The following is a 115,343-nucleotide window of genomic DNA, read 5'->3' as shown; positions in this document are numbered from 1 at the left end:
ACTCCGCGAATTTGCCTGTACGATAATATACGTCACCGCCATTTTCATAGGCGAAGTCCTTTTCAACCAATTCACGGATAAAATCAATAATGAGCGGCATGTTTTCCGTCACTCTTGGATTACTGCTTGCCTTCGGAATACCCAGCCCTTCGAGATCCTCGTAGTAAGCTGCAATAAACTTTTCTGCGACATGAGGAACATCCGTACCAAGCTGCTCGGCCTTGCGAATGAGTTTGTCATCCACATCCGTGAAGTTCACGACATAGTTCACTTCATGACCTGTCTGTTCCAGGTATCCGCGAACCGTGTCGAAAAAGATAACTGGACGTGCATTCCCGATATGAATGTAATCATATACTGTCGGCCCGCACACATACATTTTCACTTTCCCCGGCTCTTGAGGAACAAAATTCTCTTTGGTACGACTCATCGTATTGTAAATTTGAAGCGTCATAGTCACTTTCCTTTCATCCGTTTCCATCATTATTCTATTGTACCACGGGAATACTCACTTTCACGTGTACTCTGCAGAGTACGCACTTCTTCACGCAATCGTTCGATTTCTTGCTGCATCGTGCGCAGGGAATCGATGACCGGATCGGGAAGCTGCTGATTCAGACGGTCCACCCGGCGGCCATCCTGCTTCACAATTCTGCCCGGTATGCCTACAACGGTGCTATTCGAAGGAACTTCCTTCAGTACAACAGAGTTCGCACCAATATTACATTGATCCCCCACGCTGAAGGAACCTAGCACCTTCGCCCCGGATGAGATAACCACATTATTGCCAATTGTCGGATGTCTCTTCCCTTTTTCTTTACCCGTTCCACCAAGTGTGACCCCCTGATAGATGACAACATCATCGCCAATTTCACATGTTTCCCCAATCACGACGCCCATGCCATGGTCAATAAACAACCGATTGCCAATTGTAGCGCCGGGATGGATTTCGATGCCTGTCATAAAACGGCTGACCTGTGAAATGAACCGGGCGAAAGAAAACCATTTCCGCTTGTATAAAAAGTGTGCCACACGGTGCGCCCATATCGCATGCAGCCCCGAGTAGGTAAATACAACTTCAAACCATCCCCGGGCCGCCGGATCGTTTTCAAACACCGCCTGGATATCTGATCTGATCTTCTTGAACATGCTCGTTCCCCTCTTGTTCAGGTCTTCGTCCTCCGGCTTACCGGACGGCGCGGCCCTCATGGTAGTGTACTTCCGACTCGACCTAAATAGAAAACGCCCCTGCAGCTATTAAGCTGCAGAGGCGTTTATCGCGGTCCCACTCTGCTCGGTTCATGCCTTAACATACAAGAACTGGGAAGTTTGTTATAGCCTCCTCATATCCTTGCACAAGAATGAACCCTCAACAGTTCCGTAACGGGAACCAACCGTCACAACCTATCCTGACGTTTTCCTCTCTCCTACATAACGAGAGGCGGGGCCGGATTCGGCTATGCAGCTCACGGGTGCATTTCGACTGACGGACAGCGGATGGCTCACAGCCACCGCAGCAAAGAATCCTGTTCTTTACTGCGGGGCCATCCTCTCTGAATCTGTCCGGTTCAGCCTACTTCTCCCGGTCTTTGCTGTTTTTATGATGAATGATAAAATCATACCATTTAACCTTTGTGTTGCTATTATAGCGAAAAGGTTATGGACTGACAACAATCTTCCTTCATATCGGTATAAACGAAGTTCTATCCATAAGTCCAAAGTAGACTCTAAAAGGGGCGTTTCTTATGCACCTTTTACCTGAGCATGCAATCGATCAATCACCGTATCACGACCAAGCAGTACAATCGTTTGGTTCAGATCACGGCCATGAGTCTGTCCTGTCAGAGCTACACGAATCGGCATAAACAACTGTTTACCCTTAAATCCGGTCTCTTTCTGAACTTCTTTGATCAGCGCAGCCATTTTGCTTGGTGTAAATTCGTCGCTAGCCTGTACTTTATCAGCAAATGCCTTCAGAACGGTTGGTACCTGCTCCTCAGCCAGTACAGCAGCTCCTTCACTTTCCAGCTCCAGGTGGGAACGGAAGAACACTTCCGACAATTCCACGATATCGGAGGCAGAATTCATTTGCTCCTGGTAGAGATGAACAAGCGTATATGCCCATTCTTTCTGTTCAGGTGAGAGCTCAGCAGCAATGCGTCCCGCCTTTTGCAGATGTGGAATTGCCATTTCGGCAATGCGATCCGGGTCCGCATTTTTGATGTAATGGTTGTTCAAGTGAGCCAGCTTGTGGGTATCAAATACCGCCGGACTCTTGGACAGACGCTTCGTATCAAAAATGGAGATTAACTGCTCCTGCGAGAAGATCTCTTCTTCGCCTTCAGGGGACCAGCCAAGCAGGGAGATGAAGTTAAACATCGCTTCAGGCAGATAGCCAAGCTGATCATATTGTTCAATAAACTGAATAACGGACTCGTCACGTTTGCTCAGCTTTTTGTGGTTTTCATTCACGATCAACGTCATATGACCGAATTGCGGCGGCTCCCAGCCAAGCGCTTCATAAATCATCAGTTGACGCGGTGTGTTAGAGATGTGATCTTCGCCACGCAGGACGTGAGAGATCTTCATCAGGTAATCATCCACAGCAACTGCATAGTTGTACGTGGGAATGCCGTCTTTTTTCACAATAACGAAGTCGCCGGATTCCTTGCTGTTGAATGAGATTGTTCCTTTGACCATGTCATCAAACGTATAGATGCGTTCTTCCGGTACACGGAAACGAATACTCGCCACACGACCTTCCGCTTCAAATGCGCTCTGTTGCTCCGGTGTCAGATCACGGTGTTTACCCGAATAACGCGGAGTTTCTCCACGTGCTGTCTGTTCCTCACGTTCCTGTTCCAGCTCTTCTTCCGTGCAGTAACAGCGGTAAGCCAGACCTTTATCCAACAGCTCCTGGGTATACTTACGATAGATATCCAAACGTTCCGTCTGACGGTATGGTCCGTACTCGCCGCCGACATCAATACTTTCGTCCCACTCGATTCCGAGCCATTTCAAGTATTTCAGCTGACTTTCCTCACCACCGGCAATGTTGCGTTTCACGTCCGTATCCTCAATACGAATAATGAATTTGCCGTTATTATGTTTGGCATACAAATAGTTAAACAGCGCCGTACGGGCGTTCCCGATATGCAGGTGTCCCGTTGGACTCGGCGCGTAGCGCACGCGAACTTCGGTGCTCATAATATCCCCTCCGTCTCTAATTGGTTGATGATATCACACGCGAACAAGGCAAACAACCGATTGGGCAGCTATTCCCTCTCCCCGTCCGGGGAATCCGAGTTGCTCTGTTGTTGTCGCTTTGACATTCACCTGAGTTACATCCGCTTCAAGTGCCTTGGCAATAACCTCGGCCATCTGCGGAACGTAAGGTGCCATCTTCGGTTTCTGTGCAATAATGGTTGAATCGATGTTCCCCAGACGGTATCCACGATCCTTCACCAACTGCCACACATGCTCCAGCAGTTTCAGGCTATCCGCATCCTTGAACTCCGGATCGGTATCCGGGAAGTGTTTGCCAATATCCCCAAGTGCAAGCGCACCAAGAATGGCATCACTGATGGCATGCAGCAGCACGTCTGCGTCCGAGTGACCCAGCAGTCCTTTTTCATAAGGGATCGTGACCCCGCCAATAATGCATGGGCGTCCCTCTACCAGTTGATGTACATCGAATCCCTGTCCTACACGTATCATCGCTTCTTCTCTCCCTTGAGCAAAAACGCGGCGTATTCCAAATCTTCCGGCGTCGTTAATTTGATATTCGTATAACTGCCTTCCACAACCTTGACCGACATTCCCTGGCGTTCAGCCAGCATTGCGTCATCCGTTCCTAGAAATCCGTCCTGGTCCGCCGATTCGTAAGCAAGTATCAGGGAAGAAAGACGAAAAGCCTGCGGGGTTTGAATGCTCCACAGACTGCTGCGGTCCGGCGTCGCCGTAACGATTCCATCCGCATTTACTTGTTTGATCGTATCCTTCACTGGAACGGCCAGTACAGCTGCTCCACCCGACATGGCGGCCTTCATACATCCCATAATCTGATCACGGTTTATAAAAGGACGTACCCCGTCGTGAACGAGGACCCAGTCTGTCCCTAGTGCCTTAAGGCCTTCGTGGACCGAATGCTGTCTCTCTTTCCCTCCGGGGATGACACGGACATGTGATTCCAGTCGGTATTCTTTTACCCATTCCTGGCAGCGTTCAACATCGGTAGCTCCCGTGACCAGCACCATTTCGCTGACCTCGTCCATAGCCGCAAACACTTCAAGCGTATGTATGAAAACGGGCTTGTCCTGCAGCAGCAGAAACTGCTTACTCTCGGTTGTTCCCATCCGGGTCCCCCGACCTGCCGCCACAATGACAACACCCCACCCTTTATCCATGCCGCAATCCCTGCCTTGTCTGTCAGTTTACCGTTCGGAGATATAATACAGTTATATTATAAACTCTAACGATACACTACCCATCATACCGCTTTATTGGGCTTTTTCCAACAGTTTCGGCTTGGCAAAAATCATTCGTCCTGCTGACGTCTGCAGCACACTGGTCACCAGCACTTCCATCATCATGCCGATATACTCGCGTCCGCCTTCCACAACAATCATCGTGCCATCATCCAGATAGGCTACACCTTGACCGTGTTCCTTACCATCTTTGATAATCTGCACCATAATCTCCTCACCTGGCAATACCACGGGCTTAACCGCATTGGCGAGATCATTGATATTTAGCACGGATACACCTTGCAATTCACAGACCTTGTTCAAGTTGAAGTCGTTGGTGACAACTTTGCCCTGAAGAACCTTGGCGAGCTTGACCAGCTTGCTGTCCACTTCGGAAATTTCCTCGAAATCACCTTCGTAAATAAGAACTTTGACGTCCAATTCCTTCTGAATTTTATTCAGGATATCAAGCCCTCTCCGTCCTCTGTTCCGCTTGAGCAAGTCCGATGAATCGGCAATGTGCTGCAATTCCTCCAGAACAAATTCCGGGATTACAATCGTGCCCTCGATAAATCCGGTTTTGCATATATCTGCGATGCGACCATCGATAATTACACTGGTATCCAAAATTTTGTGCTCTTCCAGTCGTCTGTCTTCATCCACCTCGGGATGCCCCCAACGTCCTGACATCCAGAAGGCCGCCAGATCGTCTTTCTTCGCCATGGCAAGCATATAGCCTGTATAGCTACTTACGACCGTCAGCGCCACCTGAAGCACCTCTCCGGCCGTCCCGAGCCATGCCACACAAGGATATAACAGCAAGGCCACCAACAGTCCTGCAACTGTACCCGCTGCACCTGCAGCCAATTCATTCATCGGTACTTTGGCCAAAGAATCAATACTATTATGCAGTCTGGTTGCCATTAATGTCCCACCGATGTTACACACGGACATAAACAATACAGCACCTAGTAGGGTTGATACCCCAGCCCCCAACAATCCTGCTGATTGAATCCATTCTGCCATCCAAGGGACGGATTTTCCTGCCAGATGATATGCCGTGTAGCCGAACCATGCACCGCACAATCCTGTAAAAGTTAAAATGCCTTTTTTCCACATAAGTCCCTGCACCTCCTTCAATATATCTTCATCTTTATATCCAGTATGATCCAATTCCCTGATTGCTAATCCCGCTTTTGAAGAACTTTTTGGAAATGTTGCAATCGTCAGTTGAAAGAAGGTAAATTATTGGCATATAATGAATTCAATTCATATCCCGAGGTGAGTAGCAAAATGAGTACGCTAAGTTTACAGGCTTTTCAGGATCAAGTTTCCGAGCTGTTGCTGCGTCATCGCAGCCTGATTGATGTACTGTCCAAAACAGGACAAGCCGGCGCCTCTGTCAACCGTGCCGTGTCAAAGGCCATTACTGAATGCGGCTGCATTGAGCTGCACGCCACCAAGCAGAAATATGCCCCAGAGAGCGATATTGCTCAATCAAAAGGCCTGCTGGAAACGCATGTGGAAGGTGAATTGTGCGAGAATTGCAAAGAGGTTATCAGCTCTGAACTGGGGCGGAACCTGTTTTATATGTCGGCTCTCTGCAATCTGCTGGACATCAACATGGAAGAGGTCGTAAATCACGAGTCACAGAAATGTTCGACGTTAGGGATGTTCAATTTGTCGTAAACAATACGTATTTCGTTGCAAATGGTTAAGTTACCTTATAGATTTGAAAAACAAAAATAAGCACGCATTCTCCTGTCAGGAGCGTACGTGCTTATTTTGTATTTTCCAAAATGATGGAATGCCTAGCGATCGGAAGGACGGGAAGACTTCTCTTCTTTACGCTTTTTGGCCCGGTTGCGTGAGGCTACTGTCCGCATATTATGCTTCATCCCATATAGAGCGTATAACACCAGTGGAATAAAGATCAATTTGGACAATTGTTCTGGAAACATGACCGCCACCACGATTGCGAAGACGATAACCCAAGGTGCAATCCAGATCGCTTTGCGCGGCAGACCAACCTTTTTGAAATTGGGGTATTTCAGCGAACTTACCATCAGATAAGATAACAGCAAAGTCGCAATCATCATACTCACAGGACCGATATCCTTATTAAACAGGGACAGTGTTGCCAGAACTCCTCCGGCCGCTGGAATCGGCAAACCTGTGAAGTACCCGGGGATGCCGGGGCGAACGTTAAACCGGGCAAGCCGGATAGCTCCACAAATGGGAAAGCTTGCGGTTGCGATCCAGGCGAAAACCGGAGTTGCGTCCTGGAACGAGACCATAAATATAATTAGGGCTGGAGCTGCACCAAATGAAACCATGTCAGACAAAGAATCCAGTTCTTTACCAAATTCACTCTGGGCATTAAGTGCACGTGCCACACGGCCATCCAGACCATCCAACAACATCGCAATAATGACCAAAATGGCAGCCAAACTATAATTTCCATCAATTGCAAGCAGGATTGCCATCATTCCAAGAAACAGATTACCTAAGGTAAAGAGATTCGGAATGAATCTGGTTAACATCGTTGTTTCACCTCATTATTTTCAAGCCGTTATAGGCAAACCCTTACATTTGTCTGTCAATAAACATTTGCTCCTGCAAACGCTTGAGACCTTCCTTAATGGTACGGGCGCGCACCTCTCCAATCCCGTCCACTTCGTCCAGCTCTTCAATTGTAGCCATAATGACATGAGGCAATTGTTCGAATTGATCGACCAGGTTATGGATGATGACATTCGGCAGGCGGGGTATCTTGTTTAATACCCGATATCCGCGAGGTGCAACCGAATCTTCGGACGTAGCAGCTGACGAAGGGTATCCCAGAAGACGTACAATATGATGTGCATCCAGCAATTCATCGTCCGACAATCTTTTCAGACCAACGATAATCTCACGGATTTTGTCATCACTGTCATCACGGGCATAGTCCTTATACAGTAGCCATGCTTCCTCTTCTGTTGTACCGACGAGTTCCTCCATCTGCATGGAGATGAGACGTCCCTCGTTGCCGAGTTCATGAATGTAACGCTTAATTTCCGTTTTGATACGCATAACCATTTCCGTACGCTGAATGACATTGACCACCTCAGGAATCGTCACCAGTTCCTCGAACTCGGAGGCGCTCAGATTCGTAAGCGACTGTGTCAAAACAGCTTTGTATTTCTCCAAGGTTTGAATCGCTTGATTCGCCTTGGTCAAAATAACCCCGATTTCCTTGAGGGAATACCGTAGTGTTCCTTGGTATAAGGTGATAATATTCCGGCGCTGTGATATAGATACAACTAATTTGCCTGTTTGTTTCGCGACTCGCTCAGCCGTCCGGTGACGGATCCCCGTCTCAGATGAAGAGATAGATGAGTCAGGAATGAGCTGAGTGTTGGCGTATAGGATACGCTTTAAATCCTCACTAAGGATAATGGCACCGTCCATCTTCGCGAGTTCATACAGATAGTTCGGGGAGAAATCACAGTTTATCGAAAATCCTCCATCCACTACTTCCATCACTTCAGGGCTGTATCCTACAACCAGCAGTGCACCCGTCTTGGCGCGCAGCACGTTCTCCAGACCTTCGCGGAAAGGTGTACCTGGTGCGATCAGCCTTAACAATTCGTTCATATTATCCAGTTGGCTCGAATCTTTCATCTTGTTATGCCCCCTAATCTAAAGCAACCGCTAGTGCATCTGCCACGGTATTCACACCGATCAGTTGTATCCCGCGAGGATGTTTCCAGCCCTTTAAGCTTTTTTCTGGTAAAATGACACGCTTGAAGCCCAATTTTTGAGCTTCTTTTACACGTTGTTCAGCCCGTGAAACGGCCCGAACTTCACCCGTCAAACCGATTTCCCCAAAGATGACGTCATCTGGCTTGGTCGGCACATCTCTCAAGCTGGATGCGATACTTACAGCAACCGCCAAATCCACTGCCGGCTCATCTAATCTCACGCCACCAGCTACGTTCAGATAAGCATCCTGTGTTTGTAGGAACATGCCCATCCGTTTCTCCAAGACCGCAATAATCAAATTTAATCGATGGAGATCTACCCCTGTCGCCATACGTCGAGGAGAAGGGAAATGTGTGGTTGAAATCAATGCCTGCAATTCCACAAGCAGAGGACGTGTGCCCTCCATGCTGGCAACTACGGTAGAACCAGCCACACCCAGTGGACGTTCTGACAAAAAGAGCTCAGAAGGGTTACCTACTTCACGAAGTCCATCTTCACCCATTTCAAAAATACCGATTTCATTGGTCGAACCAAAACGGTTCTTCACCGCACGTAAAAGGCGATACGTATGATGCCGCTCTCCTTCAAAATAAAGAACACAGTCCACCATATGCTCCAACATACGTGGACCGGCAATAGCACCTTCTTTCGTAACATGCCCCACAAGTACGGTTGCAATGCCTCGCCCTTTGGCGATCCGCATGAACCGTGATGTACATTCCCTTACCTGAGCTACACTGCCGGGAGCACTGGTGACTTCTGGCAGATATACGGTCTGAATGGAGTCGATGACTAGAAAATGCGGCTGGATCTGCTCCACCGCTTCCTCAACCCGCTCCATATTGGTCTCACATAGTACATATAACTCAGGAGACAGCGCACCTAGACGGTCAGCCCGCAATTTCGTTTGCTTAACTGATTCCTCGCCTGAGACATATAACACGCGCAAACCTGAATGAGTCAATGCATGAGATGTCTGCAACATCAACGTTGATTTTCCGATTCCGGGGTCTCCGCCCACCAGAACGAGAGATCCTGGAACAATTCCGCCGCCCAAAACCCGGTTCAGCTCTTCAATTCCAGTCTGTACACGCGGTTCCTGACCGCTATCTATATCTATGATGGGAAGTGGCTTATCTTTACTCTCAAAAAGAGGGGAATTTCTTCCTTGTGTTTTGACCACCGTTTCGGTTTCTTCCACCATTGAATTCCAAGACTGACAACCCGGACATTTGCCGTACCATTTGGGGGCTTCATAGCCGCATTCCGTACACTGAAACTTGGTTTTAACTTTGGCCACTTCAGCACTCCTAGGATTTATTTTATAACAGCATTTTGCATTTTTCGACGAATTTTGCCTAAACTCCCTGACGTGCAGGGTTAATAAAAGTTTACCATTGTTTGAGATTTTTCGTAAAGGATTATCGCAAACTTTACACATGTTCGTAGCCAGTTCAACGTTTGTTTTCTGATAAACAACAGCTTTGGGGCTCTGACTGGCACAAAAAAAAACAAAAATCCTTCCCGACTAAAGTCAGAAAGGATTTTTGTTTTATATATCAGACTCATTAGTTATGTCACTAGTTAAGTGTCACTTATTTCGTTTCAATTTCCTCAGTGGAAGGAACAACAACTTCTTTTTTCGTTACAGACAAGGCTCCGTTCTCTTCATCGATGAGCAACGAATCACCTTTGGTCACATTACCCGTGAGCAACTCTTCAGACAATTTGTCTTCGATATGCTTCTGGATCGCCCGACGAAGCGGACGAGCACCATAAGCTGGATCGAAGCCGGCTTTAGCAAGGAAATCCTTGGCATTGTCGGTGAGTTCGAAGTCAACCTCGTATTCACGTAGCCGTTTCCGAAGCTCCTCACTCATGAGGGTAACAATCTCTGCAATGTGTTTCTGTTCCAGAGAGTGGAACACGATAATTTCATCAATCCGGTTAAGGAACTCTGGACGGAAGCTTTTCTTCAGCTCATCCATGACTTTACCCTTCATGTTATCATAATCCGCCCCTGCATCCACAACTGCTGTGAAGCCGAGTGTAGAGTTACGTTTGATCGCTTCAGCACCCACGTTGGATGTCAGAATAATCAATGTATTTCGGAAGTCAACAACGCGACCTTTGGAATCCGTCAGACGACCATCCTCAAGCACTTGCAGCAAGATGTTAAATACTTCCGGATGTGCTTTCTCGATCTCATCGAGCAGGACGACGGAGTAAGGTTTACGACGAACTTTCTCTGTCAGTTGTCCACCTTCTTCATATCCCACATATCCCGGAGGCGCTCCGACGAGTCGGGAAGTGGAATGCTTCTCACCATACTCGGACATATCGATCCGGATCACTGCATTTTCATCGCCAAACATGGCTTCAGCAAGTGCACGAGCGAGCTCGGTTTTACCTACCCCGGTAGGACCTAGGAAGATAAATGAACCCATCGGACGTTTCGGATCTTTCAATCCGGCCCGAGCACGACGAACTGCACGACTGACAGACTTCACAGCCTCATCTTGGCCAATGACACGTTCATGAAGAATAGACTCCAGGTTCATCAAGCGTTGTGTTTCTTCTTCTTTCAGCTTGTTCACCGGAATTCCAGTCCAGTTGGCTACCACTTGCGCAATATCCTCAGGCGTTACTTCAGAATCCGTGCGACCTTGTTTTTCTTTCCATTGGTTCTTCGTTACATCCAGCTCTTCACGGATTTTTTGTTCCGTGTCACGCAGAGCTGCTGCTTTCTCGAATTCTTGGCTTTGAACCGCTGCGTCTTTTTCCTTACGGATATCTTCGAGACGGCTTTCCAATTGTTTGAGGTTTGGTGGGATCGTGTAAGAGTTCAATCTTACTTTGGAGCCCGCCTCATCAATCAGGTCGATCGCTTTATCCGGTAGGAAACGGTCTGTAATGTACCGATCAGACAGTTTAACCGCCTGCACAATCGCCTCATCCGTAATTTTCACCCGGTGATGCGCTTCGTAACGATCACGCAAGCCGTGTAAAATCTGAATTGCTTCTTCTGGAGAAGGCTGATCCACCGTGATCGGTTGGAAACGGCGCTCCAGGGCAGCATCTTTCTCGATATATTTGCGGTATTCATCCAGTGTTGTTGCACCGATGCACTGCAATTCTCCACGGGCCAAAGCTGGTTTCAAAATGTTCGAAGCATCAATTGCACCTTCCGCTCCGCCTGCACCAATCAGGGTATGCAATTCGTCGATGAACAGGACAATGTTACCCGCTTGACGAATTTCATCCATAATTTTTTTCAAACGATCTTCGAATTCACCACGATATTTTGTACCTGCAACAACCGAACCCATATCTAAGGTCATGACACGTTTGTCACGCAAAGTCTCCGGAATTGCGTTGGCGATAATTTTTTGTGCAAGTCCTTCAGCGATGGCTGTTTTACCTACACCTGGCTCACCAATCAGTACCGGGTTATTCTTGGTACGACGGCTCAGAACCTGAATAACACGTTCGATTTCTTTACTACGTCCAATCACTGGGTCCAGGTTGTTCTCTCTGGCATACGCCGTAAGGTCACGTGCCAGACTGTCCAGTGTTGGTGTGCTGACATTGGCAGGTGTACCGTTATGACTGGATACAGCTTCGCTGCTGCCAAGCAATTGCAGTACTTGTTGACGTGCCTTGTTCAAGCTAATACCCAGGTTGTTCAGCACACGTGCCGCAACCCCTTCGCCTTCACGGATCAATCCCAGCAGGATATGCTCTGTGCCTACATAGGTATGGCCCAATTTGCGAGCTTCATCCATAGACAGTTCAATTACTTTTTTCGCACGAGGCGTATATGCAATGTTCGTAGGTTGCTCTTGGCCACGGCCAATCAGCGTTTCTACTTCATCTTGAATTTTTTCCAATCCGAGTCCCAGGCCGATCAGCGCTTTGGCTGCGATGCCTTCGCCTTCACGAATGAGGCCGAGCAAAATGTGCTCTGTACCGATGTTATTATGACCAAGACGGACAGCTTCTTCCTGCGCCAATGCGAGCACCTTTTGGGCCCGTTCCGTAAATCTTCCAAACATCATATCTCCTGCACCTCCATGGTTTTGGATAAAACGGGGGCTGTTAAAAGGATCCCACCGTATTCTTCATATCATTTTTGTTTGCAGCCATGCTGCGAATAAAATCATTCAGCATTCATTTATAGAAATGCTCTATTATATAAAAGCCGCAGATGCGACGTGAAACCTTTATAAACAACTCTTGATCAACCTAAGATTGATTGGCTGCACTGATCGTATCACGGATCAACTGAGCCCGATATATGTCACGCTCATCTGTCCGCATGTCTTCCCCAAATGTTTTTTGCAAAAAGCCCGGCTGCGTCATCACATTCAACTCGTTCATCACGGTTATGGACAAGCCGTCCAACAAGCCGAGATCTACGCCAAGTCGAACATCAGACAGACGCTGTGCAGCTTCCTTCGAATCGACGATGGCTGCATGGGACAGAATGCCGTATGAACGCATAACCCTGTCGGTAATTCGCAGCCTAGAGTCGGTAATTAACCGTTCTCTAGCAGTACGCTCATGCCCAATCATCTGTAACACAACACTATGCAGGTTATCAATGACTTCTTGTTCCGTCTGCCCCAGTGTGATCTGGTTCGAGATCTGGAACAGGTTACCCATCGCCTCACTGCCTTCACCGTAAATTCCCCGTACAGTCAGTCCGACTTGGGAGACTGCCGTTAAAATGCGGCCAATCTGCTGTGTCATCACCAGAGCGGGCAAATGCATCATGACAGATGCTCTTACACCTGTACCTACATTCGTAGGACAGCTGGTTAAATATCCTCTGCGGTCATCAAAAGCATAATCCACATGCGCTTCAAAAGCATCATCTATGGCGGAAGCTTTCTCCCAGGCTTCTTTCACCTGGAACCCCGGATAGAGGCACTGGATACGAAGATGATCCTCTTCATTAATCATAATACTGACAGATTCATCCTCACTGAGAATAACCGCACCATTTCTGGATTCGTTGGCAAGACTAGGACTGATCAGATGTTTCTCTACCAGCACCCGTTTGTCAAGGTCATCGATATCAATCAGATCCAAGGTATGAAAATCTCCAAAGGCATGAACGTCATCGTATTGAAGTACTTCGCTCAGCTTATTCAGCACTTCTTCCGATTGCTCATTGGAAGCCAGCATCGGAAACGGATAATGCTGCAGGTTGCGTGCGATCCGGACCCGGCTGCTAATGACGATTTCGGAATCAGCCGCATCACTGCGCATCCAGTCGCTGAGCGCCTTCTCTGTAAAACGAAGATTAGGCATTACGCATCCCTCCTACTCATCACAAACTTTACTCCTGAGCTATTTCTTTTTCAAGTTCCCTGATCTGATCACGAATTTGAGCAGCTTCTTCAAACTCCTCTTGCGTTATGCTCTCCTGAAGATCCCGTTTCAGATCAGCAATCTGTCGTTTCACCTTGATGCGACCACCAGCTCGTGCAGGCACTTTACCCACGTGGGAAGTGCTACCATGAACCCGTTTGAATAGCGGATCCAAACGACTGTCAAAATATTTATAACATGAGCTACAGCCAAAGCGGCCAATTTTGCTAAACTGTGAATAGGTCATCCCGCATTCTTCACAACGAAGGGATTGCGCAGGTGTTGCTCCTGCACTGCCATTTTTGCCTGTAGGCTCAAAATCAAGCAACCCGGACAATAAGTTATGAATGGAAAATCCGTTGGATGTTCCCGGAATCATTTCCCCTTTTTCACGAGCGCATGACTCACAAATATGGAATTCCGTTTTCTCTCCGTTCACGATTTTCGTGAAATGGAGTGTTGCCGGACGTTTGTTGCATTCTTGGCACAGCACAATGATGTACCCCCTTGATCCCGATAGTTTTCATTTACCGAGCAAAGATATTAACATCGCCTTTAACATTCTGGCACGAATTTGATCCCGGTAAGGAAGTTTGACCAATATAATCTCTCTCGATACAGCTGCCCGCATCAACCCGGCTTCCCTTTTGCTTAAGAAACGTGCTTCTTCCAGTTGGTAGATCAGACCTTCGGCAGCTGTCTGCCCGATCTCATCTCCAATACTATGGTGCAAATGGTTATGCAGAGCCGAGTGAGCCGGCAATTCAATCCGCTGTATGCGAACATAACCGCCGCCGCCACGTTTACTCTCTACAAGGTAACCTTTTTCGAGTGTAAATCGGGTGCTGATGACATAATTGATCTGGGAAGGCACACATGAAAATTGGTCAGCCAGATCATTACGTTGAATTTCGACCATTCCTTCGGGACTTTCATGCAAAATACTCTTCAGATATTGTTCGATAATATCAGAGATATTACGCATCCACTCATCCTCCACTGTCTGAAACGTTAAGTCAATAAGGACCCACACGCCCCTACAGAGTACACCTTCTCAACCCATTTAACCAATCAAGGAAACAGCGAAACTGATCTTCAACGGTCTTTAACGGGAGAGCGAAGGACGCTCGAAGGTCCTTTAATATTGCTTTTATCCGCTGATGTGCACTACCTTTAAAATGGCTCCCACCACCGGATTGCAGAAAGAAAGCTACGTAAGTATTTAACCTTTAGTTGACTTTGACTTTCTTTGACTTTATATACATTATAGCATATTTTGTGGTTTTGCCAAGAGGGAGCACTATTCATTTTTTACGATTTTACACGAAATATTCGGCTGACACAAAAAAACCTCTCCAAAATAGCTGGAGAAGTCCATTTGTCTCACACTAGCAACGTAATGCTATACAAGTTAAATCTACAAAATTGATCCTAGAATATTCGTTACTCTATGAGGATCAGAAAAAATCAAGTAAATACGTTTCCCGTTTAGGAATCGCTTGTTCCAGAGCCTTAATCGCTCCATTTGGTCCTTCAATTCTACCTATTTGAGCCATCTCTGCGGGCCTGCGATACCCCATCAGTATTGCGGTAAGCGCCTGGATGTCTACTTTAACAGTTTGATCTTTAGCAGCCGGCTCAGATGTTTTCCAAATCGAAGCTGTACCGTTCATCGCCACATTCAACTGCCATACCCCTTCATTCCATGGTGCATGTGCATCCTCTACCTGGAGATTAATCTGTACTGGTGAGTCTGGGCTCGCAAAAGGATACTGTGAAATAAATTGTTCTACACTCACAATACGAGCCATGAAGAATGGTATAACTTCCTGCTGAATCCGCGGATTGTCTAATTGAAAAGCAAGCATATCACTGGCTGGTGCCTGTAAAGTTACTTCCTCAATCATGGAATCATGGTTCGCAATAAAGGTCCATAAACCTTGTCTTGCCTCTTCATTCAAGTAAATGATCTCTCTAATGGTAAACTTTCTTTCCTTAACCTCATATAAAACATAGCCTTGTGCTTTACCAGCTTCATCATAATATACAGCCTTCTGGCTGGCTCCATTAGTGAGAACTGAGTTCTCCCATCTCGCATCATCCCGGATCAAAGTTCCGTTATAGCGCTCAGCATACGCACTGTATACTTCCTTTAATATGCTGAGTCCCGGATCGCCACGTCGAATTGTTCCAGGGGTTGCCTTTTTCGCAGGTAGATGAGCTGTACACACTTTATATCGTTTAAACTCAACATACGTCTCCCATCCATATCTCCGATAAAACGCAAAAGAGAACGGATGCAAAAACGATATACTTTGTTTCTTACGGTTCATTTCCTCTAGCGCATGCTTCAACAGTCCAGCTACCCAGCCTTTACGTCTATATTCAGGCCATGTCGCTACTCCCGCAATACCGCCCATCTCGAACGATCTCCCATGAATATAGGTTTGAAAAGGAATAATGTGAAGTTTGGCACCCAATTGTCCTTCCTCAAATACACCCCATATATCCTGAGAATCAAATTGACTCCGTCGCTTCTCCGTTTGTTCTTCACTCATTACCACTTGAAAAGCATACTCGGAGAGTGCCATCGCTGGCTCAAAATCATCAACGGTTAATTTCTGAATTTCCATATCGTCCTGCACCCCGTTCTCTAAGTTATGATATCTTTCAAATCTTGGCCTGATACGTGATGTATGTATCCATTTATGAGTGTGTCAGAGGAACGGGACAAAGTCAAACAAGAGATGCGCTGGCATCTCTCGGGAATATTTTTTTCGTGTATTATAATTGTTCCACCTGTGATCTATAGTAAAAAACGCAAATAAAAACCACCACCGAATAACATCGGCAGTGGTTCTTCGCTTGGCGGCGTCCTACTCTCCCAGGACCCTGCGGTCCAAGTACCATCGGCGCTAGAGGGCTTAACGGTCGTGTTCGGGATGGGTACGTGTGGAACCCCTCCGCCATCGCCACCAAACGCGATTTGTCGAAGCATAGCTTCTTGAAATCATTGTAGAACTGAAAATCATACACACATTCCGTGATGTACCGATTTTCATTTCAGAGTTTATTCTCTGAAAACTAGATCCGAAACGAAATGTGCGATTTACAACTTGCATATTGGATAAGCCCTCGACCGATTAGTACTGGTCAGCTCCATGCATTACTGCACTTCCACCCCCAGCCTATCTACCTCGTCGTCTTCAAGGGGTCTTACATACTGGGAAATCTCATCTTGAGGGGGGCTTCACGCTTAGATGCTTTCAGCGCTTATCCCTTCCGTACATAGCTACCCAGCGGTGCTCCTGGCGGAACAACTGGTACACCAGCGGTACGTCCATCCCGGTCCTCTCGTACTAAGGACAGCTCCTCTCAAATTTCCTACGCCCACGACAGATAGGGACCGAACTGTCTCACGACGTTCTGAACCCAGCTCGCGTACCGCTTTAATGGGCGAACAGCCCAACCCTTGGGACCTACTTCAGCCCCAGGATGCGATGAGCCGACATCGAGGTGCCAAACCTCCCCGTCGATGTGGACTCTTGGGGGAGATAAGCCTGTTATCCCCAGGGTAGCTTTTATCCGTTGAGCGATGGCCCTTCCATGCGGTACCACCGGATCACTAAGCCCGACTTTCGTCCCTGCTCGACTTGTAGGTCTCGCAGTCAAGCTCCCTTATGCCTTTGCACTCTTCGAATGATTTCCAACCATTCTGAGGGAACCTTTGGGCGCCTCCGTTACTCTTTAGGAGGCGACCGCCCCAGTCAAACTGCCCACCTGACACTGTCCCCGCACCGGATTACGGTACCAGGTTAGAACCTAGATACGATCAGGGTGGTATCCCAACGGTGCCTCCACACAAGCTGGCGCTCATGCTTCAAAGGCTCCCACCTATCCTGTACAGATCGTACCCAAATTCAATATCAAGCTGCAGTAAAGCTCCATGGGGTCTTTCCGTCTTGTCGCGGGTAACCTGCATCTTCACAGGTATTAAAATTTCACCGGATCTCTCGTTGAGACAGCGCCCAAGTCGTTACGCCATTCGTGCGGGTCAGAATTTACCTGACAAGGAATTTCGCTACCTTAGGACCGTTATAGTTACGGCCGCCGTTTACTGGGGCTTCGGTTCACAGCTTCGGATTGCTCCTAACCGCTCCCCTTAACCTTCCAGCACCGGGCAGGCGTCAGCCCGTATACTTCGCCTTACGGCTTCGCACAGACCTGTGTTTTTGCTAAACAGTCGCTTGGGCCTTTTCACTGCGGCCCCCTCGTGCTATTCACACTACCGGGGCACCCCTTCTCCCGAAGTTACGGGGTCATTTTGCCGAGTTCCTTAACGAGAGTTCTTCCGCGCGCCTTAGAATTCTCTTCTCGCCTACCTGTGTCGGTTTGCGGTACGGGCACCATCACCTGGCTAGAGGCTTTTCTTGGCAGTGTGAGATCATGACCTTCGCTACTATAATTTTCGCTCCCCATCACAGCCCAGCCTTACGATGTGCGGATTTGCCTACACATCAGCCTCACTGCTTAGACGGACATCCATCAGTCCGCGTCACTACCCTGCTGCGTCCCCCCATTGCTCATAACGGCTTACGGTGGTACAGGAATTTCGACCTGTTGTCCTTCGACTACGCCTTTCGGCCTCGCCTTAGGTCCCGACTTACCCTGAGCGGACGAGCCTTCCTCAGGAACCCTTAGGCTTTCGGCGGATCAGATTCTCACTGATCTTTTCGTTACTCATACCGGCATTCTCACTTGTATAATGTCCAGCGCTCCTTACGGTACACCTTCAACCCTTATACAACGCTCCCCTACCCCTGATCATAAGATCAAGCCATAGCTTCGGTGGTGTGTTTAGCCCCGTTACATTTTCGGCGCAGAGTCACTCGACCAGTGAGCTATTACGCACTCTTTCAATGGTGGCTGCTTCTAAGCCAACATCCTGGTTGTCTGTGCAACTCCACATCCTTTCCCACTTAACACACACTTGGGGACCTTAGCTGATGGTCTGGGCTGTTTCCCTTTTGACAATGGATCTTAGCACTCACTGTCTGACTCCCGGAAGTAAGTCTATGGCATTCGGAGTTTGACTGAGCTTGGTAACCCTTGCGGGCCCCGCACCCAATCAGTGCTCTACCTCCACGACTCTGTTTTCCGAGGCTAGCCCTAAAGCTATTTCGGGGAGAACCAGCTATCTCCGAGTTCGATTGGAATTTCTCCGCTACCCCCACCTCATCCCCGCACTTTTCAACGTGCGTGGGTTCGGGCCTCCAGTGCGTGTTACCGCACCTTCACCCTGGACAGGGGTAGATCACCCGGTTTCGGGTCTACGTCCACGTACTATGTCGCCCTATTCAGACTCGCTTTCGCTGCGGCTCCGGCTCTTCACCTTAACCTTGCACGGGAACGTAACTCGCCGGTTCATTCTACAAAAGGCACGCCATCACCCCTAAAACGGGCTCTGACTTTTTGTAAGCACACGGTTTCAGGTTCTATTTCACTCCCCTTCCGGGGTGCTTTTCACCTTTCCCTCACGGTACTGCTTCACTATCGGTCGCTAGGAAGTATTTAGCCTTGGCAGATGGTCCTGCCGGATTCATACGGGGTTTCACGTGCCCCGCACTACTCGGGATACATCTCGGAGAGAACCAACTTTCAAGTACAGGGCTTTTACCTTCTTTGGCGGGCCTTTCCAGACCTCTTCGTTTAACCGGTTCCTTTGTAACTCCATGTGAGATGTCCCACAACCCCAAAGAGCAAGCTCTCTGGTTTGGGCTTCTCCGCGTTCGCTCGCCGCTACTGACGGAATCACTATTGTTTTCTCTTCCTCAAGGTACTTAGATGTTTCAGTTCCCCTGGTATGCCTCTACATAACCTATGTATTCAGTTATGAGTAACTGGAAATTACCCCAGCTGGGTTTCCCCATTCGGACACCCCCGGATCAAAGCTTGCTTACAGCTCCCCGAGGCAGTTTCGTTGTTCGCCACGTCCTTCATCGGCTCCTAGCGCCTAGGCATCCTCCGTGTGCTCTTAGTAGCTTAACCAATTGCTCCAAGGAGCAAATGCAATCTACCTTATAAACACTTCACTTGCTTACACAAGTTCAGCTAGAATGATTGTTGTTTCGGTTACTTGAACCGAACAAGCATTCATCCCTAAAAGGAATGTTCTAATTCGCAATTTTCGTTTCGATATCTAGTTTTCAAAGAACAAGCTAAATAGACGAAATTCTTTGGTGGAGCCAAGCGGGATCGAACCGCTGACCTCCTGCTTGCAAGGCAGGCGCTCTCCCAGCTGAGCTATGGCCCCTCAAATTCCATCAAAACTGAACAAATGGATATGTAACTGTGTTGCTGTTGCAGATCTAGTCTGCGATTTGAATGTTTCCGTTACAGGAAACGATTCTCCATAGAAAGGAGGTGATCCAGCCGCACCTTCCGATACGGCTACCTTGTTACGACTTCACCCCAATCATCTATCCCACCTTCGGCGGCTGGCTCCTTGCGGTTACCCCACCGACTTCGGGTGTTATAAACTCTCGTGGTGTGACGGGCGGTGTGTACAAGACCCGGGAACGTATTCACCGCGGCATGCTGATCCGCGATTACTAGCAATTCCGACTTCATGCAGGCGAGTTGCAGCCTGCAATCCGAACTGAGACCGGCTTTTTAGGATTCGTTCCACCTCGCGGCTTCACAGCCCGTTGTACCGGCCATTGTAGTACGTGTGTAGCCCAGGTCATAAGGGGCATGATGATTTGACGTCATCCCCACCTTCCTCCGGTTTGTCACCGGCAGTCACCTTAGAGTGCCCACCCGAAGTGCTGGCAACTAAGATCAAGGGTTGCGCTCGTTGCGGGACTTAACCCAACATCTCACGACACGAGCTGACGACAACCATGCACCACCTGTCTCCTCTGTCCCGAAGGAAAGGTACATCTCTGTACCGGTCAGAGGGATGTCAAGACCTGGTAAGGTTCTTCGCGTTGCTTCGAATTAAACCACATACTCCACTGCTTGTGCGGGTCCCCGTCAATTCCTTTGAGTTTCAGTCTTGCGACCGTACTCCCCAGGCGGAGTGCTTAATGTGTTAACTTCGGCACCAAGGGTATCGAAACCCCTAACACCTAGCACTCATCGTTTACGGCGTGGACTACCAGGGTATCTAATCCTGTTTGCTCCCCACGCTTTCGCGCCTCAGCGTCAGTTACAGCCCAGAGAGTCGCCTTCGCCACTGGTGTTCCTCCACATATCTACGCATTTCACCGCTACACGTGGAATTCCACTCTCCTCTTCTGCACTCAAGTCACCCAGTTTCCAGTGCGATCCGGGGTTGAGCCCCGGGATTAAACACCAGACTTAAATGACCGCCTGCGCGCGCTTTACGCCCAATAATTCCGGACAACGCTTGCCCCCTACGTATTACCGCGGCTGCTGGCACGTAGTTAGCCGGGGCTTTCTTCTCAGGTACCGTCACCTTGAGAGCAGTTACTCTCCCAAGCGTTCTTCCCTGGCAACAGAGCTTTACGATCCGAAAACCTTCATCACTCACGCGGCATTGCTCCGTCAGGCTTTCGCCCATTGCGGAAGATTCCCTACTGCTGCCTCCCGTAGGAGTCTGGGCCGTGTCTCAGTCCCAGTGTGGCCGATCACCCTCTCAGGTCGGCTACGCATCGTCGCCTTGGTGAGCCGTTACCCCACCAACTAGCTAATGCGCCGCAGGCCCATCCCCAAGTGACAGATTGCTCCATCTTTCCAGTTCTCTTCAGGAGAAGAAAACAACTATTCGGTATTAGCTACCGTTTCCGGTAGTTGTCCCAAACTTGAGGGCAGGTTGCCTACGTGTTACTCACCCGTCCGCCGCTAACCATCAGAGAAGCAAGCTTCTCATCAAGTCCGCTCGACTTGCATGTATTAGGCATGCCGCCAGCGTTCGTCCTGAGCCAGGATCAAACTCTCCAATAAAGTATTGAAAAGAGCGATAAGCTCATTTTGAAACTGACGATTCATTATGAATCAAAAGTTACTATCCATTTGTTCAGTTTTCAAGGAACTTGTTGTCCGTTTGTGTTATTGCTTGTCAACCGGACAGGAATTTCATCTTATCATGTTGACTAACTAACTGTCAACTCTTTTTTTCGTCAGCGTTCAAAGCGTTTCGACAATCATTCGCTTGAGGCGACAAGAAATAATATATCATGATCTAATTTATTTAGCAAGCACTTTTTAATAAGCTTTATATAAATACTTTATAATCCACAATCCCTCTAACTAAGGAGACTCTCAACTACATCAATCGACAGATTATATGAATGCAGCAGGATCACTCTATTTACATACAGATACTTCGGGTTACTGAATAAATGAATTCTATTTACTAAAACAGATGGGCGCATCTACTTTTGAACAAATAGTAATAGATAACCATTTAGAAGATACTTTTATATAAGAACTGTCATCCCCTACACTTTTGATGCAAGTGATCCAAACGCTCTATAATAAGGTATATATAATATAGAATAAGGAATGAATAGGATACTCCCGTACAAGGAGGCGCTGACACAATACTCAATAATACTAAATTCAGAACCCGCTCTCTAATCACAATCGGCTTCATTTATATCGAAGATGCTCTGATGAATAACCTATATGGGGTGAACGCATATGAAGCAATGGCTGAAGAACATTCGAAAGGGTTATGGTAAAAAGCTCGTTTCCATTCATGCCTGGAATGCCTGGATTGTTGTCATCCTCGCGGTATCAGGCCTTATGTTGGTCGGTGGTTTCTGGCGTGAGTTACTCGGGATCGGACGTGTATGGTTAAAGTGGCTACATATTGTCGTCGGGATAGCTATGCTGGCGCCTGTGGTATATTACTTACTTTTGGCCGGAAAGCACTGGAAACAAATTCGTAATCGGCCTTGGCAGAGAGCAAATACAATCGTTGTTCTTGCACTGCTGGTAGGGTGGCTGTTGTCAGGAGTTGTGTTATGGCAGTTCAAGCTCGCTGGGCCGAGATGGTCGAATGCCGCGCTTCTTGTACATGATTTGCTGACTTGGGTTGGCCTGCCTTATATTATCTACCACTCCATCACGCGAACGAGATGGTTAAAAGACCCCGCACGCCGTGCAGTAAAAGCAACGACAGTTGTAGCAGAGGGTAGAAGTATAGTGAATCCAACTGATGCTCCTAATGAAAATACGACGCCAGCAGCGGTCGTTTCTACCGAATCTATACGTACCATAAAGGAGAGTCCTCTCCATCAAACAGAGAAACCTCAACCCGTATATACACGGCGGGCATTTATTCGGTCTGCTGTAGGAGTGGGGCTAGCTGTGACTTTGGGGCCTACTTTTATATCATGGGTTGGACGAAACCTCAAACTAGACAACAGTATTGATAGCATGCTGGAGAACGATCCCAATCGCATGGTGCCCTTACCCCAAGCACTACCAGCTTCCTCCCCTCCCATCGGAGGCGGGGCCGAAGGTCATTTTCGCGTATACACAGTAACACCGATACCTTCCTTTTCCAATGCAAACTGGTCATTCCGGATTGATGGGCTTGTTGAACGCGCACAGGTATGGAACTGGGAGCAATTTGTGAAGCTTGCTCGTACCGTTCAGGTCAGTGACTTCCACTGCGTAACAGGCTGGTCTGTTTATAAGAACACCTGGGAAGGCATATCTCTTAAGCAACTATTGACCCAAGCCGGAGTAAAACCCGAAGCACACAGCGTCAAGTTCTACTCAGGAGACGGTGTATATACAGATGCGATAACGATCGATCAGGCACAGATGGAGGATATAATGGTAGCTGTCATGCATGATGGGAAACCGATTCCAGCAGATCTGGGCGGTCCGGTACGATTGGTCATTCCCCAGATGTATGCCTATAAGTCCGTCAAGTGGCTGAATCGTATTGAACTGATCGACAGCGAACATATCGGCTACTGGGAGGAACGAGGATACGACAAGGATGCATGGCTTACTGGTGCTTCTCAGGCGCGTTCCTGATTGGAGTTACTGCCGATATAGTTGAGTTTAAATAAATGTGCAAACCAAAGACCCCCGTTCCACTTATGCGTGGTACAGGGGTCTTTAAGTTATCTATTACTTATTCGAGATACGCTGCGATTTAATCAAAGCCTACTCACATTCAGAATCTATCCCTCTTGATTCAATAGACGTACAAGTTCATCCTCATCCTCAATAGTAGGAATGCCGAGATCATGAGCTTTGGTCAGTTTAGAACCTGCCTTCTCTCCGGCAATAACGAGGTCTGTCTTTTTGGAGACACTGCCCGTTACCTTCGCTCCAAGTGCTTCGAGTCGTTGCGTTGCCTCTTCCCGCGTAAGTTGATGCAGCGTTCCGGTCAGCACGACCGTTTTGCCACTGAAGAAGGAATCTTCCACAATCGCTGCTGGTGCCTCAGGCGCCTGAGCTTTCACGCCTAAATTCAGCATCTTCTCGATAGCTGCCTTTGTAAACGGGTCTGCAAAGAAAGTCACAATGCTCTCAGCTACAATACCACCTACATCAGGTAGTTCAACGAGTTCCTCTGCCGTTGCATTCATAATGGCATGCAGGTCGCGGTAATGATCAGCCAGCATACGTGTAGTCGATTTACCTGTATTCGGAATACCCAGTGAATATAGGAACGAAGCGAGGTCACGATCCTTGCTCTGCTCCAGTGCAGCAATAAGGTTGTTCGCTTTCTTTTCACCAAACCGCTCCAGCTTCACCAAATCATCGAATTGCAATGTATACAGGTCAGCAGGCTCACGCACGTTCAATTCATCGTACAGCTGAATCGCCGTTTTCTCGCTGAATGTCTCAATGTCCATAGCATCACGGGAAGCAAAATGAGAAATCCGGGCCACCGTCTGCGGTTTGCACGCCAGCTTGTTGTTACAGAATAAATGCGCTCCACGCTGTTCCAGCGGGAATCCACATGCCGGACATTGCTCAGGGAACACGATTTCCTCGCCGTCACTCTCTTCAGTCACTTTACCCAGTATCTCAGGAATAACATCATTGGAACGACGGATAAAGACACGTGTACCCAAGGCAAACTTCAGATTTTTCCGCTCAATGTCACCTACGTTATTCAACGTGCAGTTCTGTACCGTTACCCCAGCTAGCTCAACCGGTTCAACTCGAGCAAGTGGAGTTACTTTGCCGGTACGACCCACATTCCAGACTACAGAGTTCAGAACGGTTGTGGTCTCTTCCGCCTCGAATTTGTACGCTACCGCCCAACGAGGGAATTTATCCGTATAACCCAATGCCTCACGGGTGCGCATGTCTGTGATTTTAATAACAGCTCCATCGATCAGGTAGTCCAGTTGACCACGACTTTCTTGTATCGCAGCCAATTGCTCCATCACATCATCAAACTCATGGAAATATGTAATGGATGGATTGACTTTGAATCGATTCTCACGGAGAAAATCCATCATCTCCTGATGGTTGGCAAACTGAATATCATCCGAATAACCTACATTATAGAAATACGCGTTCAACCGCCGCTCTGCGGTAGTCTTCGGGTTCAGGTTGCGCAGTGCTCCTGCTGCGGCATTCCGGGCATTTTTGAGCGGCTCTGCTGCTGTTTCATTATAACGATTCAATACAGACAGGTTCATGATGCCTTCACCCTGGACTTCAATGGTGCCGCCTGTATAAGGGATTTTGAGGGGAACCGACTTAATCGTTCTAACCTGAGCCAAAATGCCCTCGCCTACGGTCCCGTTTCCACGCGTAGAGGCTTGAACCAACTCACCGTTTGTGTACGTTAGATTCAGGGTCAAACCGTCAAACTTCAGTTCAATCACATAGCCAGGTTCGGGCAACGGATTGTCTGGATTTTTGGTGTTGAAGTCATTGACCAGCTTGAGCACACGAGTATTCCAGTTTCGCAGCTGCTCTATATTCTGGGCTTTGTCCAAGCTCCACAATGAGGATAAATGGCGATGAGGTGTAAACCCTTTGAGCAGTTCACCACCCACACGCTGTGTCGGAGAATCAGGCAAAACCATGCCACTCTCCTGTTCCAGCGTAACCAGTTCATCGTACAGAAGATCATACTCCTTATCACTGATCTGCGGCTGATCCATCGTGTAGTACTGATAATTATGCTGGTTCAGCTCGGTAACGAGTTGCTCCATCCGGTGCATCGGGTCCATACAGGGCCATCCCTCCGTTATTATAATTTGGATCTATGTAGAACGAACGTTAGAGCAAGCTCTACGTTCGTTCATGAACATCTATTCTACTTTGGTGATCGGGGCAAAGCCTGCAAGCAGACGTTTTAGGCCAACCGGGGCCGGGAATGCGATCTGAAGCTCTGTGTCATTACCTGTGCCTTTCACCCCAACAATGGTACCTGTTCCCCATTTGCCGTGTTGTACTTTATCTCCGGCTTTGAAACCATCAGATCCAGCTCCGGCAGCGACCGGTTTAGATGCTGACGACGGGGCAGGCGTGCTGGATGTGCTGGACGACGTACTCATGGTAACCCGTGAGGACGTAACTGACGAAGCGGAAGAACCGCTTTGGCTCTGACGATCAAACAACTTGCTTGCTCCACCAAAGTTACTCCCTCCACTGGCACCAAGTCCACGGCCACCGTATGATCCACCTGCGCTGCTACCACGACGGTAGCGGTCACGAGCGATGGAGGTATCTTCTTTTAGCTCATCCGGAATTTCATCCAGGAAGCGTGATGGCGGGTTCGCCGTTGTGCGTCCGAACAAGGTCCGCATTTGCGCGCAAGACAGGAAGAGTTGTTCTTCCGCACGCGTAATGCCCACATAAGCCAGTCTGCGTTCTTCCTCCAGCTCCTCGTTATCCATAAAGGCCCGGCTGTGCGGGAAAACTCCTTCCTCCATACCAACGATAAAGACGACAGGGAATTCTAGACCTTTGGCACTGTGCATCGTCATCAGGGTAACTGCGTCACTCTGATCCTCTTCATCATCGTTCATGCTGTCGATATCCGCAATCAGTGCGAGATCGGTGAGGAACGAAACGAGTGTTTTATCTTCATTATTTTTCTCAAATTCCATGGTAACGGACAGGAACTCATCAATGTTCTCGAGCCGTGCACGAGATTCGAGTGTGTTTTCATTTTGCATCTCAAGCCGGTACTGGCTCATTTCGAGAATCTTCTCGGTCAATTCGGTCACAGACAGATACTCTACCATCTGATGCAGCGCGGCGATCATGTCATAAAACTCCACCAGCGCATTCCGCGTTCGACCGGCAAAACCAAGATCATCCACGACCTGAAGCACACGGTATATTGAAATCCCCCGTTCTCCTGCCGCAGCTGCCAGCTTCGCGACCGTTGTATCACCAATGCTGCGTTTCGGTACATTAATAATCCGGGTAAGGCTGATGTCATCATCAGGGTTGGAAAGCAGGCGCAGATACGCCAGAATGTCCTTAATCTCTTTACGATCATAGAACTTGATGCCGCCAACGATCTGATATGGAATATCAGACTTGATCAAAATTTCCTCTATAACCCGGGACTGGGCATTGGTACGGTACAAAATAGCATGGTTTTGATAGGATTTGCCATTCTTCACATTTTTACTAATCTCGGAAGTTACAAAATACCCCTCATCATGTTCGGAATCCGCACGGTACACCTTGATCTTTGAGCCACCCTCTTTGTCCGTCCACAGTTTCTTCGGTTTGCGCCCAGTGTTCAGGCCGATTACCTCATTCGCTGCATTCAGGATATTCGAAGTGGAACGATAGTTCTGCTCGAGCAAAATCGTATTGGCTTCAGGGTAGTCTTTCTCAAAATTCAGGATGTTGCTAATATCCGCTCCACGCCAGCGATAGATTGATTGGTCACTATCCCCTACGACGCAAATGCGGTGATGACTATCAGCGAGCATACGGCACAGCATATACTGCGCACGGTTGGTATCCTGGTACTCATCCACGTGAATGTACTGGAATTTCTTTTGGTAAAAGTCGAGAACTTCCGGTACCTCTTTGAAAAGTTGAATGGTCGCCATGATGAGATCGTCAAAATCGAGCGAGTTGTTTGCACGGAGCCGTTTCTGGTACATCTTATATACCTTCGCCACAATGCCTTCAAAATAGTCAGCAGCCTGCTTTTCATATTGCTCCGGACTGATCAATTCATTCTTCGCGGTGCTCATCATCGATTGAACGGCTTTTGGTTCAAATTTCTTTGTGTCGATGTTCTGGTCTTTCATACAACTACGAATGACAGATAATTGGTCAGATGAATCCAAAATGCTGAAATTGGAGGTGAAGCCGATGCGTTCAATGTCACGGCGCAGAATACGTACGCACATGGAGTGGAACGTTGATACCCAGATGTCACGACCCTGAGAGCCACCAACCAGTTGGGAGACCCGGTCTTGCATCTCGCGTGCTGCTTTGTTCGTAAACGTAATAGCCAAAATGCCCCACGGGGGTGCTTTCCGTGTTGCAATAAGATAAGCAATCCGGTGGGTGAGCACCCGGGTCTTACCACTGCCCGCTCCGGCCATTATCAGTAGCGGTCCATCCGTCGCCTCGACGGCTTGCCGTTGGGGGGTGTTAAGCCGTGCAACGGCATCATGTATATTTACAGGTTGCATGCATGCATGCTCCTTTCATTGGTTGAAATATAAAGTCTAATTCAGAGGTTACACTAGGACTCCGATTGCAGAACCGTCCTTCGATCGCTGTTATCCCCAGATTTTTTTGATTCCCTTCTCCAAAGGGAAAATCCGGTGATAAAGGCGAACACTTCGTTTCTCCAGATCGATTCCGCCTTCTCCGTTTTAGTATAAAAGATAATTAATCCTTATAAAAACTGTTCTATAATAGCAAAGCCAAAGTTCTATTTTAACAGATCAAGAGGGGAAATTGGGGGAATGGTAAACTAAACCGATTAAACGGATTGTTTCACAGCTTGGACCGTCTCCAACGCCTTGTTCAAATCACTGTAAACAATGTTGCCAACCACTACGGTATCTGCAACCTGTGCAGCTTGTCCAGCTTTCTCCGGACTATCAATCCCGCCGCCGTAGATAAGATGCGCCTTGGTGAGTTGTCTGTGTGTCTCTCCAACCAGCTCCATATCTCCAAACGTTCCGCTGTACTCCATATATACGATAGGCAGGTTTAGCAGACGTTCCGCAGCCTGGGCGTAAGCAACCGCAGCATCCGTCGTTAATTCCGTATCCGCTCCCGTCATTCGGGCAACAGTGGAGTCGGCATTGAGGACAATATAACCTTCTGCAATAAGCAGATCCCATGGGATCAAGTAACCGTAACGCTCGATGGCTTGCTGGTGCTGTCCGATCATCCATTTGCTATCCGTTGCATTCAGCACCATCGGAATCAGATATCCGTCAAAACCGGGCACAACTGCCTCCAGCTCGGATACTTCAAGTACACAGGGCAGCTCGTAGCGACGTACCCTCGACATCAGGTCCACCGTGTTGTCATAGGTAATTCCCGATGACCCACCAACAATAATGGCATCGGTTCCCGACATGCAGATCAGATCGAGTGCTTCATCCGATATTTCCCGGTCCGGGTCTAGCTTAAATACATGTCTCCACTGCTTAATCATGTCTATCAACGAACATTCCTCCAGAGGTTCTTCTGCATCCTAAAAAGCTTGTAAACTAAGTCTAAGTCAGCAGGGAGTGAGTGTCAATGTTCGTATAAAAAGGGGAACAAAAAATCACAGACTTTTCCCTGGAATTGCAGGAGAAGCCTGTAATTTTAGATGGTAGGGATGTGATGCTACAGAATTTAAGCCAGCGCCTGGCGCCAGTTCGAACATCAATATCTTGAGTAGGGTTGGATCTAAAGTCTAAAGTAGGACACTGCATCCTTTGAATCAACATTTAATACTCAAGGCTTCCAGGCAAAACGTGTGTTCATCTCATCCAGTTCCTGCTCGGTCAATACATCCGAATACACGCCGTACACGCCCCATTTCTCATAGTTCGCTACCTGGTCAGTGTCATTAATGGTATGCACGTAGGTGACGGCTCCAGCCTGCTTCAGCTTGGCAACGAAATTCTGGTTTACTTTATATTCCGGCATGGTTACGGCATCGATGTCATTCTTTTGTACAAAATCAACCACCTGCGCTTCAGTATCCTGCGTAGCGTAAAGTGTATAGATAATAGAAGGAAACGCGTAGATTTCTTTCACGGTTTCGAGCATCGGCTCGTTATAGATCTGTACTACAACCCGATTAAGAATTGAAGGGTCATGTTTCTTGGCTGCATCCACGAGTGATTTTAGCACCTGCTGAATATCCTCGTTCTTCTGTTCTTTGGTATCGGTCACGATATACATATCCGGGTACTTGGCCAATACATCCATAATGCCGTCGGCATCCATCGGTTGGTACATGCCCAGAATGGGCGTATTCATAAATTCATCATGTGTCAATGCCCCAGCCTGTTTGTCTTCGGGTAACTCCTCGTCCTGTCCCAGCATTTTGCTCATGTTGGCGGTCCATTCATGTCTGGCTACTGCTTTACGGTCCGAGGTCAGCATAAAGTCAATCTCAAACACACGTGTGCCCTTCTCATAATTGGCAATCATCGCCTCATAGGCGTTCGTGTAGGGCTGCTCACGGATACTGCCCATGGCATGAGCAATCAGTCGATAGGCCGTAAACCCATCGTGCTGCTCCTCGCTCTGACTGTCATAGGCAAAAAAGAGTGTGCCCACGGTTACGATGAGTAGTGTAATGACGGCGGCAATTCGTTTCATATGGCGTTCACATCCTTATCAGGGTGGTAGGGAAGAAAAAGAGTATGATTATCATGATATGACGAAGCATGTGCGGTTTTTCCTTTTTGATAGCTAACTACCCTGATTGGAGAGGTGTAAAACAAAAAGCCGCCCGAAGGCGGCTGTTAAAATGGTGGATCATTGGAATTGAGCGAAGATTAATAAGCATTCTTGAGACCATTCCGAATGGTCTCCCATATGATTTTGATATCAAATAATAAGGACCAGTTTTCAATATAAAAGATATCCTGCTCAATCCGATCCTCGATCGACGTATCTCCTCTTAATCCTTTACTCTGCGCCAATCCCGTAATTCCCGGGCGAACATGATGTTTAATCATGTACTTCGGAATTTCATCCCGGAATTGATTCACGTAGTACGGGCGTTCTGGCCTTGGGCCAACTACGCTCATGTGACCCAGTAGCACATTGAAGAATTGAGGCAATTCATCCAGGCTAGTGCGTCTTATAAATGTACCGAAGGCCGTACGGCGCGGATCATTCTTCGTTGACCAACCTGTATCTATTGTGCCTTCTGGAATGACTTTCATGGAGCGGAATTTATACATCATGAAGTTACGACGATTGAGCCCAACTCGCTCCTGTTTGAAAATGACCGGTCCAGGCGACGTCAATCGTACACCTAGTGCCACGATAGCCATCACCGGGGAAGTCAGAATAATGGCGACGAGAGAAAACAGAATATCGAATGAACGCTTCATCAGTCGGTTTATTGCCATATCCAGCGGGATATCACGCACGTTGATCATTGGCATGCCAGCGAAGTTATCAAAATGCGGACGGGCCGGAAGATAATCGAAGAAGTCTGGAATAATCAGTGTCCGTACGCCAGCCCTTTCACAAACCTCAATGATGTGTGGATACTTGTCGTGGGCATCCAATGGAAGAGCAAGAATAACTTCGTCGATCATATGAATAAATAGGATTTCCTCCAACTGATTAATGTGCCCCATAATAGGCTTGTAGCGCTGCTGCTCCTCATGATCCCAATGACGATGATCGTCAAGGAAACCGTATACCTCGTACCCGAGGTCAGGATAACTTCGGAGGTTATTATAGAACCGTTTGCCAAGAGAACCTGCTCCCAGAATTAATACGAATTGACGATTAAATCCCTTTTTGCGGAGTCTTCTGAGTTGAAGCTTGACGAAATACCGGTAAATCAAGGTGAAGGCAACGTTACCAACCATGTACATGGCTAGATATGCACGAGAGATGTCAACTTCCTTGAAGAAGAACATCAAACTCATCAACATAAAGAAAGCAATCCCATGGATCTGAATCAGTTTCATGAATTCATCTACAAAACGTTTTTTTCGTTTGGGTACGTACAAGGAAACCATCATACCTACTAAGAGGGCAAGCCCCCCGTATACTAAGCTCCACGCAAAGTACTTCTCGATTGGCAATGAACCATGGTTGATAAGCAGGTCACTTTCAAACTTAATCCACCAAGCCATTAAGAAGGAAAACTGTATCACCAAGAAATCTGCCGCAATGTACAGTTGAGTCAGAAATTGCTGATTACGACGAATCATGCTTTCACCTCGGACGATGTCTCACGAACTTCCGCACCACCAGATGACAATTCTTTCTGCGAAGAAGGTCTAATGATCTTATTGCAGATCAGAGACAATGAGAATTTTAATGAGATACCTAGCCATACGGCTGTGTTGATCAAAATGCCGTAGCGCTTGGCATAATGTTTACGGTGGAATACCCACATTGCCCTATGAAACTCATAAATAATTTTCATAGGTTTACGCCGGGCACTTGCACCCTTGTAGTGCACAATATATGTACGCGGGTAATAATAAATGCCCCAGCCCGCTTCTTTGATGCGATAACACCAGTCGATATCTTCACCATACATGAAGAAAGTTTCATCCAAGCCGCCCACTTGGTCGATGGTTTCACGCCGCACGAGCATGAATGCACCGACAAGACAGTCTACAGGATACTCATCATCCGAGCTGAGATGTCCGAGTTGGTACTGATTAAACTTCGGACGATCAGGAAACATCCGTGAGATACCGAATGCATAATAAAACGATGCCGATGGTGTAGGAAATCCTCTCTTGCACGCTTTATCCAGGGAACCATCAGGGAGAATCACCTTACAACCGGATGCCCCCATCTCTGGGTGATTGTCCATGTATCCGATCATGATTTCCAAAGTATCCTTCTGTACAACCGTGTCCGAATTGAGCAGTAGAATATACCGTCCTTTGGCGATTTCCATGGCCTGGTTATTAGCAACGGCAAAACCCGTATTGTCCCGATTTGCAATTAACCGTACACCTGGGTACTCGTCACGGATTGCTTCCACTGATCCATCATGCGATGCATTGTCGACGACAATGCATTCATATTGAAAGGAAGTAGTCGATTCATATACTGATGCCAGACAGTCCAGTGTCAGTTGGCGTGTATTGTAGTTTACGATGATGATGCTGGCGTCAATCAATTGAGATGATTCTATTGATTGTAAACCGGCCCTCTGGGTGGTTTCTAGTACTTGGGTCATTTGTAAACTCCTGACTTGTTAATGCTGTATAGGATAAACCTTCTATCGTGAGTATAGCATATTCTGTCTGGATGAGTGGGACGTGTAAGAAAGAATGGGGATAAAAAATTATTCGTGAAAATTACTCTTCTGACGAATCATATTCCTTTTATGTCGAAGTTCTCGTCTTTCGCTCCACAACGTCTTCCATGCTCCTAATACCCTTGGCTCTCTCAGTAGAAAGTATGCATGACTTGCAATTTCATAGGGAATCATCTTTAAAAAGTTTTTACAGATTCCTTGAATAGAATCATTTTTAAAGATCATTTTGTATCTGTTAATGTACGAAGCCCTCCGAATAAACAATGGCTGTTGACTCCTTCCTCCTTTTTTCCAGCCACGTTCATGATATGCTATGGCTTCAGAATCATAGTAAGCTTTCCAACCCAACAACTGCCCCCTCCAAGCCACATCCACATCTTCTTTATAGGCAAAAAAACTGCTATCAAAAAACTCTCCATCGATACTGATATGGTTAATGAATTCACGAGAATATAAGGCGGCGGCACCCGAAACACCAAATACCTCACCTGATTTGCCCCATAAATCAGCGGGCTCTCCAGTTCCACGGTCGAATGCTCTTCTGGCTCTATTCATGATCAATCCTGTACTGTCACAGGTTTTGGGATCAGATTTTAACAGCAACTTCCCAGCAACACTCCCGAAAACCACATTAGATTCCATGGTGTGTATAATCTGAGTGATGTAATTGGGGTCTAACGTCACATCTGGATTTAATATTAGTGCATAATTGCTCGTCGTAAGTTGGATAGCAAGATTATGTGCTGGTGCGAATCCTAAGTTTTTTTCTTGAGTCATCAAATTAATTGAGATAGGATATGTTTCCATAATAATCCTAATCTTGTCCAAAGTCCCATCGACAGATGCATTATCAATAATGACCACGGTTTCTATAGGATAGGTCTGCATTTGAACGGCTCTCAGGCATTCTTCGATGTCCGTACTGCTGTTATATGTAACAATATGTACGCTAACGGTTGGTTCATTCATAATTAATAAACTCCTTAATCAGCTCAAATCAAATTACAGTTTTCATGTCATTGGGTTGAGCACCAATATTACTGCTTAATAGACTAACTTTGTTAATTATACTAAAAAACCTCCATCCTGGGTTCAGGATTAGAGGGTTAGAATAGAGTATTACTAGATAAGGCAGTTTTATTTAGTGTTGTTCCGCATGAACTGCATGATAAATTCACGCAGACCCTCCCGCCAAGGCCTAAGATCATTTAAACCATTGGTACGGATCGATGAGCGATCCATGACGGAATTCCTTGGCCGCGGGGCAGGACGGGAAAACTGATCTGTAGTACAAGGATTAACTTTAGCTTGAATATGGAAACCGGGGAATAACTGAGCCTCTTCAAAGATCGCTTGAGTGAATTCATACCATGTACATGCCCCACTGTTGGAAGCGTGATAGACACCGTATTTTTCAGTACTCATTAATTCCAGTAAAAAATGGGCCAAATCAACCGTATACGTAGGTGATCCCTTCTGGTCGTGTACCACTTGGAGCTTGGGCTTCTCCTGACCAAGTTTCAACATGGTCTTGACAAAATTATTTCCGTGAATACCATACACCCACGAAGTGCGGACAATAAACCATCGTGAAGATAACGATTGTACCAGCACCTCTCCGGCACGCTTGGACTTGCCATAGATACTCTGTGGACTGGTGTTATCATATTCATGATAAGGTTCATCAGAGGTACCGTCAAACACATAATCTGTACTGATATAAATCAGTTTGGCCCCGATCTGCTCAGCAGCTACAGCGATATTACGGGTCCCTATGGCATTGACTTGATATGCTCCGTCTACATCCGTCTCGGCGGCATCGACCGCGGTATAAGCCGCACAATGGATAATCACTTCTGGATGATATGTGGATAAAACATTGCTGCATTCAAGCTGATCCGTAATATCCAATTGCTCGCGAGTACAAGCGAGAACGGAATGTCCTTCTTTCTCCAGAAGGATTACCACATCACGCCCCAGCTGCCCGTTGGCTCCAGTCACAAATATCTTCATGCCTTGGCGTCTCCCAAACGAGAACCGTATTGCTTTTCATAGTATTCCTGATAGGCCCCCGATTGGATACGCGTCCACCATTTTTTATTATCGAGATACCATTGAATGGTTTCTTTGATTCCCGTTTCAAAGTTATGTTTGGGCTTCCAGCCGAGTTCGTTCATCGTTTTGGTTGGGTCGATACCATATCTGCGATCATGTCCGGGGCGATCTTGTACATACTTAATCAAAGAATCCGGCTTGGCGAGTTGCTCTAGAATGGTTTTCACTATGTGCACGTTAGTTCGCTCGTTGTTGCCACCAATGTTGTATACCTCGCCATTACGTCCTTGATGAATAACAAGATCGATCGCACTGCAGTGATCCTCAACGTACAGCCAGTCTCGAATGTTCAGCCCGTCTCCGTAAACAGGTAGTGCTTCATCATTCAATGCACGCGAGATCATGAGTGGAATAAGTTTCTCCGGGAACTGGAACGGTCCGTAATTGTTCGAGCAACGCGTTATATTTACAGGAAGACCAAAGGTCTCATGATAGGCACGGACCAATAGATCTCCTCCTGCCTTAGAGGCAGAATATGGGCTATTGGGTTGAAGCGGAGTCTCTTCCGTAAATAATCCTGTAGGTCCGAGAGAACCGTACACCTCATCAGTTGAAACTTGGACGAACTTAGTAATATTGTGTTTTTTGGCGACATCCAATAACACCTGAGTACCATTGACGTTCGTCTTCACAAACACATCCGGTTCCAAGATACTCCGATCCACGTGAGATTCGGCAGCAAAATTAACTACCACATCCACGCCCTTACCAATCAGGCGGTCCATCTCCTTGGCATCAGTGATATCTTCTTTGACAAAGGTATGCCGCTTGTTGCCTTCAAGTGATTTCAAATTCTCCAAATTGCCAGCATATGTGAGCGCATCTACGTTGATGATTTCATAGCCTGGGTACTGCTCAAGCATATAAATGACAAAGTTACTTCCAATAAATCCGGCACCGCCGGTAACGAGTAAAATCATAGGGGCCTCCTCTAGAGATAGACAAATCAAATGTACCTCTTAGTAAAAGTTGATCACCCTATTAATTATTCAATCTTACTTCAATTGGTGCTAATTTTTGATGAGAATTTAAGTATATATGTCCTTTTAATTATAATCTGAACATAACATCTAAATATGGATAGGTCATGCTTATTAACTCGAATTAGTTTGGCCTAATTGCTATTAGCTGATCTTTCTTTTACATTCTTGTTCGTATGATTATGTAACTATTAATCACAGCATATAAATAATAGAAAAGCACCCTCTAGGAGAATCAAAGAAGGTGCTAAAAATTTAAATTCAGTTTTATTAATCAATTCATCTTTCAATAGCACATATAACCTTGATATCAATCAAAGTAAAAAGATTCAAAAGAAACAAAACCGGATTTTTTAGTTAATTAGATTTGCTTGATTAATTAACACTAGATCAAGTAAGTTCTATGTGAAGCAATTTTGCCTCCGTGCATTTCAAATTTGAGTGTTATTTTTGCTGATAGGTTCCATCAAAAATGTTATTCCACCAAATTGGGTTTTCTTGATACCATTTGACTGTTTCCTTAATTCCAGTTTCAAACTTGTGCTTAGGTTTCCAGCCTAATTCAGTTTCAATTTTAGTTGGATCAATAGCGTAACGTCTGTCATGTCCAAGCCGATCTTCCACGTAGTTAATTAGAGAGTCAGGCTTGTCCAACAATTTCAAAATATATTTAACAATATCGATATTCGTATACTCATTATGTCCACCAATATTATACACTTCACCGGCAACTCCACTATGAACTACGAGATCAATGGCACTACAGTGATCTTCGACATAGAGCCAGTCCCTTACATTAAGACCATCACCATAAACTGAAAGATATTGATTGTTCATACCACGAATGATCATTAATGGTATAAGTTTCTCTGGAAATTGGTAGGGACCATAGTTATTTGAGCATCTAGTAATGTTCACTGGTAAACCGTAAGTTTCATAATATGCCCTTACAAGCAGATCAGCACCTGCTTTACTAGAAGAGTAAGGACTATTAGGAGCAAGGGGAGTTGTTTCACTGAATAAACCTGTTTCCCCCAAAGAACCGTAAACCTCGTCAGTGGAGACCTGGACGTATTTTGAAACACTGTATTTTTTAGATAGTTCTAGCAATGTCTGAGTACCAACTACATTTGTCATCACAAAGACATTCGGCTCCACTATACTTCGATCAACATGCGACTCGGCTGCAAAATTAACCACCACATCTATTCCAGTTTTAAATAAGGATTCTATTTTGTCTTCATTGAGAATACTAGTATGATAAAATTTGTAGTTTGGATACTCTATAGCTTTGGTCAAGTTTTCTGGGTTTCCTGCATAGGTTAAAGAATCAACATTTATAATAGTATATTCGGGATACTTCAAAAGCATGTAGTTAATAAAATTACTACCTATGAATCCAGCCCCACCAGTAACTAAAAGTCTCATGTCAGCACCTACTTTTCATTAATATTTTCTATCATGTTCATTTAATTCATACTACCAATATTATAAAAAGCTTCTTTGTTTTTAAACTTACAAATTGCGTGAACTTGCTGCATATTACCATCTAGTTTAAGGAAACCAACCCATCCATCAAAATCAGCATTTTCTTTCCCAATTTCTTTTGATAATCCTGGTCTCTCTATTCCAATTAGTCCAGCTCCAAGAACCTTATTCTCATTATCAATAAATAAAATGAAATCCACTTGATCTTCACCCGAAAAAAACCATCCGGAAGCGGCACCTATATTATTAGAAATTTCAGTCATTCCATCAAAATTGCCTAATAGATTATCTATAGATTTTATTTGAGATTTATCAATACGTTGACCCACTTTAAAAAAATCCTTAAGGGAGCTCTTATCAAATAACTCAGGAGAATCGTTTTTCAATAACTGCAAAACATTTGGAGCGCCCTCTTTTTGATTCGCTGGTTCACGCACGGGTTCAGTAGTATGCCTAAACCCATCTTCAACTAAAATTATTAGTAGAATTAAAAGCAATAAATTAAATAGAATTAGCAGTATTTTTTTCATTTTTTCCTCTTTAGAGATATCTCAGAATAATTTTCCGGCAAAGGAGTCAGCGCTGGATGGCGCTAGCTGCTATTTTTAGAGTTTTGGCCAGCCAGATGTTTTATAGACCCTCGAGAGTATACCTAAGTAGTAACTCCCTTCATCTTTAATAATCAGAAAATGTGTGCTCTTTTTAGGTAGTGGTTACGTATGCAGCTAAGCTCTTCTTAGATAATATCATAAGCCTGCGGTTATTAATCTCTAATAATCTGACAATACTATAGTTATCACGAACGCGAAATCTGAGCAGCACCTCACCATTAATTTCTCTTTCCAATACCCAAACATGCATACCTTCATATGTGACAGAAAAACTCGTTTGCTGTATTATATTCCCATCCTGGACAAGTTCCAAAAATAAGTTAGCCCCAAGATTTGAAAACAGAAAATAATTAATCTTACAGCCAACTCCTGATAAAGAATACTCGATGTATTCACTGTAAGGAATTGTATTTGATAATGTTAAAATTGAGTTTTTCTTAAAACATTTAGTTTGAAGTGTAATGCCATCTATAAATCTAAGATGGTTATTAACTAGAGCATTATATACATTATGCTCTTTTCTAAATAGTTCCTTACTACCAAATTTAAAGGTAACAGATTCTTTAGCCTTCATTAATTCAAGGATGGATGAAGCTAAACTATTATTCTTCAATGATGTTTTATGGAGCAAAATTGCAGTTTCCTTGTTCATTTCTTTGATATTAACAATTTCCTCAAATTGAGATCTTTCGATTTGATTAACCTTTTTTTCGAACCAGTCTAATCGTCCTTCCAATTTAACAATTTTATCTAATTGTTGCCTTTCTATTTCATTTACCTTTTTTTTCAAAAAATGAAATTGGTCTTCTGATTCAACTAACAAGTTTTTAGCATCTTTAATACCGCTATCTATTTTTTTCTCAAGGTTATTATTCCATTTCTTTATATCCGATAGAATCGAAGTACCCATGTCTTGATTTATTTCTCTTTTACGTACTTGATGAATAATATCAGGCTCATTTTCGTTTGCATTTTTTTTTAATTCAGCAGTTTCATCCGAAGTGAAAGGAGCACCAGATTTATTTACTGCTAATATATAGTATATTTGATCACATACATTTTGCAGAGACCTACGTGCATTCCGCTTTTCCTCCTCGGAAAAATCAATATAATCAGGGAAATAAAAAAATTCCATGCTAACGGTGTGTATATTTATACTTAATTGGCTATTATCGCTTAGACCTAGACCCCAATTAAAAGCATGTGGATTGTAATAATCCCTTTTATCTACAGAAGAAGCTGAATCAGATGTAAAAAAGCGAAAAGTAGACTCATTAAATACCTGCTTATGATAAAAATTAGCGAGATTTACGGTTTCCATATAGTAGGGAGCCAAAACATAAATTAGAGACTGATGCTTACAAACACGATATATTTCCTCCATAATGAGGTAGATATTATCGAAGTGCTCTAAAGAATGTGAACATAACATAATATCAACTGAGTTATCTTCAAGAGGAATTCCTTTATTCAAGTCAGCTACGATGTCAACTCCAGGAAAATGATAGCGATCTATTCCAAGGTATCCCTCAGCTTTTGTATGTCCACATCCCAAGTCTATTCTGACTAAATTTTCCATCCCTTTACCTCCACCATGTAGCTATGTCATTCTTTTAAGTCAATATAAAGCAAATCAACAATCGGTAGGTGAATATCTAGTCGGTTTAATAATTTGTATAAATAACTCCTTCTATTTTTATTTTCGAATGTTCCAATAGCTTTGAAGGCACTTTGGAAAGATAACTGAATCGTAAACTGCTTTTCTGAACAATTTAATAGAGGCTCAAACTTGAAATAAGTCCAGTCATTAAAACTTATGTTACTAATCTCTATTATTGAATCTCTTAATTTCCTTCCGTTCGAAAATAAAGCCATGTGGATTGTTCCATTATCAACTTTTCCATTTAAAGTACCGAAGATTATGCCTATTTCACTTAATTGATTTACATTACAAATAAATTTATACTTCTTCGATGTAGAAATAGGTCTTGAAAAGCTAATGGAATCAGCATCTATGACTCTTGTAGCGATTGGATTAAACCCATGACTTATAGAGAAGTTATGGCTTTTATATTTCGGTGTACTGGTTTTTAACATTAGATGTTCTAGTAATTTACTCCTTACTAATTCTATGCTGTATTCTTTATTTATCAAATCTTTTATATTATTGGAAACCCCCTTCCAGTTTTCTTTGTTATCTATAGCTCTCTTCAGTGTTTGGGATATACTTATAGTTGTAAAATCTTCCGATAAATAACCTGTTACCTCATCAACAATCAATTCTGGGATTCCACCACAGGGGCAGGCGACTGGAATCAATCCACCCGCTGCGCAAATTAACAAGGTTTGTGGGATACTCTCATCAACTGAAGTTGATAATATAATATCATTGTTGGAGATTAACTCCTCCATTGGTGCAAGCCCATGCAATCTAATTTTGTCTTTCAATTCATTTTTTTCAATATAAGTTTGTATTTCTTCAACATACGACGACAGCATTTGAAGTTTGTATCCGTAGATGTTGAGCTCTATATTATATCCATGTTGAATGAGTAAATGACATGCTTTAACCGCTTCTAACTGACGCTTCCTTTTTTGTAATGTGCCACCTATTGCTATCGAGATCGTTTGCCCGTCGTAATTTTTTTTATTAAATTTATGATTAAAGACTATCGAGGGAATTTTCACTGTTGCTAAATCAAATGCTTGATTGTAAAGTTTAGCAGCCCAATCTGAATCGGAAATCGTACCACTTGCTGCAAGTTTCAATTCCAACATTTTTTCGTAAGAATATCCAGTAGGTTGAAATAAAGCAAATACAGAATGAATATCTAACATAGAAGCAGCCGAGACGATGTCCTGAATGTAGCTGCTGCATATTATTAAGCCAATATCTTGAGTAGATATCCAATCAAGTAAGAATTCTATATAATTTCCATCTCTGTTGCTTGAATTATACGGAGCAGTCATTATAGGTTTTAAACCTAAATCCTGAATATATTTGTTTATGTTATCATCGTTTTCATCATCCCCATAGTTTTTTTCATCCGGAACACAGACCTGAACATCAATACCGGCACTATGCAACATTTTACCGATTTGCACCCCATAAATTTCCGAACCAGAAATCATAGAAGAATTCAGAAATATCAAGCACTTATTATGATTAATGTTTGTTAGTAATTGGCCAGTATATATAATGTAATTACTAAAATCATCTTCCTCTAACGGTATTTTTCTGGTGTTTATTTTTATAAAAGCATCATCACTATTAGTGAGATTAATTACAAGACTTGATAAGTCCATCAATTGTGTAGCAGCTTGAAGCTGTTCGTCTTTCCATGGAAGTCCTTTTTTAGGGAAGTATAAATCCATTTTAAAGACATCTTGAACACATTCAAGTTGATTATAATCAACTACATCCGTCAAGTGATTTTTCTGGAGTCCATACGAGATCAAGTATAAAATAGGTATATTTAGTTCTTTATATTGGCGGACGTAGTCCGTTATAAAAAGACCTGTGCAATCAACCAAAAAGAGAAAATCAATGTCTGATGGTGAATATGATGATAGTTGCCATTCTCCACAAGTTATTATGATAGAATCCGAATGCTGCTGTTGTAAAAGTTCTTTATACTTAGAAATCTTATCATTATAGACATTACAAACTAAAAGAATCCGAAGTTTACGGTTTAGGCTAAATTCGGATTTAAACGGAGAAAGTTGATTATTATTAATACCAAACAATCGGTTATTAAAAGAATTTTCATTGTTATAATAGGTATGCCTTTCAAAAAAAGGTTTATATACGATGTTCTCTACATTCAGATACTCATCATAATTTTTTATATATGGTAATAATGCGTTGAAATTAAATACATCAAAGTGGTCAATCGTATCAGGCAGTAGTTTTTTAGTTCTTTCAGCGATTAACTTTTCATCAGTCATATATGCATAAGTTAACTTGTAATCCATTTTAACCGAAAGCCCAAGTGAAACTGGAGAGGAAGGGCCTAGTTCAGTACTAAGTATCTTGTTAACATAATTAAAGGTAGCTCCTAATGATTTAGCCCTGAACCATAGATCCCAATCACATAGACGTCGCATTCCAATATGAGAATCATATAGTCCATATTTTTCAAAGAAGGATCTTTTGCATAGAACTGAGCCATTTGGAATGGTATTTAAATGATATAAAATCTCAAATGTTAAAGGCCATTCCCCTAGGAAAAAATGTTGATCGTCGTTAATTTTCATATTTGTGATAGAATATTGAACATCAGCAGGTTTTGAAATCATCTCAGCTAATAAAATTTCCAAAAAAAGAGGGTCCCATATATTATCATCAAAAATAAACGCAACATAATCGCCCCTAGCTTTCAATATGCCTTCATTTGTTCTAACAGCTGGTAAACCGCAATTAATATCATGACGTATATAAACTATTCTATTATCATTTAAAGCATATTGAACTATAAGCTCTTGGGAGCCATCACTTGAACCATCATCAATAATGATAAATTCAAAATTTATATACGTTTGACTTAACACTGACTCTATACACCGTTTTAGAAAGCCTTCCGCCATTCTACAGTAAGTTGGCATAACAATACTAACTAAGGGGCTATTATTCTCGTAACCGTTATCGAGGATATATTGATCGTTAGTAAATTCTTGAAATTTCATTATTATTTTCCTTTTTTCTTTTAATAGTTTTTTTAATTCCTTCTTCAAGGTTATATTTAGGAAACCATTTACAATCTTCTTTAATCTTTGATATGTCTAGAACGTTTCTACTAACCCCACTATAGTTATTGTTACGAACGATTATCGCTTCTCTTTTCAATATACTCTCAATTATTTGTATGATATCCATTAACTTACTACCTTCACCAGTCCCAATATTGTAAATTCCATGTATTTTTCGATTTAGCAATGTAATTAATGCATCACAAAAGTCATCAATAAAGATATAGTCCCTTATAGAATTTTCTGCACCACTCCATATGGAAATAGGTTTATCATTTAGGATGTTTTGTATAAATATATCTACAGCTCCTTGTTCTACTCTTCTATAGAAGTGACAACCATAAATGTTTGAAATCCGAAGAATGAGATGTTCGACATTATGAACTCGATTATAAAATTTTATAATCTCCTCACTTAATAATTTTCCTTGCCCATAAGAAGAAAGAGGATTCGGTTCGATCGACTCAGTTACATTTTGGTCTTTAACATTTCCATATATAGTTCCACCCGATGAAGGAAACACTATTTTCTTAACATTTAAATTCACCATTGTATCAAGAACACTATCTAATGCTGTAAGTGAATTCTGTAGTTCATAGTTTAAATTATCGCGATTTGAACTAGGTAGCGAATGTGAAATAAAATAAAATACCACATCCACATCTTTAAGTGCGAATTTGAGTGTATCTTTATCAAATACATTTCCAACCATGGTTTCTATGTTTACTTCATTAAATTTATCAGTGATGTTTCGATCTAACACCCTTACATTCCAACCGTTATTATATAATGTCATAGCTACACTAAAACCTATAAAACCTTGTCCACCAATCACCAGAGCATTATTTTCCACTTTTTACCTACCTCTGTTTTTTTTATTTTTCCATCAACCTAATAAGACATTTCTCTGAACAAGGGAATGTTTATTTCCGTTATTAAACATGCCGATGCGTTGATTCCTCGTGTGACGACGCTTTTGTGAACCATCTGTCCAACAAGATATCACAAGCGGTCTTCATGGCCGCTACAACACGAACAAGTATGAACACTATTATCTGCCGAGTAGACCGGAGCGCTTCTTAGTAGGGCTTGTAACTGACTTAGGTTTGTGCAAGAGGGCCATTTGATCCTAAGTTCAGCAAGTACAAGAACAAGCAGATTTTCGCTCCGTGGAAGTTGAGTAACAAACATAACCTCTGTTCGATCTGATCTCCTTCTGGTGTGGAAGCCTTGGGATATCACTTTTTTCGCAAATTGGGTTATTTTCCAACAGCATTTCTCGTCAAAAACATTTCACTTTTTGATAATCATCCATGTACTCAAAAAAACTGCTTCTATCACAGTTTATTTTCTCCCTCACCTATCAAGCCAGTTGTATAATTTATATATGCTTTAGTTACTTCCTCGGGAGTCCCTAACATTTTAACTTCCCCGTATTCCAGCCATATACACTTATTACAGAACTCTAATGCAGAGGACATACTATGTGTGACATAAACAAGAATTTTGACACGATCTACAAGTTCATTTAATCTAGCTTGCGCCTTTTTCAAGAATTTAGCATCACCTGCAGCAATAACTTCATCCAGGAGCAAAATATCTGGTTCAATTGACGTTGAAACTGAAAAAGCCAATCGAATGAACATACCAGAAGAATAGTATTTGACCGGTAAATTCAAGTGTTCACCTAACTCGCTAAAATCAGCAATTTCTTGCATCTTATTCGAAAGCTCTTTTGGGGATTGGCCAAGCATTAATCCTCTAAGTTTAATATTCTCCCATCCAGTTGCTTCCATCTCGAATCCAGTGGACAATTCAAACAAACTAGCAATTTTCCCTTCAATTCTCATTTCACCACTCTTTGGAGGGAATATGCCAGCTATAACCTTTAAGAACGAACTTTTACCGGCACCATTATGACCAATTATTGCCAATCGATCGCCGTCCGCCAAGGATAAATTTATGTTTTTCAAAGCATGTATGGTCTTTTTTTTCTCTATTAATTGATTTTTATATTTTTTTGGAGTTAATATATCTTTCAAGCTGTTTTCCTTCATGATTTGGTATTGCAAATTCACGTTTTTCATTTCAACTGAACTCATATAAGATTCACCTTTCACAATCTAAAAGTGATTTTTCTGCCTATTTTATTAATAAGCACTATCGATATTTGGATGAGAATTAAAGTGATTATTATGCAAATTACCCAAGTTCTCCAATTAGGAATTTCTTTTCCTAGTAATGGTCCTCTTATAATTTCCAAAAAATAATAGAACGGATTTAACAGATATATCCACTGAAAATTCTTCGAATCCATCATTTCAGGTTTATAGATAATTGGGCTTAAATAAAAGAATCCTTGGATAACCAATGATTGTAGCGGCTGAAAATCTCTTAGATACAGGTTCACTATTGCTGAGATCGTAGCCCAAGCTGAGCAAAAAAACAACCAAATTATTAAGGCTGGAACAATAAACAACATATTGAATCCAAAACTTCCGGGATCTATAAAAATATATAATAAAAAAAATGCTCCCAATGAAATTAATAAATTCACAAAGTTAACTATACTAGCTCTTAAGGGGAAAATCTCTATAGGAACTTGAGTTTGTTTAATATAACCCTGGGAGCTTAAAAAAGAGATGGCCCCCCCTTCAGCACTACTTGTAAAGAAAATCCATGGCAACAAGCCGGAAAACAAATAGGGAATCAACTCTTTAATAGGCGTATTAAAAACCACTGAATAAACCAACCCAATAATAACAACGATACCAAGAGGAGAGAGGAAATTCCATGCTACTCCGAGTACCGAATTTCTATATCTGTTCTTAAGATCCTGTCGAGTCAAACTAATTAATATATAACGGGCCTCATATAAATTTTTGAAATATTTCACCCTATCTCTAACCTCACAGACCTTATAGATATTTATTTTTTTGAAATTTTCTTTATGATTTTTTTTACCAGGTATCCAGGAGCCCTGTACCCCATTGATTTAAAAATATTGATAACTTTGCTCGCCAGGAGTTCCTTTGAGCCAAGATTAAGATTAAATTGATTAGGTCTGCATTGCTGAGCCCGAAAAGTAACCAATTCATTTAACTCAGTAATACAGTCATTAGCAATCTTAGAGACAGTAAACTCTTTTTCAAGATGTGTCCTTGAATTATTTGCAATAGCTTTTCTTAAAACAGTATCATCAATAAGACAAGATAATCCATGAAACCATCCATCTGACGTATTTTCTACAAGTAAACCATTAATTTTACTTTTCACAATAAAACGATATGGTTCAACATTAGAATATACCCCAGCTGCTCCAATTGCTCCATATTCTAAATATTTATTAAAATATTTAGATGCATGAAAATCACTAGCTGGGAGTACCGCGATCCCAATATCCCAGTGCAGTTCCCTCATCTCTTTCAAATATTCTTCATAGTTTGTTTTATAAGGAATAAATCTATAGTCTACTCCGTCTAATTCAGGTTCAGCCCCCATAAATTCAAAAGCAATACTATCTTGATATTTATGTTTTAATTTAGTAAGCGGTTTTTTTAGAAATCTCTCGATATTGTTCTTATGATCAATGCCGCCACTAAATCCTATTTTCACTGTTTCGTTATCATTCTCCGAATGCTCATTCAATGTTACTTCGTTAATTAAAAGAGCTGGAGCATTTATGATAACGGCTCTATTTATAACAAATGGTTCATATTTTTCTTTAATATGAATATTATTTGTCAATAAGTAATCAGAGTGATTGATTATTGAAATTATGTTTTTTCTAATCATTTCAGTATTAAAATAGTCTGTACTAGCGGCATAAAGAGGAATGTTCAACAAGTCATCATCCATATAATAAATTGTCATTTTCCCCAATTTCTTGCATTCTTTAATAATGTTGAGTTCATAGGAATCTGCTGATCGAACGCTAATAATGATATCGGCCTCGGACAATATTTCTTTTGTAAGATGAGCAGTTAAATAAAAATGGAAGTCGATAAGTCCTTCCTTTTGTAATTGCTTCATAACTTCCACTATTCCAACTCTTGCAGACGGAATATCACCTAGACAGAATGCGACCACGTTTGTTAAACGCATTAAAAATTCTCCTTATATAAGGACATTTTAATTATCACTTTATCGTTAATTGAGTATCGTTCAGTTTCTAAGAAACCAGCCTTTGCATAAACTTTACAAGCAGAAGTATTATTGGCAATAACCTCTAAATATATTTCGTTGAGTTCTAAAAGTTCAAAGCCGAATTCACACAAGCTAATGGTAATAGCTAATCCTAATCCCTTTCCCCGAGTGGAGGATTCACCTATTAGCAATCTGCCGAACTCTGCTCTCTTTTTATAATTATCAATATTATACAAGCCAAGCATTCCAACACTTTTACCTGAATCTTCGAGATCATTAACTATAAACATGATATCATCTGTTTTTTGCAAGTATTTCTCATACCATCTTTTTTGTTGATCTATCTCTATATAAGTGTTTGTAAGAAAACTAGACTGGTTCAGAGGGGAATTTCTCCAACCCCTCATCAATTCAATATCAGCTTCTGTTACTGGTGTTAAAGTAAACTTATCATTTTTAATTATAAAATCGTGATTCAATTGTCGGGCCTCCATCACATACTTGTAAATTTCAGTACATGTTCCACCACTTTGTCTACATCACTCTTTTGCATTCTAAGATGCATCGGTAAAGACAAAATCCGCTCACTGATGTGGTGAGAGTTTGGACAAGTTCCCTTAGCATAAGAATACATTCTATATTCTGTATTGTCTCGGTAATGTACGCCAGGATAAATTTCAGACTCATTTAAAGCAAGGAGTAATTCGTCCCTTTTATCAACTTCAATTACGTAAAGATGTCGGGAAGAGTCGCATCCAGGAGCTACTTTAATTGATTTAATATTCGTATGTCCATGGAAACCTTCATCATACCACCGAGCCAGCTGTTTACGGTAGGCATTATCTTGATCCAGATATTTAAGCTGTACAAGACCAATTCCAGCCATAATGGAATTTCCGTGATATTTGTATCCAACATGCTCCACGTCATACTTCCATTTATAAGCTCCCTTGTCATTAGATCTAGCATAAGTATCCTTGTTAATACCCAACCAGGTCAGTTTGCGGCATAATTCATCGTTGTCCTTCTCCTTGAAGCAAATCATACCAGAGTCTGCAGTTGGAAGGTTCTTAACGGCCTGAAAAGAATACACCACTACGTCTGCTTCCCCACCAGGAATCTTCCCATTTAGTCTGGTACCTGCCATGTGTGCTGCGTCTAGAATAAGTGCCAAATCATACTTCTTGCATAGCTCGACGATTTCAAGGTATCTTCCGGTATTTCCACCAATACCTACAAATAAAATGGCCTTAGTCTTGCTCGTGATTTTAGCTTCAACATCCTTAGGATCAAGACACATGAATTCATCTATATCAGCAAAAACTGGTTTTAATTCCTCATAAAGGATGGCATGATTAGTGGATACAAAGGTCAAAGGTGTTGTGATGACTTCAGCATCATTTCCCCACTCTCTCTGCATCTTTAAAATCTTAAACGCCAAACTGAGTCCTACAGTTGCAGAATTCAAAAAATGGGCATTCTCTAACCCTGTATACTCTTTCCATTTCTCTTCAAGTTGTACGGTTTTAAAACCAAGGCCAGTCCACCCTTTCTCCAAACATTCACGGATTTCCTCTAGGCATTCTTCGACCCTAAACGTAGGCATAAATAATTGAATAGACATAACAGATATTCTCTCCCTTTTTATGTTATAAAAAAACTATGCAGCGCTTCACTATAATGTCTTAACGGACGTTTATTGAGAAGCCAGTTTGAATTATCCAATACAGAATATCGTGGGCGCCTAGCCCTTGTTGGGTATTCACCCGATGAAACTGAACATATTCTTCTATGTCCGTTCTGTTTAACTTCAGCTATTAACTTTGCAAATTCATACCATGAGGTAATTCCTGTATTAGTAATATGATAGGTACCAAATGGACATCCAATAAGCTCAAGTAATGATTCTGATAAGTCTACTGTATAGGTTGGGGTTCCCCATTGATCATTAACTACGTTCAGAACTCTGGCATCGTCGAAAAGAACCCGTACAATTGTATCAGGAAAACATTTACCGCCCTTTCCGAATAACCAAGAAGTCCTTACAATATAATATTTTTCATAGTTTGACTTGAGAATATCCTCAGCAAGCATTTTAGATTTACCATATACGTTAATCGGTTTGCGATCATCCGCTTCTTTATATGGGGTGTTACCATACCCATCGAAAACATAATCTGTACTAATAAATATAATGATAGGTTTTGATTCTGCTACACTTTCCAAGAGATTATACATACTTAGACTATTCACAGTGTAGGCTTCCAAAGGGTCATCTTCAACTTTGTCAACATTAGTAATCCCAGCTGAATGGATAATTACCTCAGGTCTGTGTTTTTCTATAGCCAACTTAAGGGAACTGAGATTGTTTATATCACATTCGTGTCTTGAAGTTCTCACTACCTGGTGTCCATCTTCCTTAAATTGACGGTAAACCTCCTGCCCAAGCAATCCGAATCCACCTAGTATTAACACTCTCAAGATTCCACTTCCTTTCAAAGACTTCTCTGACTTAGAGGTTTCCAGTTCTGATCTTTGTTGGAAAGAGAAGGTTGGGACAGCCCTTCCAAAGGCCATCTAATACCAATTTCTGGATCGTTCCAGAGTAACCCAGACTCGTGCCCAGGATCATAAAAGTCGGTACATTTATATGAAAATACAGCCACATCAGAAAGTACAAGAAAACCGTGAGCAAACCCTTCCGGAATATAAAACTGTTTTCGGTTGGCGGCAGAAAGATGAATCCCATTCCATTTCAAAAACGTCGGAGAGTCCTTTCTAAGATCAACTGCTACGTCAAAAACCTCCCCTTCAAGAACTCGAACAAGTTTCCCTTGTGGATTTCTGGTTTGGTAATGCATTCCCCGCAAGACTCCTTTCTTCGACATAGATTGGTTATCTTGGACAAAAGATACATTAATACCATTTTTCTTGAAATCCTCTAGATGATATGTCTCCATAAAATAACCTCTATCATCCCCGAATAGCTTAGGCTCAACTATAATTAAGCCCTCAATATCTGTTTGGATAAAATTAAAGTTCCCCATTGCCTGCCCCCTAATTAACTATGGTTGTATATATCCATTAAATATTGACCGTACTGGGTCTTTAACAAAGGCTTGGCGAGGTGGACGAGATCATCCTTCGAGATATAGCCCATTCTAAAAGCAATTTCCTCAATGCATGAAATGTAGAGACCTTGCCTTTTTTGGATCGCCTCCACAAAGTTGCTTGCTTCAAGTAATGATTCGTGTGTCCCGGTATCAAGCCAAGCCATTCCCCTGCCCATTACCTCAACTTTAAGCTGTTCCCTGTATTTATATTCTTCAATAACGGAAGTTATTTCTAATTCCCCTCTTGCTGAAGGAGTTACCCTGGAGGCTATCTCAGCTACATCTCCATCAAAGAAATACAAACCAGGCACTGCATAATTTGATTTTGGAACCATTGGCTTCTCTTCTATAGAGAGCACATTATTGTTCTCATCAAACTCTACAACTCCATATGCTGTCGGGTCTTTTACATTACAGCCAAAAATCAGTGCCCCCTCTTCTAATTCAGCAGCTTTATGTAAAGTTTGACTAAATCTTTGACCATAAAAAATGTTATCACCTAAAACCATCGCTACGGGTTCACCATCAATGAAATCCTCACCAATAATAAAAGCTTCAGCTAAGCCCTTAGGTTCATATTGAATTCGATATTCAAACTTCATCCCAAGTTGCCCACCATCCCCAAGCAATTGAGTAAAGAATGGGAGATCTCTAGGTGTTGAGATAATCAGAACTTCTCTTATTCCCGCCAACATTAGAACTGATAATGGATAATAAATCATCGGTTTATCATAAATAGGAAGCATCTGTTTTGAAACAGCTCTAGTCAGAGGATAAAGTCTAGTACCAGAACCACCAGCCAAAATAATACCTTTCATTTTTTGCACACCCTTTAAAACTAAATTAGTTTTCCCACTTTTTATGTTGAGAAGATTATCCCATATAGCTCTTGTCAGTAGACTTATGCTAAAATATTGTCGTATCTACAAAAAAAGGAGACTCATTACCTTGTCGAATCCAGTATACGGGAAACAAAAGAAGACGTCGAGCAAAGCTCATTCAAGTTCGACTTCACCGCTTCTATGGACTCTCACCATAGGACTCATCTTATTTTTACTCTGGTCCTCGTTCCAAGTTGCGCTATTTAACGGACAGTTGCTTCAATTCGAAGGTCCCATTTACTGGGCACTTGTAATTACAACGCTCCTGTTCATCGTCTGGGCTGTAGTCTACTACAACAATATCTCACTAGACTCCCAACGAGATTGGCTATATTTAGCCGTTCTCCTGCTGCCACTTACCTACATCCTATCACTGATCAGTGCAGTATCGCATTACTTGGCTGTCAATATTATTCTGATTCAATGCATCTATGCCATGCTGTTCGTCATGACGATGTACTTACTCCAGAACAAACAAATCAATCATATCATACAATCTTCCTTAATAGGACTTGCATATGTAATTGTCGGATATGGTCTATTGAATTGGTTTGGTGCGTTCAGCTTCGCAGGCAAGCTAGTTGGCTGGTTCTCTTCTGGCGTAGTGAACGGGGTATACAACCAAGCGATCTGGAATGATGCCAATGGTCCCCGGCTTGCTTCGGTGTTTCAGTACCCGAACACATACGCAGCATTCCTCATGGCATTCCTGTTCATTAGTATTTTTAGCCTGATCCGCACAAAAAAGGTGTACATACAGTTGGTTCATAGCTTCATGCTTGTTCCCATCTTGCTGTCCCTGTTACTTACATTGTCGCGGACAGGGCTAGTCATGATGCCAATCGTTTTCGTGATAATCCTGTTACTGCTTAAACCGGCAAAACAGATCTTATGGTTCATTGTTCTCGCTATTTCGGGAGTAGGTACTATTGCCATCCTGAATCCGGTCAATACCGCTGGACTCGAATTGCAACAACAGTTCTCTGCTGGACTTGCAGCTAAAGGTTGGGTCTGCCTGATTGCCGCATCCATTGTAGTAGCAATTATTATCTGGGCTCTTCAACGAAGGATTGCTCCAAAATTGGAAACGAAACTGCAAGCCTGGGGACAACGCAAAGGCGCAAGCCTCTGGATCCCCCTTGGTTCTGCGTTGCTGGCCATTATCGCAGCAGTCCTACTGTTGGGTACCAGCGTTCGTAATATACTGCCTGACAGCATCAGTACTCGTCTGGAGAACATTAACTTCCAACAGCACAGTGTCCTGGAACGAATCACCTTTTACAAGGACGCAGCCAAGGTTGTTGCGGATTATCCGCTAATTGGTGCCGGAGGAGGAGCTTGGACTGCACTGTATGAAAAATATCAGAACAATCCGTATATCAGTGCACAGGCACATAACTTCTTCATGCAGTACCTGATAGAAGTCGGAATCGTCGGATTTATCATTTTCATGGCATTTATTATCTATATCTTCTACCAATTTGTTCGCAGCTACTTGCGAAGAGACGAAATTGAAAGAGAATCACATTTTGTATTTTTCATTTTGTCCATGACTATTCTGGTGCTGAGTCTTCTTGATTTCAACATGAGTTATGTCTTCATCGGCATGCTGGTGTTTATCGGGTTTGGAGGTATGGCAGCGGCAATTGAACCACGGCCCGTACAACGTTTGAAAGTAAGCCCAGCTGCCGCCCGAGGAATTTATACTGCCATTGCCGGAATATCGATCATCGTGCTGTTGATTATATCTGTTCGTTTCTTGCAGGCCAATCATTATGCTTACGAGGGCAAGCAAATCGTACAATCAAGCCAATCATTTGAGGAAATTAAAGTTCCACTGGATAAAGATTTGTCAATTCGCGAAACGCATTCCGATTCTCTTTTAACACTATCTTCACTCTATCAGCAAGGTTTCCAACAGACACAAAATGAACAATTCTATACAGCAAACGTCGAACTTTTGCAAAAAGGATTAAAAGCAGAACCTTATAACAAAAGTATGGTTAAACAGCTCATCCAGTTATACCAACTCAAAGGCGAGAATGATAAAGCTTATTCACTCCAACACGAATACGCCGCCAATTACGTCTGGGATATGGATTGGTACGAAACGCTGATTAGCCGTTCGTTTGAACTCGGATATCAGGCATTAGGACAAGGTGATACAGCTAAGAAGCAATCCTATTTCATTTATGGCCTGGATGCTTACCAACACGTTGTGGATGGCGTAGAACATCTGAAAACTCTACCTGAAGGGCAGCTTCAAGGAAACCCATTCGAGCTCACCCCGACAATGATCCTGAACGTTGGTAAAATGAAATATATGTCAAACGATTCCGCCGGAGCTGCTACTATTCTTAAGAATGGAATTGCAGAGGATCTGTCGGATGCTACCAACCGTGAAATTGCCCGTTGGTACCTTGCTGCTCTGACTAAGGATGGACAACAGGATCAAGCAGTATATGATAAGTTGATTGCTGTTGCACCTAACGAAGCAGACGAGATTAAACAGATTGCTGAACTGAACTTCTAATTGATGAAGTGCACCTAAAGGTCCTATTAATATTAATTTCACATCAAAAAAGGTTTGCCCTATCAAGGGCAAACCTTTTTTGATCTAATTCATATAAAATTCGCTAGCTTGACGCCACAATCTTCTTTAAGTAATTTAACAAATCCTCACGCAAATCCGGGCGCTGAAGGGCATAATGAATCGTGGTTTCAATAAAACCAAGTTTCTCCCCAACATCATGACGTAGGCCGTCAAAGTGATAGGCGAGAATCTGTCGTTGGTCATTCAGACGGGACAAGGCATCCGTTAACTGGATTTCTCCACCCACGCCAGCAGATTGCTGACCAAGGATATCGAAGATATCCGGCGTTAGAATATAACGCCCCATAATAGCCAGATTGGAAGGTGATTCTTCCGTCTTCGGTTTCTCGATCAAACGACGCGCGCGGTATACACGATCTTCGGTGCGAGATACCAATTCCCCATCCACAATCCCGTAACGAGACACTTCGCTCCAATCAACAGGCTGTACACCTACGATCGGAGATTGCAATTCATCATAGACTTCGATCATCTGCTGTAGACAAGGATGTCTGGACTCCACGATGTCATCTCCTAGCAGGACAGCAAATGGTTCATTTCCGATAAACTTGCGGGCACACCAGATGGCGTGTCCCAGACCCTTCGGTTCCTTTTGACGGATATAATGGATGTCTGCCATCTCGGAGGGTTTGCGAACTTCATTCAGCAGATCCCATTTCTGTTTACCAGCAAGATTCTGCTCCAGCTCGAATGAATAGTCAAAATGATCCTCGATGGCCCGTTTACCTTTACCTGTTACGATAATGATATCCTCAATGCCTGAAGCCACGGCTTCTTCAATAATGTACTGGATCGTTGGTTTATCAACGATTGGTAACATTTCCTTGGGCATCGCCTTCGTGGCAGGCAGAAACCGGGTACCGAGCCCGGCCGCTGGAATGATTGCTTTGCGAATACGCATGCTGAGCCCACTCCTTTTTTTGCTAGAGTCATATTTTAATATATTAAATGATGGCAAACTCCAATGTGATTGGACTTCATTATACCATCAACAGCTCCCGGATATCCTGCTCGGATAAGGTAGTCGATCCGCGATCTCCGGGTTCAATGACTTCGGCAATCAAATCTTTTTTGCGCTGCTGCAGTTCCAGAATCTTCTCCTCAATCGTACCTTCCGTAACGAGGCGGATAACCTGTACAACTTGTTTCTGCCCCATACGATGGGCACGTCCGATGGCCTGTTCTTCCACGGCGGGATTCCACCACAAATCATATAAAATAACAGTATCTGCACCCGTTAAATTCAATCCGGTACCGCCAGCTTTCAAGGAGATCAGGAACAGCTCAGCTTCACCTTCGTTGAATCTGCGGCACATCTCTACCCGACTCTGTGCAGGTGTCTGACCATCCAGGTAGAACAAATCTCTCCCCTGTGCAGCGAGCGTCTGTCGAATCAAATTAAGCATGCTAGCGAACTGGGAGAAGATAAGAATTCGCTTGCCAGCAGCCAGACAATCCTGAACCGTCTCCAGCAACTGTTCCATTTTCCCGGAATCCCCTTGATAACCCTCCACAAAGAGAGCAGGATGACAGCACAACTGGCGCAGGCGTGTAATACCAGCAAGTATTTTGATCCGGTTCTTCTGAAAACCGTTCTCTTCCATATCCTTGGATGTCTCATCCTGAAGCTGGGATAGATAGGCGGCATACAGTTTCTTCTGTTCGTCCTTCAGCTCGGAGCGCTGTACGGTTTCAATACGATCGGGTAATTCCTCCAGCACGTCTTTCTTAAGACGACGGAGAATAAACGGACGAACCATTCGCGCGATCCGCTCAGGTGGCAGGTCCCGGAATCTGCGATAACTTGGAAACAAGCCCGGGAAAACCGCTTCAAAGATCGACCACAGCTCATCCAATGAATTCTCCACGGGTGTTCCTGTAAGAGCGAAGCGACGTGGTGCCTGAATCTGTTTAACAGCCTGAGCCGTCTGGGAAGAAGAATTTTTGATTGCCTGGGCTTCATCCAAAATAAGCGTATGAAACGTTCTCCCTAGATATGTGTCCAGATCACGCCGCAATAGAGGGTAGGAAGTCACAATAACATCTGCGTCATCCATACCTGCGAGCATACTTGCACGTTCGTCTTTTTGACCCGCTGCAATCAATACTCGCAAATGCGGTGCAAATCGGGCAAATTCATTCGCCCAGTTGTACGTTAATGAAGCTGGTGCAACGACGAGTACTGGAGGATGAGCAGGTTGTTGGTGCAACAATCCGACCTGTACTTCATCTGGGATGTTACTCTCGAAAGTTCCCTCATCGACAGTGTGACTAGCATCACCCGGATTGATATTGTGCTGTTTCGGCTTTTCTTTCAGTTCTGCCGCGATATAGGCGATACTTTGCAGCGTTTTTCCAAGTCCCATATCATCTGCCAGAATGCCGCCAAATCGGTAAAATGCGAGTGTGCGCAGCCACTGGTATCCACTCGCTTGATAATCACGCAGCACAGGAGCAAGCTCATCCGGCAGCGCAAAATCCATCCGCTCGGGATCACGAAGATCATCCAGGAAACGTTTCAGGGAACCTCCCCACTTCACATGTCCGGAAACCTCGTCCCGGCCCGGAAGCTGTAACGCCCGAACTGCTGGCATCTGAATATGACTGCCCTTGATGTCGCCCGACGCAAGTCCAAGCGAGTCCGCCATGTGTGCGAAGCTGTCCGCTCCTTCATTTTCGAGAGAGACAAACACACCGCTGCGCAAGCGGAAATATGGTTTCTTTTCCACAATGCTGCGCATAATTTTCTGAAGCTCCAGCTCATCTACACCTTCCATCTCGAATGAGATCTCCAGCCAATCCAAGCCTTTGCCCAGATCTGCCCGAACTTTCGGCGGTGTCGGATAGGATTGCACCATAGCCTTCACCGCATTCGGGATATAGATATCTACCTGCTTCTCAAGCTCCGGCAGCAGATGATACATCACATCGTATACCGCATCTTCTCGTTCACTTGCCCATACACTGCCATCCCGTTCCAGGAAAGAGCGATCTAGTCGGTCGATCAGGTTACGCTCCGCATGACGGTCACGTACCAAAATCACCTTTTTCTCTTCCTCATCGATCAAATATTCGGCCAGCGGATTAATTACCATTACACCATAGTCAAACTCCAGACGCGCAGTAATCCGTTCCCGGTAGAAATCGATATACAACTTTGGCGCAAGCTCCGGCTCTGCGATTCGTTCTCTCACCTGGGAGTCGATAGACAGATGTCCAAGTGTTCGCAATTCCGGTACTACATGCTGCACAAATTCATCCACCTGCTGAGCTGAAATATCGATACTTTCCTTGATTCCATAAGATGTGAGCGCTCTGCTCAAATCCTCCAGACTTCGCATCTGCATCGGCTCCAACATATGCAATTGCCCTTCCACCACGGCAGCATCATAGGCTGGAAGAAGAATCAGCTCACGCAATCCGGAGATCTCCAGCTGATATCCTTCATTAGTCCCCTGCGCAATACGGTAAAATAAAGGCAGTGCCCCCTCACCCAAAGTGAGCGGACCATTCGCTAACCCTGTCCCCTCCATCCGGCTATCTGCCTGAAGCAACAAATCCAGTAGAGGCTTCCAGACCAGAGGAGCAATCAATATATCTCTTCCGTCTGAAGCACCCAAGTAACCCGAGATGGATTCGCGGTATGCTTCCTCACTCTGCCTCATTCGAATAAGCATAGACAGGATCGCCTGATCCTGGGGCCGAAAATAATGCATTGAAGGGTCGTAGAAAAATAGCTTGGTAAACGACATCGGCTCACCATTCTCAATGCAGTTCAGGAATTGCTTCACTTTCTGAACGACATACAGGCGTTTATTTCCGACCTTCAGTTCAAGCGCGAGTTTGGCTCCGCCTTTGTGAACCTGCACAAGCTTGCATATAAATTGGAGCTGCAGTTCCTCCCGTAATAAAGACCGGGTTACAGGCGCAGTGTATTTACGATCATTTGCATGCAAAGGGCTGCGTTCTTTGGCAAACATGGAAAGAATCTGATCTGCAGTTCGGTACGAAGGTTTATCTGCTGATCTGCCCCATCCAGGAGCAGAGCTTGGACGACCTGCTTGAGCGAAATGCACAGACGGACGATCCCTATCCGCATGGTCATCAAGCTTGGAATCGGAAGGCAAAGGCTCGGCTGCAAAGGCCTGAACAGATGAAGTTGAATGAGATCCCGCATTCATTACTGAGTCGGTATTTGAAATGGAGTTTGGACGCTCCCACACATTCTCCTCCACCAGCGTTCCTACTCTGGAACTGGAGCCACGATCAGGTTTAGACACCAGCTTCGAGGATGTTTGAGAGCCCGTGTCACGCTGTTCTGCCCATTCATGGATCGCCAGCAATACGGCAGCCACATGTTTGCAATAGTCATAGTATCTCCCATCGCCCGGACAGCTGCATCCGGCAACAACCTCACCTGCATCATCCAGATCAACCGTTACTTTGTATCGTTCTGTACCTCGAACCACAGCTTCGTAATGGCGTTCATCGTGACTGGCGACCAGATTGGTCACCCTGCCAGATTGGTTATACGCTTCTCCCCGTTTGAATGCCGTGACCCCGCACAGCAATTTGATATCCATCATCGTGAATGGCGCCACGGTCTTCGCCTCCTATATTACTCTGACAAACAAGATACCACATACGAATTTAGTATCGGTATAGTTCAAGTCTATTTTATAGAAAAAACCCCAAGAGCTCCGTAAAGCAGAGATTGGGGTTGCAGTATAGTTCAACTTCATGCTTGTTCTGTTTATTTCCGTTTCGATCTATTATTTCACCAGTTGACCACGCGTTACGCCAAGCTGGTTTGTTGCTTTCAGTGTTTTCCAAACTTGTGTACCACTGATCTCGCCACGCAGAGCACGGTTGTACAGATCAATAACCTCGCGCACCTGCTCTGGAGTTTCCTCCAGGAATTCAACACGGTAACGGGATACACCCAGATCCATGAAGTTGGTCAGGTATTCAGCACCGGATTGTTCCACTGCATTATACACGGTATTACGGCAACCTTCGTCCACACGTACCGGGTGAGACATACCGATCCGGTCTTGCAAGGAAGCCCGGTGATCTTCACATGGACGTCCACAGTTGGTAAAGTCCGTTCCTTCACTCATAAACGTACAGTACACACAGTGCTCAGTATGGAACATCGGCAAATGCTGATGAATAACGACTTCCGTCTGACTTGTACGGGAGTGTCCCAGCAAATCAACCATTTGCTGAATGTTCAGGTCATAAGAAGGTGTAATCCAGTCACAACCTGCTTCCAGGAACAGTTCCACTGCTTTGTGATTGGCAATGTTGAGTGAGAAGTCACCGATCAATTCAGGATGCTTCGCATCCGGGTTCTCCATCCGGTGGCGCAAGTAGAAGTACAATGCACCCGTATTACGTACGAGCACAGCATCCGGCTGCAAACGCAGGATGTTGTTGTGATACCCGTTCTCGCCAGGCATATGAATGCGTGGTGTTGCCAACGCAATCTTGCGGCCTGCTGCACGAACAGCTTCCACCGCTGCCGGGAACTGCTTGATAAACTCGAAGTCAGCGTAGATCATGCCGACACCCGCTTCTAGCGCTGCCTCCACTTGTGGCAGGCTGCGGCAGAGCGCGGTCAACTCCGCATGACCGCGAGCAACTGGCGCTGCTGGTTTAACCGCATCGCCGTAGACTTCCACCGCCCGTTTCACGTAAACGGGCGGTTTAGGGCGCTCGCCCGCGAGTTGTTCCACCGCCTGACGGCGAATGTTATTCAACTCGCGCATCGGGATGATGACGTCACCGTGCAGGTTGACGTCCAATTCTTCCAGCTGGAACACAGTGCCGCCCAGACGTCCGAATTGCTCTTCGAGCAGTTCGTGCGTCATTGGACGCTTCTGGGCAATATCCAGTTCCATCTCGGAATTCACACGGACTGTCGTGCCCTTCTGCACGTCCGTCCACCATGTGCTAAGCGGCTGGCCTGGGCTGCCGATAACTTTTACGTTTACCGGGAAGATGCGATAAGGCTTCTCGGTTTCAAAGCTCTGACGCAGACGTTTGTCCAGCGCCGGATCATTCGTTTTCCATACTTTGTCGCCAACTTTCACGCGGCGCAGGTCCACGTCACTACGGCCTGGTACAACGTCCACGATCCAGCCTTCCTCGGCTTCGCCTTCAAGCTTCACGCCTTTGCGACGTACATCGTAGACACGTCCGCCCTCTTCCTTCTTCGTCGGATCTCCGGCATCAAATACGATTCCGTCTCCACGTTTCACTGGTGCATCCAGCTTCAGGACGACACCATCACGCAATACTTGGTCTACACGACCCAGATAGACGCCACGGCTTTTCGGGAATGTACCGTCAACCAGCTGTTTATTATTCGTTCCATCCAGGAAGCCGTGTGTGAATCCACGAGAGAAGCTCTGCTGCAATTCACGAACTTCTTCCTTACTTGGAGGAGTATTATCTCCATCAAAGTAACGGTCAATCGCTTTGCGGTATTTACTAACCACGTTGGCCACGTATTCCGGCGTTTTGAGACGTCCTTCGATTTTGAAGGAAGTTACGCCTGCTTCGATCAGTTCCGGCATCAAGTCAATCGCAGCCAGATCCTTCGGAGACAGCAGATACGCCACATCGCCCATTGGTTTATGCTCGCCATCCACCATCAGGTCGTACGGCAGACGACAAGCCTGTGCACATTCCCCACGGTTGGCGGAGCGTCCACCCCACATTTCAGATGTCAAACATTGCCCAGAATAAGATACACACAACGCACCGTGAACAAATACTTCCATCGGCAACTTCGCCTGTTCTCCGATCTTCTGGATCTGCTTCAGGTTGTTCTCCCGTCCAAGCACGACACGTTCCATATCAAACGGCTTCGTAAACTCCACCGCTTCCGGTGACGTAATCGTCATTTGGGTGGAACCGTGAATCGGGAAATCCGGCGAGATCTCGCGAATCATTTTGACCAGACCCAAATCCTGTACAATTACGGCATCCACACCTGCATCGACACAAGCATCAATCAGTTCTTTGGCATCCGTCAATTCATTTTCAAAAATCAATATATTAAAGGTCAAAAAACCTTTTACGCCATAACTGTGCAAAAACGCCATAATCTCTGGCAGCTCGTCCATACGGAAATTGTTCGCCCGTGCCCGTGCATTAAATTTTTCGACTCCGAAGAAAATCGCATCTGCGCCGTTGGCTACTGCCGAACGCATACAATCCCAGTCACCTGCGGGTGCCAGAAGCTCAACGTCTTCTCTTCGTATTGTTGCTGTTTTCATGTGTATCCTCCCCATAACCGGCATAGCCGGATTTCATCCCTGTACCCTGTACCTTAATTCCAGACGCCTGCATTATCACTGTATCGCTATATCTATACATTATGTCTGTATTGCCTGATTCCCAAGCCTACAGTCATTCTTATTTTTCAGAACAGCAGTCATAACTCCTGAACTAGTATAGTGTACCACTTCTGCAACGACTCTTCTACGCTTTCCTGAAAAAACCGTTTATCATTTTCATTTCCATCTCAACATGAAAAACCGGAAGGTCTCTTGACCCTCCGGCAACATACATCTATTTTATTTCAGTATTTCGCATTATTTGATAAAAGTAAATGAGTTCACGGCTTTTTCCAGCGCCGCTGCCTGGACTTCTGTCTTGTTGGCGTCATTCAGCCCGCTCGTAATGGTATACGTCGTTCCATTCTGTTCAAACACGATCTGACGTCCGGTATACGGCACACCATTGTCCACTTCATGATAGATAAAGGAAAACGCTGGCACACCCGCAAACGTCAACTCCTCACTGCTAAGCAACTTGAAGTTTTTACGTGTTTTGGTTGCTTCCGCATAGGCCTCTCTAAGTTGGCTGACGGTCATTTCAATGGATTTGTCCTCACTTGCGGCAATGGAGAATTGGCCACCTGTGAAGGTATACACGACAGGAGAATACTCAAACCGATCATTGTACGGCGTCCAGTAACGCGGAATATCTACACTGTAATGATAACGTTTGGACGTTCGTGTCACAGCTTTTGTTTTATCCGTCAAATACGGGTCTTCATCCAGCTGTCCGAAATTATCGGATACGGTATCAAAATCAATCTCGACACTCTTCATGATACGCTTAAACCATTCACGATCCTTCGTTTGCTCCTCAGGGAACGTATACTCTGCATAATAGCGATAGCCGTTTTTTTGCAAAAGAACATCGAACTCCGTCTGCCATCCATCGCCAAAGTTATAACGGAACTCATTCACCTCAGCAGTCTCGCCTGATACATCCATCGTATACGAGCCTATCGGTTCATAACTTTCCGGAGTGAACGTCTCACGCATCCATTTGTCCAGTTGGCCGCTCCACTCTTTGACCGTCGCACCTTTCGGTGCAGATGTAACACGTAGCTGCAGATATGCACCATCTTTGGCTTCGTATATCATCTGTGTGTTGTCCATAGACCAACCTGCTGGAATCTTCAGTTCAATGCCATAATCGTCATTCCAGGTAGAGCGCATACCCTCATCCACGGTTGAAAGATCCTTAATTGTACGATCGGACTGTGCATAAGTAGGCTGGAATGAATTAAGCAGCGCTGCACGTTTGCCCAGATCCTTGTAATTCAGTGCTTCATAATCGGCAAGGTATACGTCATATTGGCGACCATCATGGATATATTGACGCATTTCCCATAACACCCCGTCCGCATCTTTAACCACAATCCGGGCATAAGGGGTTTTCCCTTTGTCAATTGATTCCCGATCGAGCACCGTATCTCCGCTCTCTTTCGCTTCCTGAACAAGCTGCTGTAACAAATCATCCGAATCCAGATTAACATCCTGGTCACTCACATACACTTCAAGATAATAACTGCTGTCTTCCGCGCCAAATGTCATCATGCGCTCCTGCTCACCCGTTTGCAGAATCATGAGGTCAGATGGGTAATTAATGGACCAGCCGTAATAACTGTTACCAATTCTCGTTTTGCCTTCGTCCAGATTAATGCCGCCCTCGTCCTCATCAAACGATTCATCCGTTTGCAATAATCGAATGACCATTTCTCCTGAACTGCTTGGGGCAAGTGTAGCGCCAATCCCCGCCGCTACCGGGCGAAGTGGCACCATGAGAACGCCATTTACCATTTTTGGGGCAGTGCCCATCTCTTTTTTGACTCCATCCACCCAGGCAATCGAACTGCCAATGGTTAATGTGACAGTATGCGGGCCTTCCTTAACCTTGACCACATCATTCTTCTCCAGTCGGATCTCGCTACCAAAAGCTTTCTTGAATACACCGACAGGAACCATCGTAACCCCTTTGAACTTATATGGTTTGGCGATTGCCTGCTTGCTGCCATTGATATAGGCGCTCGTACTACCCGCTGTGATCCGCAGCTCACTTGTTATAAGATCGGATGCCCACGCAGGCAATGCCGCTCCAATGCTCAGCATCCCGGCTAACATTCCTGTGCTCAGCACACGTAAAAATGATTTTTTCATTCCGTTCATTCGTCCTCTCTGGATCCGGATTGCTCGCCGGGCTTTATTGATCTTCATCTACAGTGAACTGCTCATCTTCATCGTCTTGGAAATCCGCTCGATCAGCAAGGACCACCGTACGAGTGACAATATCGCCGTCCGTTTGCATTAACAGTTTGACCTTCTGTCCTGGCACATACGTTTTGAGCAGCTCATTGATATCCACCACAGAGGACACACGTGTGCCTGCCACACTGTATAACACATCTCCCTCTTTGATTTTGGCTTTCTTCGCTTGAGCTGACAGCACACCCGTAATCGTCAAAGGATCATCTGTAGGCAGGCCCACAATCGCTGACCAGCTCTCTTCCAGTTGCAGTCCAAGGCTTGCACGCTTAATTTTTCCGTATTCAAAGAACTGATTAATAATATATTGAACGGTATCTACTGGAATTGAAAATCCCATGCTCTCGATACCCACCGCTGAAAATTTCATAGAGTTAATACCAACAACTTCACCTTTGAGGTTGACCAGCGGTCCGCCGCTGTTGCCCGGATTAATGGCCGTATCTGTTTGAATCAACCGATAGGTGGCCTCCACTCCCCGATTAAGCCCACTGATTACGCCCACTGTCGCCGAGTTACGCAAAGAGAAGGAGATCGGTGTGCCGATGGCAATGACAGTCTCTCCAACGGTTGTTTGGGAAGCTTTGGCGAAGGTCGCCGGTTTAAGAGATTTGGCATTAATTTTAATTAGAGCGATATCGCTTAACGGGTCACTGTATGTTTTGGTGATTTTATATGTATTGCCATCGGTCGTCACGACCAACGGATCGATTAATCCATCAACCACATGGGCGTTCGTCACAATCCAGCCGTTAGAGCGGATGATCACGCCAGTGCCATGAGCCAGGTTATAACGGTCCGATGTGACGCCATCCTGTGATTCAGTAGATTTGCCGATGATGCCTACAACAGACGGAGATACTTTTTCAATTACTTTCGGGACTGCTTCGCTGCCCTTATACTGAAATGTTCCAGATTTGGCGTCATATTGCCCACTTCCTCCGAGGGCTTTAACTAAATCCTTTGAACTAACATATACTTGTCCATCTACCACTTTGGCTTGTATACTTGATGAAGACTCCGCTGCTCCAGCCGTTGCTGCAACACTGATCGAGAGCACAGCAGCCATCAGTATGGCTACACCCTTTTTCCCCAACACTCTCATTCTCTCACCTAACCCTCTCTATATATCCTCCGTTATGCAACCGAAACCATAGGATCCAACACTGAATCTCTTTCTCTATTATCTGCAATACCGGTATCCTCAAATTTAACATACAAATTATTCCTGTACAATCGCTTTAAGACCTAATTTCTATAGAGAAGGCCGTATTATCCACACCACTCTGCAAAACACAAAAAAACACCCTCCTAAATCCCATGGAAAGTGTTTGTCTGTTCTTCTACTTGCTGTTTTCAAATAAGTTCAGCGTTGTCTACGAACCAAACCAACCGGTAATCATGGCATAGTCCGTCAAAAGGAATACAAGCAGACTGACCACTGCAAATCCGATAGCAAACAAATTCTTCTTCGGTGCGCGAAGCAGACGAACCACTCCGATGAAAATCAGGATCGTAAATAAGATGACAAAAATATCAAACGCATTAAAATTTGAAGTACTCGCCGCGGCAGCTTCTGCAAACAGCATGGATAGACAGACCTCCTCACCATAGTTGAACAGCTAAACGCATACCCTAATATCTTCCTCTATGTTATCTGTACCCTGCTTGTAATGCAAGCCCTATCATCCAGAAAAATGAAAAAAATCCAGTTTGGCAGTAGATTGTTGGAATGCTTGCTCTACCGCATATGTAAACACTTTCACCGATTTCATATAAGATTGACACAACGGCAAAATATCAGAAAACCCTTCTTCTCGGAAGAAGAGGACATCGAATCATACATCGATGCGCCTACTTCATGAAAAGAAGGGTTAGATATTTAAAAACAAGCTGTAAACTGGAGCATTTACTCCGTCAATTGCAACGTCTTGCTTCGTTCCGTATCCCGCTCCAATACAGGCTTCAAGTACTTACCTGTATATGAGGCTTCCACTTTAATAATATCCTCTGGCGTACCTGTCGCAACAATGGTTCCGCCACCACTTCCACCTTCTGGACCCAGATCAACGATATAATCGGCTGTTTTGATAACATCCAGGTTATGCTCGATAACCAGTACCGATTCTCCCGAATCCACCAGACGGTGCAGGACGTTCAGCAGACGATCAATATCATCGACATGAAGACCGGTCGTTGGCTCGTCCAGAATATAGATGGTTTTACCCGTACTGCGACGATACAGCTCGGAAGCAAGCTTCACGCGTTGTGCTTCACCACCGGACAACGTTGTTGCAGGCTGTCCCAAGTTAATATAGCCCAACCCCACGTCGAGCAAGGTTTGCATTTTGCGATGAATTTTCGGAATGTTCTCGAAGAACTGCGTTGCATCCTCTACCGTCATTTCCAGCACATCTGCAATATTTCTATTTTTGTATTTGACTTCAAGGGTTTCGCGATTGTACCGTTTGCCTTTGCAGACCTCACAAGGCACGTAGACATCTGGCAGGAAGTGCATCTCAATTTTGATAATGCCGTCCCCGCGACATGCTTCACAACGACCACCTTTAATATTGAAACTAAATCTGCCTTTTTTGTATCCGCGCACTTTGGCTTCATTGGTCTGTGCAAACAGATCACGGATGTCATCAAAGACGCCTGTATAGGTAGCTGGGTTGGAACGTGGTGTCCGTCCGATTGGAGACTGGTCAATATCAATGACTTTATCGATATGTTCCAGACCGCGAATCTCTTTGTGCTGACCTGGGCGTACTCGTGCGCGGTTCAAATCACGCGCCAGCGTTTTATACAAAATCTCATTAATTAGCGTTGATTTACCCGAGCCGGATACACCCGTTACTGCGGTGAATACACCCACTGGAATTTTTACATTGAGGTTTTTCAGGTTATTTTCCTTCGCTCCACGCACTTCCAGCCAACGGTCCCCGACACTACGACGTTCCGTACGTACCGGAATAAACTTGCGCCCGCTCAGATATTGACCCGTTAACGAGTTCTCGTCATTCATGATTTCTTCCGGTGTGCCCTGAGACATGATGGTACCACCGTGGATACCTGCCCCAGGACCAATATCGATAATATAATCGGCGGCCATCATCGTATCCTCATCATGTTCAACCACGATCAGTGTGTTACCGATATCCCGCATATGAGCGAGAGTTGAGATCAGACGATCGTTATCCCGTTGATGCAGACCGATACTCGGCTCATCCAGAATATACAGTACACCCATCAGGCTGGAACCAATCTGTGTCGCCAGTCTGATCCGCTGGGCTTCACCACCGGACAACGTTCCTGCAGCACGGCTCAGGGTCAGATAATCTAGTCCTACGTTTACCAGGAAGCCGAGACGGCTGTTGATTTCTTTTAAAATAAGTTTAGCGATTATTTCTTCTTTTTCACTCAATTGCAGCGAGTCGAAGAAACGACCAGCTTCTCCAATGGACAAACTTGTCACATAAGCCATGTTGTGATCGTTAATCGTAACAGCAAGGCTTTCACGTTTCAGTCGCTGACCTTTACATGTTCCACAAGGCTTAGCACTCATATAACCTTCAATGAATTCACGGATACCTTCGGATGCTGTCTCACGGTAACGGCGCTCCAGATTATTCACAATACCCTCAAAGGTAACCAGTGCTTCTTTCCGTTGTCCAAAATCATTCTCGTACCGGAAACGAATTTTCTCCGTACCTGTACCCTGCAACAGCTTGTTCATTTGTTCAGCAGGCAAATCTTCTACAGGTACGTTTTGTGGAATGTTAAAGTGCTCGCATACCGATTTGAGGAACTGCGGATAATAGGTGGATGTGCCACCTGTCCAAGCATCAAACGCACCTTCTTCAATTGTTTTGCTGCGATCCGGTACTAACAGGTCCGGGTCAACAATCATTTTGACACCTAATCCATCACAATCCGGGCAGGCGCCAAATGGGCTGTTGAATGAAAACATGCGAGGCGCCAGCTCTTCAATACTGAACCCGCACACCGGGCAGGCAAAGTTGGAACTGAAACGCAGTTCTTCTTCACCCATAATATCTACCAGCAGTTGTCCACCGGACAGATTAAGTGCAGTCTCAATAGAGTCGGCCAAACGTGATTGCACATCTTCCTTGATCACGATCCGGTCAACCACAACTTCAATCGTATGTTTTTTGTTCTTCTCCAATTGAATATCTTCGGACAGATCACGTAACTCTCCGTTCACTCGAACACGGACAAAACCTTGTTTGGAGATATCGGAAAACACACTTTTGTGTTCACCCTTGCGTCCCGAGACAATCGGTGCCAGAATCTGCAACCGGGTCCGTTCAGGATATTGCATTATGCGGTCAACCATTTGTTCAACGGTCTGGGAGCTAATTTCCACGCCATGATCCGGACAATGAGGATGTCCCACACGTGCAAATAACAGACGCAGATAGTCATAGATTTCCGTAACGGTTCCCACGGTAGAACGCGGGTTACGACTTGTCGTTTTCTGATCTATGGAGATAGCCGGGGATAATCCTTCAATGGAATCAACGTCCGGTTTCTCCATCTGCCCCAGAAACTGTCGTGCATAAGCCGATAATGATTCAACGTAACGTCGCTGTCCTTCGGCATATATCGTATCAAAAGCCAGCGAGGACTTGCCTGAGCCACTCAGACCGGTCAATACAACAAAACGGTCACGCGGGATGGTGATATCAATGTTTTTGAGGTTATGCGCTCGCGCGCCTTTGATGACAATGTTCTCGCTCGCCAATGGTATTCATCCTTTCAATGTTGAAATTCCAACCTTTTTTAAAGGCTTTTCGATCCCTCCCAAACCCTCCCTTCCAAGGGAGGGCCCCAAAGGGCACAGCCCTCTGGACACCCGAAACAAGCGGTGCAATGGTGAATGGTCGGGTCTTGCTATGTGAAGGTTGTCGTGTGCCCGCAGCTTCGTCCAAGATCCCGGCCGATCGCCGGTCTCTTGGACGGCCGCTCTACCACGAGAGGGCGCTCACAGCTTCGCCTCGTTCGCGATGGTCGCCATTGCCTTCGGCTCGGCTCCCCTTAAACACCAGGACGCTCACGGCTTTGCCTCGTTCGCGAAGGTGGCCATTGCCTTTGGCTCGGCTCCCCTTAAACACCAGGGCGCTCACGGCTTCGCCTGCTCGCGATGGTCGCCATTGCCTTCGGCTCGGCTCCCGAGTACACGACTTCCAAATGTTTTCCTATAAACCTTTTAACCAATTTCAACTTTTCTATCAGTATAGACCTGATTTTAGGTTTTCAACATGTCTAATTATCGGTAGACATCACTGATTTCCTGACTCAACAAGAGAACGGCCACCCGGCCGTTCTCTTGTTGCAGATCTATCCTTACTGCGACACATTCATTACTGTGCCTCTATCTTAAACTTATGCTGTCTGTCTTAATAAGCTATTCTGCGCGCAGTTCCAGCAAAGCATCGCGAAGTTCAGCAGCACGCTCAAACTGCAAGTTTTTGGCTGCGTCTTTCATCTCTGCCTCTAGGCGCTGAATAAGTGACTGACGTTCCTTCTTCGACATCTTCTCGGCAGCGCCTGTAAGATAGTCTTTCTTGGATTCGGCAACTTTGGTTGCTTCAATCACATCACGCACTTTTTTACGTATCGTCTGTGGTGTAATGCCATGCTCTTCGTTATATTCAATCTGGATTGCACGACGGCGTTCCGTTTCCTTAATGGCCTTATCCATCGAATCCGTCACTTTGTCACCATACAGAATGACTCTACCTTCGCTGTTCCGCGCTGCCCGACCAATCGTTTGGATCAGTGAGCGTTCCGAGCGTAGGAAGCCTTCTTTGTCGGCATCCAAAATGGCTACCAGAGAAACTTCTGGAAGATCGAGACCTTCCCGGAGCAAGTTGATTCCGATAAGAACATGGAAAACCCCTAGCCTTAGATCACGCAGGATCGCCATACGCTCCAACGTCTTGATCTCGGAGTGCAAATAACGAACCTTGATTCCGATCTCCTTCAGATAATCTGTTAAATCCTCGGACATCTTCTTCGTTAATGTTGTGATCAGGACCCGCTCATCCTTCGCAATCCGGTCATTAATCTCACCAATCAGGTCATCAATCTGCCCCTTCGTTGGACGCAGTTCAATAATTGGATCAAGCAGACCGGTTGGACGAATGATCTGTTGTACCATCGTATCTGTATGCTCTATCTCGTATGGACCTGGTGTCGCGGATACATAGATGATCTGATTCATCTTTTCTTCGAACTCTTCGAATTTGAGCGGACGGTTATCCAAGGCAGATGGCAGACGGAATCCGTGATCAACCAGCACAGTCTTACGTGCTTGGTCACCGTTATACATTGCACGGATCTGTGGCAACGTCACGTGGGACTCATCGACCACAATCAACATGTCATCCGGGAAATAGTCCATCAGTGTGTAAGGTGTATCGCCACGTTCACGGAACGTCAGTGGTCCGGAATAGTTCTCAATCCCTGAACAGAACCCAACTTCCTTCATCATCTCGATATCGTAACGTGTACGTTGCTCCAGTCGCTGAGCCTCCAGCAATTTCCCCTGTTCTCTCAGCACTTCAAGACGCTCTTCCAGTTCACGCTCAATGTTCACCAGCGCGACACGCATCGTCTCTTCTTGGGTTACGAAGTGAGATGCCGGGAAGATCGCGATATGTTCACGTTCGCCAACCAATTCTCCAGTTAACACGTCAATCTCCGTAATCTTTTCAATCTCATCACCGAACAATTCCACCCGAATCGCATGTTCACCCTTTGATGCAGGGAAAATCTCGATAACGTCGCCACGGACGCGGAACGTGCCACGCACAAAGTTAATGTCATTACGCTGATATTGAATCTCTACCAGACGAGACAAAATCTGATTGCGTGGTTTCTCCATCCCTACCCGTAGGGACAGAAGCATGCTGGAATACGAATGCGGCGAACCCAAACCATAGATGCAGGATACACTCGCTACAATAATGACATCCCTGCGTTCAAACAATGAACTCGTAGCCGCATGGCGCAACTTATCGATCTCTTCATTGATACTTGAATCCTTCTCGATATACGTATCCGAGGAAGGAATATAGGCTTCTGGCTGAAAGTAATCGTAGTAACTGACAAAATACTCAACCATGTTATTCGGAAAAAAGTCTTTGAACTCACTTGCAAGCTGTGCTGCCAGCGTTTTATTGTGGGCAATAATCAGCGTGGGACGTTGCAGCTTGGCAATCGTCTGTGCAATGGTGAACGTCTTACCCGTACCGGTTGCACCCAGCAGCGTCTGATATCTCTTCCCTTCCTGAACACCCTTCACCAATTCTTCAATGGCTACCGGCTGATCACCTTGGGGAGAAAACTCTGACTCGATTTCGAACGTTTTGTCGCTCATTATAATATCGCTCATTGCCGTATCTCACCCTATCGTCTAAAATAATAGTCACTATATATTGTCGAAGTTCCCCGAATTTTCATATGGGAAAACTTATAGTAATAAGAATATTTGTTCCCGTTTAATTATACCTCGTCTGTGCAAGTGATGCAATCGCGAACTAAAGATAGGAGTGGGTTAATTTATGGATATTGCGACACTTATCGGCATTATTGCCGGGATTGCCGCAGTCATTAGTGGTTTCTTATGGGAAGGTGGCCAATTATCCGGTCTGATGCAAAAGACCGCTGCTCTAATTGTATTTGGTGGAACGATCGCCGCAGTTGTTGCCAGTTTCCCTGCACATCGGCTGCGTACGATTCCTGCTGCCCTCCGCATGGCCTTTGGGCGTAACAACAATGACTCAAGCCAGTGGGTTGAAGAACTTGTAGATATGTCTTCCATTGCTCGCCGCTCAGGCGTACTTGCACTGGAACGAAAAGTAATGGACCATCCGCATCCATTTTTGCAAGATGGTATTCAAATGGTTGTCGATGGCACAGATCAGGATGTTGTTCGCCAGATCATGGAGATGGAGATTGATTCCGTCGAACAAAAATATGAAGGTTATGCCAAAATTTTTGAATCAGCAGGCGGTTATGCTCCAACGATGGGTATCATTGGTACCGTGATGGGACTTATTCAGGTACTTGGCAGTCTGACCGATCCTACCGGACTCGGACCAGCAATTGCTGTTGCCTTTACCGCAACCCTTTACGGGGTCGCCAGTGCCAATCTTATCTTTTTACCCATTGCTTCTAAAATTAAATCCCGTGGAGCAGACGAAATTCAAACGATGGAAATGCTGCTAGAAGGCGTACTATCCATCCAGAACGGGGAAAACCCTCAGCTTGTGCGTAAACGGCTCGAGTCCTTTACACTTACTCACCGCCAAATTACACGTCCTGTAGTGAAGGAGGGATTGGATGAGTCGGCGCAGTAAACGGCGCGGAAAACGTGAACCTGGAGATCATCGAGATCGCTGGATGATTACCTATGCCGATCTCATTACCCTGCTACTGATCTTTTTTGTGATCATGTATGCCATGAGCAATCTGGATTCTGGTAAATACGATGTGGTTACTCAATCGTTGCAAAATACTTTCAACCAATCCAATTCCCTGCTTGATCAAGGGGAAGGCCTTGGTGGTACAGCTGGACAAGCCATTACCAAAAATCCACCTTCTCAGATTCAGGGTGAAGATCCCGGAGAAGGCGAAGGTTCTCCTTCCGGCTCCGAGACAGGTACGCCAGATGATGAAGATCAGCCACTTACGGAGCGTGAAGAGCAATTCAGATCACAGGAGCAGGAACTGCAAAATCTGTTCAATGTGATTACCCAGTATATCGAAGACAATAAACTGGAAAATCAGATTTTTGTTGCGGACAAGCCGCAAGGCATCTCTATCACACTCAGCGACCGCTTCCTGTTTGATCAGGGAAAGGCGGCACTCAAAAGTGATGCTGCACCCACACTGAGCAAATTGGCAAGTCTGTTCCGCGATTTGAGTACAGTTGTCAGCATTGAAGGGCATACGGATAACGTTCCTGTCGGAGCAAACGCTACCTATAAAGATAATTGGGAGCTTTCCGGGGAACGTGCACTGTCTGTATTGCGTTTTTTTCTCGACAAAGAAAAGCTTGACCCTGACGGATTTCAATATGCCGGATACGCGGATACGCGCCCAACTGGGGATAATACTACCGCCGCAGGACGGCAAAAAAATAGACGTGTGGAAATCACTGTCTTGCGTCAACTCCAGCCTTAACTTCCAACATTTCGTATGAAGCATCCTTGCTTTATTATAAAAAGCACGTTCTTACTGAATTCGATTCAGCAGAACGTGCTTTTTGTTTATACTTCTATCTCTTATTGCTAAACGACAGATCCCTTATTTTCTTCGTTGTACAGTAATGGCACACGATGTGATTACCTTCATCATACAAACGATCAACACATTACGCATCTACGCCTGGCTGGCTGGGACGAAGAATCGCAGAACCCACCGTCAGCAAAATGGCTGCCATGCCAAACAGTATCAGCAGCGGCATTGTGATATCCGACAACGTACCACCAGCAGAGATCGTTTCCACCGCTTGAATCGCCCATTTCTGCGGAACAAAATTAGCAAGTTTTTGCATGTAATCCGGCATGATCGACAGCGGCCAGAAACAGCCACCAATCATACACGTCGGTGTGATAATCAGTGAATTCAGCATAGTTGCATTTTTGGATTCACGAATCAAACCGGCAACCGTACTCGCAATCCCCATGGAGACCAGCATAAATGCGGCCAGAATGAGAAGATGGATGCCAAATGGAAGCCCCGCATCATAATGTAGCCCCCATCTGCTAATCACCAGCACCAAAACAATTTGGATCAAACCGATCGCAAAACTTCCCAAAAAATTGCCCAGTGCAATTTCATAAGCGCGGACCGGCGCCGTGTAGACTCTGGCCATCGTCCGCTTCCTGCGGTCTTCCATAATAACAGCAACTGTACTGGTCAGCAGACCCATCATGAACATAATTGTAAATCCGGTTACGTTGTTCAAACCCGGTTTTGGATAAATCTTCAGCTCAGTTGCTTCACCCGAAATTTGATGTTTACCAAGTTCAATTAACAGCTCTTTAAATTTTGCTTGGGCCAGAGCTGGATCAGGAGTCTCACCCGATGCCGCATCTGTTGCTGCCAATACTGCCGAAGCAGATTGATTCAATCCCGCCGCCAAACCTTCAACAGCAGCTCTAAGCGTATAAGAGCTTTCACTGACACGAAGTTCTACCAGCTGGATTTCAGGCTGTTTGTCTTGCAGTAAATTGTCCGTGTAATGCGCCGGGATGACGAGTCCTGAACTCCCCCTTTGCTGCGCGATGGCTTCATTAACTTCCCCAACGGTTTTCATGGGTTTGAGCAAATATTCCTCTTTGCGGCCAAGCTCATCCAAGATCCATCTGCCTGCTGCACCCTGATCCTCGTTTACATAAGGAATGACTGCACGCGTTCCCTCCTCGCTCCCAAACAGCGCAATTGTTCCTGTGACGACAAGGCAAGGAAGAAGAAAGAATGTGATGAAACCACGTTTGCGCAATATCGTGCGCCGGATCATCAGCCAGGCAATATTCAGGCTATTCATAGCGATATCCCGCCTTTCTATAGATCAGTCCCGCTGCCGCCACCATTACCGCACATACCGAACCAAGCATCATGATGCTGTACATAATCTCACTTAAGGGAGCGTTCAGCATCATCCGCAGAAAACTTTGCAAAGCCCAGTGGTTTACCGTAAATTCGCTTATTCGCTGTACAAAACCAACGGCAATGGGTGTAAATCCACCGCTAATAAATGTCATGGCAATAATGATGCCTTGAAGAGCGGCGCTTGCGGATGCGGAATTCTTGAAAAGCAGGGCAACAATCACGCCGAGAGTCATGGAAGCCAGCGTAATCAGCACACAGATTAGAACAATTAGCCAGGGATGTGTGCCCCAGTTCACACCATATAACCAATGTGTCGCCAGTACGATGATGATGGCCTGCAAGAAAGCAATTAGGCTATTGCCTGCAATTTTCCCTGCAAAAATGACCCCATTGCCGATTGGAGCTGCTTGTAAGCGAGTTAGCGTTTTTTTATCTCTTTCACCAAACAGACTGTTGCTGGTTGTCATACCTGAGTAAAGCATGAACATGGCGAGCATGGAAGCTGCATAATATTGTGAAGCACTATAAGAGGTACCAACTTCTCCGGGACTGCTGACGGCTATATATGAAGAGCTCGTTCTATTAGTTTGTGAATGCTCAGCCATTGCAGCTACTGCGTCAGGACCTAACACTTTCGCCGCAGCGACCTTTCTGTTCAGTTCATCCGTGAACCGCGTAAACAAAGTCTCACCTACAACATTGAGCGTGCCATCTTTCCCCAGTATCCATTGCAACCTTGCCTCTCCCCCCTTCATGACCTGCTCTTCCAGATCTGATGGGACGATTACAGCAAAATCCAGATCACCACGTCGCAGTGCACTTACAGCCTCTTTTTCCGTAGAAATGTTCTGCACCTTCATCATCTCGGCTACCGCCGGGGATGTCACAAATGTATTTAGTGCCTTACTGATTGCATCCGAACCGGAATTTTTTTCAGTTTGAATGATCCCTACTCTCACCGGGTCAGGAATGGCTTCTTTTGCCGTTCCCATTGTACTGGAAAGTGCAGTACCCAATATAAAGATGAGCAGCAGCGGCAGAATAAACAGATTCAGCAGAACGGAGCGAATTCTCAGAATCCGTCTTAACTCAAAGATGCAGATATGCCATATGTTCATCTGAATCCTCCTAGTCCCGAAGCGTACGTCCGGTCAGATTAAGGAAGAGCGTTTCCAGATCAGGCTCTTCGACCTTGAGCGATTGAATGGAGATTTCATGTTTGCTGCAAATGAAGAGCATATCCTGTAGGTCCTGCTGTGCAGAAGGCAGCGTAATGGTCAATGTATCGTCTGATACTTCTACCGCACGCACACGGGGATGAAGTTTTAACTCCTCCACAACGTCGTGACCAATGCCCGAAGTGGTGAGCACTATTTTTTCCTCAGATGCAACTCGTTCTCTCAGCTCTGCTTCGGTGCCACAGGCAATGATGTGCCCCTGATCCATAATCGCTACCCGATGACTGATTGCAGCAACTTCCTCCATGTAATGACTTGTATAAATAATGGTTGACCCCATCTGATTAAGCGTACGGACCGACTCCAAAATATGATTCCGTGATTGCGGGTCAATGCCCACTGTTGGTTCATCCATAATGATTAAATCCGGCCGATGCATAATGGCACACGCAATGTTCAGCCTGCGTTTCATACCGCCAGAGAAAGTGGACGGGGCATCCTTCGCTTTGTCCTGCAAACCTACAAATTCGAGGGATTCCTGCACCCTTTCTTTAAGCATTTTTCCACGAAGTCCATATAGTCGGGCAAAAAAAGTGACATTCTCCGCAGCGGTCATCGTTTCGTATAGAGCCAGATCCTGTGGTACCAGCCCTATTTTGCGTTTTACTTCAAGCGGCCGCTCCTTGACTGATATGCCATCCAACCGAATTTCACCCTGATCCATATTTAAAAGACCGGCAATCATGCTAATGGTAGTACTTTTCCCAGCTCCATTGGGTCCAAGCAATCCAAAAATTTCACCTTTACAGACACTCAGATTTAAATGATCCACTGACAGCTTGCTACCGTATCGTTTCACGACGTGATCCACTTCAAGCATAGCCATAGATTATACACTCCTCTTCCGTCCAGCTTCCTGCGACTGGATTTTCATATCTGTATTGTAACGAATTGTGATCCTCTGCGAAGGTACGAAAGGTCATGAAACAAAGGTGACTTAAGTCATCTTCGGTTGGGAAAACTGCCTATGATATAATCGACATACATTACCGGAAGGTATACCTTCACTTCTAAAATAAAGGATGTCTCTGACATATGCCGATGCGGTTGCTGCAATACGGTTTACTCATAGTTCCTGCGGTCCTGTACATTCTGGTGCTACCCCTGGAACAAGAAGATAGCTATACTCTGTATATTATCATTGCGCTAGGACTCGCGGTGTGGAAAGACTTCTCCCGTTCAAGTATGCAGCTTTTGCTGCTCGCGGCCGAAATCCTCTTCAGCTGCTGGCTGATCGCTCTATATGGCCCATTTATGTTTTTCCTCTCCTTATCTGCGCTTTATGTGTACATGTACAGACTGGATAGGACCCAGCGATGGTTAATGCTCGCCATTCAGCTTATAGCCAGCAATATTGCGCTACATTGGTATTACGCCCCACCACAGGAGCTTCATGCGTGGCTTACACTTCACACCAACACGGCCATTCCTTTTAGCTTCACCCAAGAGACAATGGCTCGGGTTGCAGGTAACTTGCTCCTGCTCATCACCGCAACACTCTCTTGGCAGGGGTCTAGAAGCGCGAGCAGTCGTGGGCAGCTTGAACAGGTGTACGATGAGCTGCGAAGTAAACATTACGAGCTTCAGGAGGCACGCGAACAATTGCTGCAATTCACGAAGCAGCTTGAAGGAGCGGCACAGGTTGAGGAGCGTACCCGGATATCCCGACAGCTTCATGATGATATTGGTCATCGCCTGATTCGTACTAAAATGATGTCTGAGGCAGCCCTCTTGACCCTCCCTATACATCCTGAACAGGGCACAGAAATGGTGAGACAGATTCGGGATCAATTGGCCTCCAGTATGGATGACATGCGCACCACGCTTCACAAATTGCGGCCTGACTCTTATATATCCGATGCCTATGCATTAGATCGTCTGCTTGAAGACGTTGGCCGGGAAACAGGTGTGAAAACGCGTTACGAAGTGCGTGGGCATTCACATGCACTCTATCCCAGTATGCAGATTGTCTTGTACAAAAATGCCAAAGAAGCCGTGACCAATGCACTCCGTCATGGTAATGCCACTACGATTAGTGTGGAACTGGAATTTGGAGAAAGAGAAATCTGTATGTCCATCAGCAACGATGGGAAGATCCATACCTTTACCACCAAGGAACAAACGAAAGGCAGACGTGAAGGATCACGTGCTAACCCGGGCTTAAAAGCAGAGTCTACAGGACTCGGCATGGGACTTGAAGGAATGCGTCTACGCACACAGCTGGTTGGTGGAAAACTGGAGATCAAGTCGGACTATCCATATACGGTGATTACACGCCTGCCTATGGCGAACAAAGCTGAACTGATCTGAACTGATCTGAAAAAGGAAGTGATTTGCTCATGTCAGACCTGAATGAATTAAATAACTCGAGCCATTCTGTTCACCCTGAGTCCATTCGGCTGATGCTTGCGGATGATGATTCCTTTATCCGTGAAAGTCTCAAAGTCCTGCTTGGACTCGATCCCGGCATTACCGTTACAGGTACAGCTTCAAACGGCCGGGAAGCTCTGGAACTGCTGGAGTCCGGAACAATTGCCGACGTTGTACTTATGGATATTCGCATGCCAGATTGTGATGGAGTTGAAGGTACCCGAATCATTAAAACACGTTTCCCTGACGTGCGTGTACTGATGCTTACTACGTTTGACGATGATGAGTATATTATCCAGGCTTTGCAAAACGGAGCCAGCGGTTATTTACTTAAAAATGTGCCACCTGACCGGATCATTCAGGGCATCAAGACTGTACATAACGGGGATATGTTGATTCATCCCGATATTGCTCGTAAGCTCGCGAGTCTACTCCGTCCTGCTGCAGCGCCTCAGACACATGAACCCATTGACTCTTACGGACTAACCCGTATGGAAATGGCTGTTGCAGAGGCTATATCAGAAGGGCTGTCCAATAAAGAAATTGCCGCAAAGCTATTCTTGAGTGAGGGCACAGTCAAAAACTATGTTACGGATATTCTCGGCAAGCTTAGTTTGCGCGACCGGACTCAGATCGCCATTTTCATGTTAAAAAAGTAGCAAAAAGGGTATTTCCCTCGCCTAATTAGGCGAGGGAAATACCCTTTCTTCATTACATCTCTACAGATCTTTGCTCCCCCGCCGGGGCGGGCGGCAGTGCCAGCGGAGCCTCAACATCAAGCTGATCTTTCCGACGTCGTGCGAACAATTTGAGACTTACGATATGAAACAGAGTTAGCGGACGCAAGCGGAGCGCCCAGGCTTCATGATTGTCCGGAGCCATAAGCACCCCGAGCTGGTGATGCTCACCTTCATAGATCGCCCGTTGCATGAACTTGCTCTCACCCTGATGATTACGTACCTCCAGCTTACAAAATGCCGGATTCATCCGCAATGCGCGATGTAATTGCTCAGGCGAATGCACCAATACGCCGTTCACCTTGTACAAGGTCTCCCCTGCTTCAATTCCCAGTTCTTCCGCAGGACTATCAGGAATGACGCCCAGCACCTTCAAGCCGTGCTCAGGGTGTACAAACAGCGGGCTGCGGTTTTGCTCCTCAAAGCCGCTGTACCACACCAGGAACTCATGCCCAATGAAAGCAGCCAATGCTGCGACAACCATGAGTGGAGACCACCACGCAGCCAGGAGGCTGAGCACAAGTAGCCCTGTCCCATATAACAGCAATCGTTTTGCGGAAATCTGGACTTTTTTCCCGGGGAGCATACTTTGCGTAACTTCTCCAAATCCCAGCATAATCGGCAGCGCAACCAGCATGTAGCCATTCCCTCCGCTGATCAGGGCAGTCCATGGCAATTCCGCCCCGCCCGTAACTGGAACCATAATCAGTAGCGGAATCGGCCAGAAATGTTGCAACTGGTATCCTCCAACGAGCTTGCCTCGTTTACCTTCGAAGAGCAGAGGAGATGCCATCGATACCCCTTGCATACGTACCATCAGTGCTTCACCGATATGTAATACAGCTGCGAGCACAAGCAGTGCGGGCATATCCAGTGCACGTAATGCTTCAGTGACACTTCCCATCCATCCTGCCGGCTGCCAGCCCGAAGCCATATTTAAACCAAACTGCAACACACCAAGCAAACCTGCAGCATAAGCAAAACATAAGTATCGGATACGGAATAATGCCAGGAATAACGTAGCTGCCCATATACAGATCAGGCTGCTCAGTGTAAGATGTGCCCCGAGAAACAGCGATATAACGGAGACCATTACACCGATCACAATACCTCCAAGTACTGCACGAATGGTCTGTGTGATCGAGCTTTGCAAACGAACGTGGAACAATTTACGTTCCTGTAAGAGTTGACGATGATAAACGAGAGCAATCAAGATTACCGCAATATAATAAAACGGCTGAATAAACAACTGCAACAATGCTTCTCCTAATGTGGTCAACCATGGCCAAGCCCATTCCATTGTGGACGGTCACCCCTCTCCTTCAGCCGGTTCAGAAAAAAAGAAGGCTGAAAATCAGCCTTCTTTATGGCTTCGACACTGCGGACGAAATATCCTTTGAGACATTTTCGATCGCGCGCTTCAGCTGTGCATCATATTGAGGATTGGCAATGCGTTCAATCAGAGCCGCTTCCAGTGATTCCGCGGTTTTCTCATCAATCTGGCCAGTTGCCTGAATGCCTTTTTGTTTCTGGAATGCTTTGACCGCTTCTTCTGTCTTCTGGTCATAGTATCCGTCCACACGATCCGGCTTAAAGTCAAGTCCTCTCAGCATCGTCTGCGCACTTTTCACATCCGTGCTATTGCTGTCGTATTTCAAAGGTAATTTTTCTTTGTTGATTGGTGCCACCGAGAAGTAATCTGGCTGGTTCACAGCGATATCGGGTTTGATCCCTTTTTCATGAATCCAGTCTCCGTTCGGAGTCAGCCATTTCGCGATGGTGATTTTCAGCAGGCTGCCATCACCCATTTGCTTGTCATAACTCGTCTGTACGGTTCCTTTACCAAAGGAGTTTTCCCCAACCAGCGTTGCGCCTGCCGACTGTTGCAATGCACCAGCCAAAATTTCCGATGCACTCGCGCTTCCTTTGTTCATCAATACCGTAATTGGGTACGATTTACCTGATCCGTTCGATTTGCTTTGTTCCTTCTTACCGTTCTTGTCTTCGACTTGAACAATAACTTTGCCTTTCGGAACAAATTGCTCTGCAATATCAATAACGACCTGTAAAACACCACCCGGGTCATTACGAACATCAATGATCAAGCCCTTCATGTTCTGCTTCTCCAGCTTCGCCAGTTCTTCCTTAAAGCGATCTCCTGTGTTCAGCGAGAATTGGGTGATTGTAATCACACCAACACCGTTATCCTCCATGTGGGCGTACACCGTCTCCAGATCAATGTCATCACGCACAATGACAAATTCAATCAGCTCGGAAGATCCAGCACGTTTAACCTGTACCTTCGCTTCACTGCCTTTTGGACCTCTGATTTTGTTAACGGCTTTGTTCAGTTCCAACCCTTGAAGGGATTCACCGTTCACGGACATGATCATGTCTTTCGCGCGAATACCCGCTTTCTCGGCAGGTGATCCTTTGATCGGTGATACCACTACCACATTTCCATCCTGTGAGGATACCTCTGCGCCGATTCCGGTAAATGAACCTTCAATCGACTCCTCGAACTGGGCTGCTGTTTCCTGCCCCATATAGTTGGAGTACGGATCACCAAGGGATTCCATCATGCCGTTGATCGCACCATCAATCAGTTTGGTTCGATCCACATCTTTATAGTAGTTGCTTGAGATCAAATCCATCGCGGTTTCAATCTTCTTCAAATCGTTCTTCTGCTGCGAACTGCCTGTAACGCTGGCGAGCAATCCTTCACCAGGTGTCGTTTGTGCCAGACCAGGTGAACTCATCAGCACCAGCGTAAGCAGGCTGCCTCCGAGAAGGGCTACAATGACAAGCAGCAGGGCCGATCTTTTCTTCATCATCCGTTTGTCACCGCCTTTAGTATTGAAGCGTGTCAAATTCAATTGCTCCGTGAAACATTCCCTGAACATGCCAGCTTAGTATATGCCTAGCTTGTACGGAATATGTTTGTTCCATTCCAACTGTTGGCTAAAAACTACAAATAGTTAAATGGATTCACTGCTGTTCCATTATCACGTACTTCAAAATGCAAATGCGGTCCAGTGGAGTTGCCTGTACTGCCTGATTCAGCAATTATATCGCCACGGCTTACCGTGTCACCCTTGCTAACCTTAAATCCGCCTTCACGTAAATGACCGTATAGCGTCCATAATCCGCCGCCGTGGTCAACAATGACGGTGTAACCATATCCACTATACCATTCAGCCATGATGACGATCCCGCCTGAAGCGGCATGAACGGACGTTCCTTGAGCAACAGCAAAGTCTACACCTGCATGCATTTTACCTACTTCACCCGTGATCGGGTGAATACGAGGTCCAAAACCGGAAGATACACGCGCACCTGATACTGGCATACCAAAGATGCCGTTACCACTGGAGTATGACGTGCTACTGCTGCTGCTGCTGTTGGAGCTAACCTTGGTCGCCGCCTTCGCAGCTGCCGCGGCACGTGCAGCTGCTGCTGCTTTTGCTTTGGCTGCCGCCGCCGCTTGCTGCTCACGCAATTTATTTTTCTCTTGCAGAAGGGCCGAACGTTTGCTGGCAATCTGCATCAATACGTCTTCCTGTTCTTGCGTCAGCTCTTCCGACTCTTCAATCTTAGCATCATAAGAAGCGAGAAGCACTTGCTTCTCCTGTTCCTTCTCATTCAATTGGGACTTACGCTGTTTCTTCTGCGCATACAGACTCTTGGCTTCTGCATATTGCACATCTAGTTCTGCTTTTTTGTCCACGACGAGCTGCTTGTCTTTTTTGTGTTCATCCAGCAAATGCTGGTCCTGATCCACAATCGTTTTCAGTGAATCGGCACGAGTCAAGAAATCAGAGAAGCTTGTGGAAGTTAACAACACATCGAGATAAGAAACGGCACCGTCTGTATACATCAGCCGTACACGCGATTCAAGTAATTTCTCTCTTGCAACGATACGTTCTTCTGCGGCTTGCAGATCTTTTTTCGTTGTCCGAAGATCTTCTTCCGTATTCTCAATCTGCAAGGATACGTTTGCCAGCTCATCACTAACCACATTGATCTGCTCCATGACGACTTTCAAATAAGCATTGGTCTTGTTCTTGTAATGCTGGGCTTCCTTTTTATTGCTGGCAGCTTTTTGCTGCTCCTTTTTGGCCGAAGCCGCTTTGTTCTCCAGTTGCTGAATCTGCTGATCAATGTCGCTAATGCTACTCTTGGCATATCCGTCAGAAGGTTGAAGCGTCAAACTGGCCAATAACGTTAGAGCCAGCAGCGAAGCTGTTTTTTTCAAAATGTGATCCCCCATCCTATGAATTCACAAGAAAGCAACCTGCACAGGTGGTGAACAGCATGTTCTTTGCTTTCTTTACACTAAAGACTCCGTCTTTACTACATATCGTCAAACAGTGTTCAGTTGTGAACCTGCTTTGCCATTCTTTTTCGATTAAACGTTAAGAGATTTGCGGATGGACAATGTGCTTCCCAAAATACCAACCAGCACACCGAGTCCGATCAACAGTGTTCCAAACAGCAACCAAATATCACCGAGTGGAATCAAATTAAGCATCTGCATAAATACATCCTGACCAATCGTGGCCATCAGGCGGCTGTAACCGAAGAACAGTACTGCTACCGTAATCGCCGAACCGATCAATCCAATCAATGCCCCTTCGACAAAGAAAGGCCAACGAATGAACGTGTTGGTTGCACCAACCAGTTTCATAATACCGATCTCCCGGCGCCGGGCCAGAATCGTTACGCGAATCGTATTCGAGATCAGGAACATGGACATTAACCCCAGTCCCCCAACAAAAATAAACCCGATATTCCGGACAAGCTTCGTAAATTTGAACAATACTTCCACCGTTTCCTTGCCGTAGTTCACTTTCATGATCGGCTTCTCCGGGTGTTTATCGTTCAATGCTTCGATTTTTTGCGCCACAAAAGTGACGGTTTCCGGTTCAATGACCTCTACTTCAATGGTCTCCGGCAGTGGATTGTTATCCACATCGAAACCGCTCAGCACATTGTCTGCACTTTCTCCGAGACGTTCACGGAACTCCTTGAGTCCCTCTTCTTTGGAAACAAAACGAATTTCACTGACTTCAGGCATCGCACTGATTTCCTGCTCCAGCGTGTTACGCAGGTTCTCATCCACGTTCAGCTCAAGAAACGTACTGATCTCGACCTGACTGTCCACCTGGTTGGCCATGGAATTCACATTAAGCACCAGCAGCATGAACACGCCCAGAATGAGCAATGACACGATAATGGACATGATGGAGGCCACGGACATCCAGCCGTTGCGGAATACGTTTTTGAATCCCTCCCGTAAATGGCGCAAGAGAGTACTAAAATTCATAACCGTATTCCCCTCTCATCTGATCCCGTACAATCTGTCCCCGTTCAATCGCAATAACCCGTTTACGCATCGTATTAACGATATCCTTGTTGTGGGTCGCCATAACAATAGTGGTTCCGCGGAAATTAATCTCATCCAGCAGCTGCATAATGCCCCATGACGTCTCCGGATCAAGGTTACCCGTAGGCTCGTCCGCAATAATAACAGACGGATTGTTCACGATGGCACGTGCGATGGCAATACGCTGCTGTTCCCCACCCGACAACTGTGAAGGTTCACGATTGGCCTTGCTGCGCAATCCAACCAGATCAAGCACTTCCATCACTCGTTTCTTAATGTGACGCTTCGGTGCTTCAATAACTTCCATGGCAAATGCCACATTCTCAAATGCCGTCATGCGTGGCAGCAACCTGAAATCCTGGAACACAACGCCGATATTTCGGCGTACGTAAGGAATTTTGCGTGGCTTTAACTTTCCGATATTAAATCCGTTAATGGATATTTGTCCTTTGGTCGGAACTTCTTCCCTGTACATCAATTTCATAAATGTCGATTTGCCTGCGCCGGACGGACCGACGATATAGACAAATTCATTGCGGTCGATCTTCACCGACACCCCTTGTAATGCGTGGGTACCATTGGCGTAGGTCTTCCACACGTCCTGCATTTCTATCACATCATCACTTCCCGTTGCATAGTTAGCCATTATCATTTCGACACAATCCCGGCATTTCCTTTAAAAAGACCTGAATTTCATCAGGGAAAATCCATTTCACCCCTTTTTCGATGGTGAAGCATGGATTCATATGAATTTTATTGTAACAAATTTGTTACCTATTGAGTACCCGAAAGTTTTCCATCATTGGATCATATATATGGAAAGTGTTACGAAATGCGGAACAACAGAAGTACAAAGGAGCGTTCGGATATGAAAAAAATACATTTGATGGTCATTGCACTGTTCTCCATCCTTTTAATCGGTTCCGCGTCCTATGGATTGCTGTATATGTACGTGAACCAACCCGCGCTACCAGAAGGTGTACGTGTTGGGGAGTGGTCGGTTGAGGGCGTGAATCGCAAGGAAGTTCTACCGGCACTGGATGAACGATTAAAACAAATGGAAGCATGGCCGATCACCCTTGAAATTGACGATCCTACACCAAAAACATTGATGTTCACCGCCGCCCAGACAGGCGCCAGCTACAGTGCTGACGACTTCCGGACAGCTGTCCAGCAATTGGATGAAGGCAATCTGTGGGAGCGCGCTTATGCCCGATATCACTTCATTAAGGAGTGGTCCCTCAAGCTGACGTATAATTCAAAATCACTGAGAGAGCAACTTAATCCTGCCTGGGAAAAGGAAACCTTCGGTACACCCGCGAACGCTGTTCGCCGCATTACCGCAAGTGACAAGGTCCAGTACATCCCGGAAAAAGGCGTCCGCCGGATCGCCTGGGATGAACTCGCGAGCCTGATGCAGGCTAAACTGCACCGGGATTTCACTCCACTGGACCATGATGCAAAGCCAAACCCGCTATTGATTCAGCTGCCGTTGTATACGCTGCAACCCGAAGTGACTCTCGATTCGCTGCGCCAAGAGGGAATTGACCGAAAGATCATTCAGTTCTCCACTGGCCTTGGAAACAGCAGTGCAGGCCGGATACATAACGTCAGCGCAGCAGCGCAAGCCGTTAACGGCATGATTTTGCCGCCAAATGGTACTTTTGATTATGAGAAGGTCATTAAGAAGGCCGAGGAAGACTATGGTTTCCGGGAAGCCCCGGTCATCGTGAATGGGCAACTGACCCCCGGTATTGGGGGCGGTATCTGCCAGGTATCGAGTACGGTTTACAATGCAGCCCTGTTGACCGGACTGGACATCGTAGAACGCCGCAACCACTCCTTGCCCGTCAAATATTTGCCGAAGGGACTGGATGCCACGTTTGCCTCAGGTTCCATCAATTTTCGGTTCAAAAACAATACTGGCAAGTCCCTGCTCATTCATGCCAAAGTGGAAGGTGGAAGCTTAACGGTCAAATTTTTCGGCACCTTCCCGGAGAACGTCAGTTATGCACTGGAATCCCGTACAATTGAGACATTAAGTGCTCCCGTGAAATATGTATCGAGCAACGTACTGCCTGACGGTGCTCAGCAGGTGCTCCAGAACGGTCAACCTGGATATATTGTAGAGACGATGCGCACCAAAAAGGTGGATGGTAAAATCGTCGAATCCAAGACCATTACACGTGACACATACAAAGCCCAGAATCGCCTGATTGCCCGCTCTGGTCATACTAACCTGCCTGATCCCAAGGAGCCTTCTGTCGTAGAGGATGGCATCAGCGACACGAAACAGCCTTAATCTTACTTTCACATGCGTGCACATGGATAGGATAGGCTCAACTCAGCAAACGTAATAACAAATAGAAAAAGACACATCTCCTGTTCCCCATTCTGGGTCCCTTGAGAGATGTGTCTTTGGTTTATTTTATAGATACATATTAGGTTTGATTAGACTGATACCTTTAATGTCCGCCTGTGTACTCTTTCTGCTCCTCGCCGATAACCATCTTCTCATTACCCATAAAGAAAGCAGCAATCAACGCGAGTGCGGCCGGGATCGCAGCCCAGGCAAAGAGCTGCACGATGGATGAAGACAACGCATGCGTAATGGTGTCCAGCACCTGAGGCGGAATCGCCTTTCTCAGCTCTGGCGACAGCAGCGCATGTGGATCGCTCAGATCCACTCCCTGAGGCATACCGCCTGCAGGCGCACCAGCGCCACCCGCTTCTGCCGCTGATCCGGCGAGGGCATCATTCATTTTGCGCGTAAATACCTGGCTCTGCACGATACCAAAAATCGTAATGCCCATCGTCATCCCAAGCGAACGCAGGAAGTTAAGTGTGGAGCTTGCTGCTCCGCGTCTCTGCGGTTCAAACGCGTTCATGGCTGCATTGCTGAGTACCGAGAATGACGCCCCGACACCGAGTCCAATCATCACCATGAATATACGTATCGTCCATAGAGACGAAGTTTCATCCAGCGTTGTCAGCAATCCAAGACCAACCACCAGCAACGCCAGCGTAGGAATCATAATGTTGCGATATTTGATTTTGGTCATCAGTACCCCACCCATGGAAGCCGTCACAACGGACCCCAGCATCATGGGCAATAATACGAGACCAGAATTGGTCGCTTTGCCACCGAGTACCCCCTGGATGAAGATTGGAATATACACGGATGCGGTAATAAACGCCGCACCACTGAACATGCCAATAACGTTACTGGACCAGTACACCCGGTTGCGGAACATGCCGAAGGAGATAATGGGTTCCTTGGCTCTCGTTTCTGCAAACAGGAAGAGCAATGCTAGCACCACGAATCCGGCAAACAAACCGAGGATCTGCCACGAGCCCCAAGCATACGTTTTGCCGCCCAGTTCAAGCCCGAAGATGAGACAGACTACCGCACCAATCAGTGTGATTGCACCCAGCCAGTCAATCTGTTGGGATTGATGCTGATGGGATTCTTTGTAGAAAAATGCAATAAACACAAACGCGATCAGACCAAGCGGCAGGTTGATATAAAATACCCATTCCCATGTCGCATACTGCGTAATGTAAGCACCCAGCAGTGGACCAAATACACTAGATAATCCAAACACGGCTCCGAACAGACCGCCCAATTTACCCCGTGATTCCGGTGCGACCACATCAAACATGATTGTAAAGGCAATCGGCACCAATGCACCTGCACCAATACCTTGAATAGCTCTGTACATCGTCAGCTCAACGATTGATGTTGCCGTTCCACATAATGCAGATCCGAGCATAAATACCAGTATTCCGAAAACAAAAAACTTCTTCCGTCCATACATGTCGGATAACTTACCGAAGATTGGCATACCCGCCATCTCGGCCACCATGTAAGCGGAGGTCACCCAGACGAACTTGTCGAGCCCACCCAGCTTCCCGACAATGTCGCCCATCGCTGTTGCCACGATGGTATTGTCCATCGAAGCCATCAGTATGCTTAGCAGTAACCCTGCCAGCACCAATCCAATATTATTTTTACGTGTAGCCATTCTACTCAATCTCTCCCATTCACATCCGATTCATATGACTGAATTAGTATATCCGAAAAGTTACGGCGGATAATCAGTCCAAGGACCGATTGCTTTGCACCAAAACTTCCGATTGCGGATGAATTTGCAGAGAAGAGCGGTATTCCACTGTACCAATCCGGCAGCCTGCGCCAATTTTTATTTTATCTCCTCGCACAACCTCGGCCTCCGTGTTCTCAAGTTCAATTTCGTCGCCTTCGATCAGATCGGCCTTGAGAATAGACTTGTTACCAGTGAACAAACCTTCCAGCAGTTTTCCCCGCGAATTCTTCACTGAAATGATGGAACCGCCCATTTCCTTGACCTCGGATGGACCCATAATTTTAAGTGTCATACTTTCGGCACTGAGCGTACCCGTTATCGTAAAACGGCCATTCAACTTCATATTCTCCACCTGACAATCACCTGATACGTGAAGCTCCCCTACTACTTTCATATGTTCAGCTTTTGCATACAGGTTAGAAGCATGATTGCCTTCCTGTTCATCGGAACCAACAACAGACCGCTCTTTCAGGGTAAGAGTCCCCGTAATTTTGATATCCGTTGATTTCAGAGATCCGTATACGACTGATGTGCCGGTGCATTTGAATTGATCACAGAACAGATTATCATTGAATGACGAATCCCCCACTACCTTGACCTTGCCGTACACACCGCCAGAAGAACTGCCGTCGCCGATGATGCTAATGTCATGTTTTTTATCCGATGAACCAGCAAAATGGTTATTCAAATCGATCACATCCCTTTCTCTCCAGGTCAAAACTTAAATTAAAATTTAAATCCGCTGACTGCTGCCCACCTTGGCGTCTGGATCAACCTCTAGTTCACCCGAATATTCGACCAACCTGATGTTACAGCCACGACCGATATGAACTTTGCTGCCACGAACAATATCAGCCTCGGTATCTTCCAGCACAATTTCATCCCCCTCAATCAAGGATGTCTTGAAGGATGGGGTACCGCCCAGGCCAATACTTTTCCAAAAACCAGTCTGTTCCTTACGCCGAATATCAATGCGTTCCCCGCCAATCTCTCTCGCCGAAGAAGATGTATGCAGCCTGATCTCTACCGTTCCCGCATTCAGAAAGCCACTAATCTTAATATTGCCCTGTACGTTCAAAGACTCACATTGTACGTCGCCTTCAATATCGATCACGCCACCAATATCAATCCGTTCCCCATCAACCCGTCCACGAACAGTACACTTCCCGTTGACTTCGAGCTCAGGACTTCGGAGGTCTCCGTTAATGGTTGTTAAGCCATCCACACGAACACGAGAACTGATCAAGGGGCCGTTCAGCGTGCACATGCCGTTGATCGTTGCACTCTCAGAGCTCAAAGCACCGTGCATCTTCAATGTTCCATTCACATTCATGGAGGTACAGTCCAGGTTACCATTTACTTTAGCCATGCCATCGATAGATACCCGGTGAAAATTCCCGCCTGCCGTTTGGCTCATGCCCGCTACGTTCAGATCATTGCGCAAATTACGTTCCTCCATATATGATCCTCTCCTTATCCCAATTTGAGTTTTAACTCTTCCATGAACGTCCCCATCGACTGCCTGAGAACGACCTTCACACCATTATCAAAATAAAGCTCTGTTCCTGCTGTTACCAGCATGAACGAAGGGACACCCATCTTGCGAATAAGCACCAGTTCGCTTGGTTTGCCTGTGAAACGATAATAATGCTCGGACATGACATCGATCAGCAGCGTACCCTCCTGGCGGGTAACATCTCCGCTCATTAGCAGCTTATCAAGTACATAAAGCATCATAATCTGCTCCAAAGCATACAACGGCCGCTCCCGGCCTGCTTCTTTCAACAGCTCAAGCGAAATGTTCGAAACAATGTTTCGCTCTAACAGCTGTTGAGCGGACATTTCCACTTCACCCAAAGTTGGTGAAAACACATCTGCCAGTTCATCCAGCGACAAGCCGTCTTTCATATTGAGAATCTTGTCAATCCGCAGTAAAATCTGTTGTTTTGGAAAAAAAGTTTCTTGTCCCGTATAGGACGACTTCCGAATAAACCATTCCTCCGGAATGAGATTCTTCCGCTTCCAGCGGTACAACTGGCCGTAGGAGATACCCGTCAGGTCCAGCAATTCTTTTTTGGAGATCAAATCATCCGTCATATATGGTCCCCCTTTGTGTTGAAAACAGTGTAACATAACATTGTTACGTTGTAAATAAGGTGAATAACTAGTTGTGAATTTCTTATTATTGCAATGAAAAGACTTTGCGTATAACCTGTTTATTATAGACACTATGGAACCATTATGGATTCAGATCCCATCCTATTGAATCGGGTCAGAACACATCGTTAATGGACTTATGAAAGGGGTTTCTCATATATATGGCACTTATTAAATGTGACTTTTACTCTGACACGCTTGGTCTAAGCACCAGTATGCATGTTATTCTTCCACAACAGACCCACAATCAGATTGGCATGGAGAACGTATCCGGCCAAGGGTTACATCCCACGCTGTATCTGCTGCACGGGCTATCGGATGATGACTCCATCTGGCTGCGTCGTACATCCATCGAACGATATGTTGCGGACCTTGGTATTGCCGTTGTGATGCCTCAGGTACATCGCAGCTTCTATACGGATATGGCGGAAGGCGGACGCTACTGGACATTCATCAGTGAAGAGCTGCCTGCACTTGCACGTTCCTTCTTCCCACTATCACACAAACGTGAGGACAACTTTGTTGCTGGCTTGTCCATGGGTGGCTACGGAGCATTCAAGCTGGCACTTCACAAACCGGAGCAATACGCCGCTGCGGCAAGTTTGTCTGGAGCACTCGACATGGTAGTGCATATGGATAACCGAATTGTTAAGGCATTAAGTGATGCTGAGTTCAAACGGATTTTCGGAGTAGAAATTAAAGGTTCGGAGAATGACTTGCTGCATCTGCTCGAAGAAAGCAAAGCAAGTCAGGGTCCAAAACCTTTGCTCTACCAATGCTGTGGGACAGAGGACTTCCTGTATGACGAGAATCAAGCGTTCCGTCAAGCTTGTGCACAGACCGATTTCCAGCTGACGTACGAGGAAGAACCTGGTGGACATGACTGGGGATATTGGGACGAGAAGATCCAGAATGTGCTGAAATGGTTGCCATTGCGTGAACGTAAGTAGTCGAGAAATTTAACATATCTAAATCGTTGTCACACACAAAAAAGCAGGCCCTTGAGAAGAAAATCTCGGCCTGCTTTTGCGTTGTATATTATTTCATTGTAGTAAATGCGTCATTAACCCCGATTGGTGATCCATTGCTCTGTAATTTCCAGCACCTTTTCACTCCGTCCAATCGCCTCAGCCACCTGATTGGAAGCTGTTCCGCCGTAAACATTACGAGCATTTACAACAGCTTCTGGTTGCAGCACATCGTAAATACGCTCATCGAACAACGGGGAGAACTGACGGAATTCATCGATGGTCAGATCCAGCAAATACTTGCCGTTCTGGATACAGTACAATACCGTCTTACCGATAACTTCATGCGCTTGGCGGAATGGCAAACCTTCGCCCACGAGGAAGTCCGCAATATCTGTAGCGTTGGAGAAATCCTGATTGACTGCTTGACGCATCCGACCCTTGTTGACCGTCATCGTAGCAATCATCGGAGCGAACAATTGAAGTGCACCCTCAAGCGTCGCTACCGTGTCAAACATGCCTTCCTTGTCTTCCTGCATGTCCTTGTTGTAAGCGAGCGGCAGAGATTTCAGTACTGTCAGCAAACCGATCAGGTTGCCGTACACACGTCCTGTTTTACCACGAACAAGTTCCGGAACGTCCGGATTTTTCTTCTGTGGCATAATGCTGCTGCCCGTGCAGAATGCATCATCCAGTTCAACAAAACCAAACTCCGTGCTGCTCCACAGCACCAACTCTTCACTCAGACGGGACAAGTGAGTCATGATCAGTGAAGCGGCTGCCAGGAACTCCACGATAAAGTCACGGTCGCTTACTGCGTCCAGACTATTCTCATATACTCCATCAAAGCCCAACTGTTCCGCCACAAAATGACGGTCAATCGGGAACGTTGTGCCTGCAAGCGCACCTGCACCCAGTGGCAGCACGTTAATGCGTTTGTAGCTGTCCATAAGACGCTCTGCATCCCGTTGGAACATCGATACATACGCCATCAGGTGATGGGCGAACAGAATTGGTTGTGCACGTTGAAGATGGGTATACCCCGGTACAATCGTATCAAGATTGTCTTTGGCTTGTCCGATCAGCGCTTCCTGCAACGAATGCAGCATGCCAACAAACCCAACCACGCGCTCACGCAAGTACAAGTGCATATCCGTTGCCACTTGGTCATTCCGGCTGCGTCCCGTATGTAATTTGCCACCTACAGGGCCGATAGTCTCAATCAGGTTTTTCTCAATATTCATGTGGATGTCTTCATCCGATACGGAGAATTCCACTTCGCCTGCACGGATTTTATGCAGAACAGTGATCAAACCTTCCTTGATCGTCTCTACATCCTCTGCTGGCAGAATTCCACATTTGCCCAACATCGTGACATGAGCCAGACTTCCTTGAATATCTTCCTCGGCCAACGCTTTGTCAAAGTTGATTGACGCTGTATATTCCTCAACGAGGTGATTGGTTTGTTTGGTAAAACGTCCTCCCCACAGCTTGCTCACAGTGAGTACTCCCCTTTCGCTCATGGACAAAGCCGCTCCTGCCAGAAGTGCAAGAACGGCCCGCCTTGTCAGTTATTATCGTGATGCTTTATATGCATGATGAAATTAGTTTTTGTTTTGTTCCACACCGGAATTTACTTTCAAACGCAATGCGTTCAGGCGGATAAAGCCCGTTGCATCCCCTTGATCGTATGCTTGTGTTGGATCAGCTTCCATCGTGGCAATGTCCGGGTTGTACAGGCTGACAGGGCTTTTCACACCTGCGCCGATGATGTTGCCTTTATACAGTTTCACACGAACGGTACCTGTTACATTTTTCTGACTTTCGGTCACCAGGGCTTGCAGCGCCAGACGTTCCGGTGCGAACCAGAAGCCGTTGTATACGAGTGTGCTGTAACGTGTGATCAGGCTATCACGCAGGTTCATGACTTCACGGTCCATCGTGATGGATTCCATTTTGCGGTGTGCCGTGAACAGAATCGTTCCACCTGGTGTCTCGTATACACCACGGCTCTTCATGCCGACGAAGCGGTTCTCTACCATGTCCACACGGCCGATACCATGTTTGCCACCCAGCTCATTCAGTTGCTCCATTACTTGCAGTGGGCTCAAGCGCTCACCATTCAGTGCAACACAGTCGCCTTGTTCGAATTCAAGTTCAACATATTCCGCTTGATCCGGTGCATCTTCAGGTGCGCTGCTGAGCAGGAACATGTCTTTGTTCTCGTCCGCACTTGGATCGAACCAAGGATCTTCGAGCACGCCGCTCTCATAGCTGATATGCAGCAGGTTACGGTCTGTGGAGTACGGTTTAGCCGCCGATGCGGTTACCGGAATGCCGTGTTTTTCAGCGTAAGCGATCATCTCAGCCCGGCCCGGGAACTGGTTGCGGAATTCTTCCAGACGCCAAGGCGCGATGACTTCAATATCTGGTGTCAGCGCAGCTGCGTTCAGCTCAAAACGAACCTGGTCATTCCCTTTACCCGTAGCGCCGTGAGCAATCGCTGTAGCGCCTTCTGCACGAGCGATATCGACCATACGTTTAGCGATCAGTGGACGTGCGATACTTGTGCCAAGCAGATATTGTCCTTCATAAAGGGCACCTGCCTGGAACATTGGATAGATGAAATCTTTGGCGAACTCGTCACGCAGATCATCAATGTACACTTTGGAAGCGCCTGTAGCGAGGGCTTTTTCCTCCAGGCCGTCCAATTCATCCTTTTGTCCAATATCCGCCGTAAATGCGATAATCTCCGCATCATAAGTTTCTTTCAACCATTTCAAAATTACAGATGTGTCCAACCCGCCGGAATAAGCGAGTACGATTTTTTCCTTAGCCATGTTCAATGGTCCTCCCCAAGTTCAGTTGCTTAATCTATCATCGCGAAATCTGTGCCTAAAATCAACCCATTCAGGCAAACAGCATCTATTCACTCATTAACGCAGCCATCAATGCTTTCTGCGCATGCAGTCGGTTCTCCGCCTGATCAAAGATCAGGGAGTTTGGACCGTCAATAACTCCAGCACTCACTTCTTCTCCACGGTGAGCTGGCAGGCAATGCAGGAACATATAATCCGGCTTCGCGCCTTTCATCAGTTCCTCATCGACCTGATACGCAGCAAATGCTTGTTCACGAATCTTCTGTTCCTCTTCAAAACCCATGCTCGCCCATACATCCGTATACACGATATCCGCATCTTTCACAGCTTCCTGTGCACTGTACGTTACAGTCACCTGTGAGCCGCTCTCCTGTGCAATGCTGCGCGCCTGCTCTACAACTGCGCTGTCAGGCTCATAGCCTTCCGGAGTCGCTACTGCAACATGCATACCCATCTTCGCTGCACCAAGCATAAGGGAATGCGCCATGTTATTGCCGTCTCCGACATAAGCCATTTTCAGCCCTTCCAGCTTTCCTTTGTGCTCCAGCACAGTTTGGAAATCTGCGAGTACTTGGCATGGATGTGCTGCATCGCTCAGTCCGTTAATAACCGGAATATCCGCATGTTGTGCCAGTTCAGTCACATTATGGTGTCCAAAGGTACGAATCATGATGCCGTCCAGGTAACGTGACAGGACTTTGGCTGTATCATGTGTCGTTTCCCCGCGACCGAGTTGGATATCATTTTTGCTCAGGAAGAGCGCGTGTCCGCCCAGTTGGAACATACCGACTTCAAAAGATACACGGGTACGTGTAGATGATTTTTCAAAAATGAGTCCGATCGTTTTACCTTGGAGTGGCTGATATGGCACACCGTTTTTCTGTTTACCTTTAATCTCAATCGCAAGGTCCAGCAGATAGCGGATTTCCTCCGCTGTATAATCTGTAAATTCAATAAAATCACGGCCTCTAAGATCGACCTTCTGTACCTTTTCCGTCTGTTGCGCTTGTGTCATGTTAGTGTTGTCCTCCTTATTTCCGGTTCCCTGCACCCGCATGGGCAGAAGAGTATAGAAGGTTGAGATCTTGCCATCCGGCTGCTCACTTTCGTCTTCCGCTAGTTTACCGCGCGGCTACAGGGATTCATGATTCATCATTTTGGTTCCGCTTCGAGGCCCCTGAAGGCCCCGAGTCAGAAAGGTTGTATAAAGTCTTATTAAGCGTTCTTCGCAGCCACATGCTCTTCAATCAACGTAGCTACCAAGGATACCGCCTCATCGATCTCTTCCTTGCTCACATACAAGTTTGGAAGCAGACGAATGACATTCGGTCCTGCGGAAACAAAGAGAATGCCTCGTTTCTGACCAGCAAGCACGATGTCGCCTACCGCTTCAGCACATTCGATTCCAACAAGCAGCCCCATACCCCGAACTTCTTTTACAAACGAATTACCAGCCAAACGCTCCCGCAGAGAGTTCATCAGGTATTCGCCCATTTCAGCTGCACGTTCTGGCAGGTGATCTTCGAGCATGGTTTCAATCGTTGCAATGACAACGGAGGAAGCAAGCGGTGTACCGCCAAATGTTGTTGCATGACTGCCTGCAGTAAACGCATCCTTCAGATAACCTTTACCTAGCATCGCACCTACAGGGAATCCACTACCAATACCTTTGGCTACCGTGAAAATGTCCGGCTCAATACCATAATGCTCATGCGCGAACAGTTTGCCTGTACGTCCCATTCCGGTCTGTACTTCGTCTACAATCAACAGCAATCCGTGCTCTTCACACAGTTTGCGAACGTGGTGGACAAAATCAGGTTTGACCGGATGCACGCCACCCTCGGCTTGCACCATCTCCAGCATAATCGCTGCTGTATTGGGTCCGATTGCAGCTTCTAGAGCCGCTGTGTCATGCAATGGTACGGTTACGAATCCGGCTGGCAATGGCAAAAATCCTTCTTTCACCTTATCCTGCCCAGTTGCTGTCAAAGTTGCAAGTGTCCGTCCGTGGAAAGACTGGGCAAATGTAATAACTTCGTACCGACCTGTGCCTTTTACCTTCTGATGATAGCGACGAGCCAGTTTGATTGCCGCTTCATTCGCTTCTGCACCACTGTTACAAAAGAATACAGCGTCTGCGCACGTATTTGCTGTCAACAAAGCTGCCGCTTTTTCCTGACCGGGAATCTGGAACAGGTTGGATACATGCCACAGCTCATCAATCTGAGCTTTCAACTTGGCTCCGACTTTCTCCGGTGCATGGCCCAGACTCGTTACAGCCAACCCGCACATGAAATCAAGATAACGATTGCCCTGATCATCCCACAGCCAGCTGCCTTTTCCTTTGACCAGACTGATTGGATAGCGCGCATACGTTTGGAAAAGAGAGCTTTCCGTCTGTGCCGCTACACCTGTCGCTGCTACGCCCGCTACTGCTGTGCCAGAACCTGGCTGTTCATTGCCTTTTGCCATCACCTATCACTCCTATTGGTTGGTGCAACGGCAATCATATAAGAGCTATAATTTACACTAGACCACTCCGATTGCAGGACCATCTTTTGAACGTACGCATACTCCACTTCGATGACAGAACAACCTTTCGATCGCTGTTATCCCCGGATTCTTTTGATTGATCCTTAAAAGGAAAAATCCGGGGATAAAGGCGCACGCTTCGCTTCTTCAGGTTATTTCTGTCCTCTACGTTATGCATTTTTATTCTTCAGATTGGTTCTGCACCCTACGTTATTGTGTGTGTAATATTAGATTTCTTATATAAAAAAGCGATGCACATATTTTTTTATTTACTATAAGACCATGAAGACACTAGCGCACTGAGAATAATTATTGCATACGGATAATTCGGGTTCCGATCGTTTCTCCGCCAAGCACACGGCTCAGGATCTGTGGTTCGCTGCCATCTACGATGATGACCTCACGCACTTTGCCGTGAATACAAGCGATGGCTGCACGTACCTTTGGAATCATGCCGCCATAGATTTCTCCGGTTTGGATCATATCCTCGATCTCTTGTACAGAGACAGATGGCAGTACTTTTTTCTCGCCGCCTACATTCTTCATAATGCCAGGAACATCAGTCACTACGATCATCCGGCTCACTCCGAGATGGGAAGCTACCGCGCCTGCGGCTGTATCCGCATTGATGTTATAACGCTGCCCGGTTGCATCTACACCAACTGGCGCGATAACTGGCATATAGCCCATTCCTACAATACCTTGAATAATCTCCGCGTTAACGCCCGTCACGTCACCTACCCAACCGATCTCTGCGTGATTGCTAACCGGTTTCGCCTGGATCAAACCACCGTCCACACCCGACAATCCCAGCGCACGTCCACCAACACGTTGGATTAGACGTACAATCTGTTTGTTAATGCTCCCCGCAAGAACCATCTCCACGACGTCCAGCACAGGTTCTGTTGTTTTGCGCAATCCGTTTACGAATTCGGTCTCAATACCGAGCTTCGCCAAGTTATCCGAGATCGCTGGACCGCCGCCATGTACGATGACAGGCTGAGTTCCCTGGGACTGCAAGTCACGCAGATCTGCAAAAAAGGATTCAGGCAACGCCGCCAGCGTGCTGCCTCCGCATTTCATTACAAACGTCTGCTTCTCGGCACCTGCCTCTGTTCCGATACTCTCATTTTGCAATGTTGAATTCATGAGGGCACTCCTTTCGTTCAAATATTCTTAAAGGCCTAACACTTAATAAATCCAGATTAGACGGTTCTAGCCGTTACAAATTCGGATCGTTCTTTTGATCGCTGTTGTCTCCAAGTTTTTTGGATTCCCCTTCTCTAAGGGAAAAACTCGGAGACAAAGGCGAACGCTGCGCTTCTACAGAATCGATTCCGACTTTTTCACTATCCCCGTCAATGATCAAACTCAAAAAGTTTAATCCTTCTAGATGTTCTACATATTTTTGTAAAGCAGCTTTTCAATAATGAAGCTGCTAGATTAACTAAAACTAACCACAAAATATTACGTGCGGTATGCCGCGTTGATTCGTACATAGTCGTACGTCAGGTCACAGCCCCATGCGATGGCCGTTCCCTCGCCGTGGTGCAGATCGATCACAATCCGTACGGTATCGGTTTGCAAGTAGGCCAGCGCCGCTTCTTCGTCGAATACGACTGGACGGGATTGTTCAAGTACAGAGATGTCTCCCAGACGGATATCAACTGTCTCCGGGTTCACCGGCTGTCCTGCGCGCCCTACGGCTGCAATAATCCGTCCCCAGTTGGCATCAGCGCCAAACATCGCGGATTTCACCAGGCTGGACCCAATGACGGTCTTAGCAATAGCTTGCGCAGATTCATCACTTACGGCACCCGTTACCTGTACTTCTACCAGCTTGGTTGCTCCTTCGCCATCGCGCGCAATGGCTTTGGCAAGCACTTCGCACACAAAAGTGAATCCGGCAGCAAAAGCATCCCAATCCGGATGTTCCACGGTCAGTTCTTCGTTCCCTGCCAGACCGCTGGACATGGCTACAAGCATATCGTTCGTGCTCGTATCTCCATCCACTGTAATCATGTTAAAGGTATGATTGGTCGCCTGACGCAGCAGGCGCTGCAACGCTTCTGCACTAATGACCGCATCAGAAGTCATAAAGGCCAGCATGGTCGCCATATTCGGATGAATCATCCCTGATCCCTTGGCAGCACCAGCAATCGTAATCGTTTTGCCGTTCACCTCAACGGAGACGCAGGCTTCTTTTTTCACCAAATCGGTTGTCAGAATAGCTTGGGAAAAATGCTCCGCTTCTTCTGCTTCCTTGCCCAAACGTGCCGGAAGTCCGCTAATCCCCGAGTGTACAGCGTCCATCTTCAGCAATTCACCAATGACACCTGTAGAAGCGACAGCAACATCCTCTTCCGCTACACCCAACTCACGTGCGGCCGCCGTACGCATGGCGTAGGCATCCTCTTCACCTTGTTGTCCGGTACACGCATTGGCATTCCCGCTATTCACGATGACTGCCTGAAGGCGTCCATTGCTCAAGCTCTCACGCGTGACTTTCAGAGGTGCGGCTTGGAATACGTTCGTTGTATACACCGCAGCTGCAGTTGCCGGCACGTCACAGCGAATCGCTCCGATGTCGTTACGAGACGTTTTTTTCAATCCGCAGTGCAGTCCACCAGCAGTGAACCCGAGCGGGGTTACAATCGTTCCGTTCTCAACTATAGTAAAAGCCTTTTGCTCCACATTCGTTCCCATATGTTATCCCCCGTTATGCGTTCGGCTGCATGCCGATTGTCCGCTTGCTTTGCCTGATCCGTTTTCCCCACATTGTATCGGAATTGCGCCTAGACGCTCTCCCAATGATTCAACCCTTATGGATATACTGGAGTCATGTTCAGCCCGAGGTTCTCCTCCCATCCCATCATCAGGTTCATATTTTGAATGGCTTGCCCGGATGCACCTTTTACCAGGTTGTCGATGACCGAAATAATCGTCAAACGACCTGTACGAGGGTCAGCTGCAAATCCGATATCACAATAGTTCGATCCGTACACTTCCTTCGTTGAAGGCCAGATCCCCGGCTCACGTACCCGCACGAACGGACGATTTTCATAATATTTACGGTACAGATCAACGATTTCACGGTCACTGTGTTCACCAGTTAGATTGGCATACATCGTACTCATGATTCCACGCGTCATCGGCACCAGTTGAGTTGTGAACGTTACTGTGACTGGAGTGCCAGTGATATTTCCCAGCACTTGCTCGATTTCGGGAATATGCTGATGTTTGTTCAGTTTATATGCTTTAAAATTCTCATTCATCTCTGCATAATGATTCGTCAGACTTGTTCCCCGTCCCGCACCCGATACGCCGGATTTGGCATCAATGATGATACTGGAAGGGTCAATCCAACCTGCCTCAACAGCTGGAATCAATCCGAGTAACGTAGCCGTTGGGTAACAGCCTGGGTTGGAAATAAAGTTCTTACCCTTCACTTTGTCGCCATACACCTCTGCCATGCCGTATACCGCCTGTTCCAGCAATGAAGCAGATGGTGCCGGATGTTTATACCACTCTTCATACACCGTTCCATCCTTAAGTCTGAAGTCTCCAGACAGATCAATGACCTTAAGCCCTGCTTCAAGCAGGCTCGGAACGAGTTTTGCGCTGACACCAGACGGGGTTGCTGTGAACACCAGATCTGCACGACTTGCGATCTCAGCCGGGTCCACGCCGTCGAGTGGCCTCTGAATCACGTCCGTCAAATGCGGGAATCCATCTGCGATGGACTCACCACTGCTGGATGAAGAGATTACCGAAGTAATTTCAACCTGCGGATGGTTCTGGAAAAAACGAATCAGCTCCACCCCGCCGTAGCCGGTGGAACCGATGATTGCCACTTTTAATTTGTTATTCACTCTCGCTCCCCCAATCTTGTCGTATGCGCTACTTATACTGTTCTCCTGCTCCCAATGAGCTTTCATACAGCAATTCCGTCGCTTCTATGCATATTTGTGTATTATTATACGACTCTAGTTATATAAATACAACACTCTATCATCAATTTTACATGGATTCTCATCGCTTCCGAACATATCTTTCCAACATCTGCGGACGAACCCGTATACTTCTGCTAAAATACGTATTATAGGAAACATTACAACCAGGGTCTAATTCATAATCAATCTACACGATGAAGGGTTTATGAATGGATTCATGATGGTCATTATGAGACATGGGGGACTACAGTGCATATCGAATCCATTTTACTTGTTGTACTCCTGGGCCTGAATATTATTTTCGCTGCAGCGGTCGTTTTCTTCGAACGAAAGGATGCCAGTGCATCCTGGGCTTGGCTGCTCGTCTTGAACTTTATTCCGGTATTCGGGTTTGTACTCTACTTATTAACAGGGCAAAACCTGACGCGCTACCGACTTTTCCAGTGGAAAGAGCGCAAGAAGCTTGGGCTTGAAGAACGTATTGCTGCCCAGCTTGCACAGCTGCAAGACAATAGAACACCTTTCCGTAATCAAGCGACAGAGAGTAGTCAGGACATGATTTATATGAACCTGAAGCAAAACGATGCGCTGTTGACCGAAGACAACGCGGTCGAGATTATTACCGACGGAACAGACAAATTCCAGCGGTTGCTCGATGATATCGAGGCAGCGAAAGATCATGTTCACGTGCAATACTACATTTATAGAGGTGACCGACTCGGCAAAAGAATCCGGGATGCACTTATTCGTAAAGCGCGCGAAGGTGTCAAAGTTCGTCTGCTGTATGACGCGCTGGGATCGCGGCGGGTATCCAAACGCTTTTTCAAAGAATTGCGCGAAGCAGGCGGTTTGGTTGAGGTCTTTTTCCCATCCAAATTCAGTCTGATCAACCTGCGTATGAACTACCGAAATCACCGTAAAATCGTCATCATTGATGGCAACCTTGGATATACAGGCGGGTTTAATGTAGGGGATGAATATCTCGGCTTGAATTCCAAGTTCGGTTACTGGCGCGATACTCATTTGCGTATTCAGGGTAATGCTGTTCATGCTCTTCAGACCCGTTTTCTTCTCGATTGGAATGAAGCGTCCAAGCAGCACGATACCCCATATGTTCCGGCACATTTCCCGCATATTGAGGGCACAGGAACAACTGCCATGCAGATTGTATCCAGCGGACCGGATGCAGAGACAGAGCATATCAAGAACAGTTATCTGAAAATGATTAATGGAGCCAAACATTCGATTCTGATTCAGACGCCTTATTTTATTCCAGATGCCAGTGTATTCGAAGCCATTCGTCTTGCGTGCCTGTCAGGAATCGATGTTCGCATTATGATTCCAAATAAACCGGATCACGCCTTTGTATATTGGGCTACGCTATCTTATATCGGTGAGTTGTTGAAAGTGGGAGCAACCGTGTTCATCTACGATAACGGCTTTATTCATGCCAAAACGCTCATTATCGACAGTATGGTCGCATCTGTGGGAACCGCTAATATTGATTACCGCAGCTTCCGATTGAACTTTGAGGTCAATGCATTCATGTATGACGAGGCGATTGCGACTACACTTGTACAGACGTTTGAGCATGATCTTCTTGTATCCCGTGAGATGACGCTTGATGAATACAATAAACGCAGTGTGAAGATCAAATTTAAAGAAGCGATTTCTCGTCTGCTGTCTCCGATTCTCTAGATACAGTAGTAGTAGAAGGATTATCATTCAAAAGAAAAACAAAAAGCAGGTACTTCCTTTCCAGCAATGTCTGGTGGAGGAGTACCTGCTTTTGTTTAGATTAATGTTTACTTTCTTCTTATAAGTTAAACGATAACCTCTACATTGCTCTCTGTTATCATGTGAATGTTAAGTTTGATTTATATAGAGTTCCTCTACTGACTGTACCTTACAATTCCCCACGCTTAAAGCCTTCGCCCAGTACTTCATGCGCATTGCTAATAATGACAAAAGCCCCCGGGTCCACGGACCGAATCAAAGCTTTCAGTCTAGGCACCTCATTCTGTCCGACAACCACCATCAGTACAGTGCGCTGATCGTCGGTGTAACCACCTTTTGCCTCCAGCTTCGTCAGTCCGCGATCCAGATCATCCAGAATCACCTTCGTAATCGGTTCGGTCTGGTTGGAAATAATATAAGCTACCTTCGAGTTACCAAGCCCCATCTCGACGGCATCAATGACTTTACCGGTAACGTATAAACCGATCAGAGCAAAGAGTGACTGTTCCAATGACAATACAAAAGCAGCCATAATAATGACCGTTGCATCCATCATCACAACGCAAAGAGAGTAACTCAGTCCGCTATATTTTTGTACGATCCTGGCCAGAATGCTCATGCCCCCTGTTGAACCTCTACCTCGATATACGATTCCAATCCCGAGACCAACCCCAATTCCTCCATAGAGTGAACCAAGTAGCGGATTCGTTGTTGGAATGGCCCAGTCTTTCGTGAGGTATACAAACAGTGGCAGTACAATACTGCCGAGTACAGAACGTATTCCATACTGCTTGCCAATCAGGAGAAAACCCGCGATCAGAAGCGGAATATTAATAGCCCACTGGGTGTATGCCGGCTCAAGTCCCAGCCAATGTTTGCCCAATATCGATAACCCGGATACCCCACCTGAAGCAATCTGGTTCGGAAGTAAAAATAAATTAAAGGCCACGGCAATCAAAAACGAACCTAAAATAATGGATACGGTATCTACAACGTTTCTCCATGGGCCATTCAGGGGAATGAGCGTAGTTAGCCTCTTCTTGCGGTTATTGTGTAACGGTTGTTGCTGTTGCATGTCATCTTGCTCTCCTTTTTTGTATATATGCTCAAAAAAAAGCCCCTGTATACACCCAGCATACGCCTACACGTACCGGGTCTATACAGGAACTTTTGATTAATCGGTATCTACTTTAATCTGGCTGCGCAAATAACCATCGATGAATCCATCGAGGTCGCCATCCATTACTGCTCCTGTGTTTCCAGTCTCCACGCTCGTACGGTGATCCTTTACCATACTATAGGGATGGAACACATAGGACCGAATCTGGCTACCCCACGCAATATCCGACTGTTCTCCTCGGATTTCGTCCAGCTGTTGTTTTTGTTCTTCAATTTTACGTTCATACAATTTGGAACGAAGCATCGTCATCGCTCGCTCACGGTTCTTAATCTGTGACCGTTCATTCTGACACGTTACAACCACACCTGTTGGAAGGTGAGTAATCCGTACAGCTGAGTCGGTGGTATTGATATGCTGTCCACCCGCGCCGCTCGCACGGTACGTATCAATCTTGAGATCTTCTGTTCGAATGTCCAATTCAATCGTGTCATCAATCTCAGGAACCACGTCACAGGATACGAAGGAAGTATGTCTGCGTCCTGAGGAGTCAAAAGGTGAGATTCGCACCAACCGGTGGACACCCTTCTCGGCTTTCAGATACCCATAAGCATTGTGCCCCTTGATGGATAGCGTGACACTCTTGATTCCTGCTTCATCTCCTGCCAGATAATCCAGCACCTCAACCTTGAAGCCACGTTTCTCGGCCCAGCGTGTATACATCCGCATCAGCATCTGTCCCCAGTCCTGTGACTCGGTACCACCAGCACCTGGGTGAAGCTCGAGAATGGCATTCATCTTGTCATACGGCTGATTCAGGAGAAGTTGTAGCTCGAAATCTTCTACCTTGCTCACGATGGCTGTCACGCTGTTACCGATCTCCACGGCCAGATCATCATCGCCTTCTTCGTCAGCCAGTTCTGCCATCATGACCGCATCGTCATAATCCTGCTGCAGCTTGGTGTATTGATCCACAGATCCCTTCACCGCGTTCAGCTCGGCGATTAAGGATTGTGCCTTATCATTATCATCCCAGAAATCAGGGGCGGACATCTTCACTTCGAAGTTCTCAATCATCTCTTGCTTAAGATCTAAGTCAAAGAGACCCCCTAAGATTTGTTAGTTTCTTGCCTATTTCACGCAGGTCCTGCTTCACGCTTGGATCGATCATGTGCAATTCCTCTTTTCATTAAGATAAGCTCCCCGCATCCAGGGCATTCCTCCAGATCAAGTATCCGATGCTTCACCTTGGAGTCTAGGTTACCTTTATATCGGCAATCCTCCTCTCCTTGATCATGGTCACATAGTTATAACTATGCACCAATTACAGGTTATGCATCCTTCACTTGATCATTTGGAATACCCGGCTGCAAGGAGCCGTTCATGTCATTCTATTTAAGTTGAGCCAGCATAGTTACACCTTACCACTCCGATTGCAGTAGCATCTTCCGATCACTCTTATCCCCAGATTTTCTTAATTCCCTCTCACAAGGAAAAAATCCGGTGATAAATGCGAACGCGTTGCTTCTCCAGATTGCTTCTGCACTCTCCGTTATGGTGTAAAAAATTTAGATCGAACTTATATACAGGGTAATATAAGAGAGTCGTTTAACTACTCTTGACCGTGGCAGTGTTTAAACTTTTTGCCGCTGCCACATGGACAAGCATCGTTGCGTCCGATTTGGTCAGACACTTTTACCGGACGTTTCTCCGTAGGCTCGCCGCTTGTCGAGATCTGGCTTTCGTCAACAACCGCTTGACGCTCCTGATTGCTCTCGATTTGTGCTCTCATCACATAAGTTGCCACTTCTTCCTGAATCGAAGCGATCATCTGATGGAACATTTCGAAGCCCTCAAACTGGTACTCACGCAGTGGATCTGTACCGCCGTAGGCACGAAGGTGGATACCTTGACGCAATTGATCCATCGCATCAATATGATCCATCCATTTGCTATCTACTGCGCGAAGCACAACCACTTTCTCGAACTCACGAACCATCTCTTCACCGATTCGCTCTTCTCGTGCATTGTACTTGTTCTGAACTTTCTCAAACAGGTAGTCGTTAATCTCTTCTGCTTCTTTGCCCCACAGATCATCTTTCGTTACAGAGCCTTCATCCAGCAATTTGCTATTCATGTAGTCGGCAACTTCCTGCAGTTCCCAGTTTTCCGGAATGTCATCACTGCAATGAGCTTCTACAATACGTTCAATGGAAGGCTTGATCATATCCATAACGATTTGTTTGATATTCTCGGACTCAAGCACCTCGCGGCGCTGTTTATATATAATTTCACGTTGTTGGTTCATGACATCATCATATTGGAGAACGACTTTACGTACGTCAAAGTTATTACCTTCAACCCGTTTTTGTGCCGACTCTACCGCACGGGTAATCATCCGGCTCTCAATCGGTTGGTCTTCTTCAAAACCAAGACGCTCCATCATGTTCAGTACATTGTCTGCACCGAAACGTCTCATCAGCTCATCACCCAGTGACAAGTAGAACTGTGTAGAACCCGGGTCACCCTGACGTCCTGCACGTCCACGCAGCTGGTTATCAATCCGGCGGGATTCGTGACGCTCTGTACCGATGATATGAAGGCCGCCCACTTCAGCTACACCTTCGCCCAAGATAATATCCGTACCCCGTCCAGCCATGTTGGTTGCAATCGTTACTGCACCAGCTTGTCCAGCTCCTGTGATGATTTCCGCTTCTTCAGCGTGATATTTGGCATTCAATACCTGGTGACGGACACCACGGCGTTTCAGCATATCGGAAATACGCTCGGAGTTTTCAATGGAAACCGTACCAACCAGAACCGGCTGGTTCTTGCTGTGACGTGCCACGATTTCTTCCACAACCGCGTTGAACTTGCCATCGATGCTCTTGTACACCACATCAGCCATATCATCCCGTTTGTTCGGACGGTTGGTTGGAATTTGCAATACTTCGAGACCGTAGATTTTTTTGAATTCTTCTTCCTCGGTCTTCGCTGTACCCGTCATTCCCGCAAGCTTACGGTACATCCGGAAATAGTTCTGGAATGTAATCGTAGCAAGTGTCATGCTCTCGTTCTGTACTTCAATGCCTTCTTTGGCTTCAATCGCTTGGTGCAATCCATCGCTATAACGACGTCCTGCCATCAGACGGCCTGTGAACTCATCGACGATCAGTACTTCTTCATCACTCACCACATAATCGACGTCACGACGCATGATTACATTGGCTTTCAATCCCTGTACGATGTGATGGTTAAGCGTAACATTGGCATGATCATACAAGTTTTCGATACCAAATGCTTTCTCAGCTTTCGCTACACCAGCTTCTGTCAGCGCTACGGATTTCACCTTGATGTCCACCGTAAAGTCTTCTTCTGGAACCAGGCGTTTCACGAAACGGTCAGCTGCATAGTACAGATCCGTAGATTTCTGAGCTTGTCCGGAAATGATCAGAGGTGTACGTGCCTCATCGACCAGAATGGAGTCCACTTCATCAATGATACAGAAGAACAATGGACGTTGTACCATCTGCTCTTTATACAACACCATGTTGTCACGCAGATAGTCAAAGCCAAATTCGTTATTCGTTCCGTACGTAATATCACATGCATAAGCATGTTGTTTCAAAGCATGGTCCATGCCGCTCAGGTTAACCCCTACCGTCATGCCCATGAATTCATAAATTTGTCCCATTTCCTGGCTATCCCGTTGAGCCAAATAATCATTGACCGTTACCACGTGTACACCTTTGGACATCAATGCATTCAGGTATACCGGGAGTGTTCCTACCAGTGTCTTACCTTCACCCGTTTTCATCTCTGAAATCCGGCCTTCATGAAGGGCAATGCCTCCGAGCATCTGTACGTCATAGTGACGTTTGCCCAGTACACGGCGAGATGCCTCACGTACGGTTGCAAATGCTTCAGGAAGAAGTTCATCTGTTGTTTCTCCCTTTTCAATGCGGGCACGGAATTCCTCCGTTTTGGATTTCAGTTGTTCATCAGACAGAGCCTGAAATTGTGGTTCCAGTTTATTGATCACATCGACTGTCTTCATCAGACGTTTAACATCACGTTCGTTCATGTCGCCGAAGATCTTTTTGACAAGTCCTAGCATGGTATACCCCTTTCGTGCAAAACAGAATAGACCCCCTGCTGCCGCCGCGCGACACCATCGGATGGATATGTATCCACTTGCCCGGGGGTGACAAACGATATAAAAAATAATATAAATGAATCAACTCCAGGCTTGCCAAGGTTCCTCATGAAGCTGATTCGGTATTCAACCGGATCCGGTTATTAGAAATAAGCCGAATACCGAGCCTTATGAATCATGTTCATGGTGCTGTGCCTGTCATTGATTATGATTAGCGATCATTCGTTGACAATTCCTCATCAGGACAATGATTCTCTTGCATAAATTGTAACAGTTTGTAAGGGTCGCCGCAACACGCCACGGCACACTTCTTTGAACTTCTGAAGCCTCTCCGATGGAGTTTAAGTGCAAAAAATCATAGTCGTTAGCGGAAGCCCTTGATTCTATCGTTTCATTTTCCAGTTAGATAAGGCATGTTAACGAATTTTGGTGGTAAATTTGGATGAAAATCTCAATATAGAGAAAAAGAATACATCTTTAACGACTTCTCCGCAAGCACTGAAAATTTTGCTTTCACTTTGCACGGATTGGTCTCATTCCTACTAACTATTAGACGCAGTAACATGGGAAATAGTTTCACAATCTTGCTTCAGCGACTTTTTCCAGCCCATCCACGCACAAAAGAGCCCCATCCCATAAAGGATGGAGGCTCTTGTTAGTTTAATCCAATACAGGAATCCAAAGCATCCCTGTCTTCATTCGTTATCATTAAGGAATCATTTTTCATTTCAGTTCATTGGTTCAACCTTGTTCAATCAGACCGTATTTACCATCGTTCCGTTTGTACACAACGCTGACTTCTTCGTTCTCAATGTTGGAGAATACGAAGAAATTGTGGCCGACCATGTTCATTTGGAGGATAGCCTCTTCCACGTCCATTGGTTTCAACATAAACCGTTTCGTCCGCACCACTTCCAAATCATCATCTTCGGTCTCCGTATCCAATTCAGCGGTAGCTACTGTACCTGTCGGATCTTCGACGAAGAGCGTTTTCAGGCTGCCTTCCTGACGGAACTTACGGTTAATTTTCGTTTTGTGTTTACGGATCTGACGTTCCAGCTTGTCCACCACGGAATCAATGGAAGCGTACATATCGTCGCTCTCATCCTCGGCGCGGAGCACAATGCCTTTCAAAGGGATCGTCACCTCTACTGTATGCAAGCCTCTCGTCGTGCTCAGGGTAACAGCACCGTCAGAGTTAAGGGGTGCATCGAAATACTTCTCGAGTCTACTCAACTTTTTGTCGACATAATCCTTCAAAGCATCGGTAACCTCGATTTGTTGACCTCGAATACTTAAATTCATAGGGCACTCCTCCTTTTCCTTTGCCACTTCATTATAACACGAATGTAAGCGCCATGTAAAAACTCCCGGTGACCGAATAATGACATCTGTTCAAGCCACATCAGCCAACATAGGCTTACCGCCATATTTCGCGATATTTCACCATTTTGAGGCATAATCGTTAATTAACATGGATGGTCTTATTAGGCGCTTGATGATGTAATTAACCGTTTCCGAGCTCCTTCAATCTATTATGTAAAATGAATACAAACTATGTCTTGAATCTATCAAATTTATATGAATAATGTTCTATGGCTGATTCTCAAATTTCGAATCTATTAAAACAAAAAAAGACCCCGGAAAAACCGGAGTCTGATGCTAGCGATAATTCAATTGGTAACCATCTAACCATATATGTAGGTCGGATTGTCCGGATGATTATAATTTGATTACGTTAGCTGCTTGCGGTCCACGCGCGCCTTCGACGATGTCGAATTCTACGGATTGACCTTCTTCCAAAGTTTTGAATCCTTCGGATTGAATTGCGGAGAAATGTACGAATACGTCGCCGCCGTCTTCAGTTTCAATGAAACCGTAACCTTTTTCTGCGTTGAACCATTTTACTTTACCTTGCATGCACTAACATTCCCTTCGTCATCAAATGAAGTGAGGTTGTGTCAAAGACCCTTGCCCACAATTCAGACTATACCATCCAAAGTTATCCATTGTCAATTGGTAAAGTAAATGTTTTCTTGGAATTTTTTGTAGATTAGTTGGAGATTGTGTTGAATGGTGGATTTACTATTATTCTACACATAATATATTGTTGTAACAATCGGCATTGTATTAAAAATCCACCCTAGCAACACCCTTTTACACGAAAAAAAATAAGAATAAAATAGTATGAAGTTTAACTTTTTTCAAATTCATTCTCCTTGTGTGATAAGAAGCCTAAACAAGAATAGTCAAGAATTTAGAACGTCTAACTAAAGAAGTTCCCCATTGATTATGTCTTATGTTAAATGTCAAGATCACTTAAATTTGCAAATTTAATAAAAGTATAACAACCTTAAATATCATACTATTTTGTGATTCTTGCAATTTTTTAGGTTTATCAGTAAAAATCAAAGAAGGAACAACTGGTCTAAATTCATTTCAGCTGTTCCTTCTTTGATTAAATCTAGCTTAAATATGCGTCGTAGTAATACTTCTCCTAAACCACACTTTAAGAGACATCTGTAATAGACATCAAATTTCCTTGCGAAATATCTTCACAGCATCAACTACATCCTTAACATCAGTATCTGTCATTTTGGGAAACAGCGGGAGTGTAATGGCTGTCTCATAATATCTCTCCGCATTTGGACATAATCCCTTTCTATATCCTAACTTCTGATAATAAGGTTGTAGATATACCGGGATATAGTGGACATGTACGCCAATATTCCGATTGCGTAATGTTTCAAAGATTTCTCTTCTAGAGTAACTGAAATACTCAGGTAAAAACCGGACAACATATAGATGCCAGCTAGAATTAGCCTTCGGGTGCTGATACGGTAATACAAGCCCAGGAATCTCTGCAAGTTCCCTGTTATATATCTCAACAATCTCCCTGCGTCTTTGTACAAAATCGTCCAACTTATCCATCTGAGACACACCTAGAGCGGCTTGTATATCTGTCATTCGATAATTATAGCCCAGTGCATGCATTTCGTAGTACCAAGGACCGTCATTTTGGGTCATCTCATCCGGGTTACGAGTCATACCATGACTCCTAAATTGAATTAATTTCTTATAAAAAGTCTCATTGTCAGTCACGATAATTCCACCTTCTCCGGTCGTCACATGCTTTACCGGATGAAAGCTGAACATCGTCATATCTGCCCATGTTCCAATCTTTCGTCCATCATAGTCTGCGCCTAGCGAATGCGCCGCATCTTCAATCAAAATTAGATTCTTTTCTCGGGCAATATCCAATATTCGATCTATTTCGACAGGTTGTCCTGAAAAATCAACTACGATAATTGCTTTGGTGCTAGGAGTGATTTTGGTCTCGATCTGGTTAGCATCTATATTGTAAGTTTCCATATCAATATCACAAAAGACCGGGGTTCCACCTTGATAGAGCACACAATTGCTGCTTGCTAAAAAAGTTAAGGGGGTGGTTATTACCTCATCTCCCGGTCCAATTCCAGCAGCAAAACAGGCACCATGCAATGCTGCTGTTCCGTTGGTAAAGGCCACAGCATATTTAGCCCCAACATAATTGGCCACTTTTTCTTCAAAAGCTTGAATGGCTGGACCTTGTGTAAGAAAATCACTTTTCAACACTTGGATAACAGAATCGATATCGCCTTCATCCAGCCATTGCTGACCATAAGGAAGCATGTTTGGTCTGTGTTGATTTGATTCACTCATGACTTGCCTCCTTCAATAAACAAGTAGTTCCTCACTAGAAAAAGCTATTGAAGACCTCCTTGGGTAATCCATTCCCTTGTCCGAGAAATTCCTTCTTCAAGTGTCACTTCTGGCTCCCAATTAAGCAATTGTTTTGCTTTCGAAGAATTGCATAAAAGCTTCTCAATTTCGCTCTGAGGATGAATGTGTTCCACGTGCTTAATTCTGGCTGGATCCTTTACAATTAAGTTGGCTAAATCATTAACTGAAATATCCTTGCCCAAACCTGCATTGACAACTTCCCCATTTACAGCATCACTAAATCCTGCCGAAACAACAAAGCGAGCGCAATCCTCAACATACAATAGATCCCTTGTTTGAATCCCAGAGCCATAAATATTAAGAATCTTTCCATCTATTTCATTTTTAATGAAAATTGCAACTACTCCGCCTTCGCCACCCGTCTTTTGAAAAGGACCGTATGTATTGAAAGGACGAATAACCACAGTAGGTAATCCATAAGCATAATAATAGGAAAGAACCATATTTTCCGCGCTAATCTTGGCACCCGCATAAGGAGATGCAGGTTTGGTCGGATGTAACTCATCAATACCCTTTTCATCTGCACAACGGTCATAAACCATGCATGTACTCATAAAAACTACTTTTGTATTGTGTGCCCTACATTGCTCAAGGATGTTAAATGTTCCAATTGTATCATTGTTAAAAGTAGTGCGTGGATCGTCAATAGAATCTTGTACATTTATGGATGCGCCCAAGTGATAACAGATCGAGAATTTATGGTTCATAAATAGTTTTTCAAGCAATGCCTCATCCATGATTGTTCCCTCTATAAATCCTTTAAGGTTTGGATGTTTGTCAAACTCGACAATATTTGAAACACGACCGTTAGATAAATCATCCAATAACCATACAGAATGACCTTCTTCCAATAAACGCTTAGCCACCCAACGTCCGATAAAACCAGCGCCTCCAGTTAGCAAAATATTGTGCTTCATTTTAAGTAACCTCCAACGTAAGTAGATTAATTAAGCCTAGCCAAAGAAATCCCAATTTAATGGAGTTCCTTTGGGAATATCTCTGTTCACTCTTTTACCAATCAAAAAATCATAATGTTTAGGCTCAAGTCCATATCCCGGTCTAATTATTCGTACGTTATGTGGGGACAATAGCTCGCCAGCTTTAATATTTTCAGAAGTATATATCGAACGTCTAAATTTCATTGAGTCTTTTTCTGTTTCAGATGCACCATAACTAATATGACCTAGTGCTTCCCAAGCCCTCTTTGACTCTTGGACCAATTGTTTCATTTCCTTAGGCTCCAATGAGAAGGCCGAGTCCACTCCCCCATCGGATCTTGATAATGTAAAGTGTTTCTCAATCACAGTTGCCCCGAATGCTACGCTAGCAATTGCCACGCCTATTCCTTGCGTATGGTCAGATAACCCTACTTCGCAACCAAAGAGATCCCTCATATGAGGTATTGTCATTAGGTTTGTTTGTTCAGGTGATGCAGGATAAGTACTTGTACATTTTAATAATATTAATTGGTCATTGCCATTATCTTTAACAGTTCTAACTGTTTCATCCAAATCTGCCACTGAAGCCATGCCTGACGAAATTATAAGCGGCTTACCTAACGCCGCAACTTTCCGTATAAGAGGAATATCGGTATTCTCAAATGAAGCTATTTTATATGCTGGTACATTAAGCTTCTCTAGAAAATCCACAGCACTATGATCAAATGGCGAACTGAAAACGATTAATCCTAATTCATCACATCTTTTAAAAATAGCTTCATGCCACTCCCAAGGAGTGTGCGCTTCACTGTACAACTGATACAGAGATTGCCCTTTCCATAAACTATTTTGTTCATTAATGAAAAAGTCACCCTTATCTAAATTCAAAGTCATTGTATCAGGAGTATACGTTTGTAGCTTTATAGCATCAACTCCAGCATTAGCCGCTTCCTCTACAATTCGGATAGCTCTATCAAGCGATTTATTATGATTACCTGACATTTCGGCAATTATAAATGGTGGCACCTCTTTTGAGATAATGCGATTAGAAATGTCTAATGTTTTCATCGTTGTTCTCCTTATGTTCTTTAGCAATTCCGATCAATTGAGATACAGGTGTGTCCCACCCTTTATCCAAATAATCGGCATATTTTTTTTTGTCTTTTACATAGTGGAAACTGCCTTCAGATTTATCTTGGGCTTTGCCTATATTTATATTTGTCCTAATGTTAATCCACTCTCTTATAAAGAGCTCCTCTATTTCTTTTATCAATCTTTCATAACTTGTACGTAAAGTATCACTATTTTCTAAAGCGACTTCTTTTTGAACAATTATATCTCCCGTATCCAAATTCTCATCAACGTAATGGATGGTAACGCCTTTTTTAGTGTCCTCCACTATACTCCAAAAGTTCGGATCTGCCCCTCTATTCCAAGGCAAATAAGAAATATGCAAATTCACTATTCGTCTTTTAAACATATTAATAATCTCAGCGGGAATTAAATAACGATACCCAAAACTCACAATAAAATCTACCATGTGTAAAATCTCGCTTTTTTCTTGAAGCTTTTCTTCAAAAAAAATAATAGTATCATTATATGTTTCAAACAACTTCTGTTTGATCATATCATTACTGGGTCCCAGCCAGAGCACTCTCATCTGCATCTGTCCACCCTTTCAAAAGCATTTTTACTACTCTAGAGACCCCTAATCCATCAACTACAGAACGGGCTTTAATTCTTCTTCCCTCTAAATCAACTACGTCATACAAAAGGTTTCTTAGTGCCTTAGATATTTCTAATTCGGTAATCTCACTCGATTTGCCAAGATAGTGATCAACACCAAACTGTTCACACTGCAAAGCAATGGATACTTGGTTATCAGCTACTGTAATTATGAGTCCAGGCAGTCCCATACAATATCTTTCCCACGTTAGGGAGCCTCCCGAACATATAGCAAGATCCGATTCTATCATTATACGTGCAATAGATGGAGGTTGTACAAAAAGATTAAGGTTCTCGGATTCACCGCATATTTCTTGTAGAACTGCTTTATCCGTATTAGACTCTCCAACAACAACATTCACCTTTAAGCTACTTCCTTTTAACATAGTATGAAGAACATTTACAACCCTTAAAGTTTCACTAGTAGGATCTGTTCCTCCAAAACACACAAATATTGTTTCAATATTGCTTCTACTACTATAATGTACAGCACTATTTAATACTTCTTTGAATTCATTTCGAAGCAACGAATACTCAGGTCCAATAAGTCTGACTGTACTATCCAGCAATAGACCGTCATATTTCATCTGATTATTTTCATGCAAATTCGTATCAATTAGAACATGACAATCATGCTTTCTATTCGCCAAGTCATCAATAACTACCATTTTACAACAGGAGTTTTTAACTTCTCTTTCCCAAACAAAATCAATATTATAGCTATCAATAATAAACCAGTCATCTTTCAGAACACCAAATTCATTAACTAATTGAGCGATGGTTTGTTCTGCATCTTCTATTGACCCTGCTGGATAAGAACAATTCAACTTCAATAATCCGAATCCTTTACGTTCAACAATTTTTCTCAGATGTTCAGTGATCTCTCTACAAACAAATACTATATTGAAACAAAAGAGAGAAAGCTCCTCACTTAAAGACAAGCAACGCATCAAATGTCCTGTACCTATCTCTTTTGAAGCATCAGCTCTTATAAAGATTCTCATCTTTAATTCATCACCTTTTTTTGCTCAATATGACAGTTTATTTTATGCAATTCAGGTTTGCACTCCATTAAAGAAATAATATTTCTCCAATCATATATTTGTTTAGACTCATATAAATAACAATATATACTCTCTATTAACTTCCAGTCCTCTACGGTATCAAGAGTCCAACGATATTTTGAATAGTCAATATCATTAAGATAATCATATATCTTGAATTCAGTTTTATTATTATATATATATGGCGTGACATGCTCTCTAAAAGAAGGTGAAGACGCGTTTAGAAAGGCTTCTTCTAAGGCTTGTATAGAGAATATTTCAGCATCAAGCCCCCGAGGAAAGGTTCTATTAATTGTATTACTCACATAATCATAATCTTTGTTGTTGAACTGTGAAATCATGGAGGATACTATGTTACTATCAATAAGTGGACAATCTGACGTAATTCGAATGATAGTTTCAGCCTTACAGGTAAGCGCTGCTCTGTAATATCGATCAAGAACATCATTTTCGCTGCCTCTAAAGACATTTATACCAATTGCCTTTGCTTCATCTACAATAATATCATCCAATGATGACTCTGTTGTTGC

Annotated in this window: 85 protein-coding genes, 1 tRNA gene and 3 rRNA genes (2 of these 89 only partly in view); 10 read left to right on the top strand and 79 right to left on the bottom strand. The window is 45.2% G+C overall.

Annotated elements, in window-relative coordinates; genetic code table 11:
• The 6 genes from cysS to ACR1R9_RS30715 all read right to left on the bottom strand — a co-directional run.
• Positions 1-454, bottom strand: partial view of a cysteine--tRNA ligase gene (gene cysS / locus ACR1R9_RS30740; RefSeq protein ID WP_099859247.1) — the start only. Its footprint begins 947 nt before the window's first position; the window shows 454 of its 1,401 coding nt (coding positions 1-454); its start codon is at positions 452-454; the stop codon falls past the left edge of the window.
• Between the two features lie 29 nt (positions 455-483).
• Positions 484-1,149, bottom strand: a complete 666-nt coding sequence (gene cysE, locus ACR1R9_RS30735) for a serine O-acetyltransferase (RefSeq protein ID WP_076292156.1) — start codon at positions 1,147-1,149, stop codon at positions 484-486.
• Between the two features lie 594 nt (positions 1,150-1,743).
• Positions 1,744-3,207, bottom strand: a complete 1,464-nt coding sequence (gene gltX, locus ACR1R9_RS30730; RefSeq protein WP_076292154.1) for a glutamate--tRNA ligase — start codon at positions 3,205-3,207, stop codon at positions 1,744-1,746.
• Between the two features lie 33 nt (positions 3,208-3,240).
• Positions 3,241-3,717: a 2-C-methyl-D-erythritol 2,4-cyclodiphosphate synthase gene (gene ispF / locus ACR1R9_RS30725; protein WP_053779226.1), complete on the bottom strand. Its 477-nt coding sequence runs from the start codon at positions 3,715-3,717 to the stop codon at positions 3,241-3,243.
• The gene (gene ispD, locus ACR1R9_RS30720) at positions 3,714-4,406 is read right to left on the bottom strand and encodes a 2-C-methyl-D-erythritol 4-phosphate cytidylyltransferase (RefSeq protein ID WP_433921965.1); all 693 of its coding nucleotides are present in this window, start codon (positions 4,404-4,406) and stop codon (positions 3,714-3,716) included. The genes ispF and ispD overlap by 4 nt, the downstream gene beginning before the upstream one ends.
• Positions 4,407-4,499: 93 nt before the next feature.
• Positions 4,500-5,585: a PIN/TRAM domain-containing protein gene (locus ACR1R9_RS30715; protein ID WP_076292152.1), complete on the bottom strand. Its 1,086-nt coding sequence runs from the start codon at positions 5,583-5,585 to the stop codon at positions 4,500-4,502.
• Positions 5,586-5,759: 174 nt separating this feature from the next.
• Between ACR1R9_RS30715 and ACR1R9_RS30710 the strand changes: the two genes are divergently transcribed.
• Entirely contained in the window at positions 5,760-6,155 is a 396-nt protein-coding gene (locus ACR1R9_RS30710) for a hypothetical protein (RefSeq protein ID WP_024633611.1), read from the top strand.
• Between the two features lie 122 nt (positions 6,156-6,277).
• Here the strand turns inward: ACR1R9_RS30710 and pssA are convergent, their stop codons facing one another.
• The 12 genes from pssA to ACR1R9_RS30650 all read right to left on the bottom strand — a co-directional run bounded on the left by pssA (position 6,278) and on the right by ACR1R9_RS30650 (position 21,554).
• Positions 6,278-7,009 (bottom strand): CDP-diacylglycerol--serine O-phosphatidyltransferase, encoded by a 732-nt coding sequence (pssA, locus tag ACR1R9_RS30705; RefSeq protein WP_076292151.1) that lies wholly within the window; start codon positions 7,007-7,009, stop codon positions 6,278-6,280.
• A 43-nt stretch (positions 7,010-7,052) separates the two neighbouring features.
• Complete coding sequence (gene disA, locus ACR1R9_RS30700; RefSeq protein ID WP_076292150.1) at positions 7,053-8,129, bottom strand: DNA integrity scanning diadenylate cyclase DisA; 1,077 nt, start codon at positions 8,127-8,129, stop codon at positions 7,053-7,055.
• Positions 8,130-8,142: 13 nt separating this feature from the next.
• Positions 8,143-9,510, bottom strand: coding sequence for a DNA repair protein RadA (gene radA, locus ACR1R9_RS30695; protein ID WP_063567409.1), 1,368 nt, complete (start codon positions 9,508-9,510; stop codon positions 8,143-8,145).
• 295 nt (positions 9,511-9,805) lie between these two features.
• Positions 9,806-12,268: an ATP-dependent Clp protease ATP-binding subunit gene (locus ACR1R9_RS30690; protein WP_433921966.1), complete on the bottom strand. Its 2,463-nt coding sequence runs from the start codon at positions 12,266-12,268 to the stop codon at positions 9,806-9,808.
• Between the two features lie 187 nt (positions 12,269-12,455).
• Positions 12,456-13,526: a protein arginine kinase gene (locus tag ACR1R9_RS30685; protein ID WP_053779232.1), complete on the bottom strand. Its 1,071-nt coding sequence runs from the start codon at positions 13,524-13,526 to the stop codon at positions 12,456-12,458.
• A 28-nt stretch (positions 13,527-13,554) separates the two neighbouring features.
• A complete protein-coding gene (locus ACR1R9_RS30680) occupies positions 13,555-14,079 on the bottom strand; it encodes a UvrB/UvrC motif-containing protein (RefSeq protein WP_076292148.1) in 525 nt (174 codons plus the stop codon).
• A gap of 30 nt (positions 14,080-14,109) precedes the next feature.
• Positions 14,110-14,571 (bottom strand): CtsR family transcriptional regulator, encoded by a 462-nt coding sequence (locus ACR1R9_RS30675; RefSeq protein ID WP_024633618.1) that lies wholly within the window; start codon positions 14,569-14,571, stop codon positions 14,110-14,112.
• A gap of 472 nt (positions 14,572-15,043) precedes the next feature.
• A complete protein-coding gene (locus ACR1R9_RS30670; protein WP_433921967.1) occupies positions 15,044-16,219 on the bottom strand; it encodes a GNAT family N-acetyltransferase in 1,176 nt (391 codons plus the stop codon).
• A 230-nt stretch (positions 16,220-16,449) separates the two neighbouring features.
• Positions 16,450-16,566, bottom strand: a 5S ribosomal RNA gene (rrf, locus tag ACR1R9_RS30665).
• Between the two features lie 143 nt (positions 16,567-16,709).
• Positions 16,710-19,634 (bottom strand): 23S ribosomal RNA (locus ACR1R9_RS30660).
• A 189-nt stretch (positions 19,635-19,823) separates the two neighbouring features.
• A tRNA-Ala gene (locus tag ACR1R9_RS30655) sits at positions 19,824-19,899 on the bottom strand.
• 103 nt (positions 19,900-20,002) lie between these two features.
• Positions 20,003-21,554: ribosomal RNA gene (locus ACR1R9_RS30650) — 16S ribosomal RNA — on the bottom strand.
• The 16S, 23S and 5S rRNA genes sit together here with 1 tRNA gene alongside, the layout of an rRNA operon.
• A 699-nt stretch (positions 21,555-22,253) precedes the next feature.
• On the opposite strand from ACR1R9_RS30650, the gene ACR1R9_RS30645 reads away from it, so the two are divergent.
• Positions 22,254-23,606: a molybdopterin-dependent oxidoreductase gene (locus ACR1R9_RS30645; RefSeq protein WP_433921968.1), complete on the top strand. Its 1,353-nt coding sequence runs from the start codon at positions 22,254-22,256 to the stop codon at positions 23,604-23,606.
• A gap of 149 nt (positions 23,607-23,755) precedes the next feature.
• On the opposite strand, the gene ligA is transcribed toward ACR1R9_RS30645, so the two are convergent.
• The 22 genes from ligA to rfbA all read right to left on the bottom strand — a co-directional run bounded on the left by ligA (position 23,756) and on the right by rfbA (position 51,032).
• Positions 23,756-25,774 (bottom strand): NAD-dependent DNA ligase LigA, encoded by a 2,019-nt coding sequence (ligA, locus tag ACR1R9_RS30640; RefSeq protein ID WP_072733557.1) that lies wholly within the window; start codon positions 25,772-25,774, stop codon positions 23,756-23,758.
• A gap of 81 nt (positions 25,775-25,855) precedes the next feature.
• On the bottom strand, positions 25,856-28,216 hold the full coding sequence (pcrA, locus tag ACR1R9_RS30635; RefSeq protein ID WP_099859238.1) for a DNA helicase PcrA: 2,361 nt from the start codon (positions 28,214-28,216) through the stop codon (positions 25,856-25,858).
• Positions 28,217-28,512: 296 nt separating this feature from the next.
• Positions 28,513-29,199 (bottom strand): heptaprenylglyceryl phosphate synthase, encoded by a 687-nt coding sequence (locus ACR1R9_RS30630; protein ID WP_411836014.1) that lies wholly within the window; start codon positions 29,197-29,199, stop codon positions 28,513-28,515.
• A 287-nt stretch (positions 29,200-29,486) separates the two neighbouring features.
• Positions 29,487-30,362 (bottom strand): phosphatidylinositol-specific phospholipase C/glycerophosphodiester phosphodiesterase family protein, encoded by an 876-nt coding sequence (locus tag ACR1R9_RS30625; protein ID WP_433921969.1) that lies wholly within the window; start codon positions 30,360-30,362, stop codon positions 29,487-29,489.
• Between the two features lie 179 nt (positions 30,363-30,541).
• Positions 30,542-31,942 (bottom strand): undecaprenyl-phosphate glucose phosphotransferase, encoded by a 1,401-nt coding sequence (locus ACR1R9_RS30620; RefSeq protein ID WP_433921970.1) that lies wholly within the window; start codon positions 31,940-31,942, stop codon positions 30,542-30,544.
• Positions 31,939-32,868: a glycosyltransferase family 2 protein gene (locus ACR1R9_RS30615; protein WP_433923774.1), complete on the bottom strand. Its 930-nt coding sequence runs from the start codon at positions 32,866-32,868 to the stop codon at positions 31,939-31,941. Before ACR1R9_RS30615 ends, ACR1R9_RS30620 begins: the two co-directional genes overlap by 4 nt.
• A 171-nt stretch (positions 32,869-33,039) precedes the next feature.
• Positions 33,040-33,981 carry a glycosyltransferase family 2 protein gene (locus ACR1R9_RS30610; protein WP_433921971.1) on the bottom strand — a complete coding sequence of 314 codons (942 nt, stop codon included), beginning with the start codon at positions 33,979-33,981 and terminating at the stop codon, positions 33,040-33,042.
• Positions 33,982-34,149: 168 nt separating this feature from the next.
• On the bottom strand, positions 34,150-35,025 hold the full coding sequence (gene rfbD / locus ACR1R9_RS30605) for a dTDP-4-dehydrorhamnose reductase (RefSeq protein WP_433921972.1): 876 nt from the start codon (positions 35,023-35,025) through the stop codon (positions 34,150-34,152).
• Complete coding sequence (gene rfbB, locus ACR1R9_RS30600; protein WP_433921973.1) at positions 35,022-36,047, bottom strand: dTDP-glucose 4,6-dehydratase; 1,026 nt, start codon at positions 36,045-36,047, stop codon at positions 35,022-35,024. Before rfbB (ACR1R9_RS30600) ends, rfbD (ACR1R9_RS30605) begins: the two co-directional genes overlap by 4 nt.
• A gap of 504 nt (positions 36,048-36,551) precedes the next feature.
• On the bottom strand, positions 36,552-37,535 hold the full coding sequence (gene rfbB, locus ACR1R9_RS30595; protein WP_433921974.1) for a dTDP-glucose 4,6-dehydratase: 984 nt from the start codon (positions 37,533-37,535) through the stop codon (positions 36,552-36,554).
• 41 nt (positions 37,536-37,576) lie between these two features.
• Entirely contained in the window at positions 37,577-38,125 is a 549-nt protein-coding gene (locus ACR1R9_RS30590) for a hypothetical protein (RefSeq protein WP_433921975.1), read from the bottom strand.
• 172 nt (positions 38,126-38,297) lie between these two features.
• Positions 38,298-39,785, bottom strand: a complete 1,488-nt coding sequence (locus tag ACR1R9_RS30585; RefSeq protein ID WP_433921976.1) for a class I SAM-dependent methyltransferase — start codon at positions 39,783-39,785, stop codon at positions 38,298-38,300.
• A gap of 26 nt (positions 39,786-39,811) precedes the next feature.
• Entirely contained in the window at positions 39,812-42,892 is a 3,081-nt protein-coding gene (locus ACR1R9_RS30580) for a glycosyltransferase (RefSeq protein WP_433956409.1), read from the bottom strand.
• Positions 42,870-43,808 (bottom strand): NAD-dependent epimerase/dehydratase family protein, encoded by a 939-nt coding sequence (locus tag ACR1R9_RS30575; RefSeq protein ID WP_433921978.1) that lies wholly within the window; start codon positions 43,806-43,808, stop codon positions 42,870-42,872. Before ACR1R9_RS30575 ends, ACR1R9_RS30580 begins: the two co-directional genes overlap by 23 nt.
• Before the next feature lie 484 nt (positions 43,809-44,292).
• Entirely contained in the window at positions 44,293-45,057 is a 765-nt protein-coding gene (locus ACR1R9_RS30570; RefSeq protein WP_433921979.1) for an ABC transporter ATP-binding protein, read from the bottom strand.
• A gap of 14 nt (positions 45,058-45,071) precedes the next feature.
• The gene (locus tag ACR1R9_RS30565) at positions 45,072-45,851 is read right to left on the bottom strand and encodes an ABC transporter permease (protein ID WP_433921980.1); all 780 of its coding nucleotides are present in this window, start codon (positions 45,849-45,851) and stop codon (positions 45,072-45,074) included.
• Between the two features lie 32 nt (positions 45,852-45,883).
• The gene (locus ACR1R9_RS30560) at positions 45,884-47,059 is read right to left on the bottom strand and encodes a hypothetical protein (protein ID WP_433921981.1); all 1,176 of its coding nucleotides are present in this window, start codon (positions 47,057-47,059) and stop codon (positions 45,884-45,886) included.
• Positions 47,059-47,580 carry a GNAT family N-acetyltransferase gene (locus tag ACR1R9_RS30555; RefSeq protein WP_433921982.1) on the bottom strand — a complete coding sequence of 174 codons (522 nt, stop codon included), beginning with the start codon at positions 47,578-47,580 and terminating at the stop codon, positions 47,059-47,061. Before ACR1R9_RS30555 ends, ACR1R9_RS30560 begins: the two co-directional genes overlap by 1 nt.
• Before the next feature lie 14 nt (positions 47,581-47,594).
• Complete coding sequence (locus tag ACR1R9_RS30550; protein WP_433948841.1) at positions 47,595-48,725, bottom strand: DegT/DnrJ/EryC1/StrS family aminotransferase; 1,131 nt, start codon at positions 48,723-48,725, stop codon at positions 47,595-47,597.
• 20 nt (positions 48,726-48,745) lie between these two features.
• Positions 48,746-49,576 carry a dTDP-4-dehydrorhamnose reductase gene (gene rfbD / locus ACR1R9_RS30545; RefSeq protein WP_433923775.1) on the bottom strand — a complete coding sequence of 277 codons (831 nt, stop codon included), beginning with the start codon at positions 49,574-49,576 and terminating at the stop codon, positions 48,746-48,748.
• A 20-nt stretch (positions 49,577-49,596) separates the two neighbouring features.
• Positions 49,597-50,148, bottom strand: coding sequence for a dTDP-4-dehydrorhamnose 3,5-epimerase (gene rfbC / locus ACR1R9_RS30540; RefSeq protein WP_433921985.1), 552 nt, complete (start codon positions 50,146-50,148; stop codon positions 49,597-49,599).
• 14 nt (positions 50,149-50,162) lie between these two features.
• Positions 50,163-51,032 (bottom strand): glucose-1-phosphate thymidylyltransferase RfbA, encoded by an 870-nt coding sequence (gene rfbA / locus ACR1R9_RS30535; protein ID WP_433921986.1) that lies wholly within the window; start codon positions 51,030-51,032, stop codon positions 50,163-50,165.
• A gap of 130 nt (positions 51,033-51,162) precedes the next feature.
• Here rfbA and ACR1R9_RS30530 point away from each other — a divergent pair, with 130 nt between their 5' ends.
• Complete coding sequence (locus ACR1R9_RS30530; RefSeq protein WP_433921987.1) at positions 51,163-53,628, top strand: O-antigen ligase family protein; 2,466 nt, start codon at positions 51,163-51,165, stop codon at positions 53,626-53,628.
• A 103-nt stretch (positions 53,629-53,731) separates the two neighbouring features.
• Here ACR1R9_RS30530 and galU read toward each other — a convergent pair whose 3' ends face one another.
• From galU to uvrB, 8 genes are all read right to left on the bottom strand, one after another.
• The gene (gene galU / locus ACR1R9_RS30525) at positions 53,732-54,610 is read right to left on the bottom strand and encodes a UTP--glucose-1-phosphate uridylyltransferase GalU (protein WP_433921988.1); all 879 of its coding nucleotides are present in this window, start codon (positions 54,608-54,610) and stop codon (positions 53,732-53,734) included.
• Between the two features lie 79 nt (positions 54,611-54,689).
• Entirely contained in the window at positions 54,690-58,310 is a 3,621-nt protein-coding gene (locus ACR1R9_RS30520; protein ID WP_433921989.1) for an SNF2 helicase associated domain-containing protein, read from the bottom strand.
• Positions 58,311-58,481: 171 nt separating this feature from the next.
• On the bottom strand, positions 58,482-60,995 hold the full coding sequence (locus ACR1R9_RS30515; RefSeq protein WP_408892876.1) for a U32 family peptidase: 2,514 nt from the start codon (positions 60,993-60,995) through the stop codon (positions 58,482-58,484).
• Positions 60,996-61,313: 318 nt separating this feature from the next.
• On the bottom strand, positions 61,314-63,212 hold the full coding sequence (locus ACR1R9_RS30510; protein WP_433921990.1) for a stalk domain-containing protein: 1,899 nt from the start codon (positions 63,210-63,212) through the stop codon (positions 61,314-61,316).
• 43 nt (positions 63,213-63,255) lie between these two features.
• On the bottom strand, positions 63,256-64,422 hold the full coding sequence (locus tag ACR1R9_RS30505) for a S1C family serine protease (RefSeq protein WP_433921991.1): 1,167 nt from the start codon (positions 64,420-64,422) through the stop codon (positions 63,256-63,258).
• Between the two features lie 271 nt (positions 64,423-64,693).
• A complete protein-coding gene (locus ACR1R9_RS30500) occupies positions 64,694-64,906 on the bottom strand; it encodes a hypothetical protein (RefSeq protein ID WP_076287653.1) in 213 nt (70 codons plus the stop codon).
• A gap of 320 nt (positions 64,907-65,226) precedes the next feature.
• Positions 65,227-68,085 carry an excinuclease ABC subunit UvrA gene (uvrA, locus tag ACR1R9_RS30495; protein WP_090903588.1) on the bottom strand — a complete coding sequence of 953 codons (2,859 nt, stop codon included), beginning with the start codon at positions 68,083-68,085 and terminating at the stop codon, positions 65,227-65,229.
• Positions 68,086-68,748: 663 nt separating this feature from the next.
• On the bottom strand, positions 68,749-70,740 hold the full coding sequence (gene uvrB, locus ACR1R9_RS30490; protein WP_310854915.1) for an excinuclease ABC subunit UvrB: 1,992 nt from the start codon (positions 70,738-70,740) through the stop codon (positions 68,749-68,751).
• A gap of 169 nt (positions 70,741-70,909) precedes the next feature.
• Between uvrB and ACR1R9_RS30485 the strand changes: the two genes are divergently transcribed.
• The gene (locus ACR1R9_RS30485) at positions 70,910-71,707 is read left to right on the top strand and encodes a flagellar motor protein (protein ID WP_072733566.1); all 798 of its coding nucleotides are present in this window, start codon (positions 70,910-70,912) and stop codon (positions 71,705-71,707) included.
• On the top strand, positions 71,691-72,533 hold the full coding sequence (locus ACR1R9_RS30480; protein WP_099859229.1) for a flagellar motor protein MotB: 843 nt from the start codon (positions 71,691-71,693) through the stop codon (positions 72,531-72,533). Before ACR1R9_RS30485 ends, ACR1R9_RS30480 begins: the two co-directional genes overlap by 17 nt.
• 190 nt (positions 72,534-72,723) lie before the next feature.
• Here the strand turns inward: ACR1R9_RS30480 and ACR1R9_RS30475 are convergent, their stop codons facing one another.
• The 3 genes from ACR1R9_RS30475 to ACR1R9_RS30465 are packed head-to-tail and all read right to left on the bottom strand — an operon-like array spanning position 72,724 to position 76,031.
• Positions 72,724-73,902 carry an ABC transporter permease gene (locus tag ACR1R9_RS30475; RefSeq protein WP_076287648.1) on the bottom strand — a complete coding sequence of 393 codons (1,179 nt, stop codon included), beginning with the start codon at positions 73,900-73,902 and terminating at the stop codon, positions 72,724-72,726.
• Complete coding sequence (locus ACR1R9_RS30470) at positions 73,895-75,085, bottom strand: ABC transporter permease (RefSeq protein WP_433921992.1); 1,191 nt, start codon at positions 75,083-75,085, stop codon at positions 73,895-73,897. Before ACR1R9_RS30470 ends, ACR1R9_RS30475 begins: the two co-directional genes overlap by 8 nt.
• A gap of 10 nt (positions 75,086-75,095) precedes the next feature.
• Complete coding sequence (locus ACR1R9_RS30465) at positions 75,096-76,031, bottom strand: ABC transporter ATP-binding protein (protein ID WP_433921993.1); 936 nt, start codon at positions 76,029-76,031, stop codon at positions 75,096-75,098.
• A gap of 209 nt (positions 76,032-76,240) precedes the next feature.
• Between ACR1R9_RS30465 and ACR1R9_RS30460 the strand changes: the two genes are divergently transcribed.
• Positions 76,241-77,515, top strand: a complete 1,275-nt coding sequence (locus ACR1R9_RS30460; protein ID WP_433921994.1) for a sensor histidine kinase — start codon at positions 76,241-76,243, stop codon at positions 77,513-77,515.
• 29 nt (positions 77,516-77,544) lie between these two features.
• Complete coding sequence (locus ACR1R9_RS30455) at positions 77,545-78,234, top strand: response regulator (protein ID WP_099859224.1); 690 nt, start codon at positions 77,545-77,547, stop codon at positions 78,232-78,234.
• A 52-nt stretch (positions 78,235-78,286) separates the two neighbouring features.
• Here ACR1R9_RS30455 and ACR1R9_RS30450 read toward each other — a convergent pair whose 3' ends face one another.
• The 5 genes from ACR1R9_RS30450 to ftsE all read right to left on the bottom strand — a co-directional run bounded on the left by ACR1R9_RS30450 (position 78,287) and on the right by ftsE (position 84,314).
• Positions 78,287-79,612, bottom strand: coding sequence for a PDZ domain-containing protein (locus tag ACR1R9_RS30450; protein ID WP_433921995.1), 1,326 nt, complete (start codon positions 79,610-79,612; stop codon positions 78,287-78,289).
• Positions 79,613-79,676: 64 nt separating this feature from the next.
• Positions 79,677-81,146, bottom strand: coding sequence for a S41 family peptidase (locus ACR1R9_RS30445; protein WP_076287642.1), 1,470 nt, complete (start codon positions 81,144-81,146; stop codon positions 79,677-79,679).
• Positions 81,147-81,280: 134 nt separating this feature from the next.
• Positions 81,281-82,567: a murein hydrolase activator EnvC family protein gene (locus ACR1R9_RS30440; RefSeq protein WP_175380736.1), complete on the bottom strand. Its 1,287-nt coding sequence runs from the start codon at positions 82,565-82,567 to the stop codon at positions 81,281-81,283.
• Positions 82,568-82,720: 153 nt separating this feature from the next.
• Positions 82,721-83,638 carry a permease-like cell division protein FtsX gene (gene ftsX / locus ACR1R9_RS30435; protein ID WP_063567509.1) on the bottom strand — a complete coding sequence of 306 codons (918 nt, stop codon included), beginning with the start codon at positions 83,636-83,638 and terminating at the stop codon, positions 82,721-82,723.
• A complete protein-coding gene (gene ftsE / locus ACR1R9_RS30430; RefSeq protein WP_024631580.1) occupies positions 83,628-84,314 on the bottom strand; it encodes a cell division ATP-binding protein FtsE in 687 nt (228 codons plus the stop codon). The genes ftsX and ftsE overlap by 11 nt, the downstream gene beginning before the upstream one ends.
• A gap of 252 nt (positions 84,315-84,566) precedes the next feature.
• On the opposite strand from ftsE, the gene ACR1R9_RS30425 reads away from it, so the two are divergent.
• Positions 84,567-86,000, top strand: coding sequence for a VanW family protein (locus ACR1R9_RS30425; RefSeq protein WP_433921996.1), 1,434 nt, complete (start codon positions 84,567-84,569; stop codon positions 85,998-86,000).
• A gap of 163 nt (positions 86,001-86,163) precedes the next feature.
• Here ACR1R9_RS30425 and ACR1R9_RS30420 read toward each other — a convergent pair whose 3' ends face one another.
• From ACR1R9_RS30420 to ACR1R9_RS30405, 4 genes are all read right to left on the bottom strand, one after another.
• A complete protein-coding gene (locus ACR1R9_RS30420; RefSeq protein ID WP_076287639.1) occupies positions 86,164-87,723 on the bottom strand; it encodes an MDR family MFS transporter in 1,560 nt (519 codons plus the stop codon).
• Between the two features lie 73 nt (positions 87,724-87,796).
• The gene (locus tag ACR1R9_RS30415) at positions 87,797-88,522 is read right to left on the bottom strand and encodes a hypothetical protein (RefSeq protein ID WP_433956408.1); all 726 of its coding nucleotides are present in this window, start codon (positions 88,520-88,522) and stop codon (positions 87,797-87,799) included.
• A 15-nt stretch (positions 88,523-88,537) separates the two neighbouring features.
• Entirely contained in the window at positions 88,538-89,263 is a 726-nt protein-coding gene (locus ACR1R9_RS30410) for a polymer-forming cytoskeletal protein (RefSeq protein WP_076287637.1), read from the bottom strand.
• A gap of 14 nt (positions 89,264-89,277) precedes the next feature.
• The gene (locus tag ACR1R9_RS30405; RefSeq protein WP_310854925.1) at positions 89,278-89,901 is read right to left on the bottom strand and encodes a YhbD family protein; all 624 of its coding nucleotides are present in this window, start codon (positions 89,899-89,901) and stop codon (positions 89,278-89,280) included.
• Positions 89,902-90,122: 221 nt separating this feature from the next.
• Between ACR1R9_RS30405 and ACR1R9_RS30400 the strand changes: the two genes are divergently transcribed.
• Complete coding sequence (locus ACR1R9_RS30400; RefSeq protein ID WP_433921998.1) at positions 90,123-90,911, top strand: alpha/beta hydrolase; 789 nt, start codon at positions 90,123-90,125, stop codon at positions 90,909-90,911.
• A gap of 113 nt (positions 90,912-91,024) precedes the next feature.
• Here ACR1R9_RS30400 and argH read toward each other — a convergent pair whose 3' ends face one another.
• The 8 genes from argH to argC form a co-directional block, all read right to left on the bottom strand.
• Positions 91,025-92,428 (bottom strand): argininosuccinate lyase, encoded by a 1,404-nt coding sequence (argH, locus tag ACR1R9_RS30395; protein WP_099859217.1) that lies wholly within the window; start codon positions 92,426-92,428, stop codon positions 91,025-91,027.
• 105 nt (positions 92,429-92,533) lie between these two features.
• Positions 92,534-93,769, bottom strand: a complete 1,236-nt coding sequence (locus ACR1R9_RS30390; protein ID WP_076287634.1) for an argininosuccinate synthase — start codon at positions 93,767-93,769, stop codon at positions 92,534-92,536.
• 85 nt (positions 93,770-93,854) lie between these two features.
• The gene (gene argF, locus ACR1R9_RS30385; RefSeq protein WP_072733580.1) at positions 93,855-94,823 is read right to left on the bottom strand and encodes an ornithine carbamoyltransferase; all 969 of its coding nucleotides are present in this window, start codon (positions 94,821-94,823) and stop codon (positions 93,855-93,857) included.
• A 200-nt stretch (positions 94,824-95,023) separates the two neighbouring features.
• Positions 95,024-96,280: an acetylornithine transaminase gene (locus ACR1R9_RS30380; protein ID WP_433921999.1), complete on the bottom strand. Its 1,257-nt coding sequence runs from the start codon at positions 96,278-96,280 to the stop codon at positions 95,024-95,026.
• Positions 96,281-96,649: 369 nt separating this feature from the next.
• On the bottom strand, positions 96,650-97,489 hold the full coding sequence (argB, locus tag ACR1R9_RS30375) for an acetylglutamate kinase (RefSeq protein WP_064641944.1): 840 nt from the start codon (positions 97,487-97,489) through the stop codon (positions 96,650-96,652).
• A gap of 73 nt (positions 97,490-97,562) precedes the next feature.
• Positions 97,563-97,715, bottom strand: coding sequence for a hypothetical protein (locus ACR1R9_RS30370; protein ID WP_433922000.1), 153 nt, complete (start codon positions 97,713-97,715; stop codon positions 97,563-97,565).
• Between the two features lie 92 nt (positions 97,716-97,807).
• A complete protein-coding gene (gene argJ / locus ACR1R9_RS30365; protein WP_433922001.1) occupies positions 97,808-99,046 on the bottom strand; it encodes a bifunctional glutamate N-acetyltransferase/amino-acid acetyltransferase ArgJ in 1,239 nt (412 codons plus the stop codon).
• Between the two features lie 116 nt (positions 99,047-99,162).
• Positions 99,163-100,212, bottom strand: coding sequence for an N-acetyl-gamma-glutamyl-phosphate reductase (gene argC / locus ACR1R9_RS30360; RefSeq protein WP_433922002.1), 1,050 nt, complete (start codon positions 100,210-100,212; stop codon positions 99,163-99,165).
• Positions 100,213-100,542: 330 nt separating this feature from the next.
• On the opposite strand from argC, the gene cls reads away from it, so the two are divergent.
• The gene (cls, locus tag ACR1R9_RS30355; RefSeq protein ID WP_079695661.1) at positions 100,543-101,991 is read left to right on the top strand and encodes a cardiolipin synthase; all 1,449 of its coding nucleotides are present in this window, start codon (positions 100,543-100,545) and stop codon (positions 101,989-101,991) included.
• 208 nt (positions 101,992-102,199) lie between these two features.
• On the opposite strand, the gene ACR1R9_RS30350 is transcribed toward cls, so the two are convergent.
• The 11 genes from ACR1R9_RS30350 to ACR1R9_RS30300 all read right to left on the bottom strand — a co-directional run.
• Complete coding sequence (locus ACR1R9_RS30350) at positions 102,200-103,105, bottom strand: YitT family protein (protein WP_076287629.1); 906 nt, start codon at positions 103,103-103,105, stop codon at positions 102,200-102,202.
• Positions 103,106-103,204: 99 nt separating this feature from the next.
• A protein-coding gene (prfB, locus tag ACR1R9_RS30345) for a peptide chain release factor 2 (protein WP_433922003.1) occupies positions 103,205-104,318 on the bottom strand; the annotation gives its coding sequence in 2 pieces (ribosomal slippage) (positions 103,205-104,245 and positions 104,247-104,318; 1,113 coding nt in all).
• A gap of 441 nt (positions 104,319-104,759) precedes the next feature.
• Positions 104,760-107,264: a preprotein translocase subunit SecA gene (gene secA, locus ACR1R9_RS30340; protein WP_433922004.1), complete on the bottom strand. Its 2,505-nt coding sequence runs from the start codon at positions 107,262-107,264 to the stop codon at positions 104,760-104,762.
• A 780-nt stretch (positions 107,265-108,044) separates the two neighbouring features.
• Positions 108,045-108,608: a ribosome hibernation-promoting factor, HPF/YfiA family gene (gene hpf / locus ACR1R9_RS30335; protein ID WP_072733587.1), complete on the bottom strand. Its 564-nt coding sequence runs from the start codon at positions 108,606-108,608 to the stop codon at positions 108,045-108,047.
• 417 nt (positions 108,609-109,025) lie between these two features.
• Positions 109,026-109,223 carry a cold shock domain-containing protein gene (locus tag ACR1R9_RS30330; protein ID WP_024631599.1) on the bottom strand — a complete coding sequence of 66 codons (198 nt, stop codon included), beginning with the start codon at positions 109,221-109,223 and terminating at the stop codon, positions 109,026-109,028.
• A 612-nt stretch (positions 109,224-109,835) separates the two neighbouring features.
• The gene (gene pseC / locus ACR1R9_RS30325) at positions 109,836-111,005 is read right to left on the bottom strand and encodes a UDP-4-amino-4,6-dideoxy-N-acetyl-beta-L-altrosamine transaminase (RefSeq protein WP_433922005.1); all 1,170 of its coding nucleotides are present in this window, start codon (positions 111,003-111,005) and stop codon (positions 109,836-109,838) included.
• Between the two features lie 44 nt (positions 111,006-111,049).
• Positions 111,050-112,003, bottom strand: a complete 954-nt coding sequence (locus ACR1R9_RS30320; RefSeq protein WP_433922006.1) for a dTDP-glucose 4,6-dehydratase — start codon at positions 112,001-112,003, stop codon at positions 111,050-111,052.
• Positions 112,004-112,039: 36 nt separating this feature from the next.
• Positions 112,040-113,092, bottom strand: coding sequence for a pseudaminic acid synthase (gene pseI, locus ACR1R9_RS30315; RefSeq protein WP_072733590.1), 1,053 nt, complete (start codon positions 113,090-113,092; stop codon positions 112,040-112,042).
• The gene (locus ACR1R9_RS30310) at positions 113,070-113,651 is read right to left on the bottom strand and encodes a formyltransferase family protein (protein WP_433948842.1); all 582 of its coding nucleotides are present in this window, start codon (positions 113,649-113,651) and stop codon (positions 113,070-113,072) included. The genes pseI and ACR1R9_RS30310 overlap by 23 nt, the downstream gene beginning before the upstream one ends.
• Positions 113,652-113,655: 4 nt before the next feature.
• Positions 113,656-114,753 carry a UDP-2,4-diacetamido-2,4,6-trideoxy-beta-L-altropyranose hydrolase gene (gene pseG / locus ACR1R9_RS30305; RefSeq protein ID WP_433922008.1) on the bottom strand — a complete coding sequence of 366 codons (1,098 nt, stop codon included), beginning with the start codon at positions 114,751-114,753 and terminating at the stop codon, positions 113,656-113,658.
• A 2-nt stretch (positions 114,754-114,755) separates the two neighbouring features.
• Positions 114,756-115,343: the 3' portion of a cytidylyltransferase domain-containing protein gene (locus ACR1R9_RS30300; protein ID WP_433922009.1), read on the bottom strand. Its footprint extends 144 nt past the window's final position; the window shows 588 of its 732 coding nt (coding positions 145-732); its start codon lies beyond the right edge, outside the window; it ends in the stop codon at positions 114,756-114,758.

Source organism: Paenibacillus taichungensis (genome assembly GCF_050994985.1).
GTDB classification, from domain to species: Bacteria; Bacillota; Bacilli; order Paenibacillales; family Paenibacillaceae; genus Paenibacillus; species Paenibacillus taichungensis.
This window is presented reverse-complemented; position numbering and strand designations above follow the sequence as displayed.

What these genes read in the sequence shown, in the direction of transcription:
- cysE (WP_076292156.1), bottom strand. Translation starts at nt 1,149, where the DNA reads ATGTTCAAGAAGATCAGATCAGATATCCAGGCGGTGTTTGAAAACGAT.
- gltX (WP_076292154.1), bottom strand. Translation starts at nt 3,207, where the DNA reads ATGAGCACCGAAGTTCGCGTGCGCTACGCGCCGAGTCCAACGGGACAC.
- ispF (WP_053779226.1), bottom strand. Translation starts at nt 3,717, where the DNA reads ATGATACGTGTAGGACAGGGATTCGATGTACATCAACTGGTAGAGGGA.
- ispD (WP_433921965.1), bottom strand. Translation starts at nt 4,406, where the DNA reads ATGGATAAAGGGTGGGGTGTTGTCATTGTGGCGGCAGGTCGGGGGACC.
- ACR1R9_RS30715 (WP_076292152.1), bottom strand. Translation starts at nt 5,585, where the DNA reads ATGTGGAAAAAAGGCATTTTAACTTTTACAGGATTGTGCGGTGCATGG.
- ACR1R9_RS30710 (WP_024633611.1), top strand. Translation starts at nt 5,760, where the DNA reads ATGAGTACGCTAAGTTTACAGGCTTTTCAGGATCAAGTTTCCGAGCTG.
- pssA (WP_076292151.1), bottom strand. Translation starts at nt 7,009, where the DNA reads ATGTTAACCAGATTCATTCCGAATCTCTTTACCTTAGGTAATCTGTTT.
- disA (WP_076292150.1), bottom strand. Translation starts at nt 8,129, where the DNA reads ATGAAAGATTCGAGCCAACTGGATAATATGAACGAATTGTTAAGGCTG.
- ACR1R9_RS30690 (WP_433921966.1), bottom strand. Translation starts at nt 12,268, where the DNA reads ATGATGTTTGGAAGATTTACGGAACGGGCCCAAAAGGTGCTCGCATTG.
- ACR1R9_RS30685 (WP_053779232.1), bottom strand. Translation starts at nt 13,526, where the DNA reads ATGCCTAATCTTCGTTTTACAGAGAAGGCGCTCAGCGACTGGATGCGC.
- ACR1R9_RS30675 (WP_024633618.1), bottom strand. Translation starts at nt 14,571, where the DNA reads ATGCGTAATATCTCTGATATTATCGAACAATATCTGAAGAGTATTTTG.
- ACR1R9_RS30670 (WP_433921967.1), bottom strand. Translation starts at nt 16,219, where the DNA reads ATGGAAATTCAGAAATTAACCGTTGATGATTTTGAGCCAGCGATGGCA.
- ACR1R9_RS30645 (WP_433921968.1), top strand. Translation starts at nt 22,254, where the DNA reads ATGAAGCAATGGCTGAAGAACATTCGAAAGGGTTATGGTAAAAAGCTC.
- ligA (WP_072733557.1), bottom strand. Translation starts at nt 25,774, where the DNA reads ATGGACCCGATGCACCGGATGGAGCAACTCGTTACCGAGCTGAACCAG.
- pcrA (WP_099859238.1), bottom strand. Translation starts at nt 28,216, where the DNA reads ATGCAACCTGTAAATATACATGATGCCGTTGCACGGCTTAACACCCCC.
- ACR1R9_RS30630 (WP_411836014.1), bottom strand. Translation starts at nt 29,199, where the DNA reads ATGATTAAGCAGTGGAGACATGTATTTAAGCTAGACCCGGACCGGGAA.
- ACR1R9_RS30625 (WP_433921969.1), bottom strand. Translation starts at nt 30,362, where the DNA reads ATGAAACGAATTGCCGCCGTCATTACACTACTCATCGTAACCGTGGGC.
- ACR1R9_RS30620 (WP_433921970.1), bottom strand. Translation starts at nt 31,942, where the DNA reads ATGATTCGTCGTAATCAGCAATTTCTGACTCAACTGTACATTGCGGCA.
- ACR1R9_RS30610 (WP_433921971.1), bottom strand. Translation starts at nt 33,981, where the DNA reads ATGAATGAACCAACCGTTAGCGTACATATTGTTACATATAACAGCAGT.
- rfbD (WP_433921972.1), bottom strand. Translation starts at nt 35,025, where the DNA reads ATGAAGATATTTGTGACTGGAGCCAACGGGCAGCTGGGGCGTGATGTG.
- rfbB (WP_433921973.1), bottom strand. Translation starts at nt 36,047, where the DNA reads ATGATTTTACTCGTTACCGGCGGTGCCGGATTTATTGGAAGTAACTTT.
- rfbB (WP_433921974.1), bottom strand. Translation starts at nt 37,535, where the DNA reads ATGAGACTTTTAGTTACTGGTGGGGCTGGATTCATAGGTAGTAATTTT.
- ACR1R9_RS30590 (WP_433921975.1), bottom strand. Translation starts at nt 38,125, where the DNA reads ATGAAAAAAATACTGCTAATTCTATTTAATTTATTGCTTTTAATTCTA.
- ACR1R9_RS30585 (WP_433921976.1), bottom strand. Translation starts at nt 39,785, where the DNA reads ATGGAAAATTTAGTCAGAATAGACTTGGGATGTGGACATACAAAAGCT.
- ACR1R9_RS30580 (WP_433956409.1), bottom strand. Translation starts at nt 42,892, where the DNA reads ATGAAATTTCAAGAATTTACTAACGATCAATATATCCTCGATAACGGT.
- ACR1R9_RS30570 (WP_433921979.1), bottom strand. Translation starts at nt 45,057, where the DNA reads ATGAGTTCAGTTGAAATGAAAAACGTGAATTTGCAATACCAAATCATG.
- ACR1R9_RS30560 (WP_433921981.1), bottom strand. Translation starts at nt 47,059, where the DNA reads ATGCGTTTAACAAACGTGGTCGCATTCTGTCTAGGTGATATTCCGTCT.
- ACR1R9_RS30550 (WP_433948841.1), bottom strand. Translation starts at nt 48,725, where the DNA reads ATGTCTATTCAATTATTTATGCCTACGTTTAGGGTCGAAGAATGCCTA.
- rfbC (WP_433921985.1), bottom strand. Translation starts at nt 50,148, where the DNA reads ATGGGGAACTTTAATTTTATCCAAACAGATATTGAGGGCTTAATTATA.
- rfbA (WP_433921986.1), bottom strand. Translation starts at nt 51,032, where the DNA reads ATGAAAGGTATTATTTTGGCTGGTGGTTCTGGTACTAGACTTTATCCT.
- galU (WP_433921988.1), bottom strand. Translation starts at nt 54,610, where the DNA reads ATGCGTATTCGCAAAGCAATCATTCCAGCGGCCGGGCTCGGTACCCGG.
- ACR1R9_RS30515 (WP_408892876.1), bottom strand. Translation starts at nt 60,995, where the DNA reads ATGAAAACAGCAACAATACGAAGAGAAGACGTTGAGCTTCTGGCACCC.
- ACR1R9_RS30510 (WP_433921990.1), bottom strand. Translation starts at nt 63,212, where the DNA reads ATGAAAAAATCATTTTTACGTGTGCTGAGCACAGGAATGTTAGCCGGG.
- ACR1R9_RS30505 (WP_433921991.1), bottom strand. Translation starts at nt 64,422, where the DNA reads ATGAGAGTGTTGGGGAAAAAGGGTGTAGCCATACTGATGGCTGCTGTG.
- ACR1R9_RS30500 (WP_076287653.1), bottom strand. Translation starts at nt 64,906, where the DNA reads ATGCTGTTTGCAGAAGCTGCCGCGGCGAGTACTTCAAATTTTAATGCG.
- uvrB (WP_310854915.1), bottom strand. Translation starts at nt 70,740, where the DNA reads ATGAGCGATATTATAATGAGCGACAAAACGTTCGAAATCGAGTCAGAG.
- ACR1R9_RS30485 (WP_072733566.1), top strand. Translation starts at nt 70,910, where the DNA reads ATGGATATTGCGACACTTATCGGCATTATTGCCGGGATTGCCGCAGTC.
- ACR1R9_RS30480 (WP_099859229.1), top strand. Translation starts at nt 71,691, where the DNA reads ATGAGTCGGCGCAGTAAACGGCGCGGAAAACGTGAACCTGGAGATCAT.
- ACR1R9_RS30475 (WP_076287648.1), bottom strand. Translation starts at nt 73,902, where the DNA reads ATGAATAGCCTGAATATTGCCTGGCTGATGATCCGGCGCACGATATTG.
- ACR1R9_RS30470 (WP_433921992.1), bottom strand. Translation starts at nt 75,085, where the DNA reads ATGAACATATGGCATATCTGCATCTTTGAGTTAAGACGGATTCTGAGA.
- ACR1R9_RS30465 (WP_433921993.1), bottom strand. Translation starts at nt 76,031, where the DNA reads ATGGCTATGCTTGAAGTGGATCACGTCGTGAAACGATACGGTAGCAAG.
- ACR1R9_RS30460 (WP_433921994.1), top strand. Translation starts at nt 76,241, where the DNA reads ATGCCGATGCGGTTGCTGCAATACGGTTTACTCATAGTTCCTGCGGTC.
- ACR1R9_RS30455 (WP_099859224.1), top strand. Translation starts at nt 77,545, where the DNA reads ATGTCAGACCTGAATGAATTAAATAACTCGAGCCATTCTGTTCACCCT.
- ACR1R9_RS30450 (WP_433921995.1), bottom strand. Translation starts at nt 79,612, where the DNA reads ATGGAATGGGCTTGGCCATGGTTGACCACATTAGGAGAAGCATTGTTG.
- ACR1R9_RS30445 (WP_076287642.1), bottom strand. Translation starts at nt 81,146, where the DNA reads ATGATGAAGAAAAGATCGGCCCTGCTGCTTGTCATTGTAGCCCTTCTC.
- ftsX (WP_063567509.1), bottom strand. Translation starts at nt 83,638, where the DNA reads ATGAATTTTAGTACTCTCTTGCGCCATTTACGGGAGGGATTCAAAAAC.
- ACR1R9_RS30425 (WP_433921996.1), top strand. Translation starts at nt 84,567, where the DNA reads ATGAAAAAAATACATTTGATGGTCATTGCACTGTTCTCCATCCTTTTA.
- ACR1R9_RS30420 (WP_076287639.1), bottom strand. Translation starts at nt 87,723, where the DNA reads ATGGCTACACGTAAAAATAATATTGGATTGGTGCTGGCAGGGTTACTG.
- ACR1R9_RS30410 (WP_076287637.1), bottom strand. Translation starts at nt 89,263, where the DNA reads ATGGAGGAACGTAATTTGCGCAATGATCTGAACGTAGCGGGCATGAGC.
- ACR1R9_RS30405 (WP_310854925.1), bottom strand. Translation starts at nt 89,901, where the DNA reads ATGACGGATGATTTGATCTCCAAAAAAGAATTGCTGGACCTGACGGGT.
- ACR1R9_RS30400 (WP_433921998.1), top strand. Translation starts at nt 90,123, where the DNA reads ATGGCACTTATTAAATGTGACTTTTACTCTGACACGCTTGGTCTAAGC.
- ACR1R9_RS30390 (WP_076287634.1), bottom strand. Translation starts at nt 93,769, where the DNA reads ATGGCTAAGGAAAAAATCGTACTCGCTTATTCCGGCGGGTTGGACACA.
- argF (WP_072733580.1), bottom strand. Translation starts at nt 94,823, where the DNA reads ATGACACAAGCGCAACAGACGGAAAAGGTACAGAAGGTCGATCTTAGA.
- ACR1R9_RS30380 (WP_433921999.1), bottom strand. Translation starts at nt 96,280, where the DNA reads ATGGCAAAAGGCAATGAACAGCCAGGTTCTGGCACAGCAGTAGCGGGC.
- argB (WP_064641944.1), bottom strand. Translation starts at nt 97,489, where the DNA reads ATGAATTCAACATTGCAAAATGAGAGTATCGGAACAGAGGCAGGTGCC.
- argJ (WP_433922001.1), bottom strand. Translation starts at nt 99,046, where the DNA reads ATGGGAACGAATGTGGAGCAAAAGGCTTTTACTATAGTTGAGAACGGA.
- ACR1R9_RS30350 (WP_076287629.1), bottom strand. Translation starts at nt 103,105, where the DNA reads ATGCAACAGCAACAACCGTTACACAATAACCGCAAGAAGAGGCTAACT.
- secA (WP_433922004.1), bottom strand. Translation starts at nt 107,264, where the DNA reads ATGCTAGGACTTGTCAAAAAGATCTTCGGCGACATGAACGAACGTGAT.
- hpf (WP_072733587.1), bottom strand. Translation starts at nt 108,608, where the DNA reads ATGAATTTAAGTATTCGAGGTCAACAAATCGAGGTTACCGATGCTTTG.
- ACR1R9_RS30330 (WP_024631599.1), bottom strand. Translation starts at nt 109,223, where the DNA reads ATGCAAGGTAAAGTAAAATGGTTCAACGCAGAAAAAGGTTACGGTTTC.
- pseC (WP_433922005.1), bottom strand. Translation starts at nt 111,005, where the DNA reads ATGAGTGAATCAAATCAACACAGACCAAACATGCTTCCTTATGGTCAG.
- ACR1R9_RS30320 (WP_433922006.1), bottom strand. Translation starts at nt 112,003, where the DNA reads ATGAAGCACAATATTTTGCTAACTGGAGGCGCTGGTTTTATCGGACGT.
- pseI (WP_072733590.1), bottom strand. Translation starts at nt 113,092, where the DNA reads ATGAAAACATTAGACATTTCTAATCGCATTATCTCAAAAGAGGTGCCA.
- ACR1R9_RS30310 (WP_433948842.1), bottom strand. Translation starts at nt 113,651, where the DNA reads ATGATCAAACAGAAGTTGTTTGAAACATATAATGATACTATTATTTTT.
- pseG (WP_433922008.1), bottom strand. Translation starts at nt 114,753, where the DNA reads ATGAGAATCTTTATAAGAGCTGATGCTTCAAAAGAGATAGGTACAGGA.